Annotated in this window: 99 protein-coding genes and 1 riboswitch (1 of these 100 only partly in view); of the genes, 63 read left to right on the top strand and 36 right to left on the bottom strand. The window is 71.8% G+C overall.

Annotated features, from left to right (window positions below):
- The 3 genes in view from thyX to ACIBEF_RS14230 are tightly spaced (at most 52 nt apart) and all read left to right on the top strand, a layout consistent with a single transcriptional unit that may run on beyond the window.
- A protein-coding gene (thyX, locus tag ACIBEF_RS14240) for an FAD-dependent thymidylate synthase (protein WP_124816891.1) crosses the window boundary here: on the top strand, positions 1-664 show its 3' portion. The gene continues 77 nt to the left of window position 1, outside the view; 664 of the gene's 741 nt are visible here — the last part of the coding sequence; its start codon lies off the left edge, out of view; its stop codon occupies positions 662-664.
- 47 nt (positions 665-711) lie between these two features.
- Complete coding sequence (dapA, locus tag ACIBEF_RS14235; RefSeq protein WP_396793771.1) at positions 712-1,638, top strand: 4-hydroxy-tetrahydrodipicolinate synthase; 927 nt, start codon at positions 712-714, stop codon at positions 1,636-1,638.
- 52 nt (positions 1,639-1,690) lie between these two features.
- Positions 1,691-3,379, top strand: coding sequence for a ribonuclease J (locus ACIBEF_RS14230; RefSeq protein ID WP_196921613.1), 1,689 nt, complete (start codon positions 1,691-1,693; stop codon positions 3,377-3,379).
- 63 nt (positions 3,380-3,442) lie between these two features.
- Here the strand turns inward: ACIBEF_RS14230 and ACIBEF_RS14225 are convergent, their stop codons facing one another.
- Both ACIBEF_RS14225 and ACIBEF_RS14220 read right to left on the bottom strand, forming a co-directional pair.
- Entirely contained in the window at positions 3,443-5,026 is a 1,584-nt protein-coding gene (locus tag ACIBEF_RS14225) for a YbjN domain-containing protein (RefSeq protein ID WP_396793817.1), read from the bottom strand.
- A gap of 86 nt (positions 5,027-5,112) precedes the next feature.
- Complete coding sequence (locus ACIBEF_RS14220; RefSeq protein ID WP_396793770.1) at positions 5,113-5,592, bottom strand: YbjN domain-containing protein; 480 nt, start codon at positions 5,590-5,592, stop codon at positions 5,113-5,115.
- A gap of 113 nt (positions 5,593-5,705) precedes the next feature.
- On the opposite strand from ACIBEF_RS14220, the gene ACIBEF_RS14215 reads away from it, so the two are divergent.
- Positions 5,706-8,165 (top strand): DNA translocase FtsK 4TM domain-containing protein, encoded by a 2,460-nt coding sequence (locus ACIBEF_RS14215; RefSeq protein WP_396793769.1) that lies wholly within the window; start codon positions 5,706-5,708, stop codon positions 8,163-8,165.
- Positions 8,166-8,231: 66 nt separating this feature from the next.
- On the opposite strand, the gene ACIBEF_RS14210 is transcribed toward ACIBEF_RS14215, so the two are convergent.
- The gene (locus ACIBEF_RS14210; RefSeq protein ID WP_112586600.1) at positions 8,232-8,477 is read right to left on the bottom strand and encodes a hypothetical protein; all 246 of its coding nucleotides are present in this window, start codon (positions 8,475-8,477) and stop codon (positions 8,232-8,234) included.
- Between the two features lie 82 nt (positions 8,478-8,559).
- On the bottom strand, positions 8,560-8,874 hold the full coding sequence (locus ACIBEF_RS14205; RefSeq protein ID WP_112586602.1) for a multidrug efflux SMR transporter: 315 nt from the start codon (positions 8,872-8,874) through the stop codon (positions 8,560-8,562).
- A 60-nt stretch (positions 8,875-8,934) separates the two neighbouring features.
- Positions 8,935-9,006: riboswitch (guanidine-III (ykkC-III) riboswitch) on the bottom strand.
- 91 nt (positions 9,007-9,097) lie between these two features.
- Between ACIBEF_RS14205 and ACIBEF_RS14200 the strand changes: the two genes are divergently transcribed.
- The 7 genes from ACIBEF_RS14200 (at position 9,098) to ACIBEF_RS14170 (ending at position 15,503) form a co-directional block, all read left to right on the top strand.
- Entirely contained in the window at positions 9,098-10,021 is a 924-nt protein-coding gene (locus tag ACIBEF_RS14200) for an ornithine cyclodeaminase family protein (protein WP_396793768.1), read from the top strand.
- Between the two features lie 79 nt (positions 10,022-10,100).
- Positions 10,101-11,609, top strand: a complete 1,509-nt coding sequence (rimO, locus tag ACIBEF_RS14195) for a 30S ribosomal protein S12 methylthiotransferase RimO (protein ID WP_355009598.1) — start codon at positions 10,101-10,103, stop codon at positions 11,607-11,609.
- 77 nt (positions 11,610-11,686) lie between these two features.
- Positions 11,687-12,277, top strand: coding sequence for a CDP-diacylglycerol--glycerol-3-phosphate 3-phosphatidyltransferase (pgsA, locus tag ACIBEF_RS14190; RefSeq protein WP_396793767.1), 591 nt, complete (start codon positions 11,687-11,689; stop codon positions 12,275-12,277).
- Between the two features lie 189 nt (positions 12,278-12,466).
- Positions 12,467-12,982 carry a CinA family protein gene (locus ACIBEF_RS14185; RefSeq protein ID WP_396793766.1) on the top strand — a complete coding sequence of 172 codons (516 nt, stop codon included), beginning with the start codon at positions 12,467-12,469 and terminating at the stop codon, positions 12,980-12,982.
- Between the two features lie 209 nt (positions 12,983-13,191).
- Positions 13,192-13,626, top strand: coding sequence for a helix-turn-helix transcriptional regulator (locus ACIBEF_RS14180; protein WP_357195216.1), 435 nt, complete (start codon positions 13,192-13,194; stop codon positions 13,624-13,626).
- Between the two features lie 196 nt (positions 13,627-13,822).
- Complete coding sequence (locus ACIBEF_RS14175) at positions 13,823-14,695, top strand: PspA/IM30 family protein (RefSeq protein ID WP_357195212.1); 873 nt, start codon at positions 13,823-13,825, stop codon at positions 14,693-14,695.
- A 22-nt stretch (positions 14,696-14,717) separates the two neighbouring features.
- Positions 14,718-15,503, top strand: a complete 786-nt coding sequence (locus tag ACIBEF_RS14170) for a hypothetical protein (RefSeq protein ID WP_355009535.1) — start codon at positions 14,718-14,720, stop codon at positions 15,501-15,503.
- A 55-nt stretch (positions 15,504-15,558) separates the two neighbouring features.
- Here the strand turns inward: ACIBEF_RS14170 and ACIBEF_RS14165 are convergent, their stop codons facing one another.
- A complete protein-coding gene (locus ACIBEF_RS14165) occupies positions 15,559-19,170 on the bottom strand; it encodes a hypothetical protein (RefSeq protein WP_396793765.1) in 3,612 nt (1,203 codons plus the stop codon).
- A 165-nt stretch (positions 19,171-19,335) separates the two neighbouring features.
- Complete coding sequence (locus ACIBEF_RS14160) at positions 19,336-20,145, bottom strand: DNA-formamidopyrimidine glycosylase family protein (RefSeq protein ID WP_396793764.1); 810 nt, start codon at positions 20,143-20,145, stop codon at positions 19,336-19,338.
- A 109-nt stretch (positions 20,146-20,254) separates the two neighbouring features.
- On the opposite strand from ACIBEF_RS14160, the gene ACIBEF_RS14155 reads away from it, so the two are divergent.
- Entirely contained in the window at positions 20,255-21,517 is a 1,263-nt protein-coding gene (locus ACIBEF_RS14155) for a hypothetical protein (protein WP_396793763.1), read from the top strand.
- 33 nt (positions 21,518-21,550) lie between these two features.
- Here ACIBEF_RS14155 and ACIBEF_RS14150 read toward each other — a convergent pair whose 3' ends face one another.
- Entirely contained in the window at positions 21,551-21,793 is a 243-nt protein-coding gene (locus ACIBEF_RS14150; RefSeq protein ID WP_238671784.1) for a CPCC family cysteine-rich protein, read from the bottom strand.
- Between the two features lie 25 nt (positions 21,794-21,818).
- A complete protein-coding gene (locus ACIBEF_RS14145; RefSeq protein ID WP_396793762.1) occupies positions 21,819-22,619 on the bottom strand; it encodes an S-adenosyl-l-methionine hydroxide adenosyltransferase family protein in 801 nt (266 codons plus the stop codon).
- 102 nt (positions 22,620-22,721) lie between these two features.
- On the opposite strand from ACIBEF_RS14145, the gene ACIBEF_RS14140 reads away from it, so the two are divergent.
- A complete protein-coding gene (locus tag ACIBEF_RS14140) occupies positions 22,722-23,276 on the top strand; it encodes a hypothetical protein (RefSeq protein ID WP_396793761.1) in 555 nt (184 codons plus the stop codon).
- Between the two features lie 112 nt (positions 23,277-23,388).
- On the opposite strand, the gene ACIBEF_RS14135 is transcribed toward ACIBEF_RS14140, so the two are convergent.
- Positions 23,389-28,107, bottom strand: a complete 4,719-nt coding sequence (locus tag ACIBEF_RS14135; RefSeq protein WP_396793760.1) for a DEAD/DEAH box helicase — start codon at positions 28,105-28,107, stop codon at positions 23,389-23,391.
- A 145-nt stretch (positions 28,108-28,252) separates the two neighbouring features.
- Here ACIBEF_RS14135 and ACIBEF_RS14130 point away from each other — a divergent pair, with 145 nt between their 5' ends.
- The 12 genes from ACIBEF_RS14130 to ACIBEF_RS14075 all read left to right on the top strand — a co-directional run bounded on the left by ACIBEF_RS14130 (position 28,253) and on the right by ACIBEF_RS14075 (position 44,219).
- Positions 28,253-28,639 carry a hypothetical protein gene (locus ACIBEF_RS14130; RefSeq protein ID WP_396793759.1) on the top strand — a complete coding sequence of 129 codons (387 nt, stop codon included), beginning with the start codon at positions 28,253-28,255 and terminating at the stop codon, positions 28,637-28,639.
- 593 nt (positions 28,640-29,232) lie between these two features.
- Positions 29,233-32,067: a Na+/H+ antiporter subunit A gene (locus ACIBEF_RS14125; RefSeq protein ID WP_396793758.1), complete on the top strand. Its 2,835-nt coding sequence runs from the start codon at positions 29,233-29,235 to the stop codon at positions 32,065-32,067.
- A 55-nt stretch (positions 32,068-32,122) separates the two neighbouring features.
- Positions 32,123-32,602, top strand: a complete 480-nt coding sequence (locus ACIBEF_RS14120) for a Na(+)/H(+) antiporter subunit C (protein WP_396793757.1) — start codon at positions 32,123-32,125, stop codon at positions 32,600-32,602.
- Entirely contained in the window at positions 32,602-34,107 is a 1,506-nt protein-coding gene (locus tag ACIBEF_RS14115; RefSeq protein ID WP_396793756.1) for a Na+/H+ antiporter subunit D, read from the top strand. Before ACIBEF_RS14120 ends, ACIBEF_RS14115 begins: the two co-directional genes overlap by 1 nt.
- Positions 34,104-34,715, top strand: coding sequence for a Na+/H+ antiporter subunit E (locus tag ACIBEF_RS14110; protein WP_396793755.1), 612 nt, complete (start codon positions 34,104-34,106; stop codon positions 34,713-34,715). The genes ACIBEF_RS14115 and ACIBEF_RS14110 overlap by 4 nt, the downstream gene beginning before the upstream one ends.
- On the top strand, positions 34,712-34,975 hold the full coding sequence (locus tag ACIBEF_RS14105; protein ID WP_396793754.1) for a monovalent cation/H+ antiporter complex subunit F: 264 nt from the start codon (positions 34,712-34,714) through the stop codon (positions 34,973-34,975). The genes ACIBEF_RS14110 and ACIBEF_RS14105 overlap by 4 nt, the downstream gene beginning before the upstream one ends.
- A complete protein-coding gene (gene mnhG / locus ACIBEF_RS14100; protein ID WP_396793816.1) occupies positions 34,975-35,304 on the top strand; it encodes a monovalent cation/H(+) antiporter subunit G in 330 nt (109 codons plus the stop codon). The genes ACIBEF_RS14105 and mnhG overlap by 1 nt, the downstream gene beginning before the upstream one ends.
- 178 nt (positions 35,305-35,482) lie before the next feature.
- Positions 35,483-37,705, top strand: coding sequence for a fibronectin type III domain-containing protein (locus tag ACIBEF_RS14095; RefSeq protein WP_396793753.1), 2,223 nt, complete (start codon positions 35,483-35,485; stop codon positions 37,703-37,705).
- Positions 37,635-40,499: a fibronectin type III domain-containing protein gene (locus tag ACIBEF_RS14090; protein WP_396793815.1), complete on the top strand. Its 2,865-nt coding sequence runs from the start codon at positions 37,635-37,637 to the stop codon at positions 40,497-40,499. Before ACIBEF_RS14095 ends, ACIBEF_RS14090 begins: the two co-directional genes overlap by 71 nt.
- Before the next feature lie 200 nt (positions 40,500-40,699).
- A complete protein-coding gene (locus ACIBEF_RS14085; RefSeq protein ID WP_396793752.1) occupies positions 40,700-42,055 on the top strand; it encodes a hemolysin family protein in 1,356 nt (451 codons plus the stop codon).
- Positions 42,052-43,116: a hemolysin family protein gene (locus tag ACIBEF_RS14080; protein ID WP_396793751.1), complete on the top strand. Its 1,065-nt coding sequence runs from the start codon at positions 42,052-42,054 to the stop codon at positions 43,114-43,116. Before ACIBEF_RS14085 ends, ACIBEF_RS14080 begins: the two co-directional genes overlap by 4 nt.
- A 173-nt stretch (positions 43,117-43,289) precedes the next feature.
- Positions 43,290-44,219, top strand: coding sequence for a sporulation protein (locus ACIBEF_RS14075; protein ID WP_396793750.1), 930 nt, complete (start codon positions 43,290-43,292; stop codon positions 44,217-44,219).
- A 422-nt stretch (positions 44,220-44,641) separates the two neighbouring features.
- Here ACIBEF_RS14075 and leuE read toward each other — a convergent pair whose 3' ends face one another.
- Positions 44,642-45,313 (bottom strand): leucine efflux protein LeuE, encoded by a 672-nt coding sequence (leuE, locus tag ACIBEF_RS14070; protein WP_357234420.1) that lies wholly within the window; start codon positions 45,311-45,313, stop codon positions 44,642-44,644.
- Positions 45,313-46,557, bottom strand: coding sequence for a bifunctional pyridoxamine 5'-phosphate oxidase family protein/GNAT family N-acetyltransferase (locus tag ACIBEF_RS14065; protein WP_396793749.1), 1,245 nt, complete (start codon positions 46,555-46,557; stop codon positions 45,313-45,315). Before ACIBEF_RS14065 ends, leuE begins: the two co-directional genes overlap by 1 nt.
- A 36-nt stretch (positions 46,558-46,593) precedes the next feature.
- Here ACIBEF_RS14065 and ACIBEF_RS14060 point away from each other — a divergent pair, with 36 nt between their 5' ends.
- From ACIBEF_RS14060 to ACIBEF_RS14045, 4 genes are all read left to right on the top strand, one after another.
- Positions 46,594-47,934, top strand: a complete 1,341-nt coding sequence (locus ACIBEF_RS14060) for an aminotransferase class I/II-fold pyridoxal phosphate-dependent enzyme (RefSeq protein WP_396793748.1) — start codon at positions 46,594-46,596, stop codon at positions 47,932-47,934.
- A 360-nt stretch (positions 47,935-48,294) separates the two neighbouring features.
- Entirely contained in the window at positions 48,295-48,999 is a 705-nt protein-coding gene (locus ACIBEF_RS14055; protein WP_396793747.1) for a UdgX family uracil-DNA binding protein, read from the top strand.
- A 422-nt stretch (positions 49,000-49,421) separates the two neighbouring features.
- Entirely contained in the window at positions 49,422-49,910 is a 489-nt protein-coding gene (locus ACIBEF_RS14050) for a flavin monoamine oxidase family protein (RefSeq protein ID WP_396793746.1), read from the top strand.
- A gap of 102 nt (positions 49,911-50,012) precedes the next feature.
- A complete protein-coding gene (locus ACIBEF_RS14045; RefSeq protein WP_396793745.1) occupies positions 50,013-50,603 on the top strand; it encodes a hypothetical protein in 591 nt (196 codons plus the stop codon).
- Between the two features lie 6 nt (positions 50,604-50,609).
- Here the strand turns inward: ACIBEF_RS14045 and ACIBEF_RS14040 are convergent, their stop codons facing one another.
- Positions 50,610-50,963: a nuclear transport factor 2 family protein gene (locus ACIBEF_RS14040; protein ID WP_396793744.1), complete on the bottom strand. Its 354-nt coding sequence runs from the start codon at positions 50,961-50,963 to the stop codon at positions 50,610-50,612.
- A 166-nt stretch (positions 50,964-51,129) separates the two neighbouring features.
- Between ACIBEF_RS14040 and ACIBEF_RS14035 the strand changes: the two genes are divergently transcribed.
- The 6 genes from ACIBEF_RS14035 (at position 51,130) to rny (ending at position 57,304) form a co-directional block, all read left to right on the top strand.
- Positions 51,130-52,524 carry an MFS transporter gene (locus ACIBEF_RS14035; protein WP_396793743.1) on the top strand — a complete coding sequence of 465 codons (1,395 nt, stop codon included), beginning with the start codon at positions 51,130-51,132 and terminating at the stop codon, positions 52,522-52,524.
- 2 nt (positions 52,525-52,526) lie between these two features.
- A complete protein-coding gene (locus ACIBEF_RS14030; RefSeq protein ID WP_030489422.1) occupies positions 52,527-52,727 on the top strand; it encodes a DUF3046 domain-containing protein in 201 nt (66 codons plus the stop codon).
- A 184-nt stretch (positions 52,728-52,911) separates the two neighbouring features.
- Entirely contained in the window at positions 52,912-53,958 is a 1,047-nt protein-coding gene (recA, locus tag ACIBEF_RS14025) for a recombinase RecA (RefSeq protein WP_124778261.1), read from the top strand.
- Positions 53,959-53,972: 14 nt separating this feature from the next.
- A complete protein-coding gene (locus ACIBEF_RS14020; protein ID WP_396793742.1) occupies positions 53,973-54,662 on the top strand; it encodes a regulatory protein RecX in 690 nt (229 codons plus the stop codon).
- Positions 54,663-54,699: 37 nt separating this feature from the next.
- A complete protein-coding gene (locus ACIBEF_RS14015; RefSeq protein ID WP_396793741.1) occupies positions 54,700-55,134 on the top strand; it encodes a 3-keto-5-aminohexanoate cleavage protein in 435 nt (144 codons plus the stop codon).
- A gap of 403 nt (positions 55,135-55,537) precedes the next feature.
- Positions 55,538-57,304 carry a ribonuclease Y gene (rny, locus tag ACIBEF_RS14010; protein WP_396793740.1) on the top strand — a complete coding sequence of 589 codons (1,767 nt, stop codon included), beginning with the start codon at positions 55,538-55,540 and terminating at the stop codon, positions 57,302-57,304.
- A 102-nt stretch (positions 57,305-57,406) separates the two neighbouring features.
- Here the strand turns inward: rny and ACIBEF_RS14005 are convergent, their stop codons facing one another.
- Genes ACIBEF_RS14005 through ACIBEF_RS13990 form a run of 4 tightly spaced genes read right to left on the bottom strand, consistent with a single transcriptional unit; the run spans position 57,407 to position 60,823 of the window.
- On the bottom strand, positions 57,407-58,387 hold the full coding sequence (locus ACIBEF_RS14005) for an amino acid ABC transporter permease (protein ID WP_396793739.1): 981 nt from the start codon (positions 58,385-58,387) through the stop codon (positions 57,407-57,409).
- The gene (locus ACIBEF_RS14000; protein ID WP_396714876.1) at positions 58,384-59,091 is read right to left on the bottom strand and encodes an amino acid ABC transporter permease; all 708 of its coding nucleotides are present in this window, start codon (positions 59,089-59,091) and stop codon (positions 58,384-58,386) included. The genes ACIBEF_RS14005 and ACIBEF_RS14000 overlap by 4 nt, the downstream gene beginning before the upstream one ends.
- 41 nt (positions 59,092-59,132) lie before the next feature.
- Complete coding sequence (locus ACIBEF_RS13995; RefSeq protein ID WP_396793738.1) at positions 59,133-60,011, bottom strand: glutamate ABC transporter substrate-binding protein; 879 nt, start codon at positions 60,009-60,011, stop codon at positions 59,133-59,135.
- Between the two features lie 56 nt (positions 60,012-60,067).
- A complete protein-coding gene (locus ACIBEF_RS13990; RefSeq protein WP_088946762.1) occupies positions 60,068-60,823 on the bottom strand; it encodes an amino acid ABC transporter ATP-binding protein in 756 nt (251 codons plus the stop codon).
- Between the two features lie 195 nt (positions 60,824-61,018).
- On the opposite strand from ACIBEF_RS13990, the gene selD reads away from it, so the two are divergent.
- Both selD and ACIBEF_RS13980 read left to right on the top strand, forming a co-directional pair.
- Positions 61,019-62,008, top strand: a complete 990-nt coding sequence (gene selD / locus ACIBEF_RS13985; protein ID WP_396793737.1) for a selenide, water dikinase SelD — start codon at positions 61,019-61,021, stop codon at positions 62,006-62,008.
- A gap of 231 nt (positions 62,009-62,239) precedes the next feature.
- Complete coding sequence (locus ACIBEF_RS13980; RefSeq protein WP_355009925.1) at positions 62,240-62,719, top strand: hypothetical protein; 480 nt, start codon at positions 62,240-62,242, stop codon at positions 62,717-62,719.
- 48 nt (positions 62,720-62,767) lie between these two features.
- Here ACIBEF_RS13980 and ACIBEF_RS13975 read toward each other — a convergent pair whose 3' ends face one another.
- Positions 62,768-63,004 carry a DUF2277 family protein gene (locus tag ACIBEF_RS13975; protein WP_396793736.1) on the bottom strand — a complete coding sequence of 79 codons (237 nt, stop codon included), beginning with the start codon at positions 63,002-63,004 and terminating at the stop codon, positions 62,768-62,770.
- A gap of 164 nt (positions 63,005-63,168) precedes the next feature.
- Here ACIBEF_RS13975 and ACIBEF_RS13970 point away from each other — a divergent pair, with 164 nt between their 5' ends.
- The 6 genes from ACIBEF_RS13970 to fxsT are packed head-to-tail and all read left to right on the top strand — an operon-like array spanning position 63,169 to position 72,018.
- The gene (locus ACIBEF_RS13970) at positions 63,169-63,357 is read left to right on the top strand and encodes a hypothetical protein (protein ID WP_396793735.1); all 189 of its coding nucleotides are present in this window, start codon (positions 63,169-63,171) and stop codon (positions 63,355-63,357) included.
- A gap of 30 nt (positions 63,358-63,387) precedes the next feature.
- On the top strand, positions 63,388-65,727 hold the full coding sequence (locus ACIBEF_RS13965) for an FxsB family cyclophane-forming radical SAM/SPASM peptide maturase (protein WP_396793734.1): 2,340 nt from the start codon (positions 63,388-63,390) through the stop codon (positions 65,725-65,727).
- Complete coding sequence (locus ACIBEF_RS13960) at positions 65,711-66,535, top strand: aminoglycoside N(3)-acetyltransferase (RefSeq protein WP_396793733.1); 825 nt, start codon at positions 65,711-65,713, stop codon at positions 66,533-66,535. The genes ACIBEF_RS13965 and ACIBEF_RS13960 overlap by 17 nt, the downstream gene beginning before the upstream one ends.
- A gap of 52 nt (positions 66,536-66,587) precedes the next feature.
- Positions 66,588-66,896: a hypothetical protein gene (locus tag ACIBEF_RS13955; protein WP_396793732.1), complete on the top strand. Its 309-nt coding sequence runs from the start codon at positions 66,588-66,590 to the stop codon at positions 66,894-66,896.
- Positions 66,893-68,164, top strand: coding sequence for a TIR-like protein FxsC (locus ACIBEF_RS13950; protein ID WP_396793731.1), 1,272 nt, complete (start codon positions 66,893-66,895; stop codon positions 68,162-68,164). Before ACIBEF_RS13955 ends, ACIBEF_RS13950 begins: the two co-directional genes overlap by 4 nt.
- Positions 68,161-72,018, top strand: coding sequence for an FxSxx-COOH system tetratricopeptide repeat protein (gene fxsT, locus ACIBEF_RS13945; RefSeq protein ID WP_396793730.1), 3,858 nt, complete (start codon positions 68,161-68,163; stop codon positions 72,016-72,018). The genes ACIBEF_RS13950 and fxsT overlap by 4 nt, the downstream gene beginning before the upstream one ends.
- A gap of 59 nt (positions 72,019-72,077) precedes the next feature.
- Here fxsT and ACIBEF_RS13940 read toward each other — a convergent pair whose 3' ends face one another.
- Entirely contained in the window at positions 72,078-72,953 is an 876-nt protein-coding gene (locus ACIBEF_RS13940; RefSeq protein WP_396793814.1) for an alpha/beta fold hydrolase, read from the bottom strand.
- 268 nt (positions 72,954-73,221) lie between these two features.
- Between ACIBEF_RS13940 and miaB the strand changes: the two genes are divergently transcribed.
- A complete protein-coding gene (miaB, locus tag ACIBEF_RS13935; protein WP_396793729.1) occupies positions 73,222-74,715 on the top strand; it encodes a tRNA (N6-isopentenyl adenosine(37)-C2)-methylthiotransferase MiaB in 1,494 nt (497 codons plus the stop codon).
- Between the two features lie 39 nt (positions 74,716-74,754).
- Here the strand turns inward: miaB and ACIBEF_RS13930 are convergent, their stop codons facing one another.
- The 3 genes from ACIBEF_RS13930 to ACIBEF_RS13920 all read right to left on the bottom strand — a co-directional run bounded on the left by ACIBEF_RS13930 (position 74,755) and on the right by ACIBEF_RS13920 (position 79,769).
- On the bottom strand, positions 74,755-76,101 hold the full coding sequence (locus ACIBEF_RS13930) for a cellulose binding domain-containing protein (RefSeq protein WP_396793728.1): 1,347 nt from the start codon (positions 76,099-76,101) through the stop codon (positions 74,755-74,757).
- 259 nt (positions 76,102-76,360) lie between these two features.
- The gene (locus tag ACIBEF_RS13925) at positions 76,361-77,944 is read right to left on the bottom strand and encodes a cellulase family glycosylhydrolase (protein WP_396793727.1); all 1,584 of its coding nucleotides are present in this window, start codon (positions 77,942-77,944) and stop codon (positions 76,361-76,363) included.
- 616 nt (positions 77,945-78,560) lie between these two features.
- Positions 78,561-79,769, bottom strand: a complete 1,209-nt coding sequence (locus ACIBEF_RS13920; protein WP_396793726.1) for a DUF349 domain-containing protein — start codon at positions 79,767-79,769, stop codon at positions 78,561-78,563.
- Between the two features lie 150 nt (positions 79,770-79,919).
- Between ACIBEF_RS13920 and ACIBEF_RS13915 the strand changes: the two genes are divergently transcribed.
- The 3 genes from ACIBEF_RS13915 to dapF are packed head-to-tail and all read left to right on the top strand — an operon-like array spanning position 79,920 to position 82,439.
- Positions 79,920-80,687, top strand: coding sequence for a hypothetical protein (locus ACIBEF_RS13915; RefSeq protein ID WP_396793725.1), 768 nt, complete (start codon positions 79,920-79,922; stop codon positions 80,685-80,687).
- Entirely contained in the window at positions 80,672-81,595 is a 924-nt protein-coding gene (miaA, locus tag ACIBEF_RS13910) for a tRNA (adenosine(37)-N6)-dimethylallyltransferase MiaA (RefSeq protein WP_396793813.1), read from the top strand. The genes ACIBEF_RS13915 and miaA overlap by 16 nt, the downstream gene beginning before the upstream one ends.
- A gap of 7 nt (positions 81,596-81,602) precedes the next feature.
- A complete protein-coding gene (gene dapF / locus ACIBEF_RS13905; RefSeq protein ID WP_396793724.1) occupies positions 81,603-82,439 on the top strand; it encodes a diaminopimelate epimerase in 837 nt (278 codons plus the stop codon).
- A 143-nt stretch (positions 82,440-82,582) separates the two neighbouring features.
- On the opposite strand, the gene ACIBEF_RS13900 is transcribed toward dapF, so the two are convergent.
- Positions 82,583-84,049 carry an NAD-dependent malic enzyme gene (locus tag ACIBEF_RS13900; RefSeq protein WP_357197065.1) on the bottom strand — a complete coding sequence of 489 codons (1,467 nt, stop codon included), beginning with the start codon at positions 84,047-84,049 and terminating at the stop codon, positions 82,583-82,585.
- A gap of 183 nt (positions 84,050-84,232) precedes the next feature.
- Between ACIBEF_RS13900 and hflX the strand changes: the two genes are divergently transcribed.
- Both hflX and ACIBEF_RS13890 read left to right on the top strand, forming a co-directional pair.
- Positions 84,233-85,687 (top strand): GTPase HflX, encoded by a 1,455-nt coding sequence (gene hflX / locus ACIBEF_RS13895; protein WP_393225331.1) that lies wholly within the window; start codon positions 84,233-84,235, stop codon positions 85,685-85,687.
- A gap of 50 nt (positions 85,688-85,737) precedes the next feature.
- Positions 85,738-87,483 (top strand): hypothetical protein, encoded by a 1,746-nt coding sequence (locus ACIBEF_RS13890; RefSeq protein ID WP_396793723.1) that lies wholly within the window; start codon positions 85,738-85,740, stop codon positions 87,481-87,483.
- A gap of 74 nt (positions 87,484-87,557) precedes the next feature.
- Here the strand turns inward: ACIBEF_RS13890 and lexA are convergent, their stop codons facing one another.
- Positions 87,558-88,343: a transcriptional repressor LexA gene (gene lexA, locus ACIBEF_RS13885; protein ID WP_347664061.1), complete on the bottom strand. Its 786-nt coding sequence runs from the start codon at positions 88,341-88,343 to the stop codon at positions 87,558-87,560.
- 538 nt (positions 88,344-88,881) lie between these two features.
- Here lexA and nrdR point away from each other — a divergent pair.
- Together nrdR and ACIBEF_RS13875 are read left to right on the top strand one after the other, a co-directional pair.
- On the top strand, positions 88,882-89,382 hold the full coding sequence (nrdR, locus tag ACIBEF_RS13880; protein ID WP_396793722.1) for a transcriptional regulator NrdR: 501 nt from the start codon (positions 88,882-88,884) through the stop codon (positions 89,380-89,382).
- A gap of 67 nt (positions 89,383-89,449) precedes the next feature.
- Positions 89,450-92,326: a vitamin B12-dependent ribonucleotide reductase gene (locus tag ACIBEF_RS13875; protein ID WP_396793721.1), complete on the top strand. Its 2,877-nt coding sequence runs from the start codon at positions 89,450-89,452 to the stop codon at positions 92,324-92,326.
- A gap of 315 nt (positions 92,327-92,641) precedes the next feature.
- Here the strand turns inward: ACIBEF_RS13875 and ACIBEF_RS13870 are convergent, their stop codons facing one another.
- Together ACIBEF_RS13870 and ACIBEF_RS13865 are read right to left on the bottom strand one after the other, a co-directional pair.
- A complete protein-coding gene (locus tag ACIBEF_RS13870) occupies positions 92,642-93,541 on the bottom strand; it encodes a bifunctional 5,10-methylenetetrahydrofolate dehydrogenase/5,10-methenyltetrahydrofolate cyclohydrolase (RefSeq protein WP_396793720.1) in 900 nt (299 codons plus the stop codon).
- A gap of 178 nt (positions 93,542-93,719) precedes the next feature.
- Positions 93,720-94,031 carry an NIPSNAP family protein gene (locus ACIBEF_RS13865; RefSeq protein WP_396793719.1) on the bottom strand — a complete coding sequence of 104 codons (312 nt, stop codon included), beginning with the start codon at positions 94,029-94,031 and terminating at the stop codon, positions 93,720-93,722.
- A gap of 157 nt (positions 94,032-94,188) precedes the next feature.
- On the opposite strand from ACIBEF_RS13865, the gene ACIBEF_RS13860 reads away from it, so the two are divergent.
- Entirely contained in the window at positions 94,189-95,124 is a 936-nt protein-coding gene (locus ACIBEF_RS13860; protein WP_396793718.1) for a DUF2332 domain-containing protein, read from the top strand.
- A gap of 48 nt (positions 95,125-95,172) precedes the next feature.
- Here ACIBEF_RS13860 and ACIBEF_RS13855 read toward each other — a convergent pair whose 3' ends face one another.
- Both ACIBEF_RS13855 and ACIBEF_RS13850 read right to left on the bottom strand, forming a co-directional pair.
- Positions 95,173-96,114, bottom strand: a complete 942-nt coding sequence (locus ACIBEF_RS13855) for a MerR family transcriptional regulator (RefSeq protein WP_396793717.1) — start codon at positions 96,112-96,114, stop codon at positions 95,173-95,175.
- A gap of 54 nt (positions 96,115-96,168) precedes the next feature.
- Complete coding sequence (locus tag ACIBEF_RS13850) at positions 96,169-96,732, bottom strand: dihydrofolate reductase family protein (RefSeq protein ID WP_396793716.1); 564 nt, start codon at positions 96,730-96,732, stop codon at positions 96,169-96,171.
- Between the two features lie 139 nt (positions 96,733-96,871).
- Between ACIBEF_RS13850 and ACIBEF_RS13845 the strand changes: the two genes are divergently transcribed.
- A complete protein-coding gene (locus ACIBEF_RS13845) occupies positions 96,872-97,126 on the top strand; it encodes a DUF5522 domain-containing protein (RefSeq protein ID WP_355009894.1) in 255 nt (84 codons plus the stop codon).
- Positions 97,127-97,224: 98 nt separating this feature from the next.
- A complete protein-coding gene (locus ACIBEF_RS13840; RefSeq protein WP_396793715.1) occupies positions 97,225-97,773 on the top strand; it encodes a hypothetical protein in 549 nt (182 codons plus the stop codon).
- 19 nt (positions 97,774-97,792) lie between these two features.
- On the opposite strand, the gene ACIBEF_RS13835 is transcribed toward ACIBEF_RS13840, so the two are convergent.
- Positions 97,793-98,482, bottom strand: coding sequence for a metal-dependent transcriptional regulator (locus ACIBEF_RS13835; RefSeq protein WP_347664054.1), 690 nt, complete (start codon positions 98,480-98,482; stop codon positions 97,793-97,795).
- A 100-nt stretch (positions 98,483-98,582) separates the two neighbouring features.
- On the opposite strand from ACIBEF_RS13835, the gene ACIBEF_RS13830 reads away from it, so the two are divergent.
- The 3 genes from ACIBEF_RS13830 to ACIBEF_RS13820 are packed head-to-tail and all read left to right on the top strand — an operon-like array spanning position 98,583 to position 103,242.
- A complete protein-coding gene (locus ACIBEF_RS13830; RefSeq protein WP_396793714.1) occupies positions 98,583-99,443 on the top strand; it encodes a sulfurtransferase in 861 nt (286 codons plus the stop codon).
- 48 nt (positions 99,444-99,491) lie between these two features.
- Positions 99,492-100,673 carry an acetoin utilization protein AcuC gene (locus ACIBEF_RS13825; protein ID WP_396793713.1) on the top strand — a complete coding sequence of 394 codons (1,182 nt, stop codon included), beginning with the start codon at positions 99,492-99,494 and terminating at the stop codon, positions 100,671-100,673.
- A 13-nt stretch (positions 100,674-100,686) separates the two neighbouring features.
- Positions 100,687-103,242: a GNAT family N-acetyltransferase gene (locus tag ACIBEF_RS13820; RefSeq protein WP_396793712.1), complete on the top strand. Its 2,556-nt coding sequence runs from the start codon at positions 100,687-100,689 to the stop codon at positions 103,240-103,242.
- Between the two features lie 11 nt (positions 103,243-103,253).
- Here the strand turns inward: ACIBEF_RS13820 and ACIBEF_RS13815 are convergent, their stop codons facing one another.
- Together ACIBEF_RS13815 and sigB are read right to left on the bottom strand one after the other, a co-directional pair.
- A complete protein-coding gene (locus tag ACIBEF_RS13815) occupies positions 103,254-103,661 on the bottom strand; it encodes a VOC family protein (RefSeq protein WP_393225365.1) in 408 nt (135 codons plus the stop codon).
- Positions 103,662-103,762: 101 nt separating this feature from the next.
- On the bottom strand, positions 103,763-104,779 hold the full coding sequence (gene sigB / locus ACIBEF_RS13810) for an RNA polymerase sigma factor SigB (RefSeq protein ID WP_396793711.1): 1,017 nt from the start codon (positions 104,777-104,779) through the stop codon (positions 103,763-103,765).
- 232 nt (positions 104,780-105,011) lie between these two features.
- Here sigB and ACIBEF_RS13805 point away from each other — a divergent pair, with 232 nt between their 5' ends.
- Positions 105,012-105,800 (top strand): sporulation protein, encoded by a 789-nt coding sequence (locus ACIBEF_RS13805; protein WP_355009936.1) that lies wholly within the window; start codon positions 105,012-105,014, stop codon positions 105,798-105,800.
- A gap of 135 nt (positions 105,801-105,935) precedes the next feature.
- Here ACIBEF_RS13805 and dtd read toward each other — a convergent pair whose 3' ends face one another.
- Together dtd and ACIBEF_RS13795 are read right to left on the bottom strand one after the other, a co-directional pair.
- Positions 105,936-106,358, bottom strand: a complete 423-nt coding sequence (gene dtd / locus ACIBEF_RS13800) for a D-aminoacyl-tRNA deacylase (protein ID WP_396793710.1) — start codon at positions 106,356-106,358, stop codon at positions 105,936-105,938.
- On the bottom strand, positions 106,358-107,842 hold the full coding sequence (locus ACIBEF_RS13795) for a methyltransferase (RefSeq protein WP_396793709.1): 1,485 nt from the start codon (positions 107,840-107,842) through the stop codon (positions 106,358-106,360). The genes dtd and ACIBEF_RS13795 overlap by 1 nt, the downstream gene beginning before the upstream one ends.
- A 95-nt stretch (positions 107,843-107,937) precedes the next feature.
- Here ACIBEF_RS13795 and ACIBEF_RS13790 point away from each other — a divergent pair, with 95 nt between their 5' ends.
- A complete protein-coding gene (locus ACIBEF_RS13790; protein ID WP_396793812.1) occupies positions 107,938-108,528 on the top strand; it encodes an HhH-GPD-type base excision DNA repair protein in 591 nt (196 codons plus the stop codon).
- Between the two features lie 28 nt (positions 108,529-108,556).
- Here the strand turns inward: ACIBEF_RS13790 and ACIBEF_RS13785 are convergent, their stop codons facing one another.
- Both ACIBEF_RS13785 and ACIBEF_RS13780 read right to left on the bottom strand, forming a co-directional pair.
- Positions 108,557-108,868 carry a hypothetical protein gene (locus ACIBEF_RS13785; RefSeq protein WP_124858894.1) on the bottom strand — a complete coding sequence of 104 codons (312 nt, stop codon included), beginning with the start codon at positions 108,866-108,868 and terminating at the stop codon, positions 108,557-108,559.
- A gap of 17 nt (positions 108,869-108,885) precedes the next feature.
- Positions 108,886-109,170, bottom strand: coding sequence for a hypothetical protein (locus tag ACIBEF_RS13780; RefSeq protein ID WP_030489374.1), 285 nt, complete (start codon positions 109,168-109,170; stop codon positions 108,886-108,888).
- 104 nt (positions 109,171-109,274) lie between these two features.
- Between ACIBEF_RS13780 and ACIBEF_RS13775 the strand changes: the two genes are divergently transcribed.
- Entirely contained in the window at positions 109,275-109,634 is a 360-nt protein-coding gene (locus ACIBEF_RS13775) for a DUF3099 domain-containing protein (protein ID WP_396793708.1), read from the top strand.
- 53 nt (positions 109,635-109,687) lie between these two features.
- On the opposite strand, the gene ACIBEF_RS13770 is transcribed toward ACIBEF_RS13775, so the two are convergent.
- Together ACIBEF_RS13770 and ACIBEF_RS13765 are read right to left on the bottom strand one after the other, a co-directional pair.
- A complete protein-coding gene (locus tag ACIBEF_RS13770) occupies positions 109,688-110,587 on the bottom strand; it encodes a carbohydrate kinase family protein (RefSeq protein WP_396793707.1) in 900 nt (299 codons plus the stop codon).
- Complete coding sequence (locus ACIBEF_RS13765; RefSeq protein WP_396793706.1) at positions 110,584-111,519, bottom strand: pseudouridine-5'-phosphate glycosidase; 936 nt, start codon at positions 111,517-111,519, stop codon at positions 110,584-110,586. The genes ACIBEF_RS13770 and ACIBEF_RS13765 overlap by 4 nt, the downstream gene beginning before the upstream one ends.
- Before the next feature lie 88 nt (positions 111,520-111,607).
- Here ACIBEF_RS13765 and ACIBEF_RS13760 point away from each other — a divergent pair, with 88 nt between their 5' ends.
- The 3 genes from ACIBEF_RS13760 to ACIBEF_RS13750 all read left to right on the top strand — a co-directional run bounded on the left by ACIBEF_RS13760 (position 111,608) and on the right by ACIBEF_RS13750 (position 114,453).
- The gene (locus ACIBEF_RS13760) at positions 111,608-111,826 is read left to right on the top strand and encodes a DUF3039 domain-containing protein (protein WP_007456912.1); all 219 of its coding nucleotides are present in this window, start codon (positions 111,608-111,610) and stop codon (positions 111,824-111,826) included.
- A 40-nt stretch (positions 111,827-111,866) separates the two neighbouring features.
- Positions 111,867-112,529, top strand: coding sequence for a trimeric intracellular cation channel family protein (locus ACIBEF_RS13755; protein ID WP_396793705.1), 663 nt, complete (start codon positions 111,867-111,869; stop codon positions 112,527-112,529).
- 190 nt (positions 112,530-112,719) lie between these two features.
- Positions 112,720-114,453 carry a DEAD/DEAH box helicase gene (locus ACIBEF_RS13750; protein WP_396793704.1) on the top strand — a complete coding sequence of 578 codons (1,734 nt, stop codon included), beginning with the start codon at positions 112,720-112,722 and terminating at the stop codon, positions 114,451-114,453.
- Positions 114,454-115,047: the final 594 nt, after the last annotated feature.

The following is a 115,047-nucleotide window of genomic DNA, read 5'->3' as shown; positions in this document are numbered from 1 at the left end:
GGAGGGCGGCCAGGCGCTCGCCGAGTTCGCCGGTCGGGCCTGCTACCAGTCGTGGAAGAAGCCGAACCCGGCGACCGCCACCAACGCCGGCTACCTGGCGCACATCCTCGAGGTTGGGCACCTGAGCGTGCTGGAGCACGGGTCGGTCACCTTCTACTTCACCGGGGTGTCCCGCTCCTTCACCCACGAGCTGATCCGGCACCGACACTTCTCGTACTCCCAGTTGTCGCAGCGCTACGTCCCGGAGCGGGACGCGGCCATGGTCGAGCCGGCCGTCATCGCCGACGACCCCGAGCTGCACAAGAAGTTCGTGGAGGCCGCCGAGGCGAGTGTTCGGGCGTACACCGAGTTGTTGGAGGGCCTGGAGCAGCGCTTCTCCGACGAGCCCAACCCGACGCTGCGCCGCAAGCAGGCCCGGCAGGCGGCCCGCGCGGTGCTGCCCAACGCCACCGAGACCCGGATCGTGGTCTCCGGCAACTACCGGGCCTGGCGGCACTTCATCGCGATGCGGGCCACCGAGCACGCCGACGTGGAGATCCGTGAGCTGGCCGTCGAGTGCCTCCGCCAGCTGCAGGGGGTCGCCCCCAACGTGTTCGCCGACTTCGTGATCTCCACGCTGCCGGACGGCACCGAGGTGGCGGCCAGCCCGCACGAGGCGTCCTGAGCCCTTCCCCGGCGGGCCCCGGCTGGTCGTCCGCTAGGTTGGAGGGTATGACGCACGACCACCTCGATGCCGCGGCCCGACCGGCGTCCCGCCCCTTCGGCCGGCTGATCACAGCCATGGTGACCCCGTTCACCTCCGACGGTTCCCTCGATCTCGACGGCGTCGCCCGGCTGGCGAGCCACCTGGTCGACGAGCAGGGCAACGACGCGCTGGTGGTCAACGGCACCACCGGCGAGTCGCCGACCACCACGGAAGCGGAGAAGGAACAGCTGATCCGGGCCGTGGTGGAGGCTGTCGGTGACCGGGCCAAGGTGGTCGCGGGCGTTGGCACCAACGACACGCGGCACACCATCGAGCTGGCCGCAGCCGCCGAGAAGGCGGGTGCGCACGGCCTGCTGGTGGTCACCCCGTACTACAACAAGCCGCCGCAGGCGGGGTTGGTCCGGCACTTCACAGCCGTCGCCGACGCCACCGGCCTGCCGGTGATGCTGTACGACATCCCGCACCGTTCCGGTGTGCCAATCGAGACCGAGACGCTGGTGCGGCTCGGCGAGCACGGCCGGATCGTCGCGGTCAAGGACGCCAAGGGCGACCTGACCGAAACCAGCTGGGTGACCAGCCGGACCGCCCTCGCCTTCTACTGCGGCGAGGACGCTCTCACCCTGCCGGCGCTGGCCGTCGGTTCGGTGGGCGTGGTCGGCACCTCCACGCACTTCACCGGGACGCTGACCGCACAACTGATCGATGCGTACGACGCGGGAGACATGCCGACCGCGCTGGCGCTGCACCGGCGGCTGCTGCCGCTGTTCACCGGCATCTTCCGCACCCAGGGCGCGATCCTGGTGAAGGCGGGCCTGGCAGCGCAGGGCCTGCCGGCCGGCCCGGTGCGACCCCCGCTGGTGGACGCCACCGACGACGAGATCGCCCAGCTGCGCGCGGACTTCGCGGCAGCGGGCCTGGAGCTGCCCGAATGAACGAACGACACGATGGACGTCGAGTAACGGCGTCGCAGAATGAGGTGGACGCGTGACCGAGGCGCACATCGAGGCGGAGCTACCCCCGCCGCTGCCGGAAGGCGGCCTGCGGATCATCCCGCTCGGCGGGCTCGGCGCCATCGGTCGGAACATGACCGTCTTCGAGTACGACGGCAAGTTGCTGATCGTCGACTGCGGCGTGCTGTTCCCCGATGTCGAGCAGCCGGGTGTGGATCTGATCCTGCCCGACTTCGGTCCGATCCTGGACCGGCTGGCCGACGTCCAGGCGATCGTGCTGACGCACGGTCACGAGGACCACATCGGCGCGGTGCCGTACCTGCTCGCCCACAAGCCCGACATCCCGCTGGTCGGCTCACAGTTCACCCTCGCCCTGGTCGAGGCGAAGTTGGCCGAGCGGCGGATCCAGCCGTACACGCTGACCGTGCGGGAGGGCGGCCGCGAGCGGCTCGGCCCGTTCGAGTGTGAGTTCTTCGCTGTCAACCACTCGATCCCGGACGCCCTCGCGGTGGCTATCCGCACCCCCGCCGGCCTGGTGCTGCACACCGGCGACTTCAAGATGGACCAGCTGCCGCTGGACGGCCGGATCACCGACCTGGCCGGTTTCGCCCGGCTCGGCGCCGAAGGCGTCGACCTGCTGCTGTCCGACTCCACCAACGCGGAGATCCCCGGTTTCGTCACCCCGGAGCGGGAGATCGGGCCGGTGCTCGACTCGATCTTCGCGAAGGCCAAGGGCCGGATCATCGTGGCGTCGTTCGCCTCGCACGTGCACCGCGTGCAGCAGGTCTTCGACTCCGCCGCCGAGCACGGCCGCAAGGTCGCGCTGATCGGCCGGTCCATGGTCCGCAACATGGGCATCGCCCGGGACCTCGGCCTGCTCAACATCCCGGCCGGCCTGGTCATCAGCATCGACGAGGCGACCACGCTGCCGCCGGATGAGATCGTGCTGATGTCGACAGGTTCCCAGGGTGAGCCGATGAGCGCGCTGGGCCGGATGGCCAGCGGCGACCACCGGCACATCACCATCGCACCCGGTGACACGGTCGTGCTGGCCTCCTCACTGGTGCCCGGCAACGAGACCTCGGTCTACCGGGTGATCAACCGGCTCGCGCGGGCCGGCGCGGTGGTCGTGCACAAGGACGTCGCCAAGGTGCACGTCTCCGGGCACGCCCCCGCCGGGGAACTGCTCTATCTGCTCAACGTGGTCCGGCCCAGCAACCTGATGCCCGTGCACGGCGAGTGGCGTCACCTGCGCGCCCACGCCCGGCTCGGCATCGAGTCCGGGGTTGCCGCCGACCGGGTGGTGCTCTGCGAGGACGGCGACGTGGTCGACCTGGTCGAGGGCCGCGCCAGCCTGGTCGGGCACGTGAAGAGCCGGTACGTGTACGTGGACGGCCTCGCCGTCGGTGACGTCAGCGAGTCGCTGCTCACCGAACGGCGGATCCTCGGTGACGGCGGGTTCATCGCCACCACGGTGGTCGTCGACTCGGTCACCGGCAAGGTGGTCGCCGGCCCGACGCTCTCCGCGAAGGGCTTCTCCGAGGACCCGGAGGCGTTCAACCCGGTGGTGCCGTTGGTCACCGAGGCGCTCAACCGGGCCGCGGCGGACGGCATCACCGACCCACACCAGCTTCAGCAGATCGTCCGGCGGACCGTGGGACGTTGGGTCAACGACAAGTACCGTCGTCGGCCGATGATCGTGCCCACCGTCGTCGAGGTCTGAGCGACTCCCGCTGACGCCGGTCCACCTGAACGGGGTGGGCCGGCGTCCGCCGTTCCCGGGAGATCAGGGCAGCGCGGCGACGGCCTCGGCGTACGCGATGCCGGTGGCGATGGCGGCGTCCATGAGGACCCGTAACTGCGCCGGGGCGACCCCGTGCGCCAGGTCGGTGGCCACGTCGCCGGCCAGCACCAACTCGGTGCCGAGATCGTGCGCGTACGCCTTGGGCAGCAGTCGGTCGTGGTTCCACGCGTTGCAGAAGGCGTACGCCTCGGCGCGGCGGGCGGCCGGCAGCCGGCGGTTGGCCATGGCGCGGGCGTGCAGCACCTCGCCGCGTTCACCGGCCCGCCGGAACTGGATCACCGTCCCCTCCCAGTGGCCGACCACCGTCTCGTCCTCGTCCACCAGGTACCGGTCGCCGCGCCCGTCCAGGATCCCGGTGATCATGCCGAGGGAGAGTGCCGACAGTTCGCGTTCGCCCAGCTCGGCCTCGGCCTCGGTGTCGACGTCGGCCTCGACGTCGGACCGGTCGTCGTCGGGCTCGTCAGGTTCGTCGTCGGTGGGCAGCGGAACCGGCGCCGCGAGCGGGCGCTCGGCCAGCCAGGCGGCCATCCGTCCGGAGTGGTGCCCGGTGCCGTTGCGCGCGTCGAAGCTGCCGGCCAGCTCGTTCGCCACCCCGAGCAGCAGCGCCCCGAGCGTGGCGACGTCCAACTCGGTGGCCGTCCGCTCGCCGTACGCGGGCCGGGGCATCGTCCGCACGCCCAGCCCCGCGTCGGCCGCCAGCCCGCAGAGCAGTGCCCCGGCGGCGGCGAACTCCATGGCGGCGAGATCGTCGGTCGGCCGGTCCAACCGGGGCAACTGCTCGGCCAGGATGGCCAGCCCGCGTTCCAGGTGCCCGCCCAGCGCGCAGAACCGGAGGTGTGCGGCGAGGTGCGGGAACGCCGCGCGCTCCCGCCGGTGCCGGCGGTACGCCCGCACGTGCGCCGTCGCCGCCCGTTCCGGCTCACCGGTGCGCAGTGCCGGCAGCAGACCGGCGACCAGATCCCGCTCGGGCTGGTCGGTGCAGGACCGCGGGTCGCCGTCGGCTTTCCCGAGCTCGGTGACCGCGGCACTCCACTCGCCCCAGCCGGCCAGCAGCTCGGCACGGCGGGCCGAGGCGCAGCCCGGGCAGCCGCCGGCCGGGCCCGGCCGTTTTCCGGACCATCGCTCGTACCAGTGCCGGGCGGTGGGCTCGTCGCCCAGATGATCGGCGATCCGGCAGTGCAGCTCCGCCACTGTCGGTGTGTCCGGACCATCCGTGCCGACGCGGTGGGCCAGGTCGTGCAGCAGGGACCGGGTCTGGTCCAGCCCGACCCGGGGTGTTCCGAGCAGCGCCTCCACCGCGTACCGCTGGTAACGCAGCAGCAGCCCGGTCTCCGTCTCGGTGAGCACGTCGGGCCGGTGGTCGGCGGCGGCCCGGCAGCGCCGGACCGGCTCGACCAGACGCCACCGCTCCCCGTGCAGCAGGTACGCCTCGATCAACGCGAACCGCGCGTCCATCCCGGACCGGACGTCGCCGGCCGCGTTGGCGCGCTCGGCGAGCCGTTCCAGGGCCACCTGCCGGGCCGGGCCGTCGGGAAGGTCCCGAGCCTCGGCGAGCGCGGCCTCCAGCGCCGGTACGCGGCCCCGCGCGAGCCGCTCGCCGGCACCGGTGGGTGACGTGCCGGCGCGGCTGCCGGTGAACTCGTCCCGGCCGGTCACGACGGCACCGCGCCGGGCAGTCGACGAACCGCCACGGCGAGCTGGCAGCCGGTGGAGATGCCACAGTCGAGCAGCTCGTCGAGCTGGTGTGGGGTCACGCCGCGTTCCAGGTCGGTGATCACCTCGCCGTACACCCGGGCCCGACCGTCGTCGGCGACGTGGACGAACGCCTTCGGCCAGAGCCGGTCGTGGTTCCAGGAGTTGCAGAACGCGTAGAGGTCGGGCACCTGTTCGATGCCGAAGGTCGGATCGACCATGGTGCGGATCTGGAGCAGCTCACCGTCCCCGCCGACGCGGAGGAACCAGATCAGGTTGTCGTCGAAGTGGCCGACGAGGTCGCCGTCCGGGGTCGGACCGACGGACCGGCCCCGGGCAGCGAGCACCGCGGCGACCAGTTCACCGGTCAGCGGACGCAGCAAGTCGGGGTGCCCGGCCAGTGGATCGTCCGGATCGCCTTCGATTTCCGGCGACGCCATGGGGCATCCCTTCTGAGGCGGATATCACGACCGGCGGTGGGGTTCGTGTTGCGACGCGCGGACACGACCCGGAAAAGCGGGGATCTGCCCGCCCCCACCGTTACCGTGACTCTATGGCGGGCCGTACCTCTCAGGCGAGCCGGCGGCGCGGCGCGTCGCCGCGCGGTGGCACCAACAGTCGTGCCCGTCAACCGGCGAAGAAGACCACCCGGGCACCGGTCCGACGTCGCACCACGCCGCCCCGGCCCGGCCCGGCGGTCTACGTCGGCCGTGCGGTGGGTGCACTGTGGATGGGGCTGGCGCACGGGATGGGCTGGGCGGTGCGTGCCGCTGGCCGGCAGGCTGCGTCGGCCCGCGACCTCGACCCGGAGCACCGCCGGGACGGTGCCGGGCTGCTCCTGTTCGGGCTCGCCCTGCTCAGCGCCGTGGCGCTCTGGTTGTCCGGAGCGGGGCCGGTCGGCGCGCGACTGGCCGACACGATCCGGCTGTTCCTGGGCGCGATCTCGGTTGTCGTACCGGTGCTGCTGATGATCGGCGCGTGGCGGCTGATGCGTCAGCCGGCCGATCCGGAGCACCGCGGCCGTGGGTTGATCGGCTGGGGTTCGCTGCTCGTGTCGACCGCCGCGTTGCTCCAGATCGGTCAGGATCCGGTCGACCCGCTGGAGCGTGACTTCGCCGGCGGTCTGGTCGGCGCGGGCGTTGGTGGGCTGCTGGAGCGGGCGGTCACCGCGTGGGTGGCGGTGCCGCTGCTCGTCCTGCTGCTGCTCTTCGGCCTGCTCGTGGTGACCGCGACGCCGATCAACAAGATCCCGGAGCGGCTGGGGCTGCTCGCCGGTGGGCTGGTCGCCGCACCGGAGGCGGATGAGGAGGCGGACGAGGTGGCCGCCAAGCCGGCGCGTAAGCGACCGGCGAAGCGGATGCCCGCACCACTGGACCCGGACGACTTCGAGGACCTGGACGGCGCGGACCTCCAGGAGACCATGGTGCTGCCGCGTAAGTCTCCGGCGAAGGTGCCGGCGAGCCGCAAGCCGTCGGTCGAGCCGCCGGAGCACTCGCCCGCCCCGACCCGGGCCGAGCAGCTCGCGCTGACCGGGCTGTCCGGGGACTACACCCTGCCGCCGGCCAACATGCTCAGTGCCGGGGCCGCCGCGAAGACCCGCAGCAAGGCCAACGACGAAGTGATCGCCGCGCTGACCGGCGTGTTCGACCAGTTCGACGTGGACGCCGCCGTCACCGGCTTCACCCGTGGCCCGACCGTGACGCGGTACGAGGTGGAGCTGGGGCACGGCGTCAAGGTCGAGCGAATCACCCAGCTGTCCCGCAACATCGCGTACGCGGTGAAGTCGCCTGACGTACGGATCCTCAGCCCGATCCCGGGCAAGAGCGCCGTCGGCGTGGAGATCCCGAACACCGACCCGGAGAACGTGGCCCTCGGCGACGTGCTGCGCTCGCGCGCGGCGACCAGCGACCACCACCCGATGGTCGTGGCGCTCGGCAAGGACATCGAGGGCGGCTACGTGGTGGCCAACCTCGCCAAGATGCCGCACATCCTGATCGCCGGAGCCACTGGCGCGGGCAAGTCGAGCTGTCTCAACACCCTGCTGGTGTCCATCCTCACCCGGGCCACCCCGGACGAGGTGCGGTTGCTGCTGATCGACCCGAAGCGGGTCGAGATGACCGGTTACGAGGGCATCCCGCACCTGGTCACTCCGATCGTGACCAACGCGAAGAAGGCGGCCGACTCGCTGGACTGGGTGGTCCGCGAGATGGACATGCGCTACGACGACCTCGCCGCCAACGGGGTCCGGCACATCGACGACTTCAACCGCAAGGTCCGCAACGGCGAGATCAAGGCCCCGCCGGGCAGCGAACGCGAGATGCGTCCGTACCCGTACCTGTTGGTGATCGTGGACGAGCTGGCGGACCTGATGATGGTTGCGCCGCGCGACGTGGAGGACTCCGTCGTCCGGATCACCCAGCTCGCCCGGGCCGCCGGCATTCACCTGGTGCTGGCCACCCAGCGCCCCTCGGTCGACGTGGTGACGGGTCTGATCAAGGCGAACGTGCCGTCCCGGCTGGCGTTCGCCACCTCCTCCCTCGCGGACTCCCGGGTCATCCTCGACCAGCCGGGCGCGGAGAAGCTGCTCGGCCGTGGTGACGGGCTCTTCCTGCCGATGGGGGCCTCAAAGCCGGTCCGGATCCAGGGTGCCTGGGTCACCGAGCGCGAGATCGCCGACGTGGTGAAGTTCTGCAAGGACCAGCGTGAGCCGGAGTTCCGCAAGGACGTGCTGGCTCCGGCGCAGGAGAGCAAGAAGAAGATCGACGAGGACATCGGCGACGACCTGGACCTGTTGGTGCAGGCGGTGGAGCTGGTGGTCACCTCGCAGTTCGGCTCGACCTCGATGCTGCAACGCAAGCTGCGGGTCGGTTTCGCCAAGGCGGGCCGCCTGATGGACCTGATGGAGACCCGGGGGGTGGTCGGGCCGTCCGAGGGGTCGAAGGCGCGCGACGTGCTGGTCAAGCCGGACGAGCTGGACGAGGTCCTGACCGGCCTGCGCGGCGACGTGGACTGAGCGACTGTCGATCCTGGACGCACGACGGGCCCGCCGGATTCCGGCGGGCCCGCGACAGGAGAGTGGTCAGTTGTTGATCAGCGCGCCGATGATCACCAGGCTGATGATCGCGGCGACGACGCTCGCCACGGCGGCGTACCAACCCAGCGGCTTGTCGCCGAGCACCGCGCCGACGACGCCCGCGATGACGCCGAGCACGCCGAAGATGATCGGGTTGAGCAGCAGGGCCAGGACCGCGAAGACGAAGCCCACGATGGTGAGGATGCGGGCAGCGTTGCTGCGGGGACGGGCGGTGCTCGGCATGTCGGCCATGTCTTCCTCCGGGTGAGAGCCTGTCGTGACGAATCGATCACTACCCACTGTGGGGGCCTATCACGCCTGCCTGGGAGGCACCTCAGTGGAAGATCTTGAGACCGATCACGCCGGCGACCACCAGCAGGAGGCAGAGGATCCGGGGCAGGCTCGCCGACTCGCCGAGCGCCAGCATCCCGACCAGCGCGGTGCCGACCGCGCCGATGCCGACCCAGACCGCGTAGCCGGTGCCGACGGGGATGTCCCGTAGCGCGTACGACAGCCCGGCCATGCTCAGCAGGAGGGTCACCACGAACACCACTGACGGGACCAGCCGGCTGAAGCCGGCGCTGCGGTCCAGGGCGATCGCCCAGGCCGTCTCCAGCAGTCCCGAGATCACCAGTACGAGCCAGGCCATCGTTCACCTCACGGAAGCGCCCGGGGCTGCCGCGCCGGGACGAGTCGAGTCTGCACGTCACGCGGGGCGTCTTGGCCTGACCGGGTACGCCCACCACTCGTCCGGAGCGGCCACGAGCATCCGGCCGCCGGCGCCGACGCTAGCACCGACCCCGGTGGCGGGGCGGTGACCACCGCCACGATCCGTTGACCTCTACCTGACTTCAACTTGCAGTATCGCCACCATGACCATGCTCTACGCCGACCCCGAGGTCGCCGCCGCGCTGGACGCCGCCACCACGGTCGCCGCCATGCGCGCCGCCCTCCTGGCCGCGTACGAGGGACGCCTGATCGCGCCGCCGCGGGCCGCCGTACCGCTGAGCGGCGGGCGGATGGTGCTCACCGCCGGGCACCTGGTCGGCGAGTGGTACGGCTTCCGCTCCTACGACACCTTCGGTCACCCGCAGGGCGAGCAGTTGGTGGTGCTGCACGACGCCCGGACCGGGGCGATCCGGGCGGTCGCGGTGGGCGAGGAGTTGGGCTCCCGTCGTACCGGAGGGTTGGGAGGTCTCGCGGTCGACGCGCTGGCCCGTCCCGACGCCGCCACCCTCGGGGTGATCGGCTCCGGTCGGCAGGCGTGGACCCAGGTCTGGGCCGCCGCCGCGGTCCGCCCGTTGCGCGAGGTGGTCGTGCACAGCCGTTCCGCAGCTCGCCGGGAGGCCTTCGCCGCCCGGGTCTGTGTCGAACTGGGCGTGCCGGCCCGTGCGGTGGCAAATCCGGGCTCGGCCGCCACCGGGCGGGACCTGGTGGTGCTGGCGACCACCAGCCCGACCCCGGTGCTCTGCGCCGCCGACCTCAGCCCCGGCACGCACGTCAACGCTGTCGGTTTCAAGCAGCGTGACCGCAGCGAGTTCGGCACCGACCTGCTGGACACCGCCGACCTGCTGGTCACCGATTCACCGGCCCAGGCGGCGGACTACCAGCCGCCGATGCTCGCGGCCACACCCCCGTACGCCGGGCGGTTGCGCGACCTGGGCGGCATCCTGGCCGGCGTGGTCCCCGGCCGGACCACCGCGGACCAGATCTCCGTCTTCTGTTGCACCGGCCTGGCCGGCACCGAGGTGTTCCTGCTCGACGCGCTGACCCGGGTTGGCGCCGAGGCGCGCTGACGGAATGACGTTCGCCTCCGTGTCGACCGTCTCCGCAGCCCGCGTGCGTGGGCTCACCCGGTCGGCCCGGTACCCTCGGATGGTGTCTGCCACCTCTCCTTCTCCCGCTGACCACGCCGACGGCCGTCGCGTCGCCCTGCTGACCCTGGGCTGTGCCCGCAACGAGGTCGACTCCGAGGAGCTGGCCGCCCGCCTGCACGCCGACGGCTGGCAGGTGACCACCGACGGCGAGGGCGCCGACGTGGTGGTCGTCAACACCTGCGGCTTCGTGGAGAAGGCCAAGCAGGATTCGATCCAGACCCTGCTCGCCGCCGCCGGAACGGGCGCCAAGGTGGTCGCCGCAGGCTGCATGGCCGAGCGGTACGGCCGTGAGTTGGCCGACAGCCTGCCCGAGGCCCAGGCGGTGCTGAGCTTCGACGACTACCCCGACATCGCCGCCCGGCTGAACGCCGTCGTCGCCGGTGAGCAGATCAGCGCGCACACCCCACGGGACCGGCGCGAGCTGCTGCCGCTGACCCCGGTGCAGCGCCGCGACAGCGGGGTGTCGCTTCCCGGCCACGGCACGGTGACCCGCACCGTCGTCGACACCGACGAGCACACCCCGGCACACCTGCGCCAGGTGCTGCGTCGACGGCTCGACACCGGTCCGGTGGCCTCGCTGAAGCTGGCCAGCGGCTGCGACCGCCGCTGCGCGTTCTGTGCCATCCCGGCCTTCCGGGGGGCCTTCGTCTCGCGTACGCCCGACGAGCTGCTCGCCGAGGCGGAGTGGCTGGCCAAGACCGGCGTACGGGAGCTGGTGCTGGTCAGCGAGAACTCCACCTCGTACGGCAAGGACCTGGGTGACCCGCGCGCCCTGGAGAAGCTGCTGCCCCAGCTCGCCGCGGTGACCGGCATCGTCCGGGTGCGGGCCAGCTACCTCCAGCCGGCCGAGACCCGGCCCGGGCTGGTCGAGGCGATTGCCACCACCCCGGGCGTGGCACCGTACTTCGACCTGTCGTTCCAGCACTCCAGCGAGCCGGTGCTGCGCCGGATGCGGCGTTTCGGGTCCACCGACCGGTTCCTGGAGCTGCTGGCGAGTGCCCGCGCCCTGGCCCCGGACGCAGGCGCCCGGAGCAACTTCATCGTCGGTTTCCCCGGCGAGACCCGCGGCGACGTCGACGAGCTGGTCCGGTTCCTGACCGAGGCCCGGCTCGACGCGATCGGCATGTTCGACTACAGCGACGAGGACGGCACCGAGGCGGCCGGCCTGCCCGGCAAGGTCTCCGCCGCGACGATCAAGCGGCGCTACGACCGGCTCAGCGCCCTCGCCGACGAGCTCTGCTCGCAGCGGGCCGAGGACCGGCTCGGCTCGACCGTCGAGGTGCTTGTCGACTCGATCGAGGACGGCGTGGTGGAGGGTCGGGCGGCCCACCAGGCGCCGGAGGTGGACGGTTCCACCACCCTCGTCGCCCCGGTCGAGGGCGGGGTCGACCTGGCCGCGCTGCGCCCGGGCGATCTGGTACGCGCAACGGTGACCGGCACCGAAGGGGTGGACCTGCTCGCCGTGCCGGATGAGATGATCTCGGCGGCGCCCGGCGCGGCACGGTGACGGCGGGCCCGAGCGGAGCGGGGGACCCAGGTGGTGCGGTGCCGGGAACGCCACGGCGGCCCGAGCGGAGTGCGGCGGTGACCGGGGCGACGGAGTCGACGCCGGGCCGGGTGGTGGCCGTGGTGCCCGTCGTCAACGCGGCGAACGCGTTGACCGCCCTGCGGCTGCTGCTGGTGCCGGTCTTCGCCGCCTCGGTGATCGTGTCCGGGATGACCCACGCAGGTTGGCGGATGGCGGCCTGCCTGATCTTCGCGGTGGCCTCGGCGACCGACCTGGTGGACGGCTGGATCGCCCGCCGCTGCGGGCTGGTCACCTCGGTGGGCAAGGTGGCCGACCCGATCGCCGACAAGGCGCTGACCGGCGCGGCGCTGGTGCTGCTCTCCTGGTACGACCAACTGCCCTGGTGGGTGACCGCGCTGATCCTGGTCCGCGAGCTCGGCATCACCGGGCTGCGGTTCTGGGTGATCCGGCACGGCGTCATCGCCGCGAGCCGAGGTGGCAAGGTCAAGACCGCGCTCCAGATCCTCGCCATCGCCTGGTACCTCTGGCCGATGCCGGCCGCGCTCGCCGCCGTCGGCCCCTGGATCATGGCCGCCGCCGTGCTGGTCACGGTCGCCACCGGCTTCGACTACGTGGCCCAGGCCCTCCGCCTCCGCCGCCCCCGCTGACAGCCCCGGGCCTCCGCTTTCCGCCGCTGATCATGAGGTTGTCGCCCTGCCGGACGGCGTGTCGAGACGCCAACTCCATGATCACCGCGATCGGGGTGGGTCGGGTCGGGGTGGGTCGGGGTGGGTCGGGGTGGTTGGGTTTTGGACTGGTGGGTGGGGAACGACTGGTTTCTGCGACGGAGGGTGGAAATGTCGGTGAACGGTGACGGGGTGGGCGGTACCGAGGTGGGCAGTGCGGCGGCGGGGGTCGTGCACCGGCTGGCCGAGCGGCACGAAACCCTGGCCACCGTCGAGTCGCTCACCGGTGGGTCGCTCGCCGCTTCGATCGTGAACATCGCCGGAGTCAGCGGGGTCTACCGGGGCGGTCTCGTGGTCTACGCCACCGAGTTGAAGGCGACGCTGGCTGGCGTACCGGCTGATCTGCTGTTCGACCGGGGGCCGGTGGACCCGGACGTGGCGGTGGCGCTCGCCGAGGGCGGCCGGCAGCGGTGCGGCGCGGACTGGGGGCTGGCCACCACCGGGGTCGCCGGCCCGGAGCCGCAGGACGGGAAACCCGTGGGCCTGGTCTACGTCGCGGTCGCCGGAGCGGACGGTAGCGAGGTCCGCCAGCTCGACCTGGGCGGCGGGCGGGACCACGTCCGAGCCGAGGCGGTGATCGAGGCGCTGCGGTTGCTCTTCGAGCGGCTGGCCGCCGCAACCTCGTGAACGCCGGGGCCGAAACGGTCAGAGCCACCCGAGCCGACGCCACACGGGCGGCGGCGCGCCCGTCCCGACGAACCGACGGGCGGGGCGGGATGTCGCCCGCGCCCGCAACGGGTACGGTTGCGGGAAGGCTCCGACGTTCGGGGTCGGCGCGGTCCGCCGCAGCCGGCCGCCCAGCGGCGGGCGCGAGGTATCCCTCAGGGGGAGGTGCGATGATCCTGCTACGCCGGGTGATCGGTGACGCACTGCGAGCGCGCCGGCAGGGCCAGCAGCGCACGCTGCGTGAGGTCTCCACCGCCGCCAACGTCAGCCTCGGCTACCTCTCCGAGATCGAGCGCGGGCACAAGGAGCCGTCGAGCGAGCTGCTCGCCGCGATCTGCGACGCCCTCGGTGCCCGCCTCTCCGAGCTGCTGCGTGAGGTGAGCGACACCGTGGCGCTCGCCGAGCAGATGCCCGGGGTGCTCGTCTCGATGCCGGACGAGCCGGCCGAAGCCGCGGCCAAGAGCACCAGTCGGGGTGTCCGTCAGGTCACCTCCGACGGCAAGGTCGCCGTCTCGGTCCGCCAGGACTCGCCGCTCAAGGCCACCCTGCGCAGCACCCGGGTCCGCCCGACCGAGCGCGACCGGGACGTGGTCTGCGCGGCCTGAGCCGCGATTTTGTTGACCATGGGCGGGCTGGCCCCGGCCGCGTAGGGTTGCTCAGAAGAGCCGCCGGTGCTGTCGACCGCCCGGTACGGATGCCTCATTGGCGTTCGGCTGGGACGATGGAGACCGGCCGGCAACGGTCGGTCGGTCCAGCCGGCCGGCCGTGGGGGAGCGACGCTACTGAGGGGATACCACGGAGATGGCGAACCCGTTCGTCAAGGGTTGGAACTACCTGATGGCGCTCTTCGGTGCGAAGATCGACGAGCACGCCGATCCCAAGGTGCAGATCCAGCAGGCCATCGAGGATGCCCAGCGGCAGCACCAGGCGCTGGTTCAGCAGGCTGCCGCGGTGATCGGCAACCAGCGTCAGCTGGAGATGAAGCTGTCTCGGCAGATGACCGAGGTCGAGCGGTTGCAGGGCAACGCCCGCCAGGCCCTGGTGCTCTCCGACCAGGCCCGGGCCAAGGGCGACGAGGCCGAGGCGGTGCGGTTCGAGCAGTCCGCGCAGACGCTGGCCAGCCAGCTCGTCTCCGCCGAGCAGGCCACCGAGGACCTGAAGACGCTGCACGACCAGGCGCTGGGCGCCGCCGCCCAGGCCCGCCGAGCGGTCGAGAACAACTCGATGATCCTCCAGCAGAAGCTCGCCGAGCGCACCAAGCTGCTCAGCCAGCTGGAGCAGGCCAAGATGCAGGAGACGGTGGCCCGCTCGCTGGAGTCGATGTCGTCACTGACCGCGCCGGGCACCACCCCGTCGCTGGACGAGGTGCGCGACCGCATCGAGCGGCGGTACGCCAACGCGATGGGTCGCGCCGAACTGGCCGGCAACTCCGTCGAGGGCCGTATGTTGGAAATTCAGAAGGCCACGATCGACTCGGCCGGCTCCGCCCGGCTGGAGCAGATCCGGTCCAGCATGGCGGGGGAGCAGCTCGGCGGCACGGCCCAGCGACCGGCCGTCCCGCAGGCCGAGAAGACCGGCCCGGCCAACGACCCGACGGCCGCCGCCCGACTGGACGAGCTGCGCGCCAGCATGGCACGCGAGCGGGGCACCGGCGACCCGACCGCCGCCGGCTGAACGACCGGATCGAGGGGGCACTGTGGCAGACGAGCGGACCCGGTACTTCCGGAGGCTGGGTCGGCTCCGCCGGTCAGCCCGACGGTGGAGCGTGCTGGCCGGTGGGCTCGGCGGCGCGGCGGCGGTGCTGACTCCGTACGCCGGCCTTGGTCTGCCCGACGCGGCCTGGGCCGGCGCCGCGGGCAGCGCGGTGGCGCTCGCCGCCTGGCGCTGGATCGACGTGCGCGCCCTGGCCGCCCAGCCGGCGCCCCCGGCGCTCGACCCGGCCGAGGCAGCGGCCCGGTCTCGGGCCCGACTGATCGCCGCCGTCGAGCGGCTGCCGGTCGGCCCGGGCGTACTGGCCGAGGTGCGCCGGGTCCGCTCCCGGATCGCGCTGCGCGGCACCAGCGCCGGAGAACAGTGGGCCCGACTGGACCGGGCGGCGCTCACCCTGGCCGGAATGGCCCCCCGACTCACCGGGCTGGCCGAGCCGGCGGTGCTGGAGGCCGCCGCCGCCGACCGCTCGCTGCGCGACCTGGCCGCTCGGGTGGCCAGCGTCGAACGCGCGCTACGGCTGGCCCCGGCCGACGCCCGACCACCGCTGGCCGAGGCGCACGCCGCGCTGACCGCTCAACTGGAGGGCGGGGTGGCGGCGTACGAACGGCTGGTGGTCGCCGCCGCCGGTTACCTGGCCGAGGACTCCCGACCGGAGACCGCCCACCCGGCCGCCGACCGGCTCACCGAGGCGACCGACCTGCTGCACGGGGTCGCCGGGGCGCTCGCCGAGCTGCGGGCCGTCGGCACCCCGCTGCGCGCGCCGACGCGCTGACGGCGCACGCGCTCCGAGAGAGGCAGCGCGCTGACAACGCACCCCCCCGGGGCGGTCACTGTGGTGTCGTCACCAGGACCGGTCCCGTGTACGGCGAGGTGCCAACGACGTTGAACGACCGGATCCGGTAGTGGTACGCGACGCCCCGGGCCAACCCCGTGTTGGTGAAGCCGCGGCCGGTCACCGTGAAGGTGGCCGTCTCCTGCTCGAAGGCCGGGTCGAGTGCCCGCTGCACGATGAACCCGGCCCCGGGGCCGCCGGGTGTGCTCGCCTCCCAGGCCAGGATCACCGTCGCGGTGTCCGGCCCCGGTGCGCTGGCGGTGGCGCTCACCCCGGTGGGAGTTCCCGGCGCGGGCGGCGAGGTCACCGTGGCGACCGTCGACCACGCGGAGGCGGAGCCCAGGTAGGTGGTGCGCACCCGGTAGTAGTACGTGGTGTCCGGTGCCACGGTCGCGTCCAGGTGGTTGTCGCCGACCCCGATCGCCGTGGTGCCCGGGCCGCTGGTGAACGTCGGGTTGGTCGCCCGCTGCACGTCGATGCCGGTGGCGAACGAGCGGTTCGTCCAGCGCAGCGCCACCCGCAGCGGGGCGGCCGGCGGGAGCGCCGCGACGAGACCGCTCGGCGCGGCCAGGTGCACCGAGGCGGGTACCCCGTTCGACCAGGACGAGTAGCTGACCGCGTTCTCCGCCCGGATCCGGTAGTGGTAGGTCACCCCGGGGGTGACTGTCGCGTCGGTGTATCGGGTGGCCGCGGCCGCGACGGTGATCGTGGTGACCTCGCCGCCGAAGGTCGCGTCGGTGGCCCGTTGCAGCAGGTGGCTGGTGGCGGGGGGACGCCCGCCGTTGCTGGTCCACGCCAGCGCGATCGCGGGTAGCGCGGTGGCCGAGCCGGACACCGGTGTGGCGGTCAGCCCGGTCGGTGCCTTCGGCGCCACCCGCAGCACCAGCGGCCGGCTCATCCCGCCGTCGCGGTGGCCGGCGAGTTGACTGTGCCAGCGGTACTCCCAGCCCAGGTTGACTAATTGGTTGACCACGGTGGCCGGCCGCCCGTCGATCGGACTGATCGGCGTCGACCCGGTCCGCGCTCCGGCCGGACGACAGGGGTCGAGCAGCCGGACGCTGTCTCCCAGCTTGAACGGCAGCACCGGCGCGACCGGGCGTAGCGCCACCACCACGTCCTCCCGGGGGTTGACCCGGACGACCCCCTTCCAGCCCAGCTCCGTGCCGTGCGGGAGCCGCAGCGTGCCGTCCCAGCCAACCCGGTTGATCACCTGCACGTCGCAGCCGGCGACGTGCAACGGCTCGGTCTGCCGGACGTTGCCGCTGATCCGCCAGAGCTGCGTGCCGTCGGTGGGGGAGCCCACCGGCACGGCGGGGTCGGTGGCGAAGAGCACCTCGGTGACCGGGTCGGTCGTACCGAGCGGCAGCGTCGTCGGGGTGAGCGGCCCGGCGTGGGGATGCCCGACGCCGAGCCGGCCCGCCGACCGGCCGTGGTCCGGCTCGAAGATCTGCTGCGCGGCTTTCACCGCGATCGGCAGGGTCACCGGGCCGGTGCCTGCCGTCGGCGTGAACGTCACAGTGGAGGCGTGCACCGGCACCGTCGTCTGCGCCGGTGTCCGGGTGCCGAACGCCCTGTCGTACGCCGGCTGCGGGACGATCGGCGGGCGCTGGCTGGCCGCGTACGCCAGGGGCAGCCGTTCGCGCAGCCGGCTCAGGTCGTACGGCGGCTCGGTCGTCCCGGTGACCCGGAACTGGAGGAGGGTGCGGGTGTTCGGGCCGTACCCCGGTTGGGTCGAGGGCGGGCCGCCCTCGGCGCTGCGGTCCGGGGCGTCGGTGTGCTGGTCGTAGCGGCTGTCGAAGCCGGGCAGTGGGGCCGGAGCGTCGTTGTAGAGGATCAGCGTGCTACCCGGCGGCACGGCGGCGAAGTCGACGAGCACGTCGGCCCGTTCGCCCGGGGCGAGCAGCAGGGTGTGTCCGTCGACGTTCAGCACGGTCGGGTCGAGTCGGTCGTAGCGGTAGCCGATCGGTTGGTTCGGCAGCACCACCGGCGCCGGCAGGAGGCCGGCCTCGTTGCCGATCTGGATGAACTCCGGGCCGGCGGCGCGCGGATCCGGCACACCGCCGTCGCGTCCGTCGGTGGGCCACCCCGCCGGACGGTCCTCCGCCCGCGCGGCTGGCACCATCGGCACCTCACCGGCGTCGGGGTCGGCGAGCGCCCCGTCGGCCGTCCACATCGCCGCGTCGGAGCAGGCGCGGTAGAGCTGAAGGTTGAGGCTGCGGTCCAGGCAGGCGTTGAGGATCCGGAACCGGTACGCGCGCGGCCGCACTTCCAGGTACGGGTAGGCGACGCCGTTGACGAGCGGGGTGTCGCCGTACGCCTCGGGCACCGCCGACGGGTGCGGTACGCCGGGGCTCGACGGCGGCTCGTCCGGCGCGCCGACCGGGTCGTGGTGCGGGTTCGGCACCCAACCGCCGGCGGGGGCGTTGCCGGAGGCGGGGTTGCGGGACCAGGGTCCGTAGTCCCACCGGCCGGTGGTGTTGCGCCCGCCGGACCGGTACGGGTTCTGCCGGGGTTGGTAGACGTGCGGGTGCCAGAGGCTTCCCCGGGCACCCCAGCGTTCCCGGTCCCAGGTCGGGTCCTCGGCGGCGAGTTGGGTGTCGTCCGGCACGAACGTCTTGTCCTCGATCACCAGCGGCACCTGGTCGGCCGGCAGCACCGCGTCGGCGACGAGCTGGTCCTCGGCCGGGTCGGTGATCAGATAGAGCGCGAGCTGTCCGCCGTAGACGGTGAGCCGGGCCAGGCCGAGGGTGTTGTCGTGGAACCACAGCAGCCGGCCGCTCTGCTCGTTCGGGAAGTAGAGCGTGGTGGCCCCGGTGCCAGGCGCCGGCATGTCCGGCACGTGGGCCAGGCCGGGCCCGGTCGGGTACGGGGTGATCTCCCCGGCCGGGGTGATCCACTGCCCCGGGTTGCCCGCGCTGGTCCAACCGGTCTGCGCCCCGGCCAGGTGCAGTACGGCCCGGTTCTGTGGGTACGGCGCCGGGCCGTCCAGTGGGCCCAGGCCGGCCCCCTCGACGGTGTCGTCGACCGGCAGGAACAGCTCGCCGGACCGGCCGGTGGGGAGCTGGTTGATGAACTTCACCCGGACCGGTCGACCCCGACGGGCTCTGATCATCGGCCCGAGGTGCCAGGGCCGATCCGGAGGCGCCACCGTGTTGTGTCCGGCCGGGTCGGTGCCCAGGTTGAGTTGCCGGTAGCCGCGCAGCCGGGTGACCGGCAGGTCCCGGTGCAGCCGCTGGGCGTACTCCTGCAGGCCGATCTCGTAGTAGTCGCAGCCCGGATAGCTGATGGTGTCCGGCACCGCCACCGGCAGGTGGCTGGCGAGCTCGCCGCGGCCGGGCTGACCCGGGACGGGCAGTGGGTCGACGAACTTGCGCAGTCCGGTCCCGGCCACCACCTGCCCGTCGGGGCCCCGGGTCGGGCGGGGGCTGTGGGCGAAGTTCGGTACCGGGCCGAAGTAGCGGGGCACGACGGCCGGGTCCAGGCTCGGCGTGACGACGGCCTCGTCGACGGTACGCGGGGTCGGCAGGGACGCGGCCCGGCTGTCGGCGTCGGTGTCGCGGGTGGTCCGCTCGAAGAAGGTGGAGCGGAGTCTGCGGAACATCGCCATGACTCTCCCCGGTTCGGGGCGCGAGGTCCGCCACCCCGGCGTGGGGGACCTCGGCACTCTGCTGACGGTGGGTGAGCACTCAACCGCAGCATGCGACTCCGACGGCCGGTTAGGAATTACCCAATCGTCCGTTTCTGCCGTGGATTCCGTCTGTCGAGAGCCTGGTCAGCCGGATGACGAGGGGTGCGGCAGCTCGGGCTGACAGACCGGGCACCAGTAGGTGACCCGTTCGCCGAGCTCCTCCTTACGGATGGCGGTGCCGCAGCGGCGGCAGGGTTGGGCGCGGCGGCCGTACACGTAGCTGGTCTGCCCCCGGTGCAGTGAGCCGGTGCTGCTCTGCGTCCACCGGCCCCGGTTGGCGGCGAGCAGCCGCTGCGAGAGGGCCACCAGGCCCGGCAGGTCGGGCACTTTCTCGACCGGGGTCCACGGTGACACGCCCCGCAGGAACAGCACCTCGCACTTGTAGAGGTTTCCCACACCGGCCAGGTTGCGCTGGTCGAGCAGCGCCTCGCCGATGGTCTGCTCCGGGTGGTCGGCGAGCCGACGGACCGCCTCGGCCGGGTCCCAGTCGGCGCCGAGCAGGTCGGGGCCGAGGTGGCCGACCAGGTGGCCCTCGTCGGCGGTCGGTACCAGGGTCAGGTCGTGCAGGTGGTAGCCGACCGCGACAGCGCCAGGGCTGCGCAGCACCACCCGGATCAGGTGCGCGGGCCGTCCGCTCCAGCGTTCCCCCGGGGCGTACGCCCGCCAGGCGCCGTCCATCCGCAGGTGGGAGTGCAGGGTCCAGTGCTCCCCGGTCGGGGCGTCGAGTCGCAGCAGCAGGTGTTTGCCCCGGCTGGCCGACTCGCGGACGGTCCAGTCGGTCAGGTCTGTGGTCGCCAGCTGCGGCACCCGGAAGTCACTGCCGGTGATCCGCGCGCCGGCCAGCGCACGCTGCAGCACGCGCGCGGTGTTCCAGACGGTGTCGCCTTCGGGCACCCTGCCATCCTCCCTCTTTCGAGCAAGATTCGCATGTGTCGCTATTTGTACTCAGGTTCCTCCTGATCTCCCGACATGCGAAGGTCAGGAGGTTCTGAGGAGAATGCCCATGACGCGACCCTCTTGTCGTATCCCATCCGTCGCCCTCATCGCCACCCTCGCACTCCTGCTCACCGCAGCGCTGCTGCCCACCAGCGGCCCTGCCCCGGCCGTACCCGGCGGGGCTCCGATCACTCTCGTCGCCGCCGCACCCGGCGACGAACGGTGGAGCGCCGACCTCACCATCGTCGACCGCGACGATGTCAACGTCCGGCGTAGCGCCGCGGGCCTCCGCCTGCGGGACGCCCGGTCCAACGGGCGCGGCGCCCGCAGCCCGCACAGCGCGGTCGCCGAGGGGATGCTGCTGACCGCTCCCCGCACCCTCGCCCGGCCGGCCACCCGGGTCCGCGCCGAGGTCAACGCCGCAGTTCCGGCAGGGGCGACAGTGGAGGCGCAGGTTCGCGGCTGGCGGGCCGCCGGCTGGACGGAGTGGCGGGCGGCCACCCCCGGCGCGGTCTTCGACCGGCCGGTCACCAGGGTGCAGACCCGGGTGGTGCTCACCGCCCCCGACGGCGGCGCCACGGCGACGGTACGGGACGTGCGGCTCGCCGCCGACGCGAACGCCGCCGTCTCCGCCGCCACGCCCGGCCGCACCTACCGGGTGTACGCCACCCGCATCGGGCTGGTCGGTGAGCTCACCGCCAACGGCCGTACCGTGCAACCCCGGGACCACTTCGCGGCGCTGCCGTCACGGCGAGGGCTCTCCCCGTTGAACACCGGCGACTACACAGTGCGGGTCTGCACCACCAGCGGCTCCCGCTGCGAGTACGCCCCGGTCTGGGACGTCGGGCCGTGGAACACCCGCGACGACTACTGGAACCCCTCGTCGGTCCGGGAGAACTGGAAGAACCTGCCGCAGGGCCGGCCCGAGGCGCAGGCCGCGTACCAGTCCGGCTACAACGGCGGACGGGACCAGTTCGGGCGGACCGTGCTCAACCCGGCCGGCATCGACCTGGCCGACGGGACGTTCTGGGACGGGTTGCGACTGACCACCAACTCCTGGGTGGACGTCGCGTACCTGTGGACCGGAGGGGGGCCGCGCGGTGTCGTCGGTGACGGGCCGCTCAACATCCGCACCGGGGCCAGCACGTCGTACGCGACGCGCGGCCTCGCCGCCCGGCTGGCCCATGTGCCGATCCAGTGCTACGTCACCGGTCAGTCGGTCGCCGGCCCCTACCGGACCACCACCCGCTGGAACCGTCTGGCCAGTGGCCAGTACGTCAGCCACGCGTACATCTCCAGCGTGTACGGCGGCAGCGTGCCGGTCTGCTGAGCCACGCTCACCCCGTCGGGCGCTCCAACGAGGTCAGGGGCGCTCGTCGGGGCGAGCCGTGCGCACCATGTCCTGGTAGCGCGGGTGGCTGGCACCGTAGACGGCGTAGTTGAGGCGGGCGTGCGTCAGGCTCAGGTCGCCGTTGGGGCCGCCCCGGACGGCGTCGGCGTCGGCGTCGGTCTGGCCGTCGTCGGTCCAGAAACAGACGGGGCAGGTCCCCCCGCCGGTTCGGGATGCACAGCAGGGACAGCCCACAGGAACCACATGCTCACCCACCGGAGAAGCATTCCACAGTCGAACATCAGCCCGATACCCGCAGGAGGTCTCCTGGGAAGGCGGCGAGGAGGTCCGCGGCCCGCCCGCCGTTGACCGCGACCGCCACCAGACCGGCCGAGTCGACGTAAGCCACCAGGCCTCCGGCCGGGGCGTCGCCGAAGGTGCGCCCGTGCACCGCCGCGAGGGCCGGCGTCGGTCCCGGCGGACCCACCCGGAGCGTGGCCGGCAACCGATCGAGCAACTCGGCCGGCGCGGCAAGTTGGACGTTGCCGAAGTGGTCCACTGTCAGCACCTCGGCGGTGAAGCCCTCGGCGTCCCGGGACACCGCCGGTGCCGGAAGTCGCACCAGCCCGGCGGGGTCGACAGATGGGCCCGCCTCGGCCAGCGGTGCGCCGAGCGCCAGCCGGGCCGCCGCCGGTGCGAAGACGTCCCGGCCGTGGAACGTGGCGGACACCTGGGCGGCCAGCCAGCGCGGCTCGGTCAGCTCGACCGCGTCGGTCACCCCACCGAGCGCGGTGGCCGCGTCCAACAGCAACCCGTTGTCCGGGCCGACCAGCAGTCCGCCCGGGGTGGCCAACGCGACCCCCCGACGGGCGGTGCCCACACCCGGATCGACCACCGCCACATGCACCCCCACCGGCAGGTGCGGCACGGTCTGCGCCAGTACGGCGGCACCGCGCCGGACATCAGCCGGCGGCACCAGGTGGGTCACGTCGATCACCCGTGCGGCCGGCGCGATCCGGGCGATGACCCCGTGGCAGGCGGCCACGAAGCCGTCGGTGAGGCCGTAGTCGGTGGTCAGCGAGATCCAGGGCGCGACGGACATGCCCGCAGGCTAGTGGAACCCGCGCTGTGCTGGCGGATACGGGACAGCGCAGTGGCCGACCGGCCCCTCCCGCCGCGGGAAGACGTTGTGCAGACTGCCCTGGTGACAACTCGGAACCTCCCCGCAGTCGGAATCCTGCTGGTCGCCGTCGCCCTCAGCGCCGGTTGTGGCAGTGACGACGACGGCAGCCCGACCGCGACCCCGTCCGTCTCGTCCGAGGCGGCCCCGACCGGCCTGCCGACGCCCCAGGCCGCACCCAGTGCCGACGGCGCGACCCCGCCCCCCGCCGCCCAGGGCACGACGCAGCGACGGCCGGCCAGCCCGCCGCCGGTGGTGCTGCCCAAGCGTCCGGCCAGCGCGCCCGGCGCGAAGCAGGTCGTCGACGCTTTCCGGGCCGCTGGTCTGAAGGTGCCGCACCCGAAGGACCGCTCGGTCGACTGCGGGCCGGACGGCCTCGGCCTGGGCTGTTCCGAGCTGATCACCACCGACGCCGTAACCGTCTACGTCTTCCCGGACGAGACCAGCGCCAGCGACATCGCGGAGACGTGGGGTGGCCAGTCGTACCGGCGCGGCGCGGTGGTGCTGAACTACCTGGAGGCGAAGACCCCGGCCGCTGACCGCCCCGGCTACGAGAAGGCCCTCGACAGGCTGGGCTGAGCCACCGGCGTGGCCGGAGCATGTTGTTCTTCTGACCGTGATGTCTGTGAGTCATCGTGATGACTCACAGACATCACGCTTTCTGCGGAATTGCCTTCGGGGCCTCGGCGGGTCAGCCGCGCAGGCGTAGACCCCGGGGGGTGGCCCGGAAGCCGGCGGCGGTCAACGCGTCCCGCAGCGGCGACGAGTGCACCGCCTCGCCGTCGGCCCGCTCCACCGACATCGCGCCCAACGCACCCGAGTGGACGGCGTCGGCGAGCGCCTTGCCGGCCGCGGCGAGCGCGTCGGTGTCGTCGGTGAAGGAGAGCAGCGTTCGGCCGCCGCGTTCGACGTAGAGGACGAGGTCACCGCCGACCTGCACCACCAGGGCACCCGCCTTGCGACCGGCCCGGTGCCCGGTCGCCGGGGTGGCGCCGTCGCCGGAGTCGATCACCCGTTCCGGCCAGGGCAGCGCCGCACCGTACGGGTTGGCCGGGTCGGTCGCGGCGAGCACCGTCGCCACCGCGCCCCGACCCCGGGCGCCGTCGGTCGGCTCGGCCAGCGCGCGCAGCCGGTCCACAGCACCGGGTACGGCGAACTGCGCCGCCCCGAGCCCTTCGACGAAGTAACCCCGGCGGGCCGCGCCGCGCTCCTCCAACGCCGACAGCACCGGGTAGACCGCCGAGAACCCACCGACCACCTGCTCGGCCATCACCGCGCCCCGGGTGACCACCCCGTGCCGCTCCAGCAGCAGGTCGGCGAGCGCGGCGGCCCGCCGGGTCGGGTCGAGGTCCCGCTCCGGAAGACGCGACCAGCGGCCGGCGACCGTCGGCGGGCCACCCCGGGTCGGCAGCGCCACCCGACCGGGCCGCCGGTAACGGGTGCGGGGCGCGGACGGCCGGGAGCGGTGCGCACCGCCGGCGCCGAGCACCGCGCGCAGCGGGGCGAGGGTGTCGTTGCTGAGGTACCCGGCCCAGACCAGGTCCCAGATCACAGCGGTCAACGCGGCGTCGTCGGTCGAACCGACCCGGTCGGCCAGCGGGCGGAAGAAGAGCGCCTGCCCGTCGCCGAGCGCGTCGAGCACCGCGTCGTGCAGCGGGGTACGGGTCAACGCCTCGTCGGGCGGCGGGAGCAGCAGCGGTGCGGCATCCGCGTACGCCAGGGTGACCCAGCCATCGCCCCCGGAGATCGCGCCCGACCCCGCCCAGAGGACCTCCCCGCTGGCGCACAGCTCGTCCAGCTGGGCGGGGGAGTAGTCAGCGACCCGGGCGGGCAGCACCAACCGCTCCAGCGCTGACGCCGGAACCGCGGTGCCCTGCAACTGCTCCACCGTGGCGGCGAGCGCCTCCACACCTCGGGCGGACGAGCCGACCTGCTGCCAGCGCGGCAGGAACGTGGCGAGGGCCCGGGGCGGCACCGGCTCGATCTCCCGGCGCAGCGCCGCCAGCGAGCGGCGACGCAGCATCCGCAGCACCTCGGCGTCGCACCACTGGGCACCGGCCGAGTCCGGGGTGAACTCCCCGGAGACCACCCGCCCGGTGGCGCCGAGCCGGCGAAGCGCCTGCTCGACGACGAACACCCCGAGCCCGAACCGGGCCGCGCAGCTGGCCGCGGCGAACGGCCCGTGGGTGCGGGCGTAGCGGGCCACCAGGTCACCGAGCGGATCGGCCACCGGGGCGAGGTACGCCTCGGCCACCCCCATCGGCAGCGCCACGCCGAGGGCGTCGCGCAGGCGGGCGGCGTCCTCGACACCCACCCAGCGCTGCTCGCCCGCGATCCGGACCCGCAGCACCCGGCGGGTGGCCTCCAGCTCACTGAGCCACGTCTCCGGCACACCCCGCTCGGTCAACTCGGCGTCGCTCAGGTCACCGAGCACCCGCAGCAGCTCGACGACGTCCTCGGCGTCGCGGGGGCGGCGCTGCTCGGTCAGCCACCGCAGTTGCCGGTCGGTCTCGTTGAGCACCGCCGGGTCGAGCAACTCCCGCAGGTCGACACGGCCGAGCAGCTCGCCGAGGAGCGTGGAGTCGAGGGCGAGTGCGGCGGCGCGGCGCTCGGCCAGCGGGGCGTCACCCTCGTAGAGGAACGCGCCGACATAGCCGAAGAGCAGCGACCGCGCGAACGGCGACGGCGCGCTGGTCTCCACCTCGACCAGCCGTACCTTGCGGGTGGCCAGGTCGCGCATCAACCCGGCCAGCGCCGGCTGGTCGAAGACGTCCTGGAGGCACTCCCGGGCAGCCTCCAGGGTGACCGGGAAGTCCGCGTACTCGCGGGCGACGTCGAGCAGTTGCGCGGCCCGCTGCCGTTGCTGCCAGAGCGGTTGGCGACGCCGCGGGTCGCGGCGCGGCAGCAGCAGGGACCGGGCGGCGCACTCCCGGAAACGGGCGGCGAACAGGGCGGAGGTGCCGACCGACTCCTCCACGAGCTGGGCGATCTCGTCGGGCTCGAAGACCACCACGTCGGCGCCGGGCGGCTCGTCGGCGGTGTCCGGAAGACGCACCACGATGCCGTCGTCGGAGGGCATCACCTGGGCGTCGACCCCGTACCGCTCGGCCAGCCGGCGGCCCACCGCGAGGGCCCAGGGTCCGTTGACCCGGGCACCGAGCACGCTGTGTACGGCCAGCCGCCAGTCACCCAGCTCGTCGCGGAACCGCTCGACCACCACCGTACGGTCGTCGGGGAGCGAGCGGGTGGCCTCCCGCTGCTCGCGCAGGTAGGCCATCAGGTTGCCGGCGGCCCAGTCGTCCAGCCCACCGTCGCGCAGCGCGGCCACTGCCGCCTCGTCGGTCTGGCGCAGCAGGGTGCGGATCCGGGCGCCGATCGCCCGGCCCAGCTCCACCGGCCGGCCCAGCTGGTCGCCCTTCCAGAACGGCATGCGGGCGGCCTGCCCCGGGGCGGGCGAGACCAGCACCCGGTCCGGAGTGATCTCCTCGATCCGCCAGGAGGACGAGCCGAGCAGGAAGACGTCACCGACCCGGGACTCGTAGACCATCTCCTCGTCCAGCTCGCCGACCCGGGCGGCCCGCTCGGCGCCGGCCAGGAAGACCCCGAACAGGCCCCGGTCGGGGATGGTTCCGCCGCTGGTCACCGCGAGGCGTTGCGCCCCCTGGCGGCCGGTGAGCACATCGGTGGACCGGTCCCAGACGAGCCGGGGGCGCAGCTCCGCGAACGCCGTGGACGGGTAGCGGCCGGAGAGCATGTCGAGCACGGCGTGCAGCGCCGAGTCGGGCAGCTCGGCGAAGGGCGCGGCCCGGCGGACCAGCACGGCCAGGTCGCCCAGCGCCCACGGCTCCAGCGCCACCATCGCCACGATCTGCTGGGCCAGCACGTCCAACGGGTTGCGCGGGTAGTGCAGCTCCTCGATCGCGCCGGCGGTCATCCGCTCAGCGACCACCGCGCAGGAGAGCAGGTCGCCGCGGTGCTTGGGGAAGACCACCCCCCGCGAGACCGCGCCCACCTGGTGCCCGGCCCGGCCGACCCGTTGCAGACCGGCAGCCACGCTGGGCGGCGCCTCGATCTGCACCACCAGGTCGACAGCGCCCATGTCGATGCCGAGTTCCAGGCTGGAGGTGGCCACCACCGCCGGGAGCTGGCCGGACTTGAGCGCTTCCTCGATGTGCTTGCGCTCCTCCCGGGAGACGCTGCCGTGGTGGGCGCGGGCGATCACGGGCGCGGCGCCGGTGGCCGCGCCGGACTGGGCCATCACCTCGGCCGGCGGCCGGTTGCGCACCGGACCGGCGGGACCGCCCCAGCGCTGCGCGCCGGATGCCGCGTCGCCGTCGCCCGCCGGGTCGTCGCCGGCTGGGTCGTCGCCGGCCGGCAACCCCTCCGGTACGCCGAACGCGCCCTCGCCCGACGCGGATGCGGCCACCGCCTCGGCGGCCAGCTCGTTGAGCCGGGCGCAGAGGCGCTCGGCACTACGCCGGGAGTTGGTGAAGACGATGGTCGAGCGGTGCTGCCCGATGAGGGTGAAGACCCGTTCCTCGACGGCCGGCCAGATCGACGCCCGACGTGGTCCAGGGCCGCCGAGGTCGTCCTCCGGTGGCTGCTCCTGCTCGTCCAGGCGGGTCATGTCCTCCACCGGAACCTCGACGCTGACCTCGATGGTCTTCTGGGTGGCCGGCTGCACCACGTCGACCGGGCGGGCGCCGCTGAGGAACTGCGCACAGGCGTCGATCGGCCGGACGGTGGCCGAGAGACCGATGCGCTGCGCCGGGGCGGGCAGCAGCTCGTCGAGGCGTTCGAGGGAGAGAGCGAGGTGGGCGCCGCGTTTGCTGCCGGCCACCGCGTGCACCTCGTCGACGATCACCGTCTGGATGCCGCGCAGCGAGTCGCGAGCCGCAGAGGTGAGCAGCAGGAACAGCGACTCGGGCGTGGTGATGAGGATGTCCGGTGGGGTGCGGGCGAAGGCGCGTCGCTCGTCGGCGGGCGTGTCGCCGGTGCGCATGCCGACGGTGATGTCGGGCGGTGCGACGCCCAAGCGGGTGGCCGCCTGCCGAATGCCGGCCAGCGGGGCGCGCAGGTTGCGCTCCACGTCGACGGCGAGAGCCTTGAGCGGGCTGACGTAGAGCACGCGGCACCGCTGACGGGCCTCGGCCGGTGCTGGCTCGCTGGCGAGTCGGTCCAGTGACCAGAGGAAGGCCGCGAGCGTCTTGCCCGAGCCGGTGGGCGCCACGACGAGCGCGTTTCGGCCGGCGGCGACCGACCGCCAGGCGCCGGTCTGCGCGGCGGTCGGGGCGGCGAAGGCGTTGTCGAACCAGGCGCGGGTAGCCGGGCCGAAGCCGGCCAGCACCGCGCCGGCGTCTGCGTCTGCCCCGGTCACCGGTCCATCGTGCCCCGCGGGTCCGACATCCACGAGCGACCTCACGACGGAATGAACCACCAAAAGGCAAAAAGCGTGGAAGGTGCGCTTAATACGTTAAGTCTCACTTAACTGCTTGCTTCCAAGGAGCAACATAAAGTAACTTCACTCGCAACGCGAACCGGGGTGAGGGGATTTGATGGCCGGCGAGCAGCGCACCGTCGAACCGGGCACCGATGTGCTGATTCGCAAGGTCGACAGCCACCTCGCCGCGCTCCGTGCCGGCCTGCACGGCCCCGAGCTCGAGCTCGCCGAACGCCTCGCCCACTGTCTACGCCAGATGGTTCTCTGCACCGCCCAGGCCAGCGCCGCCGACCGGGGTCAGGTCCGCGTGGCAGTGCACTATTTCGTGCTGCTTCGCGAGAGCCGTGGCCGCCTGCTGTCGGTGCGGTCGCTGACCGCCGCCGAGCGGGTCGTCGACCGGGTCGCCCGCCAACTCGGCCGCCTCGACCTGCTGGCCGAGCTACGCCGCGACCGCCCCGCACCCGACGACGCGCAACCCCTCAACAACGCCCTCCTGACCTGACAGCCCCGCCCCGCCCCGTCAATCAAAAGTTCCCGTCACCACGCCACCCCACCCCGCCACCCCCGCCCCGCCCCATCCCCACCCCGCCACCCCCGCCCCATCCCCACCCCGCGCCTCGCGCCCTGCCCCGCACTCCACGAGTGCCCCCGTCCTGCCCGCGCCCGCCCCCGTCGATCAAGGGGTTGTGGTGGGTGACAAGTGCCCCGTGAAAGACCGAACCGGGCACCACAACTTCGTGATCGACCGGAGGGCGCTGCTTGCTTTCCGCGATCTTGCACTTCCTGTCGTGGCATAGCGGGCATTCTCCGCGAGTCGACGACCGAAAGTGCAAGATCGGCGCGAGCGGGGGAGGGCGGGGGAGGGCGGGGAGCGCCCGGGCCGGGCCGGGCCGGGCCAGGCCGGGCGGGGCCGGGCGGGGCCGGGCCGGGCGACCGAGGGTCCCCGGCTGGGGACGATCAAAAAGGTAACGGGGTGGGGTTGGGGCTTGGGGGGCGAATTCTGGCAAAACCGCCCGGCGGGGGAGGAACTGGCGTCTGATCGCTGCTAGGCGCCACCGCTGCCACGGGCGTCGGCCATGTCGATCGGGAGCGCAGGTGCTGGTACTGCTCATCCTCCATCTCGTGGCGGCCCTCGCCGCGCCCCTGCTCGTCCGCCGGTGGGGTCCGCGTGCGTGCTACCCGCTGGCGCTCGCGCCGGCCGCCGCGTTCTGCTGGGCGGTGGCTCGCACCCCGGCCGTCGCCGACGGCGGGGCGGTGGTCGAGACGTACCCGTGGATCCGGCAGTTGGGCCTCGACATCGCCTTCCGGCTCACCACGCTGTCCTGGCTGATGACGCTGCTGATCGGCGGCGTCGGCGCGCTGGTGCTGGTCTACAGCGCCCGGTATTTCGCTGCCGGTTCCAGCGGGCTGGCGCGGTTCGTCGCGGTCCTGGTCGCCTTCGCTGGCGCGATGCTCGCGCTGGTCTTCGCCGACGACCTGCTGCTGCTCTACGTGGGCTGGGAGCTGACCACGATCTTCTCGTACCTGCTGATCGGGCACAGCACCGAACGGCGGTCCAGCCGTTGGGCGGCGGCGCAGGCGTTGACAGTCACCACGCTGGGCGGACTCGCCATGCTGGTCGGTTTCATCATGCTGGGCGAACATGCCGGCACCTACCGCTGGTCGGAGATCAGCGAACAGCCTCTGCCCGGCGGCGGGTACCTGGTGGGCGCCGTGCTGCTGATCCTGGCCGGCGCGCTGTCCAAGTCGGCGGTGCTGCCGTTCAGCTCGTGGCTGCCGGTCGCGATGGCGGCACCCACGCCGGTCAGTGCCTACCTGCACGCTGCCGCCATGGTCAAGGCCGGTGTCTACCTGGTCGGGTTGCTCGCGCCGGTGCTCGCTACGGTCGGCCCGTGGCGGCCGCTGGTGCAGGTCGCCGGCGTGGCGACCATGCTGCTCGGCGGGTGGGCCGCGCTGCGTCAGACCGACCTCAAGCTGCTGCTGGCGTACGGGACGGTCAGCCAGCTCGGCCTGCTGGTGGCGGTGACCGGCTCGGGCACGCCCGACGCCGCGCTGGCCGGCACCGCGATGCTGCTGGCGCACGCCCTGTTCAAGGCGGCGCTGTTCCTGGTCGTCGGCATCATCGACCACGGTGCCGGCACCCGTGACCTGCGCGAGCTGTCCGGGGTGCGGCACTGGTCCCGGCCGCTGTTCGTGGTCGCAGTGCTGGCCGCGGCGTCGATGGCCGGTGTGCCGCCGCTGGTCGGCTTCGTGGCCAAGGAGGCGGTGTTCGCGGCGTTCACCGACCAGCCGGTGCTCCTCACCGGCCTGGTCGCCGGGACGGTGCTCACCGTCGCGTACAGCGCCCGCTTCCTCTGGGGCGCGTTCGCCGACCGGCCGGGTGTGGCGCCGGTCCCGCCGGGGTCGATCGCCGCGTCGATGCTGGTCCCGCCCGCGGTGCTCGCCGGTGTCGGTCTGCTCGCCGGTCCGGCCGCGAGCGTGCTGGACGACCTGCTGCGCCCGTACGCCGATCTGCTCGGCGGTGTCGACGCGCACCTGGCGCTCTGGGCCGGACCGACCCCGGCGCTCGGCCTGTCCGTGCTGGCGCTCGTCGGTGGCGGTCTGCTCTTCGCCGTGCGCGGGCCGCTCGCCCCGGTGCTGGCCCGGCTCCGGTCACCGGTGGGGGGCAACCAGGGGTACGAGTGGGTGGTCGGCCGGTTCGACCGGCTGGCCATCGAGGTCACCAGCGCGACCCAGCGTGGCTCGCTGCCGCAGTATCTGGGCATCATCCTGGTGACGCTGGTGCTGGTGCCGGGTGCGGCGATGCTTTCCGCCAGCCCCTGGCGGGCGCGGATTCCACTCTGGGACAGCGCGCTGCAACCGGTGGTCGTCGTGGTGATCACGGTGGCGGCGGTGCTGGCGGTCGGCGCCCGTCGCCGGTTGACCGCGATGCTGCTGGTGGGCATGACCGGCTACGGCACGGCGATGTTGTTCGTGCTGCACGGAGCGCCCGACCTGGCGCTCACCCAGTTCCTGGTGGAGACCGCGACGATCGCGGTCTTCGTGCTGGTGCTGCGTCGCCTGCCGGAGCGGTTCTCGGCCCGCCCGCTGCGCCGTACCCGTTGGGTCCGTCGGGTGATCGGGGTGGCGGCGGGGGTGGTGGCCGCCGGGTTGGCCCTCACCGCCGTCGGGGCACGCCGGGCGCCGGACATCTCCGCCGCCTTTCCGGATCTGGCGGTGGTGCACGGGTACGGCCGCAACGTGGTCAACGTGACCCTTGTCGACATTAGGGCCTGGGACACGATGGGCGAGCTGGCGGTGCTGGTGGTGGCCGCGACCGGGGTGGCCAGCCTGATCTTCGAGCGCTCCCGCACCGGGCCGCGGCCGCGCCGGCCCGGTGCCGAGCAGGAGGAGGGCGGACGGGGCCGGCCGGTGTGGCTGCGCGGTGGCCCCACCCTCTACGAGGAGCGCCGCTCGATCGTGTTGGAGGTGGTCATCCGGCTGATCTTCCACACCGTGGTGCTGTTCTCGCTGTTTCTGCTCTTCTCCGGGCACAACGCGCCGGGCGGCGGGTTCGCCGGCGGGCTGGTGGCGGGTCTCGCCCTGGTGGTGCGCTACCTGGCCGGCGGCCGGTACGAGCTGACCGAGGCGGCCCCGATCGGGGCCGGCGCGATTCTCGGCGCCGGGCTGGCCATGGCGGTGGGCAGTGGTGTGGTGGCGCTGCTGCTCGGCGGGTCGGTGCTGGAGAGCGCGAAGGTCGACCGAACCCTGCCCCTGATCGGCGACGCCCATCTGGTCACGTCGCTCTTCTTCGACATCGGCGTGTACCTGGTGGTGATCGGGTTGGTCCTGGACATCCTGCGCAGCCTCGGTGCCGAGGTGGACCGGCACATCGAGGCCACAGGAACGGCCAGCGGCGGGTTGGCCGTCGACAAGGGGGACCGGGCGTGAGCGCGAGGGGTGAGCCGGGTTTGCGAGCCCCGCAGTCGCGAACAGGGGTGGCGCGGTGACGGCGAGCGGTGCGGGGCCGACGTTGGTGCTGGTGCTCGCTGTCGCGGTGCTGGTCGGGTGCGGGGTGATCCTGTTGTTGGAGCGCAGCCTGACCCGCATCCTGCTCGGGGTGATCATGCTCGGCAACGGCGTGAACCTGTTGATCCTGTTGGGCGGGCGGTCGGGTGCGGCGCCGATCGTCGGCACGGGACCGGTGGAGCGGATGAGCGACCCGCTGCCGCAGGCGATGGTGTTGACCTCCATCGTGATCACCTTCGGGTTCACCGCGTTCCTGCTCGCTGTGGCGTACCGCAGTTGGTATCTGTCCGGCGACGACGAGGTGCCCGACGACCTGGAGGACAGGCAGATCATCCGCCGGGCCGTGCGCAATGAGGTGGGTGCGGTCGATCACGGTGGGGAGGGCCCGAACGGAGACCCGGAACAGGTCGATCCCGAGCCGGCCCGCCGACGGCTACGGCGCGGGGACGAGTCGTGATGCGCGCCCTGGTGCCGCTGCCGGTGGTGGTGCCGCTGCTCGGTGCGGCGCTGACCCTGCTGCTGGCCGGGAAGCCCCGGATCCAGCGCGCGATCAGCGTGCTGTGTCTGGGCGGCACGCTCACGGTGGCGGTGGTGCTGCTGGTGCAGGCGTACCGGTACGGGCCGGTGGTGGTGGCGGTCGGGGGGTGGCCGGCACCGGTCGGAATCGTCCTGGTGGCCGATCAACTGGCCGCGCTGATGGTTGTGGTCTCGTCGGCGGTGACGCTGTGCGTGTTGCTGTACTCGGTGGGCCAGGGGCGCAGCGACACGAGCGAGACCGCCCCGGTGTCGATCTTCCACCCGACGTACCTGGTGCTCACGGCGGGTGTCACGAACGCGTTCCTGGCCGGTGACCTGTTCAACCTCTTCGTCGGGTTCGAGATCCTGCTGGCCGCCAGCTTCGTGCTGATCACCCTGGGGGGCACGGAAACCCGGATCCGGACCGGATCGACGTACGTGGTGGTCAGCATCCTCTCCTCGATGATCTTCCTGACGTCGGTGGGACTGGTGTACGCGGCCACCGGCACGCTCAATCTCGCCCAACTCGCCCAGCGTCTCGACGACCTGCCCGGCGGTGTCCGACTGGCCCTGGAGCTGATGTTGCTACTGGCCTTCGCGATCAAGGCGGCGGTGTTTCCGCTGTCGGCCTGGCTGCCGGACAGCTACCCCACCGCACCGGCTCCGGTCACGGCCGTCTTCGCGGGTCTGCTCACCAAGGTGGGCGTCTACGCGATCATCCGTACCGAGACGTTGCTGTTTCCGGGTGGGCGTGCCCACATCCTGCTCATGGTCGTCGCCGGGCTGACCATGGTGATCGGCATCCTCGGTGCGGTGGCCCAGTCGGACCTGAAGCGCCTCTTCTCGTTCACCCTGGTCAGTCACATCGGCTACATGATCTTCGGGGTGGCGTTGAGTACCGTTGCCGGCCTCTCCGGCGCGATCTTCTACGTGGTGCACCACATCACCATCCAGACCACGCTGTTCCTCGTCGCCGGCCTGGTCGAGGAGCGCGCCGGCAGCACCGACCTGCGTCGTATCGGCGGGTTGGCCCGGGTGGCACCGCTGCTGGGTGTGCTCTTCTTCATCCCGGCCATGAATCTCGCCGGAGTACCACCGTTCTCCGGCTTCCTCGGCAAGCTCGGCCTGCTCCAGGCCGGGGTGGCCGCCGGCGGGCCGCTGCCCGGGGTGCTGGTCGCGGCCGGCACGCTGACCAGCCTGCTCACCCTGTACGTGGCGTCCCGGGTGTGGAACATCGCCTTCTGGCGCGCGCCCCGGCTGGCCACCAGCGAGCCGGTGATCCAGCTGCCGAGGCTGATGGTGGGCGCCACAGTGGCCCTGGTCGCCCTCGGGCTGGCGTTGACGGTGCTGGCCGGTCCGCTCTTCGACGTCACCACCGACGCGGCCTCGGACCTGCGGCTGCGCACCCCGTACGTCCGTGCCGTGCTGCCGGGCGGTGTGCCGTGACCGGCCCTCCGGAGCCGGCTCGGGACACCCCCGGGCCCGCGACGGTGGGGCGGGGCCGGCTCGGGCGCTGGCGGGACCAGGCGGTGGCGCTCGGTTGGCTGGTGGTGGTCTGGATCCTGCTCTGGGGTGACGTCAACTGGGCCAACCTGATCGGTGGCCTGTTGGTGGGTGCGGCCGTGCTGGTGTTCTACCCGCTGCCGGCGGTCAGCTTCGGTGGCCGGTTGCGACCGTGGGCGCTGCTGGTGTTCGCGGGCCGGTTCGCCGTCGAGCTGGTCAGCGCGAGCCTGCACATCGCCCGGATCGCCGTGCAGCCCGGCTACCGACCGCGCGGGGCGATCATCGCGGTCCGGTTGCGGGTGGCCACCGACCTGAACCTGGCGCTCACCGCCGAGGCGGTCTCGTTGGTGCCGGGCACGTTGATCCTCGAGGTGGACCGGGACTCCGGAACGCTCTACCTGCACGTCCTGGACACCCACGGTCCCGGGGACCTGGACGTGGCCCGGGCCCGCACGCTCACCGTCGAGCAGCGGATCGTCCGCGCGGTCGGCTCCACCAGCGAACTGCGCCGACTCGACGTCACCTCACCCGAGAAGGGAACCCGCCCGTGACCACCTTCCTGGCCGTCGTCCTCACCGCACTGCTGTCGGTCACCGCGCTCCTCGCGCTGGCCCGCCTCTACCGTGGCCCGTCACTGGTCGACCGGGTGATCGCCGCGGACATGCTGCTCGCCACGATGGTCGCCGCGGTGGGCGCGGAGGCGGCGGTCAACCGGCACGCCACCACGCTGCCCGTGCTGGTGGCGCTCTCCCTGCTCGGCTTCGTGGGCTCGGTGTCGCTGGTCCGCTTCGCCGTTAGGGAGCAGCAGTGATCGCGACGATCGCGGACTGGCTCGGCGCCGGTTGTCTGGTGGCCGGCGCGTTGCTCGCCCTGGCCGCCGGGATCGGCGTACTGCGGTTCCCGGACGCGCTGTCCCGGATGCACGCCGCCACCAAGCCGCAGGTGCTCGGGGTGCTCCTGTTGCTGCTGGGCATCGCGTTGCGGCTGCGGTCCCCGGCGGACCTGGGCATGATCCTGCTGGTGGCGGTCTTCCAGTTGGCCACCGCGCCGGTCGCGGCGCAGATGATCGGGCGGGCCGCGTACCGGTCGGGGCGCCTTGACCGGAGCCTGCTCGACGCCGATGAGCTGGCCGACCGGTGACCCGACCCGGCCGCCCCGACCCAGCCGGAGGTGTGGTCACCGGGCCGATCGTGCCCTGCGATTAGCACACACTCTGTTCCATCTCTAGATGTATACGTATCTATGCATCGCCTGAACGTCTCTTGCTGCCTTGAATCGACCGCTGTGACGATGTGCGCCTCACAACGGGAGACACAAATTGAAGAGACATTCGCGGGCCCGGACCCGTGTCGCTGGCGCACTCGTCGGTGCGGTGACCCTCGGCCTGCTGGTCGGCGTGCCCCCCGGGCCTGCCGCCGCCGCCCTGCCCGAAGGCGGGATGTCGGCCGCCGCACTCAACACCGAATTCAACTCGTACGGCGACACCGGCGGCAAGTGGACGAGTGGAGACAGCACCGTCTCGATCCCGCTGCCGGACGGCCGTAACGCCTGGCTGTTCTCGGACAGCCTGATCGGCACCGTCAACGCAGACCACACTCTGCCGAAGAACACCCCGATGGTGAACAACTCCATCGTGGTGCAGGACGGATCCGACCTGGTCCAGACACTGCACGGCGGCTCGGCCGCCGCACCCGCCTCGCTCGTCCGTCCGACCGATGGCAGCGCCGACAAGTACTGGGTCGGCGACGGCACTGTCGAGAGTGGCGTGCTACGGGTGGTCTACCAGCGGATGAAGACGACGGGCACCGGGCCGCTGGACTTCGCCCAACTGGACAGAGCCGTGGTCACCTTCGACCTGCCGGCGCTCACCGTGCGAAGCATCGTGGACCGGGGCTACGGCAACAGGATCGCCTGGGGTTCAGCGGTGCTCGAGGACGGCGCGTTCACCTACATCTACGGGGCCGAATCCGTTGGCCAGATGCGCTTCGCGCACGTCGCCCGGGTACCGGCCGGCGGACTCTCCGGTGCCTGGCAGTTCTGGACCGGCAGCGGCTGGTCCACGGCCCAGGGCGATTCCGCTCGGGTGCTCTCCGGCGTTGGCGCCGGTTTCGGCATGCAGAAGGTGGGCGGCAACTACGTTCTGGTCACCCAGGAGAACAACCTGATCTTCTCGGCCGACTTCGTGGCCTACACCGCCAGCTCGCCCACTGGGCCCTTCGCCGGTCCGTTGCCGTTGTTCACCGCCCCGGAACCGGCCACCATCCCGGGCAGCATCGTGTACGACTCCCGTGTGCACCCGGAGTTGGCACGTGCCGGGAAGCTGTTGGTGTCGTACAACGTCAACAGTCTCGTCGCGGACGCCGTCTACGCCGACGTGAGCACCTACCGGCCCCGGTTCGTCGAGGTCGACTGGCCCCGGCCCACTCCCGATCCGACCGCGGTGCCCGCCGCGCCCACCGCCCTGACGGCGCAGGCCGACAGTAGCGGCGCGGTCAGCCTGCGCTGGCAGGCGCCCGCCGGCACCGCTTTGACCTACGAGGTCCACCAGCGGGACGTGACGGCGGGGCAGACCCACTTCGCGCGGGTCTCCACCGGGATCACCGGGACCTCCACCGCGCTGAGCGTGTTCTACGAGACCGGCCACGCCTACGAGTTCAGGGTCGCGGCCCGCAACACCGCCGGGGCCGGACCGCTCTCCCCCCTCGCCACGGTGACCGTCACCATCGGAGTGCCCACGGCGCCGACCGGTCTGGTGGCGGCCGCCGCCGACGGCGGTGCCATCACGCTCAACTGGAACACCGTTCCGAACGTCTGGCGGTACGAGGTCTACCGGCGTGACATCACCGCCGGCGAGACCGAGGCCAGCCGGCAGTGGGACTCCTCCCCGCAGGACACCACTCTCACGATGAACGGCCTGGAGAACGGCCATCAGTACGCGTTCCAGGTGGTGGCCGTGCACGGCGGCGGCGAGTCGCCACGGTCGGTCGAGGTGACCGCGACAGCGTTCTACAGCAGACCGTCGACGCCCACCGGGCTGACCGCCACCACCCAGACCACCGGCGACATCAAACTCCAGTGGACGCACACCAACAGCACCGACTGGTTCTACGTCTACCAACGCGACGTGACCGCCGGCGAGACGGACTTCACCAGGCTGGAGTGGCCGGTCGACACCTGCTGCACGATGACCGCGGGCGGCCTGGCCAACGGGCACACCTACGAATACAAGGTCACCGCCCTCGGCAAGGGCGGTGAGTCGGCGCAGTCCGGCGTGGCCACGGCGACCGCGCAGCGCCCCCTTCCGGCCACCCCCCACCGCCCTGGCCGCGGCCGCGCAGGCGGACGGCAGCATCAAGCTCACGTGGCAGCAGTCGCAGCCCGAGGTCTGGTTCCAGGTGTACCAGCGCGACGTCACGGCCGGCGAGACGGACTTCACCAGACTGGAGTGGCCGGTCGACACCTGCTGCACGATGACCGCCGGCGGTCTGGTCGACGGGCACACCTACGAGTACAAGGTCAGCGCGCTCGGTGCCGCCGGTGAGTCACCGACGTCCGCCGTCGCCTCCGCGACCGCGGACATCGCGGCGCCCGCCGCCCCGACCAACCTGCGGGCCACGGCCGGGAACGGCCAGGCGGTGTTGACCTGGGACGGTGTCGCCGACAACTGGCACCTGGTGTACGTGCGGGACGTGACCGCCGGCGAGACGGTGTTCAACCAGCTGGAGTTCCCGGTCACCACCTGCTGCACGATGACGGCCGGTTATCTCACCAACGGCCATCGCTACGAGTTCAAGGTGACCGCCAGCGGGTCGGGCGGGGAGAGCACGGCGAGCAACGTCGTCGCGGTGACGCCGACGGCCCCGCTGCCCGCGGCCCCCAGCGCACTGACCGCGACGGCCCAGGCCGACGGCACCATCAAGCTGGCCTGGACGGCTCCCGGCCCGGATCTCTGGTACCAGGTCTACCAGCGGGACGTCACCGCCGGCGACGCCGCTTTCACCAAGCTCGCCACCCCGGTCACCAGCTGCTGCACGATGACCGCTGGCTATCTCACCAACGGCCACTCGTACGAGTTCAAGATCGCCGCGATCAACTCCGGTGGTGAGGGCCCCACCGGAAACGTGGTGTCCGCGACGAGTAGCCAGCCCCGTCCGGACGCACCGACCAACCTGCGCGGTCAACCGGCCGGGTCCGGCACCATCGAACTGAACTGGGACGCGCCGGCGTCCGGCCTCTTCTACTGGGTCTACCAGCGCGATGTCACAGCGGGGCAGGTCACGTTCACCAAGTCCTCGCTGCCCAGCAGCACGAACTCGGCGACCCGGGGCTATCTGGCCGACGGCCATGTCTACGAGTTCAAGGTGACCGGTGAGAGTCAGGGCGGGGAGGGTGTCGCCTCGGCGACCGTCCGGGTCACCGCAGTGGGCGGGGTGCCTCAGGCGCCGGGTGGGCTGACGGCCACCGCCGGCGACGGCAAGGTGATCCTCAACTGGACGGCCAGCCCGACCGGCGGTTCCTGGTACCAGGTCTATCTGCGCAACGCGAGCGCCGGCCAATCGTGGCAGAAGGTGGGCACTCCGGTCACCACCTGCTGCACCATGACCGCCGGTTACCTCACCAACGGCGATGTCTACGAGTTCAAGGTCACCACCATCAACGGCGCCGGGGAGTCCACGCCGACGTCGGTGGCCAGCGCCAAGCCCCTGCCACCGGTACCGGCCGCACCGTCCGGCCTGACCGCGACGTCGGGGGACGGGAAGGTCGTCTTGAACTGGACGGCGAGCCCGACCGGCGGCGTCTACTACGACGTCTACCTCCGCGACGTGACCGCGGGACAGTCCTGGCAGAAGGTCGCACTGCCGGCGACCTGCTGCACGATGACCGCGGGCTACCTCACCAACGGTCACCGCTACGAGTTCCGGCTGGCAGCCAGCAACATGGCCGGTCAGTCGGCGACCAGCAACGTCGCGGCGGCGACCCCTCTCCCGCCGTTTCCCCAGGCGCCGTCCGGCCTGACCGCCAGTGCCGGCGACGGCAAGGTGACGCTGCGATGGACGGCCAGCTCCACTGCGAAGGTGTACTACCTCGTGGAGTACCGGGCCTCCGGCGCGGCGAACTGGACCCGGCTCAAGTTGCCGGTCACCCAGTGCTGCACCTTCGTGGCCGGGTACCTCGGCAACGGCACGACCTACGACTTCCGGGTACGGGCCACCAACCAGGCGGGAGACAGTTCTCCGAGCAACACCGCGTCGGCCCGGCCCATGCCGCCGTTCCCGCAGGCGCCGTCCGGGCTGAGTGCGGCGGCCGGGAACGGCAAGGTGACGTTGACGTGGACCAGGAGTTCGACGCCGAACGTCTACTACCTGGTCGAATACAAGACGAGCACCTCGTCGACCTGGACCAGGGTCAAGGTGCCGATCACGTCGTGCTGCACCTTCGTGGCCGGCTACCTGGGCAACGGCACCACGTACAACTTCCGGGTGCGGGCGACGAACATGTCCGGTGACAGTTCTCCGAGCAACGTCGCCTCGGCCAAACCCATGCCGCCCGTGCCCACGCGCGTGTCGTCGCTCTCCGCCAGCTCCAACGGGGTCAGCCAGGTGAGCCTGAGCTGGACCAGGAGCAGCACCCCCGGGGTGTACTACTGGATGGAATACCGGACTGCCGGGGATTGGCACTGGATTCGTCTGCCACTGCCTGCCACGGGCACCTCCGCCGCCCTGAGGTACGGATTCTCGGACGGCGAGTTGCACGAGTTCCGGGTGGTCGCCTTCAACATGTCCGGGGAGAGCGCCGACTCCCCGATTGCCGAGGCGGTCGTCCAACGCTCGGAGTACGCGAGGACCCGCGGCGGAAACGACATCAACGGCAGTAACCTCGTCGCCACCCGGGTGTTGGGGGGCGGAAGTTGGTGTGACCCGGGCTTCGGCTCGCGGGTGTGCTACGGCACCTCCCCGGCAGGAGATCAACCGGCAACCGTCGGAGACTACTTCTTCTATGGTGGGAGCGAGAGTTCGTACCGGTCCCGACTGCGGTGTGAGGCGTACAAGCGGGCGAACATCCGCTTCGGCTACGGACGGACCTCCGCCGACATCAGGGGCCCGGATCTCCCACGGCACGAGGTCATCCATTCCGACGCGTACTCGCGATACCTGTCCGCGGCGAACTTCCTGGCGGACTACGGAATCCAGTCGGCCTACTCGAGACTGACGACCGGGAACAACTACGAGGCGAACAGGTTCGAGAAAGAGGCCAATCTCTACTGGGGCGGATACTTCGTCTTCGATACGGGGCGTCGCTACGGCGGTACCTCCGAGTGCAACTGGTTGTACTGACGCCGCACCGACGCGGCGGCCGGCCCCGGACTCCGTCCGGGGCCGGCCGCCGGCATCGCGACCATCTTTCAGCGGCCCTCCAGCCGGGGTGGATAAAATGGCGGCATGATCGACTCTTCTGCCCAGGAGGGCAGCAGTAGCCAGCCGGGTCGTGCCCGGCATATCCCCGTACCGACGACCCCGGGAGCCCTGAGCAACCCGTGTTGATCGTCGTTGGTCTCCTTCTGATCATTGTTCTCACTGCCGCCACCGGCTACTTCGTGGCGCAGGAGTTCGGCTACGTCGCCGTGGACCGGGGCAAGCTGCGCCAGCTCGCCGACGACGGCGATCCGGCCGCCGCTCGGGCCCTGACCGTCACCAGCCGGCTCTCCTTCATGCTCTCCGGCGCCCAACTCGGCATCACCGTCACCGCACTGCTGGTCGGTTACGTCGCCGAGCCGTACCTGGGCGGCGGGCTCGCCGACCTCCTCGGCGTGGCCGGCGTCAGCGAGGCGGTCAGTCTGCCGCTGTCGGTGGCGTTGGCCCTGGTCATCGCCACCATCGTGCAGATGGTGCTCGGTGAGCTGGCCCCGAAGAACCTGGCCATCGCGCGGGCCGAGCAGTTGGCCCGCGCGCTGAGCCGCTCCACCCTCGTCTACCTGGCCGTCGCCGGGCCGCTGATCCGGCTCTTCGACCGGGCATCGGTCCGGCTGCTGCGCCGCATCGGCATCGAGCCGATCGAGGAGCTGCCCAGCGGCGCCACCCCGGCGGACCTGGAGCAAATCATCGCCGAGTCCCGCGAGGAGGGCAGCCTCGACGCCGAGATGTCCACGCTGCTCGACCGAGGTCTGGACTTCCGCGAGTTGACCGCCGGCGAGGCCATGGTGCCCCGCGTCGACGTGCACACCGTCCGGGCGCACGAACCGGTGAGCCGGGTGGTCGAGCTGCTGGACACCGGCCACTCCCGCTTCCCGGTACGCGGTGCGGAGGGCGTCGACGACCTGCTCGGCATCGTCGGCATCGCCGACGTGCTCGGCGTACCCCCGGGAGAGCGGGCCACCACACCGGTGAGCGCGGTGGCCGGGCCGCCGCTGCTCGTACCGGAGACGTTGCCCCTGCCCACCGTGCTCGACCGCCTGCGGTCCGGGCACCGGCAGATGGCGTGCGTGGTCGACGAGTACGGCGGCTTCGCCGGCGTCATCACGCTCGAGGACATCGCCGAGGAACTGGTCGGCCCGATCCGCGACGAGGACGACCCACCGGACCGGGCACCCGCCCGGCAGGACGACGGGTCCTGGGTGGTGCCGGCCCGCTGGCGGATCGACGAGGTCGCCGACAGCACCGGCATCGCCCTGCCCGAGGCCCCCGAGTACGACACCCTGTCCGGGTTGGTGATGCGGGAGCTGGGCCGGGTGCCCGAGGTCGGTGACCGATTGGAGATCAGCCTGCAACCCGAGGGCGCGGATGGCGAAGTCAACGAGGCGGAGCCCCGGGCGCTGGTCGAGGTGCTGGCCGTGGACCGGCACGTGGCCGACTCGGTGCGGTTGCAGCTGACCAAACCCGAGGTGACCGCATGAGCCCCGGGATCGCGCTGTTCAGTTCGGTGATCCTGCTGGCGTTGAACGGGTTCTTCGTGGCCGCCGAGTTCGCCCTGGTTGCCAGCAAGCGCTACCGCCTGGAGCAGGCGGCGGCGAACGGTGGCCGGGCGGCACGGGCCGCGTTGGATGGTGTCCGCGAGCTGTCGCTGATGCTGGCCGGCGCGCAGCTCGGCATCACGCTGTGCACCCTGGGTCTCGGCGCGCTGGCCGAGCCGGCGATCGAGCACCTGCTCAGCCCGCTGCTGCACGCGGTGGGCCTGCCGGACGCCGCCAGTCACCTGATCGCCCTGGTCTTCGCCCTCGGGGTGGTGACCTTCCTACACCTGGTGGTGGGGGAGATGGCACCGAAGTCGTGGGCGATCACCGACGCGGAGCGCTCGGCGACGCTGCTCGCGTTGCCGTTCCGCGCCTTCGCCCGGGTTTCCCGGCCGGTGCTCTCCGCGCTGAACGCCCTGGCCAACGCGATCCTGCGGCTGTTCGGCGTCAATCAGCAGGACCAGCTCGCCCAGGTGCACGGCCCGGACGAGCTGCGGATGCTGCTGGAGCAGTCCCGGGAGCACGGGCTGCTCGGTGCTGAGCAGCACCAACTGCTGACCAGCATGCTGGAGTTGCAGGGCACGTCGGTGGCGCAGGTGATGGAACCGTTCGCGACCATGGTCACCGTCCGCCGCGGCGACCCGGCCGAGCGGATCGAGGAGGTCAGCCGGGACAGCGGCCGATCCCGACTCGCGGTGCTCGACGAGGCGGGCGACGTGTGCGGGCTCGTGCACGTCCGGGAGGCGGTACGGGTGGTCACCACCGGCCGGGTCGCCACCGCCGGGGAGCTGATGACCCCCGCGTTCACCCTGCCCGCGACGTCCTCGGTCACCGAGGCGGTGGCGGCGATGCGGGCCCGGCAGTCACAGCTCGCGCTGGTTCGCAACGGCGGTGGCCCCGCCCGGCCGATCGGTTTCGTGGCCCTGGAGGACCTCCTGGAGGAGGTCATCGGGGAGTTCGACGACGAAACCGACACCGTGCCGCGCGGGCGTCGGATGCGCTGACCGCCCGACCCGGCCGTACTGACGAAGTGCGGCCGGGTCGGCGCGTGGCCTGGCGGCTGCTCGGCGGCGGCGGGCTGGCGGCGCTGCTCGGCGGCGGCAAGCGTGAGGTCACTCCGACCGGGTAGGCGCGCCGGGTGGGGCCGGCACGGCCCCGTCCCGGGAGGGGGCGTGCGGTGCGGCTGACGGGAGTGTCCCCGGAGTCCGGTGGGACCGGGCTCTCCGTGCAGACCACGCTGCCCAACCCGAGTACCCGACCGGGCCTGCGCCTGCCCGGGCGGGTGACCCTCGCGGCCGGCCCGGACAACGTGCTGGTGCGGCACATCCGACTCGGCCTGGTCACCACCGTCGAGCCGGACGACCCGTCCGCGCCCCGGCGTCTCATGCAGTTCTTCGACCTGCCGATCGCCGGCCGGTTCGTCGTACCGGCCGGTCGGCGACGGGCTGTCGACTTCGCGTTCCCGCTGCCGTGGGAGACCCCGGTGACCACCTTCGGTGGGGTGCCGCTGCTGAGCCTGCGGATGGGCCTGCGGACCGAGGTGTCGCTCGACCCCGACCTCGACCAGGGGGCCATGGTGCCGGTCTTCGTGCACCCGGTCCCCACCCAGCAGCACGTGCTGGCGGCGCTGGACACCCTCGGCTTCATGATCCGCCAGTCCGGCTTGCAGGAGGGCGGGTTGCCCGGGGTGGAACACACCCTGCCGTTGCACCAACGCTGGGGCTACTGGGTCGGGCCGCTCTACGCCGGCCCGATCACCGAGCTGGAAGTGATCTTCGTGACCAACTCGGCGGGTCTGGAGGCGATCCTCTGGATGGATCGCCGGCTGGCGCTGGCCGGCATCACCCACCAGAGCATTAGCCGGTTCCGGATCTGGCACGAGGGCGCCGACCGGCGGGACTGGGTCGCCACGGTGGACGGCTGGATCCGCCAGGCGATCAACCGGCACGCCGCCACTGCCGCGCACGCCGACTGGTCCGCGCAGATCGCGGGATCGGCCCACGTCAGCCGCCACCCCGACGAGCCGATCCGGCCGGGTTACGGCCTCGGCGGCACAGCCGGCGGCGCCGGCATAGGAGGAGGCGGCTCCGGCGGCGACGGCACCTGACCCCCGCCCCCGCGCCCCCCGCCCCGCGCCGCCGACCCCGCGCCGCCGACCCCGCGCCGCCGACCCCGCGCCGCCGACCCCGCGCCGCCGACCCCGCGCCGCCCGCTCCCGCGCCGCCCGCTCCCGCCCGCTCCCGCGCCGCCCGCTCCCGCGCCGCCCTAAGGCCCGTCAATCATGGAGTCGTGGTGGGATGAAGATCCCGTTTCGCGCCTTTTGTGAGGCACCACAACTCCAAGATCGACGCGTGCGGAGGGCGTGACGTCGCTGACCTCCGCGATCTTGCAGTTTCTGCGCCGACAAATCTGTTCAGAGCGCGCAATTCGACAACCGAAAGTGCAAGATCGCGGGCCGGCGGGCAGGGCAGGGCGGGGCGGGGCGGGGCGGGGCGGGGCAGGGCAGGGCAGGGCCAGCCAGCGCGAGGGTCAGCCGGCGGTGGCGGTGGCCAGTTTGAGGCTGAAGGCCAGGAACAGGGCTGCCACGGCGGTGGTGCCGCCGGCCGCCAGGCGCCGGCGTTGGCGGAACTGGGCGGCCAGGAAGGTGCCCGCGAAGATCAACGCGGTCAGGTAGAGCACGCTGGTCACCTGCGCGATCAGCCCGAGCAGCAGGAACGACAGCGCCGGCCACGCGTAACCGGGGTCCACGAACTGGATGAAGAACGAGATGAAGAACAGGATCGCCTTCGGGTTCAGCAGGCTGATCACCAGCGCCTTGCGGAACGGGCTGCGCATCGCCGCCGGCTCCGCGGCGTCGATGAGCCGCGGCGTGCTCGGGTCGTTGCGGTCGCGCCAGCGCCGCACGGCGCCGAGCAGCATGGTCACCCCGACATAACCGAGGTACGCGGCACCGGCGTACTTGATCACCATGAACAGCGGCGGGTACGCCTTGAGCAGCGACGCCACCCCGGCGGCGGAGAGGAACATCAGCACCCCGTCGCCGACGAACACTCCACCGGCGGCCCGGTAGCCGACCGCGACGCCCCGTTTGGCCGCGGTGGAGAGCACGAAGAGTGAGTTCGGCCCGGGCAGCAGAATGATGGCCACGGTGCCCAGCACGTACGTCCAGATGTCGGTGATCCCCAGCACGCCCGCCATCATCACGCCACCGGTGCCGTCCGCAGAAGTCTTTCTCGCAGCCTGGCCTGTGCGTTCGGCCACTCGTCGACGGTCATTGCGTACTGCACGGTGTCCCGCCAGGAGCCGTCGGGGCGTTGCCGGTGCATCCGCAGCACTCCCTCCCGGGTCGCGCCGAGCCGTTCGATGGCCGCCTGGGAGCGAATGTTGCGGATGTCGGTGTGCCAGGCGACCCGTACCGCGCCCAGGTCGTCGAAGGCCCGGCTGAGCAGCAGCAGCTTCGCCTCGGTGTTGATCCCGGTACGCCACCAGGGCCGGCCGAGGAAGGTGTGCCCGATGGCCACCGCCCGCCGCTGGGGGTCGATGTCGTAGTAGGAGGTGCTGCCCACCACCGCCCCGGTCGCCGCGCACCGCTGCACCCAGGCCACCCGCTCGCCCTGGTGCTGGGCGGCCAGGGCGGTGCCGATCACCTCGGCGGTTTCGGCGGGGACGGTGGGCGGCGCGACGCTGAGGTGCCGCCACACGAGAGGGTCCGCCGTGGCGGCGTGCAACTCGTCGGTGTGGGCCAGTTCCAGCGGCTCCAGCCGAACGTGCTCGCCGTGCAGCGGTACCGGGTCGTGCCAGGGTGTGCGGGGCGTCCGCAGGTACGCCGGCAGCGGCGCGGTGACTCCGGCATCCGGCTCGGGTGCCCCGGCGGTCAGTCGCAGCGGCAGCACGCCGGCCCAGTGCGGGAGGTCCAGGTCGGCCTCGTCCTCGCGGACCCCGCCGGTGCGGGCCCGGACGGACACCTCGCGCAGTGGCAGCGCCAGGACGGCGGTCTCGGCCAACTCGCGCCGGCTGGGCGGACGAGTGGCGGTGCTGCGTCCCGCGCCGACCTTCTCGACCAGCGCGGTGAGCATCGCGAGCTTCTCCCGCTCGTCGGTGACCAGTCGGGCGGTGCCGTGCGCGACGACCGAGCGGTAGTTGGCGCTGTGGTGGAACTGGGAGCGGGCGTAGACCAGCCCGTCGAGAATCGTCACGGCGACGCAGACCGGCAAGCCGTCGTCGCCCCGGGCGGCGAGCAGCGGCCGACTGCCGGTGGAGCCGTGCAGGTAGAGCGTGTCGCCGATACGGACGTGCAGGGTGGGCAGCACCCGTGGCTGGCCGTCCACGGTGAAGCTGAGCGCGCAGTCGTACGCCTCGTCGAGCACGGCGTGGGCGGCGGCCTGGTCGTAGCTCATCTTGTCGCGGGAGCGGTGGGGTGTGGTCCGGGCGGTGGGTGGATACATGCGCTCGCCCCTTTGTTCTAGTACAATCTCTTATTTGTGTCAGCACAGTATCAGCTCATCGGTACGACAGCCGCCGAGATTTCGGCCAGCGTCGAGTCGGGCATCCGTACCGGCGCCCTGTCGCCGGGAGCCGCCCTGCCACCCGTGCGGGCGCTCGCCACCGAGTTGGGGGTCAGCCCCGCCACCGTCGCCCGCGCCTACCAGGAACTACGCCAGCGCGGCCTGCTCGCCACCGCTGGTCGGCACGGCACCCGGGTGCGCCCCCGCCCGCCGGTGGCCGCCCGTCGCTCCGCACTGCGTCCCCCACCGTTGCCCGGCGCCCGGGACCTGTCCCGCGGTGAACCCGACCCCCGCCTGCTGCCCCCGCTGGGCCCGCACCTGGCGGCGCTCGCCAGCGAGAACGGCCCGTCGGTCGGCTACTCCGATGCCGGAGTCCTGCCCGAACTGGCCGAGACGGCCCGCGCCCGGCTGCGCGCCGACGGCGTACCGGCCGGGGAGTTGACCCTCACCGGCGGTGCGCTGGACGGCATCGAGCGGTTGCTCGGCGCCCACCTGCGCCCCGGCGACGCGGTGGCGGTCGAGGACCCGGGCTGGGCCAACCTGCTCGACCTCGTCGCCGCGCTGGGCCTGCGCCCGATCGGCGTGCCAATGGACGACGAAGGGCCGCTGGTCGCCGGGGTGGCCGCGGCGCTCGCCGCCGGAGCGCGGGCGCTGATCGTCACCAGCCGGGCACAGAATCCGACCGGTGCCGCCGTCTCCGCGGCCCGCGCCGAGGCGCTGCGGACGCTCCTCGCCGACCAACGGGACCTGCTGTTGATCGAGGACGACCACGCGGCCGAACTGGCCCTCGTACCCCTGCACCCGCTCGCCGGTGCGACAGCGAGTTGGGCCTTCCTCCGCTCGGTGAGCAAGCCCTTCGGCCCGGACCTGCGGCTGGCGGTGCTGGTCGGCGACGAGACGACAGTGGCCCGGGTGAGCGGCCGTACCCGGGTCGGTGCCGGCTGGGTCTCCACCGTGCTGCAACGCCTGGTGCTCGCCCTCTGGCGGGACCCGGCGGTCACCGAGTTGGTGCAGCGGGCGGCGCAGAGCTACGAGCAGCGCCGCGAGGGGCTGCTCGCCGCGCTGGCCGAACGTGGCCTGACCGCACACGGTCGCAGCGGCATCAACGTCTGGCTGCCGGTCGCGGACGAGACCAGCACTGTGACAGCGCTCCGCGACGCCGGCTGGGCGGTGGCCCCCGGCGCGCTCTACCGGATCGCCGCCCCGCCGGCCCTGCGCATCACCGTCAGCTCCCTGGACACCGCCGACCTGGCCCCGCTGGCCGCCGCCCTGGCCCACGCCGAAAACCCACCCCCCACCCAGGGCTTCCCCACCTGACCCCCGCGCCCCGCGCCCCGCGCCCCCCGCCCCCGCCCCCGCCCCCGCCCCCGCGATCTTGCAGTTTCAGTTGGTGAAATGTCGGGCCTGTGGAGGTTTGTCTGCGCAGAAAGTGCAAGATCGCGGGGATTCGGGACGGCGAGGACGGGTATGCGGGCGCCCGGAGGTGGGGGACATGGCTTCTGGTGGGGCTCGTAAGGGGATCTGGATCGCCATTGCGGTGGCGATCATCATCATCGTCATCGTGCTGATCGCGATCGCGTCCGGCGGCGACGGCGGCGGAAACGGGTACTGACGCGTGCGCCCGGGACGCCGGGGCGTATCCGGCGGTGAGCATCGAACGGGTATATAACAGTCGGCATGGCCGAGCAGACCGGGAGTGCTCCGGGCGCCCAGCGGTTCATCCCGCCCGACGCCGACACCATCGACGACCTGCGCACCGCCGCGGGCGGCTGTCGGGGCTGCGAGCTGTACCGGGACGCCTCGCAGACGGTCTTCGGCCGGGGCGACGAGAGCGCCCGCGTGGTGCTCGTCGGCGAGCAGCCCGGCGACATGGAGGACCAGAAGGGGCTGCCCTTCGTCGGCCCGGCCGGCCGCCTGCTGCGCCGCGCAGTCGACGACGCCGGGCTGGACCCGGGCCACCTCTACCTCACAAATGCCGTGAAGCACTTCCGTTTTGAGCTGCGCGGCAAGCGGCGGATCCACCAGACCCCGGACCAGGCGCACATCACCGCCTGCCGCCCCTGGTTGGTCGCCGAGTTCGCCCGGCTGCGTCCGGAGGTCGTGGTGGTGCTCGGCGCGACCGCCGCCAAGGCGCTGCTCGGCCCGTCCTTCCGGGTCACCCGGCAGCGGGGCGAACTGCTGCCCTGGCCGGAGTCGGCCCAGCATCCCGCGGACTTCGAGCAGGTGCCGGTGGACAACGCCGGACAGCGCGCCGACGCGCCGCAGGCTCGGCTGTTGGCCACCATCCACCCGTCCGCCGTCCTGCGGGCCGACGACCAGGACAAGGCGTACGAGGGGCTGGTCGCCGACCTCACCGTCGTCACCCGCGCCCTGCCTGCCTAGCCGACGACCAGGGCTCACCGCGGCCCGAGCTGGCGACCGGGGCTCACCACGGCCCAGGGACGGCCCACCACGGCTAACGCCGGCGACCGCAGCCGCCCCGGCCCGAGCCGGCGGAAATTGCCGCCCGGGCGGCGCGCCGAGGCGATACCCGCCGGAAACGGCGATGCGTGAACCGCGTAACAGATCCTCTGCAGACTCATGCGAGTCGATCTTGTAGGGGAGGCCGTTATGAGCGATCAGACGCAGTCGATGGTCAGCCGGCGTGGGTTCCTGCGTACGGTCGGAATCAGCGGTGGTGCCGGAGCGATGCTCGCCACGATGGGCACCATGGGGCTGGCCCCCAGCGCGGCGGCTCGGTCACCCCGGCATTCCGGCCGCCGGAACCCTCCGACTTCACTCTCAGCGGGCGGTCGGGCGCCAGCGTGGTCGTGCTCGGCGGCGGCATCGCCGGGCTCACCACGGCGTACGAGTTGGGCAAGGCCGGCTATCACTGCACCGTCCTGGAGGCGCGGCACCGCGTCGGTGGGCGGAACCTGACCGTTCGGGGCGGCGACGTCGAGACCGACCTCGACGGACGCACCCAGCGGGCCGGCTTCTTCGACGGGGTCTACTTCAACGCCGGGCCGGGCCGTATCGCACAGTGGATGGTCACGATGGACTACTGCCGGGAACTCGGCGTACCCATCGAGGTCTTCACGAACCAGAACGCCGACGCCTGGATCTACAACGAGTCCGCCGGGATGACCGAGCCGGTCCGGTACCGCACCGCCAAGGCCGACGTGTACGGCTACGTCTCGGAACTGCTCGCCAAGGCCACCGACCAGGGCGCGCTGGACGCCCGGCAGCACGGCGCGTTCGTCGCGGCGCGTTCGGTGGTCTCCGCACTGCACCAGCGGGTGATGGCGGGCTGACCCTGAGCTGTCCAGATCTTGGACAGTTTCCGTCAGCGGATGACGGAGACTGTCCAAGATCGACGGTGCTTCGCGGATCGAGTGGCTGGGTAACCAGTGTCGATGGACGTTGACAACGGGGAGCGTCGGGTGGGTGTGGCCACCGGGCGCCGCGGGAGATGGAAGCGGTTCTTCGAGCGGGCGCCCGGGTTGCAGCTCATGGCCGTCTACTGGGTGCCGATGACGGTGCTCGTCGGGATGCCGGTGCGCTGGCTCTTCGACCGGCAGGAGTCGCTGGCCGAGGCGGTGCTGAACGGTGCACTGAACGCCGTCTGGATCGGCCCCGCCGTGTACTTCAGTCGGTGGAGCGCGGGCGAGCAGGCCGCCCGGCGCGATCCGGAGGGGTACGCGCTGCGCCAGGCAGTGCACACCAGCACCGTGCCCGCGGACGAGGCCACGCGGGCCATACTGCCCCGCTATCTGGCCGAGCAGCGGCGAGCCACCTGGGCGGCGCTGCTGGCCATCCTGGGCATCTGCCTCGGGCTGGTCCTGCTCGCTCTGCTCGCCGCCGACAACGAGGGGTTCGCGGTGATCTTCGGTGTGGTCGCCGCCGTCAGTGTGGCCGTCGCCGCACGCACCCTGACCCGGATCCGTCGGCTGGCATCCCTGCTGGCCGCGCCCGAACCACCGGAAACACCAGCGTCGCGGGGGTAGGGCGGCTCAGTCGCCCGCCGTGATCTTGCTGAACACGTCCTTGGCGGCGATCAGGCCCTCGTGCACCAGATAGAGATCCACTCCGCGGAGCACGGTCCCGTCCTCCGCCGGCGGCCAGCTCCACTCGCACCAGACCCGGTCGCCGGCCGATCGGACCGCTCCGAGGGCCGGCCCGGGGCCGAGCTGGTCGGCGAAGGCGCTGCACACCGCGTCCCGACCGCGCAGGGTCACCGCCGGCCCGTTCCAGGCGCTCGGGCTGTAGGTTACGTCCCCGGCGAGGCAGGCCGACACCGTGGCCAGGTCGCCCCGGTGCCAGGCCGCGTTGAACCGTTCGACCAACCGCACCCCGGCATCGCTCATCCGGGCACCATAGGCGTGGGCCGTGCCGGGAGCGACCCCGTTCCGGCCAGACGGGCCTGTTCGGACGGGACCGGAGCAGGTGGTCGGTTCGGCTGTCGGCAAAACCCACTGCCGCTGGTCGGCGCGGGTGCGCGAGGATGAGTCATCCCTTCCGACAGGAGCGCCGATGGCGACCGACCTGACCGCGCCGCGTACCGTCGCCCGACCCGACGTCGCGTCGATCCAGCGGCGTACCCTGCGGCTGCTCTTCACCACCCAGATCATCGGCGGAATCGGCGTGACCATCGGCATCGCCGTGGGCGCGCTGCTCGCGGCACGGGTCGCCGGGACCGCGGTGGCCGGTGTCGCGCAGAGCGCCGGGGTGGTCGGTGCCGCGCTGCTCGCCGTCCCGGTCACCCGGATCATGGCGCGGCACGGCCGCCGGCCGGGCCTGGTGCTCGCGTACGCGATCGGCGCCGTCGGTGGCCTGCTGGTGGTGCTGGCCGCGGCCACCCGCTGGGTGCCGCTGCTCTTCCTCGGCATGCTGCTCTTCGGTGGGGGCACCGCGGCGAACCTCCAGGCCCGCTACACGGCCGTGGACCTCGCCGAGCCGGTCCGCCGGGGGCGGCAGCTCTCCCTGATCGTCTGGGCCACCACCATCGGTGCGGTGGCCGCGCCGAACTTCGCCGCGCTGGCCGACCGCGTCACCACCGGGTGGGGGTTGCCCCCGTTGGCCGGCCCGTTCGCGTTCAGCGCGGCCGCGTTCGTGCTGGCTGCCGTCGTACTCCTCGGGTTGCTCCGGCCCGACCCGCTGCTCACGGCGCGGCGGCTCGCGGCGGCCGACGCACCGGCCGCCGATCTGCCGCCGGCCGCCGACGCGACGGCGACCGCTGTGGCGGCCGAGGCGCCGGCGGCGGGTGGCGGCGCGACGCCGGCCGCCGCGCCGGTCAAGGTGCGCGTGCCGCGCGGCGCCGGGATGCGTGCGGCCTGGTCGGTGGTACGCGGACAGCCCGCCGCCCGACTCGGCATCGCCGCCGTGGCGGTGGGTCACCTGGTGATGGTGGCGGTGATGGCGATGACTCCGGTCCGGCTCGGTGAGTCGCACGCCGACGCCGACGTGTTGCGGCTGGTCGGCATCGTGCTGAGCCTGCACATCGCCGGCATGTACGCGTTCTCCCCGGTGGTGGGTTGGCTCACCGACCGGCTCGGTCGACGGGCGGTGATCCTCGGTGGGGTCGGGTTGCTGCTGGCCGCCTGCGCGGTCGCCGGCACCGCCGGGCACCACACGCCTCGGCTCTCGGTCGGCCTGGTTCTGCTCGGGTTGGGCTGGTCGGGGACGATGGTGGCCGGCTCGACCCTGCTGTCCGAGTCGGTGGCGGCCGCCGTGCGGCCGAGCGTGCAGGGGCTGTCCGACCTGATCATGGGGTTGGCCGGGGCCGTGGCCGCCGTGGTCAGCGGGTTTGTCATGCAGTTCGCCGGTTATCCCGTGCTCACCCTGCTCGCGGCGGTCGCGGCGGCGCCCCTGGTGGCGCTAGCGTTGCGCCCGGTGCCGACCGGGGCACCGGACGAGGAGGGCTGTTAACTGTGCGGCTGACCGACTTCTGGACGCGGCTGGACGAGGCGTTCGGGCCCGGCTACGCGGCCAGCATCGCCCGCGATCAGGTGCTGTCCCAGCTCGGCGGGCGGACCATCGAGCAGGCCCTCGCATCGGGGGAGCAGACGCACGTGGTGTGGCGGGCGGTTTGTGCCGCGTACCCCGACCGGGTGCCCGCGCGACTACGCTGAGCAGCCTTTTTGTCGGTCCCGCGTGTCGCTTGCCGAGTCGTACACCTGTTCGGCTATTGTCCACAGCGGGGTGCTCGTCCACAGCTCGCGGCCCGTCGGCTGGTTTTCTGTCGGACCTAGCGCCTAGCGTGTCCGCGTGACGCGAAGCTCAGCAAAGACGCCGGCGAAGGCAGGGGTGGCAACCATGGCAGCAGGGCCTGACCGGGAGAAGGCACTCGACCTTGCTCTCGCTCAGATTGACAAGCAGTTTGGCAAGGGCTCGGTGATGCGGTTGGGTGATCGGCCGGTCATCCAGACCGCGATCATTCCGACCGGCTCCATCGCGCTCGACGTGGCCCTCGGCATTGGCGGTCTGCCCCGTGGCCGGGTGGTCGAGATCTACGGCCCCGAGTCCAGCGGTAAGACCACTGTGGCACTGCACGCGGTGGCCAACGCCCAGCGCAACGGCGGCATCGCCGCCTTCATCGACGCCGAGCACGCGCTCGACCCGGAGTACGCGAAGGCCCTCGGCGTCGACACCGACGCGATGCTGGTCTCCCAGCCGGACACCGGCGAGCAGGCGCTGGAGATCGCGGACATGCTGATCCGCTCCGGCGCTCTGGACATCATCGTGATCGACTCGGTGGCGGCCCTGGTGCCACGCGCCGAGATCGAGGGCGAGATGGGCGACAGCCACGTGGGCCTCCAGGCCCGGCTGATGAGCCAGGCGCTCCGGAAGATCACCGGTGTGCTCAGCAACACCGGCACCACGGCGATCTTCATCAACCAGCTGCGGGAAAAGATCGGTGTCATGTTCGGCAGCCCGGAGACCACCACCGGTGGTCGGGCGCTGAAGTTCTACGCCTCGGTCCGGCTCGACGTGCGACGCATCGAGAGCCTCAAGGACGGCACCGACGTGGTCGGTAACCGCACCCGGGTCAAGGTCGTGAAGAACAAGGTCGCCGCGCCGTTCAAGCAGGCCGAGTTCGACATCATGTACGGCAAGGGCATCTCGCGTGAGGGCTCGCTGATCGACGTCGGCGTGGAGCAGGCGATCATCCGCAAGTCCGGAGCGTGGTACACGTACGACGGCGACCAGCTCGGCCAAGGCAAGGAGAAGGCCCGGGAGTTCCTGAAGGAGAACCCGGACGTGGCCGCCGAGATCGAGAAGAAGATCCTGGAGAAGCTCGGCGTCGGGGTCGGCGCGGGTGACGCCGCCGGTGGCCCGGAGCTGCCGCCAGTCGACTTCTGACCGGTCGCTGACCCATGGCAGGACGACGCGCTCGTACGGGGCGGGGCTGGGATGCCAGTCCGCCTCGTACGGGCGACGCCACCGATGCGCCCCGCCCTCGCCGAGGCCGCCGGGCCGAGTCGTCGGCGGATGAGCCGACGCCCACGCCCCGCGACGAGTCCGAGGTGGCCCGCGAGATCTGTCTGCGCCAGCTTGCCGTCCGGCCCAGCACCCGGGCCGAACTGGCCGGGGCGTTGGCGAAGCGGGGCATCTCCGAGGAGGTCTCGGCCGAGGTGCTCGACCGGTACGACGAGGTCGGCATCATCGACGACGCCGCGTTCGCCCGGGCCTGGGTGTCCAGCCGGCACACCGGGCGCGGCCTCGCTCGCCGGGCACTCGCCAACGAGCTGCGCCGCAAGGGCGTGGACGGCGAGGTGGCCACCGAGGCGCTAGGTGAGCTGGACGAGGAGACCGAGGCGGACACCGCCCGTGCTCTAGTGGAGCGCAAGCTGCGCACCGCCCGAGGCGAGCCGGACGCGGTCTTCCGCCGGCTGGTGGGCATGCTGGCCCGCAAGGGTTACCCGCCCGGTGTGGCCATCCGGGCGGTGAAGGACGCGCTCGCCGCGCAGAGCGCCGAGGCGGCCGAGTTCGCCGAGCAGATCGACGCCGACGCGCTCGCCGACGCCGAGGGTGAGCTGGAGCGCGACAACCGTCTGGTCGAGTGAGCGGTCCGCTGCGACTCCCGATGGAGGTGCGGGCCCGATGGTGAAGGCATGTCTGAACGGCGGGCACGGCCGGGAGGCCCATCCGGCCGTGCCGCTGACGGCGGCGGAGTTGGCCGCCGACGCGGTCCGTTGCGCGGCGCTCGGTGTGGCGGCCGTCCATGTCCATCCCCGGGACGAGGCCGGTGCCGAGTCGCTGCGGCCGGCGGTGGTCGCCGACGCGCTGACCGCGATCCGTGCCGCTCGGCCGGGGCTGCCGGTCGGGGTGAGCACCGGCGCCTGGATCTCGCCGGATCCGGCTGCCCGCGGTCGGAGCCGGCTGACGTCTGGTGAGACGGTTCCGTCACACCTCGCTTGTCGTCGGCCACGCCTGACAGCCGGCTGGACGGCGCTGAGCAGGCCCGACACGTCAAGGCCTCAGCACACCTCGCGGAGTTTGTCCCCTCCTGTCCGCCGAGATATCAGCGCGCGGTGACGGTTCAACTTCTCTCCGTTCGGGGGGTTTGATCATGAGTCCTTGACCAGAACACCCCCGGAGACCTAGCCTCGCCATACAGGCTCACATTGCCCGACCAGCGCAGGCTAAGCGCACAACATAGATCGCGTAACAGAACAGCATCACTTTGGCCGACTCCGCGGCCTTTGGCGGCAGTTCCGGACAGGCCGGTCCGGAACGCTGCGACAACTGCACCCGGCCGCCGACGCTGCCCCATGGGCACCGCCGGCGGAGAAAGCTACCCACGGCCAGCCGCTCCGGTCGGGCGTCCACAGCCGCAGGAGTGTGCCCCCGGCACGGTCGCTGCGGTCTCGACGTTAGGGGAGGCGGCCATGGCGGGGCGGCGGCACAGGTTCAGCGGTAGACCCGACGGGGTCCCGGCATGAACGCGTTCGACGTCGTGCTCCTCGCGGCCGTCCTCGTCCTCGCGGTGGTGGTGATCGGGGCCGTGCTGGTCGGCATCCGGACACTGCGCCGGATGGGCGCCGCGCCGGCTCCGGAGGATCCCGCCTTCATCGCCGAGAAGGACCGCCAGGAGCAGTCCCTCGCTGCCCTACGGACCGCGGCCGACGAGGCGAACAGCACGATCGACGTGGCGAAGTCAGCGGCCGCTGCGGCCCGTACCGAGGCGGCGGCTGGGAAGGCCGAGGCGAAGGCGGCCCGCGCCGAGGCACGGCGGGTCCTCGACGACGCCCGGGCCGAGGCGGACACCGTTCTGGAGCGCGCACACAAGCAGGCTGAGGCGGACGCCGAACAGTTGCGGACGGCGGCCCGGCGCAGCGGCGAGCGGGAGGTCGCCGTACTCGCCGCCACCACCCGGGAACAGGCCGCCGAGGTGGAACGTCGGGCAGCTCGGATGGACGAGCGGGAGCGGATGCACACCGAGGAGGTGGAGCGGTTCGCCGAGCGGGAGCGGCAGCTCACCGCCGCGAAGGCCGCCCTCGCCGCCCGGGAGGCCGCGCTCGCCCAGCGCGAGACCGAGCTGGCCGAGTCGGAGGAGCTGCGCCGCCGGGAGCTGGAGCGGGTCGCCGGGCTCACCGCCGACTCCGCGCGTCTGGAGCTGGTCGACGCCATCGAGACGTCTGCCAAGCGGGAAGCGGCGCTGCTCGTGCGGGACATCGAATCCGACGCGCGCAACACGGCCGAGCAGCGCGCCAGGCACATCGTGGTGGACGCGATCCAGCGGGTCGCCAGCGAGCAGACCGCGGAGAGCGTGGTCAGCGTCCTGCACCTCCCCGGTGACGAGATGAAGGGGCGGATCATCGGCCGGGAAGGGCGCAACATCCGCGCCTTCGAGTCGGTGACCGGCGTCAACCTGATCATCGATGACACCCCCGAGGCGGTGCTGCTCTCCTGCTTCGACCCGGTTCGTCGCGAGGTGGGTCGGGTGACCCTGGAGAAGCTGGTCCTGGACGGGCGCATCCACCCGCACCGGATCGAGGAGGTCTACGACCTGGCCCGGCAGGAGGTGGAGCAGCTCTGCCTCCGTGCCGCCGAGGACGCCCTTGTCGAAGTCGGCATCACCGAGATCCACCCGGAGCTGGTGACGCTGCTCGGTCGGTTGCGCTACCGCACCTCGTACGGGCAGAACGTGCTCAAGCACCTGGTCGAGACCGCCCACATCGCCGGCATCATGGCCGCCGAGCTGCGGTTGGACGTGCCGATCATCAAACGGTCGGCGTTCCTGCACGACATCGGCAAGGCGCTCACCCACGAGGTGGAGGGCAGCCACGCCATCATCGGCGCGGACCTGGCCCGCAAGTACGGCGAGCACGAGGACGTGGTGCACGCCATTGAGGCCCACCACAACGAGGTGCCCCCGCAGACCATCGAGGCCGTGCTCACCCAGGCTTCCGACGCCTGCTCGGGTGGTCGCCCGGGCGCGCGCCGGGAAAGCCTGGAGGCGTACGTCAAGCGGCTGGAGCGGATCGAGGAGATCGCGGCCGGCAAGCTCGGCGTGGACAGGGTCTTCGCCATGCAGGCTGGCCGCGAGATCCGGGTGATGGTCAAGCCGGACGACGTGGACGACATCGGGGCGGCGGTGCTGGCCCGCGACGTGGCCAAGCAGATCGAGGAGGAGCTGACCTACCCGGGTCAGATCCGGGTCACGGTGGTCCGCGAGTCCCGGGTCACCGAGATCGCCCGCTGAGTCGGGCCGGCAGCGCTCGCCGAACAAGCACTGGCAGATACTCGAAGGCCGCCCCGAACTGCTCGGGGCGGCCTTCGCGCCTTCTGGTCGGTGTGACGTGGCTCAGACGCCCCCGCCGCCTCCGCCCGCGCCCTCGGCCTGGGACATCAGGGCCGCCGGTGGCGGGTTCTGTGCCGGGGTGCCGGCCGTCTTGCGGCCCCGGGCGAGCCGCCCCTGGACGTACTGGGCGAGCTTCGACAGCGAGTAGTTCACCACGATGAAGAGCACGGCGATCACGACGTAGACCTGGATCGGGTTGCTCAGCACGCCGATGAGCTGCTTGCCGATGTTCAGGGTCTCCTCGTAGCTGATGATGAATCCCAGCGAGGTGTCCTTGAGCACCACGACAAGCTGGCTGATCAGCGCCGGCAGCATGATCCGGAAGGACTGCGGCAGCAGGATCATCCAAGTGGTCTGGGCCGGGGAGAGCCCGATGGCGGCGGCGGCCTCCGCCTGACCGCCCGGCAGCCCCTCCATGCCGGAGCGGAGGATCTCGCCGATCACCACCGAGTTGTAGATGGTGAGGCCGATGACCAGGTACCAGAGGTTGTCAAAGTAGAGCCCGAACTCGGGGAAGCCGCGGGCCACGAAGAAGATGGTGATCACAACGGGCAGGCCGCGGAACACCTCGACGCAGACCCGGGTGATTGCCGACAGCAGCGTGCTCAACCCACGCAGCAGGTAGGCCACCGGCGTTGCCATGCCGGTGAACCGGAGCCGGGTCAGGCTCTTGAGCTGGATCCGCAGGATGGCGAGCAGTGTGCCGATCACCAGTGAGGAGACGATGGCCAGCGCCGCCGCGATCAGCGTGTTCTTGAAGCCGAGGGCGATCCGATCCCACACCTGGGAGAAGTTCTCGTTGGAGGGGTCGACCAGCGGCCCCCACAACTCCATCGAGAGCTGGCCCTTCTCGTCCAGGGGCTGGTAGATCAGGAAGTAGGCCCCGACGAGCAGAACCACGCCGGCGACGATGCTGCTGATCAGGGTGATCCGCCGCTGCCGCGGCCCGGGAACGTCGTAGAGGACGCTTGTCTGCTGACTCATCGGGCCACCGCCTGTCGCTTCTCGATCCGGTCCAGCAGGGCGCCGAGCGGCACGGTCATGATCAGGTAGCCGATCGAGATGCCGATGGCGACCGGGATGAAGGCGTAGCCCTCGGCGCCGGTGAGTTGGTCGGCCGTGGCCGACAGGTCACCGACCACACCGAAGAAGCCGGCCAGCGCCGAATTCTTGATCATCGCGATGATCACCGAGCCGAGCGGAACGATCGAGGCCTGCCAGGACTGCGGCAGCACCACGTGGCGCAGGTTCTGCCCGAAGGTCAGACCCAGTGACCGCGCCGCCTCCGCCTGACCGGCGGGCACCGCGTTGACCCCGGACCGCAGCGCCTCGCAGACGAACGCCGCGGTGTAGAGCACCAGGGCGATCAGTGCGAACCGGAAGTACGGCAGGTCGGTGCCGAGCCGGGTGAACAGCGAGTCGAGCACCGGGATGCGGAGGAAGTCCGCGTTGGAGCCGAGCGCCGGCAGGCCGAACGCGGCGAAGAACATCACCACGGTCAGCGGCATGTTGCGGAAGACGTTCACGTAGGCGGTGCCGAGCGCGCGCAGCGGCGGCACCGGTGAGATGCGCAGCACCGCGACGATGGACCCCAGGACCAGGGCACCGATCGCGGCGAGGATGCAGATCTGGAGGGTGAGCCAGAAACCACCCGCAAAGACGTCGAACTTGTCGATGAGCACGTTCACGGGTCGGTGTTCCTCCCCACCCTCCAGATCGAAGGATCAGATCAGTAGCGGTTGACGGTCGGTGCCGAGCCCAGTTCCGCGCCGAACTTGCCGGCGGTGTTGTCCCAGGCCTTCTTCCAGCTGCCGTCGCTGACCGCCTTGTCCAGCGTGTCGTTGATGAAGCTGCGGAAGTCCGCGTCCTCCTTCTTCACCCCGATGCCGTACGGCTCCTTGGTGAAGTTGCTGCCGGCCAGCTTGAACGACGCCTCGTCCTTGGCGATGTAGCCGAGCAGGATCACGTTGTCCGTGGTGACGGCGTTGACCTGGCCACCCTTGAGGGCGTCCCGGCACTTGTCGTAGGTGTCGAAGAGCACCAGCTGGGTGCCGACGTCCTTGACGTACTGCTTGATCGTCTCGGCCGGGGTCGAGCCGGTGACGGAGCAGACCTTCTTGGTGCCGTCCTTGAACGAGTCCGGACCGGTGATGGTGGTGTCGTCCTTCTTGACCAGGATGTTCTGGCCGGCCTCGTAGTACGGGCCCGCGAAGGCGATCCGCTCCTTGCGCTTGTCGTTGATCGTGTAGGTCGCCGCGACCAGGTCGACAGTGCCGTTGACGATCACGTCCTCGCGGACCTTCGAGGGGGCCTCGACCCACTCGATCTTGTCCTCGGGGATGCCCAGCTCCTTGACGATGATCTTCGCGATCTCGACGTCGAAGCCCTCCGGCTTGCCCGACAGGCCCTTCAGGCCGAAGCCGGGCTGGTCGAACTTGGTGCCGACCTTGATCTTCTGGGCCTTGTTCAGCTTCTCCATGGTGGTGCCGGCGGTGAAGGACTTGCTGCCAGCGCCGGTGCCCTCCCCGCCGTCGTCGCCACCGCAGGCGGTGAGGCCGAGCGCCAGAGCGGCGACCGCGGCGACTGCCGCAACGCGCTTGATACGCATACTCTTCTCCTTCTTCAACGGAGCCCACCGAGTACGGCGCGCTCCACTACGGACGCTCAGTGCGTGAGGATCTTGGAGAGGAAGTCTCGGGCCCGCTCGCTGCGCGGGTTCGCGAAGAACTCCGCCGGTGGGGCGTCCTCGACCAGTTGCCCGTCAGCCATGAAGATGACCCGGTTCGCCGCGTGCCGGGCGAAGCCCATCTCGTGGGTCACCACGACCATCGTCATGCCGTCGCTGGCCAGCGAGGTCATCACGTCGAGGACCTCCCCGACCATCTCCGGGTCCAGGGCGCTGGTCGGCTCGTCGAAGAGCATCGCCTTGGGCTGCATGGCCAGCGCCCGGGCGATGGCCGCCCGCTGCTGCTGGCCGCCGGAGAGCTGGGCCGGGAACTTGTCCGCCTGGTTGGCGATGCCGACCCGGTCGAGCAGGGCCAGGCCGCGCTCGCGAGCGGCGGTCGGCTTCTCCTTGCGGACCTTGATCGGGCCGAGGGTGACGTTCTCCAGGATGGTCTTGTGCGCGAAGAGGTTGAAGGACTGGAAGACCATGCCCACCTCGCTGCGCAGCTTCGCGAGGGGCTTGCCCTCGGCCGGCAGCGGCTGACCATCGAAGGTGATGGTGCCCGAGTTGATCGGTTCCAGTCGGTTGATCGTGCGGCACAGCGTCGACTTGCCGGAGCCGGACGGGCCGATCACCACGACCACCTCGCCCCGACCCACCGACAGTGAGACGTCGTCCAGCACGTGCAGCGGCCCGAACCACTTGTTGACCGCGTCCAGCACGATGAGCGGTTCGCCCGTCGTCACGTCGTCCACCGTCCCCTGTCGTCTCCCGGATCGGGGTCGGTTGACCCCCGGTGCGGCCACTGTAGGCGGCCTGATGTGGCAGAACGCAACCCAGCGGGTCACGGAGCGGTAACACCGGTCACGATCGTTCTCAGGCGTCCGATTTCGGTCACCGGATGGGTGGTGGCGGTGGCGATCGTGGCACCTTGTCGCGATCATGGGTGGATGACCGAACCCGTACGGTTGACCAAGTACGCCCGCGGCGGTGGCTGCGCCTGCAAGATCCCGCCGGGCGAGCTGGAGATCATGGTGGCCGGTCTCGGCCCGGCGACCGGCACCGCCGAGTTGCTGGTCGGGTTGGACCACGGCGACGACGCGGCGGTGGTGCGCCTGGATGAGCGGACCGGCCTCGTCAGCACCGCCGACTTCTTCACCCCGGTGGTCGACGACGCGTACGACTGGGGCCGGATCGCCGCGGCCAACGCGCTCTCCGACGTGTACGCGATGGGCGGCACCCCGTTGGTGGCGCTCAACCTGCTCTGCTGGCCGCGCGACGTGCTGCCGCTGGAGTTGGCCCGCGAGGTGCTGCGCGGCGGCCAGGACGTGGCGCGGGAGGCCGGCTGTCACCTGGCCGGCGGGCACAGCGTGGACGACGACGGCCCGAAGTACGGTCTCGCGGTCACCGGCACGGTCCGCCCCGAGGAGCTGATCACTCTCGACGCCGGTCGGGCCGGAGTGCCGTTGTCGCTGACCAAGCCGCTCGGTGTGGGTGTGCTGAACACCCGGCACAAGGCGACCGGGGAGAGCTTCCCGGAGGCGGTGGCCACGATGAGCGCGCTCAATCGGGAGGCCGCCCGCGCGGCGGTCGCCGCCGGGATCCGGTGCGGCACCGACGTGACCGGGTTCGGGCTGCTCGGGCACGCCTCGAAGCTGGCCCGGGCCAGCCAGGTCACGGTGGCCATCGACACCGCCCGGGTGCCCTATCTGGCCGGCGCGCGGGAGGCGCTGCGCGACGGGTTCGTCAGCGGCGGCAGCCGGCGCAACCTGGAGTGGGTGACCCAGTGGACCGACTTCGGCGCGGCGGACGAGGCGGAGCGGCTGCTGCTGGCCGACGCGCAGACCTCAGGTGGCCTGCTGGTCGCCGGCGAGGTGCCCGGCGCTGTGGTGGTGGGCGAGTTGCTGCCCCGCGGGGAACACCTGATCGTCCTGCGCTGAACCGAGGGCGGTCGACCCGCTGCGGGACACGCGGTCGTGGTGGTGCGAATACCGCACGATACCCGATAAAATGTCACCTTCCCGCTACTCCGAGCAATGCCGCTCAGGGAAATTTTGCCCTTAATGGTCACAGACCGGTAACTTGCCCCCGGCTGGGGTCAAATGCCCCCCACCATCGTGTGTAAGGCCCGATCCGGAGGCCGGTGGGGACGAACGCAGCGAGGAGGCGGAATGACCGAGCTGTGGAACTGGAGAATCGACGGGGCTCAACCCGTGGAGGTCTACCCGGCGCTGGCAGAGGCGCTTGGTCGGGTGGTGATGCCGCTGGCGGTGGCCGACCCGGCGCGGCTGCCGGCGTACGCGGTGGTGTGTGACGTCTGGCAGGCGCCGGGCGAATTCGCGACGGTGGTGGACTGCTACGGAGTGCCCGAGCAGCTCTCCGAGCACGCGAGCATCGCCGCACTGGCCCGATTGCTGGGCCGCAACTGCCTGTTGCGCGACGACACGCTCGACGCGGGCCGGCACCTGCTCGTCGCTCCGGACGGCACGGTCCGTCCGGTGCACTTCGACGTGCGGGACACCGAGGACGGTGAGGTGCTCAGCAGGCTGCGGCTCTGCTCGCTGGGTGACCCGGGTTGTCGGGGCTGGTCGCAGTGTCACCGCTCGCGCTGGGCGCCCGACACTGTCGCACCGGTGCTCGCCGCGGCCTGACCCTTCTCAGGGTCAGGCCCGGCCGGGTGCCGAACCGGTCAGCGGCGATCAGTTGGCGGCGGTGGCCGACCGGTCGGTGGTGCCCCGCACCACCAGTTGGTCGAGCAGGACCCGCGTCGCCTCGGCCACGGCGGCCACCGCGGCGTCGAACGCGGCGGCGTTGTGCGCGGCGGGCGCCCGGAAGCCAGAGATCTTCCGGACGTACTGCAACGCTGCCGCCTCGACGTCCGCGTCGGTCACCTGCGGGGTGAACGGCTCACGCAGCGTCTTGATGCTCCGGCACATGTGAGTTCCTCCTTCGTCCATCGAGGGGCTGCCACTCGCCGTACAGGCGATGGTACCGACGGTGACACTTGGTCGATATTTGTCTATCCTGATCACGGACCAGAGCCGTTCGAGCCACATCCGCCGCTCGCGCTTCCAGCGCCCCGGGCCCCCGGAGACTCATTGTGGACCATGCACCCACCCGCCCGTCCCGTCCCGACCTAGACGATCTCACCCGTAGCCTGCACACCCCACTGGACCGGATCGCCGTCGAGCACGCCGATCTGGTCGAGGCGGTGCGCAGGCGGGTCGTCGCCAACGACTCCGTGCCGTCCGGCACCGTGGCCGTCGCCGCCTTCAACTCGTCCATCTGACCGATGGTCTGCCGGTGCGACCCACTCGGAGTGGGCGGCCCCTGCCGGCGGATCAGCCAGTTCGTGCTGAAGGTGCACAGTCGGTGCGATCTGAGCTGCGACCACTGCTACGTCTACCAGCACGCCGACCAGACCTGGCGCGGTCGACCGGTGCGGATGACGCTGGCCACGGTTCGGGCCGTCGCGCAGCGGATCGCCGAGCATGCCCGCGAGCACGAGTTGCCGGTCGTGCATGTGGTGCTGCACGGCGGTGAGCCGTTGCTGCTGGGGGCCGCGGGGTTGCGGGAGGTGCTGGCCGAGCTGCGCGCGGCGATCACCCCCTGGACGCGACTCGACCTGCGCATGCAGACCAACGGCGTGCTGCTCGACGAGGAGCTGTGCCGGCTGTTCGTCGAGTACGACGTGCGGGTCGGTGTGTCCTTCGACGGCGACCGGGCCGCCAACGACCGCCACCGGTTCTTCGCCCACGGCGGCAGCAGCCACGAGCACGTCCGCCGGGCGCTGGCCCTGCTCCGTCGACCGGAACACCGCGCCAGCTACGCCGGCATCCTCTGCACGATCGACGTCCGCAACGATCCCGACCGGGTGTACGAGGCGCTGCTGGCCGAGAGCCCGCCCCGCGTCGACCTGTTGCTGCCCCACGCCACCTGGGACCATCCGCCGCAGCGCCCTGGCCCCGAGCCGACCCCGTACGCGGACTGGCTGGGGCGGATTCACCGGCGGTGGGTGGACGACGGGCGTCCGGTGCCGATCCGGATGTTCGAGGCGCTGCTCCCGGGTGGTGGCGGCACCGAGGCGTTCGGCGTGGCCCCGGCCGACGTGCTGGTCGTCGAGGCGGACGGGACCTGGGAGCAGGTCGACTCGCTGAAGACCGCCTACCACGGCGCGGCCGGCACCGGATTCGACGTGTTCGACCACTCGGTGGACGAGGTCGCGCGGCACCCCGGGGTCGCGGTTCGGCAGGACGGCGTGGCCGGGCTCTGCGCGACCTGCCGGGCCTGCCCGGTGGTCGACAGGTGCGGCGGCGGCCTGTACGCCCACCGCTGGCGCACCGGCTCCGGCTTCGACAACCCCTCGGTGTACTGCGCCGACCTGCTCCGACTGGTCGACACCGTGGGCGCCCACCCGCCGCCCACCGCACCCGTGCCGCGGCAGAGGCAGGCCAGCTCATCGCTGTCGGGCGCAGAGTCCACCACCTCGCCCGTTGACGAGGTGCTCGACGACCTGGCCACCGGGTACGGGTCGGCGGAGACGCTCCGGCTGCTCGCCGCCACCCAGCTCTCTCTCACCCGGGCGCTGCTGGCGGCCTGCCGCGGCCGGTCCGGCGCCATCGCCGCCTGGGAGTTGCTCGTTCACCTCGACCAGGCGGCGCCGGAGGCGGTCCGGGCAGTCCTGGCGCACCCCTTCGCCCGGCCCGCGCTGGTGCATCGCCTCGACACGTCGGCCCTGACCGGACCCAGCGCGCCGGGCGACCCCCTGCCGGCCTTCGCCCTCGCAGCGGCCCTGCGGGCAGGCGTCGCTGCTGCGGTGCGGGTCCCGGTGTGGGCCGACACGATCACGGTGCCCACGCTTGGCAGCCTGGTGCTGCCCGGCCTCAGTGGGAGCGCCGAGGTGACCGCGCGGCCCGGCGAGTTCCGGGTCCGCAGTGGGTCGGTCGAGCAGGTGGTGCTGCTCGATCCGACGGCACCACCGTCGCCCGGCTGGCAACCGACGCGCGACGTGTCGGTGCCCGGTGGCCGGCTGCTCATCGAGGATGGCGACCCGTACCGCGACTGCTACGGCCAGCCGGTGCAACCGCGCCTGGAGTTGCCGGCCGCGCGGGCGTTGGGCCGTACCCTGGCGCAGGCCTGGCGGGTCGTGCACCGGGACGTGCCGGCGCACGCGGCGGCGCTCGACGGCGGCCTGCGTGCCGTCGTCCCGTTGGCGCCCGACCCGGCGCGACCCCTGCGAAGCGCGACCGCCCGGCACGCGTTCGGCGCGGTCGCCGTCACCCCCCATCCCGACCCGGAGACGATGGCGGTGCTGCTCGTGCACGAGTGGCAGCACGCGAAGCTGGGTGCGGCCCTCGACCTCTGCGACCTTGTGGGACCCGGTGAGGGCACCCGGATCCGGGTGCCCTGGCGCCCCGACCCGAGGCCACCGGAGGGCGTCCTGCAGGGCGTCTACGCCCACCTCGCCATCACCCAGGTCTGGCAAGCCCGGGCGGTCACCGGCGGCGGCGACGCGTCGGCGCACGCTGCCCACTTCCTGGCGTGGACCCGGGACGGTGCGGACGCGCTGCTGGCCAGCCGGTCGCTCACCGCGGCGGGTGAGCGGTTCGTGGGCCGGCTGCGCCACGCCCTGGAGGAAACCCGTGCCGGAGCCGGCTGAGCGTCTTCCGTCCACACCGGACCATCTCCGCATCGCCGATGACCTGCGGGCGCTGGGCCTACGCCCGGGGGCGTGCCTGTTGGTGCACTGCGGCCTCCGTCGGGTGGGTCCGCTGGAGCACGGCCCGGCGACCCTCGCCGGCGCGCTGCGCGACGTCCTCGGCCCGGCCGGCACGCTGCTGGTGCCCACCCACAACGACGGCAACTCGACCACCTCCCGGGCCCACCTGGCGGCCGTCGCGGGCATGGGCCCGGAGCAGCGCGAACGGTACGAGGCGGCGCTACCGGGCTGGGACCGCCGGACCACCCCTTCCCAGCGGATGGGTGCGCTCGCCGAGTACGTCCGGTGCAGTCCCGGCGCCATCCGCAGCGACCATCCGCAGACCTCGTTCGTCGCGCTCGGCGCGAGGGCCCGGCAGCTCACCGATGGCCATGACCTCACCTGCCACCTGGGGGAGCGGTCACCGATCGGCGGCCTCTACGCGGCGGACGGGCAGATCCTGCTGCTCGGCCTCGGCTACGAGGCGTGCACCGCACTGCACCTGGCCGAGTACCGGCTGCCGGCGCCGCCGCCCCAGCGCGACTACCGCTGCTTCCGGCTCGTCGACGGGCGGCGGGTCCGCCTCGACTTCCGGGCCCTCGACCTGGACGACCGTGACTTCCCACAGGTCGGTGCCGCGCTCGACGAGACACCGTTGGTGCGGCACGGCCGGGTGGGGCGGTCCGACGCCCGCCTGCTGCCGGCGCGGGCCACTGTCGACTTCGCGACTGCCTGGTTCGCCACGAACCGGTTGGCAGCGCAACGTTGACGCGGGGACTACGCTGATGTTCCGGCCGCGTGGGGAGGGCGGAGGGGCAGCGGTGAGCACAGTGGATGCGCCCTCCAGCGCACGCGCCCCACTCATCAGCTGTTCACGAGCGCCGGTCGGCCGCGCAACCGGCGAACCCGCCGAGTACGTCTCCCGCTTCTTCGAAGGCCTCTCCGTCCACGTCAGCGAACAGGTCGGCCCGGTGACCGGGGCGAACGCCGGCTTCCTGGACACCTCCACCGCTGACGGGGAACGCTGGAGCCCAGAGATGCTCCAAGCCGCCGGCACCTGCCAGGTCTTCGTTCCGCTGGTGTCCAGCGCGCTGCTCGGCAGTGCCTGGTGTGGCCGGGAGCAGGAGTGAGCCCGCCGACGGACCGGCGCCGACCGGGAGCGCGCGGGACGTACTTCTTCCTGAGCTACGCCCACTCGGCGCCGCCGCCGGGCGCCCGTGCCGGCGCCGACGTCTGGGTCGGCCAGTTCTTCGCCGACCTCACCGACGAGGTGCGGCGTCAGGCTCGGCCTGTCGCCGGCATGCGGATCGGCTTCTTCGACCAGCACATCCCGTTGGGTGCCGACTGGAAGGCGGCCCTCGCCGATGCGCTCGGTGACGCCGAGGTCTTCGTCCCGCTCTACTCACCCGGCTACTTCAGTCGCCCCTGGGCGCTGGGGGAGCAGGAGTCCTTCCGCGCCCGGCTGGCCGCCGCCGGGCCGGCCCGGGTCACCGCCGGCCACCTCACTCCGGTGCTGTGGATCCCGTTCCCGCCGTGGGAGGACCATCCGGAGTTGGACGGCGCCCTGGACCTGGGCCGGGACGTCCCGGAATACGCTGCCGACGGCCTGCGCGCGTTCTGCATGCTGGCCCCCTACCGAGCGCAGTACGAGCTGCTGCTGAGCCGCCTGGCGAGCCGGATAGTGCACACTGCCGAGCGGCGACCGATCGGCCCGTCCAGGGTGCCTGGCCTGGACGAGGTCGTCCGCCCGGCACCGACCGACCCGGACTTCGTCGTGGCCGTCCTGGCTCCGACGCGGGACCGACTGCCGAACGATCGCGACCCCTCCGGCTACGCCTCCAGCGCCCGGCTCTGGCGGCCGTACGGGCACCGCCAGCAGCTACCCGCCGCCGAGTACGCGGCCAGCACCGCCGAGCGGCTCGGGCTCTCGGCCCGTACCGAGGACTTCGCGCAGGCCTCCGCGCTGCTCGACCGGCGGCCGGCCGTGCTGCTTGTCGACCCGTGGATCGCGGCGGCGCCGGCCGCGGCCGCGGTGCTCGCCCGCATGCTGCACGGCCTGCGGGAGTGGGTCGTGCCGTTGGTGGTCACCGACGACGACGACAGCCAGGACGCCACCCGCTGGGCCACCGAGGTGACCGAGTTGCTGCACGACGCCGGTCTGCCCCAGGTGAAGCGCGCGTGCAGCGTGCCGGAGTTCATCGACCTGATGCCCGCGCTGGTCACCGAAGCGCGCCGGCAGTTCCTCAAGTACGGCCCGGTCGTCCCCTTCGAACCACAGCCGGAGCCGGTGCCGAGCTTGCGTGACGGCCTGTCCACCGCCGGCTCGACCGTGTCGACCGACCCCGCGTCCCCGCCTGATGATCCGGCCCCACCGCGTCCCTCCGGGAAAGACCGATGAACAGCGATCGCGAAGGCCAGATCGTCACCTTCTACTCGTTCAAGGGGGGAACGGGTCGGACGATGGCGCTGGCCAACGTGGCCTGGATCCTGGCCGCCAGCGGCCGGCGGGTGCTCGTCGCCGACTGGGACCTCGAGTCACCCGGTCTGCACCGCTTCTTCCATCCGTTCCTGGACGCCGAGGCGATCCAGGGCACCAGCGGTGTGATCGACATGATCCGTGACTACGAGTGGGAGACCACCCGGGTCGACGACCGACCGGACCGCTGGATGGAGCAGTACGCCCGGGTCGGGCGGCACGCGTTCTCGCTGCGCTGGAACTTCCCAGCCGGCGGTGGTCTCGACTTTCTCTCCGCCGGCCGGCAGAACAGCGACTACGCCGTCTCGGTGAGCGGGCTGGACTGGGACAACTTCTACAACCGCCTGGGTGGGGCGCAGTTCTTCGAGGCGCTGCGGGCGGACATGAAGCGCCAGTACGACTTCACCTTGATCGACAGCCGGACGGGGCTCAGCGACATCGCCGACATCTGCACCCTGCACCTGCCAGACACCCTTGTCGACTGCTTCACCCTCAGCGACCAGGGCATCGACGGCGCGGCCCGGGTGGCGCACTCGGTCCGGGACCGGTACCGGCGGCGCGACATCCGGGTCCTGCCGGTGCCGATGCGGGTCGACCAGGCGGAGAAGGAGCGGGTCGAGGCGGGTCGCCTGCTGGCCATGCGGCGGTTCGCCGGGTTGCCGGCTGGCATGACCGAAGCGGAGCGGCGGCGTTACTGGGCTGCGGTGGAGGTGCCGTACCGACCGTTCTACGCGTACGAGGAGACACTTGCGACGTTCGGTGACCCGCCGGGCTCGCCGACGTCGTTGTTGGCCGCGTTCGAGACGTTGACCGGGATCCTCACCGACGGCGCGGTGACCGCGCTGCCGGTGATGGACGAATCGGTGCGGGAGCGGGGCAAGGCCCGTTTCCGCCGCCGCACCGAGGCGATCGACGACCAGATCGTGCTCCGGTACGCACCGGAGGACAGCATCTGGGCCGAGTGGCTGGAACGGGTGCTCAGCTCGGCCGGGCTGCGGGTGGTGGAGCCCGCGGCCGACGCCGGCGTCCCGGCCCCGCGCACGCTGACAGTGGTCTCGCCAGCCTACGTGGCGAGGCCGTCCGGCGGTCTGCCCGACCGGGACTCGAGCACCGGTTCCACGGCCCTCGCCGTGTACGTCGCCGACCTGCGCCCGTTGGCGGAGTTTCCGGCGCAGAGCTTTACGAACCTGGTCAACGTGAGCGCCGCGACCGCTGTGGAGCGGGTGTTGCGGCTGGTCGGCCGGCCGGTGCCGTCGTCGGCGGACGGGCCGGCGGGTGGGAGCACCCGTTACCCCGGCACCGAGCCGTTGGTCTTCAACGCTCCCAACCGGAACGCGCGCTTCACCGGCCGGGAGGACGACCTTGCGCGGCTGCGCGCGCAGTTGCAGAGCGGGGGTAGCGCGGTGGTGCTGCCGGTCGCTCTGCAGGGCATGGGCGGCGTCGGCAAGACGCAGGTGGCTTTGGAATATGTGCACCGGTTCAGGGCCGCGTACGACGTGGTCTGGTGGGTCGTGGCAGACCCGCCGCAGTTCGTCGACACTTCCCTCGCCGACCTCGCCGCTCGTCTCGGCATCCCCGTCGGGTCGACCCTGCCCGACACGGTCCGGTCGGTGCTGCAGGTACTCGGCCGTGGCGAGCCGTACGAGCGGTGGCTCGTCGTGTTCGACAACGCCGAAGAGCTCGACCAGATCGAGCCCTTCCTGCCGCAGGGCCCCGGGCACGTCCTGCTGACCTCCCGCAACCGCGCCTGGGGTGACCGGGCGAACCCGATCCAGGTGGATGTCTTCGACCGCACCGAGAGCGTGGCGCACCTCGCCCAGCGGGTGCCCACGATCAACGCCGACGAGGCCGACCGGGTGGCCGAGGCGCTCGGCGACCTGCCGATCGCGGTGGCTGCGGCGGGCGCATGGCTCGCCGACACCGGCATATCGGTGGCCGACTACCTGCGGCAGATCGAGCGGCACGGACCCAGCGCGCTCTCCGTGGAGGCGACCTGGGATCTGTCGCTGAACCGGCTGCTCGACCAGGCGCCGGCCGCGTACCGGCTGTTGCAGCTCTGCTCGGTGCTGGCCCCGGAGATCGCCCTCGAACTCATCTACAGCGACGAGATGGCGGAGGCCCTTGTGCCGTTCGACCCGTCGGTGTCGGAGCGGCTCGTGCGCGGCGCCCTGGTCCAGCAGATCAACCGCCTGGCACTGCTGAAACTGGACGTTCAGGGCGGTCGGGTCCAGGTGCACCGGCTGTTGCAGGCGGTGGTCCGCGACCGGATGACCGACGACGAGATCACCGCCGCTCGACACCAGGTGCACCTGGTGCTGGCCGCGTCCCGACCCCGTGGCGACGTGGACGGCCCGACCACCTGGGCTCGATTACGCATGCTCTGGCCGCACCTGGAGGTCTCCGAGGCGCTGACCTGCCCCGATGAGTCGGTGTGCCAGCTGCTGATCGACCGCGTCCGCTATCTGTGGCAGCGCGGTGGTCTGGATCAGGCCGACGGATTCAGCCAGGAGGTGGACGACACCTGGAGTGCCAGGCTCGGGGACACGCACGACGAGGTCGAGGCGTCGGCGCTGGGCCGCCAACTGTTGCACCTGCGGTTCAACCGGGCGAATATCCTGCGCAGCCTGGGCCGGTTCAACGAGGCCCGGGACCTGGACGAGGCGGTGCTGGCCGAGCAACGCCGACTCCTGGGCCCCCTGCACCCGCACAGTCTGATGACCGCCGGCAGCCTCGGTGGTGACCTGCGAGCGCTCGGTCGCTACGCCGAGGCCCTGGAACGGGACCGCTCCACCTACGCCTCCTGGTTGCAGGTGTTCGGCGAGGACCACCCCCGGACGTTGAGTGCGGCCAACAACCTCGCCGTGTCGTACCGGCTGGTCGGTGACTACCGGTCCGCCCGTCGATGGGACGACGAGGTGCACCAGCGGCGGCGGTTGGTGCTCGGCCCCACTCATCCGTACACCCTCGTCTCTGCCGTACGGCTGGGCAGCGACCTGCGGGAGGCAGGCGAGTACGAGAGATCGGCAACCCTGCTGCGTACGGTGTACGACACCTACTGCGAGGTGCTCGGTCCGGATGACGGCCAGACTCTGGCGGCGCAGGTCAACCTGGCGGTGTCCCTCCGCAGCTGCGGCCGGGGGAGCGAGGCGGCGCCGATGTTCGAGACGGCGTACCGCGAGTTCGACGAACGGTTCGGGTCGGACAACCCGGACACGGTGGCGTGCCGATCGAGCCGCGCGGCAAACCTGTTGGCTGTCGGTGATGCGGCCCGGGCGTTGACCGAGTTGACCGCGGTGCGCCAAGCGTTCGAGGAGGTGCTCCGGCTCGGCCCGGAGCACCCGCACGTCTTGGCGACGGTGAGCAACATCTCGGCGGCGGAACGCGCGCTCGGCCGCAGGTCCGACGCGCTCGCGTCGGCGGCCCGGGCGGTCGGTGACTTGCGCAAGGTGCTCGGCCCCGACCACCCGCACACCCTCGCGGCGGAGATCAACCAGGCGGTGTGCCTCGCCGAGGAGGGTGACTGGGAGTTGGCACGGGACCGGCTGCGGGAGACCGCCGGCCGGCTGGCCACGGTGATCGGCGCGGAGCACCCCGACACGCTCCGCTGCCTCGGCGATCTCGCCCTGGTGGCGAAGCGGGCCGGCGACAGCAGCGCCGAGGACGTCGACGTCGTGGCGGACCGGCTGGCCGAGGTGATTGGCGTGGAGCACCCGACCGTGCAGACCCTGCGCGAACGGCGGTTCGTGGTCCGGGTGATCGACCCACACACCATCTGAGCGGGCGTTCGGCGGGCGGCCGGTCGGGCCGACCCACCGGTCCCGGCCGGGCCGGGCGCTCAGAGCCCCGGGCTGGTCGCGAGGGTCGGCGTGGCCAGCCAGGCCAGGGTCTGCGGGAGGATCTCCACCGCCCCGAAGTGCGCGGCCCCGGGCTGCACCTGCACCTCGGCGCGCGGGATCCGCGAGGCGAGCCAGTGCGAGTGCTCCATTGGGGAGAAGCGGTCCTGCTCGCCGTGCCAGAGCCGGACCTCCGCGCGGATGGCGCTCAGGTCGAACCCCCAGCCACGCCGTATCGCCAGCACGTCGTCGATCCAACCCTCTGGGCCGTGTCGCAGCGCCTCGGCGTACATGTCGGTGAGCAGCCGGCGGATCGCGAGGTCGTCGACGACCCGGATGTCCTCGCCGGGCAACTGGGGGCGGAGGAAGTCCAGCAGCGTCATCGGGTCCCGCCGGGCCTCGTCCGCGCGAACCTTGAGGTTGAGCATGAGCGCGGCCAGGTCGCCGTCGGCCTGCCCGTAGTCCTTTATGTTCGTCTCGGCCATCCCGGCGTACCAGTCCAGGTCGGGCGCGCCGGCCGGGGCGAGCCCCACCAGTACGGCGGCCCGGGTGACCCGGTCCGGCAGGAGCGCGGCGCAGGCCAGGGCGTGTGGCCCACCACCGGAGCGGCCCACCACCGAGAACCGCTCGATGCCGAGGTCGTCGGCGATCGCCGCCACGTCGGTCGCGGCGTCGGCCACCCGCCGCCCCTCGTGCCGGTCGGAGTCGCCGTACCCGGGTCGGTCGTAGCAGACGAGATGCACGCCGAGGCGGTAGATGACGATGCCGCGGGGTCGGGGGCCGCTGCGGCCGCCCGGGGTGCCGTGCAGCAGGAAGACCACGGGCCCGTCTGGCGCGCCCGAGGTCTCCACGGCGAGGTGCCGTCCGTCCGGCGTCATGACGGTGCGTTGTGCCGCATCTTGTCGCGTCACGTGTGGCCTCCCGCGGGTCGTTCTGCGCTGCCCGGCTGAGCGGAGCCGCGCAGCGGCCCTGAGTACGAAGACCCCGAATCGCCCGGGGTCACGTTCTGTGCCGAAGCGTACTGTCCGCCGTAAACCCTCACCATGGGCCGCCGGGTCAACGCCGCAGGACCGGACAAAGCCGGTCGGAGGTCCCCCCGGGCCGGGCCGCTACCCTGGTAGCCCGAGGGGAAGGGGCACCAACAGGGTGGCTAGGACCTACAACGTCGTCACGTACGGCTGCCAGATGAACGTGCACGACTCCGAACGCATCTCCGGCCTGCTCGAGCAGGCGGGATACGAGCGTGCACCCGCTGGCGACGACACCCCGGACATCGTGGTCTTCAATACCTGCGCGGTGCGGGAGAACGCGGACAACCGGCTCTACGGCAACCTCGGTCGCCTGCGCCCGGTCAAGGACAAGCACCCCGGGATGCAGATCGCTGTCGGTGGCTGCCTCGCCCAGAAGGATCGGGGCGACATCGTCCGCAAGGCCCCCTGGGTGGACGTCGTCTTCGGCACCCACAACATCGGCGCGCTGCCGGTGCTGTTGGAGCGGGCCCGGCACAACGCCGCCGCCGAGGTGGAGATCCTGGAGTCCCTCGACGTCTTCCCGTCCACGCTGCCCACCCGCCGCGAGTCCACGTACGCCGGCTGGGTGTCGATCTCGGTTGGGTGCAACAACACCTGCACGTTCTGCATCGTGCCGGCGCTGCGCGGCAAGGAGAAGGACCGACGCCCCGGAGACATCCTCTCCGAGGTGCGCGCCCTGGTCGACGAGGGCGTGCTGGAGGTGACCCTGCTCGGGCAGAACGTCAACTCGTACGGCGTGGAGTTCGGCGACCGGTACGCGTTCGGCAAGCTGCTGCGGGCCTGCGGCGACATCGACGGGTTGGAGCGGGTGCGGTTCACCAGCCCGCACCCGAAGGACTTCACCGACGACGTCATCGCCGCGATGGCCGAGACGCCGAACGTCTGCCACTCGCTGCACATGCCGTTGCAGTCCGGCTCCGACGACGTGCTCCGGGCGATGCGCCGGTCCTACCGCTCCGAGCGCTACCTGGGGATCATCGAGAAGGTCCGCGCGGCGATGCCGGACGCGGCGATCACCACCGACATCATCGTCGGCTTCCCCGGTGAGACCGAGGCCGACTTCCAGCGCACCCTGGACGTGGTCCGGGAGGCACGGTTCTCCTCGGCCTTCACCTTCCAGTACTCGAAGCGGCCCGGCACGCCCGCCGCGACGATGGACGACCAGCTACCCAAGCAGGTGGTGCAGGAACGCTACGAGCGGTTGATCGCATGCGTCGAGGAGATCACCTGGGCGGAGAACAAGCGCCTCGTCGGTGAGACCGTCGAGGTGCTGGTCGCGGTCGGCGAGGGCCGCAAGGACGAGCGGACCGGCCGGATGTCCGGTCGGGCCCGCGACGGTCGACTCGTGCACTTCGCGACGGAGACCGCCGGCGGGGAGTCCCTGGCCGGTCAGATCCGGCCGGGCGACATCGTGCACACCACTGTGACGTACGCCGCGCCGCACCACCTGAACGCCGACGGCGCGCCGGTGGCGCACCGTCGCACCCGGGCCGGTGACGCGGCCGAGGCGGGGCGCTCCCCGCGTACCCCTGGGGTGTTGCTCGGTCTGCCGACGATCGGCGCACCGCCGGTCGTGGCTGCCCCCGCCGCTGGCTGCGCCACCCACTGACCGCGCGGAGGGGCCCCTCGACCAGGGGCCCCTCCGTGGTCAGACGGTGATCTTGCCGGCGCCGGCGCCCGCCGTCACGATGGACTTGACGTTGCTCGCGGTGTCCAGCTGGTACGAGTACGGGATGCTGGCCACGCTGCCGCCGGTCTGGCCGGTGGGCGAGTTGACGAAGTGGTTGTTGCGGGCGACAAGGCTGCCGGGCCCCGAGTCCCCCTCGCCGAGGTGGTACGGGTCGTCCACGTTCTCGAAGTAGTTGCCCTCGACGAGCACGCCGGCGTTCTCGGTGGACGCCACGCCGTAGCCGCCGTTGGCCCGGTAGTAGTTGTTGTAGACGTGCACCGGGTTGCCGAAGCGCACCCGGGGGTTGCGCTGGTTGCTGCCGTCGAACCAGTTGTGGTGGTAGCTCACCCGCAGGTGACCGACGTCCTGGCTGGCGTTGTCGTCGCTGTGACCGAGCAGCATCGTCTTGTCGTGGCTGAAGACCCGGTTCCACGAGACGGTGACGAAGTCCGAGCCGCGCTTGATGTCGACGGCGCCGTCGTACCCGTTGCTGAAGCTGTTGTGGTCGATCCAGATGTTGGTGGCCGACTCCTGCACGTTGATCGCGTCGTCGTTCCAGTTGCGGAAGGTCAGGTTGCGAATGATCACGTTGCGGTCACCGCTGATGTTGAGCCCGCAGCCGACGATCGTCGCCCCGTAGTTGCCGATGATGGTCTTGTTGGACCGGACCCGCAGCATCCCCGAGCAGGTGATCGTCCCGGTCACCCGGATGACTGCGGCGCCGGTGGCGTTCAGCGCGCTGGTCAGGCCCGAGGCGTTGCTGACGGTGGTCGTGGCGGCGTTGCCGCCACCCGTGGTGCCGCCGTTCTGGGTGGCCCAGCCGACCAGCGCCGAGGGCTGCTGGCCGGGCGGGGGAGTGCTCGACGGTGGCGGGGTGGTCGGCGGCGGGGTGGTCGGTGTGGTGCTGCCGGTGCAGGCGACGTTGTTCAGGCTGAAGCTGCTCGGAGCCGGGTTGCTGGAGTTGTTCCAACTCGCGTTGAAGCCGAACGAGGCGCTGGCGTTCGTCGCCAGGTTGCCGTTGTAGTCGACGTTCGTCGCGGAGACCTGGCTGCCGCTCTGCGTGACGGTGGCGCCCCACGCCTGGCTGGTCTGCTGACCGGCCCCGTACGACCAGCGCAATGTCCACCCGGAGACCGGGTCGCCGAGGTTGGTGACTGTGACGTTGCCGGTGAATCCACCCGGCCACTGGCTGGCGACCGAGTAGGCCACCTGGCAGCCGGCGGCCGCCTGGGCGGACACGGAGGTCAGGAGCCCGGCGGTGACCACTGTGGCGGTGGCTGCGGCAGTGGTGGCGATCAGCGTCATTCGACGCCGTCCTGTGCGCATGCTGCTTCCTTTCGATGAGGCGGACGGAGGTGTCGCGACGCCCATGCCCGTGGGCGGCGAATCTCGGCCGGGACCAGTGGTCCTCGGGTCCGCCGGTGCAGGTTCGTGAAGGAGAGCGGCTCCCGCGCTCGCACCCACCAACGAAGAGGCAAGCGCTTTCCCGATGAAAACATAGAAGAATCTGAATGTAAATGGCCGGGACGGCCGATGCGCTGCACACCGGCCGCCCCGGCAGCAACGCACCGGCCGTCCTGGTGGATCAGCAGGCGGTGCCGTTGAGTTTCACAGTGCCCGGCGCGCTCGCCGTGCCGTTGGCGGTGAAGCCCACCGTGACCGAGCCGCCTGCCGGCAGGGACGGAGCGTGGCTCGGAGCCGCCGCGGTCACCGTCGTACCGGACTGCGTGACAGTGGCGTTCCAACCACTGCCCAACGTCACCCCGGACGGCCAACTCCAGGTGACCGACCACGGGTTCACCGCGCCCGAGCCGGTGTTCTTCACCGTCAACTCGCCCTGGAAGCCGCCCTGCCAGGCGTTGACCTGCCGGTAGGTGGCCGTGCAGGCACCGGTCGGCGGGTCCGTCGGCCCGCCGGTCGGCGGCCCGCTGGTGCCGCCACCGGACGGCGCGATCAGGTACGGCTGGAGGATCGCCTGCTTGGCGGTGTTGACATTGGTCCAGTCGTCCAACGCGATACCGCCGGTGTCACCCGAGTTGGGGTTCCACGACCAGTAGGTGAACGACATCCCGGTCACCCCGGTCCCGGTGTACGCCATCAACTTCTCCAGCCACACCTTGTCCTTCGGGTCGACCAGGGTGCTGCCGAACTCGCCCATCATGATCGGGGCGATGTTCTGCTTGTAGAGGTAACCGAAGTACTTGTCCCAGATGGCCGGCATGTTCGCCGGGTAGTCCGGGGCGTCGAACCAGGTCTGCCGGTACACCGAGGTGGCGTACTCGTGCGGCGAGTAGACCAACCGGTTCGCCACGCTCAGCCGGACCGGGAACTGACCCGCCTTCGACAGGTTGCCACCCCACCAACCGCAGTCCTCGTCGTTGCTGGTGTCGCCGTCCCAGACGTTGGAGAGGCCACCACTCGGGCAGCTCACCCCCTCCACGAAGATCAACCAGTTGGGCTGGACACCGAGGATGGCGTTCCCGGCCCGCTCGGCGGCGAGCCGCCAGTCCCGGGTCGTGTCGCCACATCCCCAGCACGCGCCGGTGGCCGCCGGGTTGGTGCCCTCCGCGTGCGGCTCGTTGTGCAGATCGGCGCCGATCACCGTCGGGTTGCCCGCGTACCGCTGAGCGAGCATCTTCCAGTCGTTGATCCAGGTCGCCTCGGAAACAGTCGACGTGTACCAGAGTGGTGACTGCCCGGCCGCCGTCGGCCGGTGCCGGTCCAGGATGATCCGCATGCCTTTGCTGCCGGCGTAGTCGATCACCTTGTCCAGGATCTGCAACGGCGACAGCCCGATCAGGTCCGGGTTGACGAAGTCGTTGATCCCACTGGCGGTCGCACCCGGCTTCAGCGCGTCGTTCGAGTACGGCACCCGCAACGTGTTGTAACCCAACCGGGCCATCGTGTCGAGCTGCCCCCGCCACGGGTTGTTCGACCACAGCCCGTGGAAGGTCTTGTTGTCGGTCTCCATGCCGAACCAGTTGATGCCGGTCAACCGCACCGTCGCACCGGTGCTGTCCACGATCTGGTTGCCACTGGTATGCAAGTAACCCGTACCGGTGCCGGCGGCGACGGCCGGGCTGGTGCTGACGGCGGTGGCGAGGAACACGCCAGCCGCGACGGTGGCGAGCGCGGTGAACGCGCCGCCGAGAGCTTTCGGACGGAACAATTCGAGCTCCACTTCGGAGATCCGGCGCCGTCAAGAAACGACGCCGGCGGGCGGCCGTCCGCACGTCACGGTCCCTCAGGGGTACGCGGACAGCACGCGACGGCCCATGTCACGCGGACGTGGTCACTCGCGGAAGCTCACCGGCGACCCTCGACGGCGGATGCTCCGCCTTCGTCGCCCTCGCGCCGGTGGCCCTACCTGGCTCCGTCGCTCATTCTGATCAGCCCACGTCAATGCGTCAACCTGCCCATCGGCACCGCCCCGCCCCGCCCCGCGCTGCACCGCAGCGGCCGTCTCGCCCGCCCCGCCCGCGCCCCGGCGGCGTGGCGTGGCGCTGCCCGCGTCGAGCGTCCGTCACAACGCGTCCCCAGCGGCGCAACATCAGGGATGTTGCTGTCTCCCGCCTGTCCGAGGCAGCAACATCCGGGAAATTGCGCGCATCTTGACGCGGTAGCGGCGACGCGGGCTCGGGTGAGCGGGGGTTCGGCGGACGGGGCGCGGGTGTTCGGAGCGCGGGGCGCGGGGGATTCGGGCGTGTGTGGGCGCGGTTGTCGGAGGCCGGACACGCGGGAGCCCCCGGACCCGTGAAGGGCCGGGGGCTCCGGACGTCGTCAGCTCAGCCGGCCTGCTCGGCGAGTTGGAGGAACTGCCGCTTGGAGGCGAGGGCCTGCTCGGCCTCCTTGATCCGGCGTGCGTCCCCGGCGCTCTGCGCCCGGGCCAGCCGGTCCTCGGCCTCCGCCACCTGCGCCCGCATCTGGGCGAGCAGCGGGTTGTCCTCCTTGGTGGTGCGGCGCCACGCCGAGTCCATCACGTCACGGACCTTGTCGTCGATGACGCGCAGTCGACGCTCCAGCCCGGCGGCCGCCTCGCGGGGCACCCGGCCGGCCTCGTGCCACTGGGCCTGGATCTCCCGCAGCTTGGCCTGGGCCCCCTTCGGGTCGGCGTCGATGTCCAACGCCTCGGCCTCGGCGAGCAGGGCCTGCTTGCGCTCCAGGTTGCCGCGCTGCTCGTTGTCCCGTGCGGAGAAGACCTCACTGCGCTTGCTGAAGAAGGCGTCCTGCGCACCCCGGAACCGTTCCCAGAGCTTCTGCTCGGCCTCCTTGGAGGCGCGCGGGGCAGCCTTCCACTGGGTCATCAGGTCCTTGAGCTGGTTGGCGGTGGCGGCCCAGTCGGTGGAGTCCGCGAGCTTCTCCGCTTCGGCGACCAACTCCTCCTTGGCGGTCTGGGCCTGCTTGCGCTGCGAGTCGAGGGAGGCGAAGTGGGCGCCGCGGCGGCGGGTGAAGCCGTCCCGGGCGGCGGCGAACCGCTTCCACAGCTCACCGTCGGCCTTCTTGTCGACCCCGCGGATGGTCTTCCACTCGTCGAGGATCTCCTTGAGCCGGTCACCGGCGGTCTTCCACCCGGTGGATTCGGCGGCCAGCTTCTCGGCTTCCTCGACCAGCGCGGTCTTGCGGGCCAGGGCCTCGCCTCGAGCGGCGTCCCGGGCGGCGCGCGCTTCGCCGGCCTTCTCCTCGGCGAGGGTCGCCAGCTTGTCCAGGCGGGTGGCCAGCGCGTCGATGTCGCCGACCACGTTGGCCTCGGGCAGCGTGGTCCGGATCCGCCGGATCGTGCTCAACGAGTGCCCGGCGTCCGCCGCACCCGACTTGAGTCGCGCCTCGGTCAGGTCCACCTCGGTCACCAGGTCGGCGAAGCGTCGTGCGAAGTGTGCCAGGCCCTCCTCCGGTGCTCCCGCCTGCCAGGATCCGACCACCCGCTCTCCCTCGGTGGTCTTGACGTACACGGTGCCGTCCGCGTCCACCCGTCCGAAGGCAGTCCAGTCGCTCATGTGCCCATCCTCGTTCTCCCGGCGTCGAGGGATCGATCCCCCGTCGCCGCCACGGCGCAGCCAAGTTGCTTCCGGCATTGTCACAGGTCCGACCCGGTCCGCGTCGAGCGCCTATCGCCGACCGTGACCATACGGTGTCCTAGGGGCCGAATGACCGGATCGGCGCGGAGACGCACCGGGGATTCCCGCTACGGTGGACGGGTGCCACTGGTCGCCGCCGCCGTCTGCCCGCATCCGCCCCTGCTCGTGCCCGAGGTGGCCGGCTCCGCAGCGCCGGAGTTGGACGATCTGCGGGCGGCCTGTGACACCGCCGTACGCCGGCTGTTGACCACCGATCCGGACATTGTGGTGCTGGTGGGCACCGGCCCGGTGACCGGCCCGATCCGCACCCCGGCGACCGGTTCCCTTCAGCCGTGGGGTGTCGACCTGGACGTGCCGTTGGTGCCGGGCCAACCGGACCGGGGCGCGGTGCTGCCGTTGAGCCTGACCATCGGCGCGTGGTTGCTGGCCCGGCACGAAACCCGACCGCCGGTGACGGCAGTGCAGGTGGCCGCCGACGCCGGCCCGGCCGAGCTGGCCGCGCTCGCCGACGAGGTCGGTGCCGCCGGTGACCGGGTGGCGTCGCTGGTGCTCGGGGACGGGTCGGCCTGCCGCGGGGAGAAAGCACCCGGGTACGACGACGCGCGTGCCCTCCCGTACGACCAGGGGGTTGCGGCGGCGCTGGCCGACGCGGACCTGGACGCCCTGCTCGACCTCGACCCGGTGGTGTCGACGGAGCTGAAGGCCGCCGGTCGCGCCCCCTGGCAGGTGCTCGCGGGCGCGGCCCGCGCTGCCGGTGGTGGGTGGCGCGGCGAGTTGTTGCACGACTCCGCTCCCTACGGGGTGGCGTACTTCGTGGCGTCCTGGGAGCGGGCGTGACCGGCCTGGTCGTCGCCGTGGTCGGCCCGACCGCGGCCGGTAAGTCCGCGCTGAGCATCGCGTTGGCGCATGCCCTGGACGGGGAGGTGGTCAACGCCGACTCGATGCAGCTCTACCGGGGCATGGACATCGGCACGGCGAAGCTGACCCTCGCCGAGCGGGACGGGGTGCCGCATCACCTGCTGGATGTCTGGGAGGTCACCGAGCCGGCGAGCGTCGCGGAGTACCAGCGGCTGGCCCGCGCGGCGGTGGACGACATCCTGTCGCGGGGGCGGGTGCCGCTGCTGGTCGGTGGCTCCGGGCTGTACGTGCGGGCGGTGCTGGAGCGCTTCGAGTTCCCCGGCACGGACGCGGCGCTGCGGGAGCGGCTGGAACGGGAGTTGGCCGAGGTCGGCCCGGCCCCGCTGTACGCGCGGCTGCGCGCCGCCGACCCGGTCGCCGCCGAGAGCATCCTGCCGGCGAACGGCCGGCGGATCGTCCGGGCCCTGGAGGTGATCGAGCTGACCGGCGCGCCGTTCGCCGCCTCGTTGCCGCAGCCCACGCCGTACTACCCGTCGGTGCAGCTCGGCGTCGACCTGGACACCGGTCTGCTGGACGAGCGGATCGCGCTGCGGGTGGACCGGATGTGGGCCGACGGCCTGGTGCCGGAGACCCGTGAGCTGGTCGGGCGCGGGCTGCCCGAGGGGCGGACGGCGAGTCGGGCGCTCGGCTACCAGCAGGTGCTGCGCCTGCTCGCCGGTGAGCTGACCGAGGCGCAGGCGCACGACGAGACGGTCCGGGCGACCCGGCGGTTCGTCCGGCGGCAGCGGTCCTGGTTCCGCCGCGACCCGCGGATCCACTGGCTGGACTCGACGACCCCGGACCTTATCGGGGCCGCCCTGCGTCTGGTGCCGGCTGCTGCGCGATGATGGTGCTGTGGAGTTCACCAAGGGCCACGGCACCGGCAACGACTTCGTCCTCCTCCCCGACCCGGACGGTCAGCTCGACCTGACCCCGGAGCTGGTCGCGGCGCTCTGCGACAGGCGTCGGGGCATCGGCGCGGACGGCGTCCTGCGGGTGGTCCGCGCGGCCAAGCATCCGGACGGCGCGGGTCTGGCCGGCGAGGCCGAGTGGTTCATGGACTATTGGAACGCTGACGGCTCGTTCGCCGAGATGTGCGGCAACGGCGCTCGGGTCTTCGTGCGCTACCTGCTCGACACCGGGTTGGCCACGCCCGCCGGCGCGGCGTTGCCGGTGGCAACCCGGGCCGGCGTCGTGCGCGCGCTGGTCGAGGGCGACGCCGTGTCCGTCGAGATGCGTCGACCCCAGGTGTACGACAGTTCTGCCGCCACCCTCGGCGGGCTGACCCTGACCGGTGCGGTGGTGGACGTCGGCAACCCGCACCTGGTCTGCGTCCTGCCGGCCGGCGTGGAGCTGTCGGCGCTGGACCTGACCGTCGCGCCCGGGTTCGACCCGGCGGTCTTCCCGAGCGGGGTGAACGTCGAGTTCATCGTGGCGGGCGACCCGGTCGACGGCACCGACGAGCACAGCCTGATGCGGGTGTACGAGCGCGGCAGCGCCGAGACCCTGTCCTGCGGGACCGGCGCCTGCGCGGTGGGCGCGGTGGCACTGCGCGACGCCGGCCTGGACACCGGCGTGGTCGCCGTCGACGTGCCCGGCGGTCGCCTGACGGTGACCGTCACCGAGAGCTCCTGCTGGCTCTCCGGCCCCGCCGTCCTGGTGGCCACCGGCGAGGTAACCCTCCCCACCTGACCACCCCCGGGTCCGCCCCTCGGGTTCGCCCCGTTGATCATGAAGTTATTGCCACTCGGCTCGGCGTGTCGGGGCAACAACTTCATGATCGACGGACGGTTCGGGGCCGGACGCGGGCAGGGCCGGGCCGGGCCGGGTTGGGGTTACGGGGTGGCGCTGGCGGTGGCGGCGATCTCGGGGAGGTCGGCGGGGCCGGGGTCGGCGGCCGGGAGCGGGCTGGGGTTGTGCGCGGCGGCCCGGACGGCGGCGGCGACAGCCGGGGCGACCCGGGAGTCGAAGACGCTCGGCACGATCACCGTCGGGTTGATCTTGTCTTCGCCGACCACGTCCGCGATGGCCCGGGCGGCCGCGATGGCCATCTCCTCGGTGAACTCCTCGGCGTGCGCGTCCAGCATGCCGCGGAACACCCCGGGGAACGCGAGCACGTTGTTGATCTGGTTCGGCTGGTCCGAACGGCCGGTGGCGACCACCGCGGCGTGCTTGCGTGCCTCCCGCGGGTCGACCTCCGGGTCGGGGTTGGCCAGCGCGAAGACGATCGAGTTCTTCGCCATCTGCGCGATGTCGTCGCCGGTGAGCAGGTTCGGCGCGCTGACGCCGATGAACACGTCGGCACCCCGGATCGCTCCGGGCAGGTCGCCGGAGTAGTTCTCCTTGTTGGTGTTCTCCGCCAGCCACTGCCACGCCGAGTTGAGCCCGGTCAGCCCGCGGTGCAGGGCGCCCTCCCGGTCGTACGCGATGATGTCGCCGACGCCCTGGCGCAGCAGCAGCTTCATGATCGCGGTGCCGGCCGCGCCGGCTCCGGAGACGACCACCCGGACGTCCGCGAGCTGCTTGCCCACCACCCGCAGCGCGTTGGTCAGCGCGGCCAGCACGCAGATCGCGGTGCCGTGCTGATCGTCGTGGAAGACCGGGATGTCCAGCGCCTCGCGCAGCCGGGCCTCGATCTCGAAGCAGCGCGGCGCGGCGATGTCCTCCAGGTTGATGCCGCCGTAGGCCGGCGCGATCGCCTTGACGATCTGCACGATCTCGTCGGTGTCCTGGGTGTCCAGCACCACCGGCCAGGCGTCCACCCCGCCGAAGCGCTTGAACAGCGCGGCCTTGCCCTCCATCACCGGCAGCGACGCGGCCGGGCCGAGGTTGCCCAGCCCGAGCACCGCCGAGCCGTCGCTGACCACGGCGACGGTGTTGCGCTTGATGGTCAGTCGCCGGGCGTCGGCCGGGTTCTCGGCGATCGCCATGCAGACCCGGGCAACCCCGGGGGTGTACGCGCGGGACAGCTCGTCGCGGTTGCGCAGCGCGACCTTCGAGGTCACCTCGATCTTGCCGCCCAGGTGCAGCAGGAACGTCCGGTCCGACACCTTGCGCACGTCCACGCCGTCCAGCGCGGTCAGCGCGTCGACCACCTGGTCGGCGTGACCGGCGTCGGCGGTGTCGCAGGTCAGGTCGACGATCACGTTGGTCGGGTCCGAGTCCACCACGTCCAGCGCCGTGACGATCGCCCCGGCCTCGCCGACGGAGGTGGTGAGCCGGCCGATCGAGGAGGCGTCCGCGGTCACGGCGATCCGGATGGTGATCGAAAATCCGGCGCTGGGCAGTCGGGTGATGGCCACGGGATCCCTCCGTAACGGCTGTGCGGCCGTTCGGCCGCCGCCCGCATTTCTACCGGGTCGTCGCGGCCGACCAGCATTCGCCCCCACTTTTGGCGACCTTCACCATGGGCATATAGCAGGTGCGTTCGGCGTTGTGTCATGTCAGGATTACGTTCTACTTATCAAAACGGACAGGAGAACCGCTTGCGAGACCAGGAGAGCTTTGTCCCCGTCGAGGACGAGCTCGACGACGTCACCACCGGCGAGATGGAGCTGTCGGAGCGGCAGTCCCTCCGACGCGTCCCGGGCCTGTCAACCGAGCTCACCGACGTCACCGAGGTGGAATACCGCCAGCTGCGGCTGGAGCGGGTCGTCCTGGTGGGCGTCTGGACCGAAGGCACTGTCACCGACGCGGAAAACTCGCTGACCGAGCTCGCCGCGCTGGCCGAAACCGCCGGTTCGCAGGTGCTCGAAGGGCTCATCCAACGTCGTACCCGACCCGACCCGGCCACGTACATCGGCCGTGGCAAGGTCGACGATCTCGGCGCGGTGGTGCTCTCCACCGGCGCCGACACTGTCATCTGTGATGGTGAGCTGTCCCCGTCGCAGTTGCGCAACCTGGAGCAGCGCACCAAGGTCAAGGTCGTCGACCGCACCGCGCTGATCCTCGACATCTTCGCCCAGCACGCCAAGAGCAAGGAAGGTAAGGCGCAGGTCGAGCTGGCCCAGCTCGAATACCTGCTGCCCCGACTGCGCGGTTGGGGTGAGACGCTCTCCCGGCAGACCGGTGGTTCCGGCCGGGGTGGCGGTGCCGGCGGCGGTGTGGGTGTACGTGGTCCCGGTGAGACCAAGCTGGAGACCGACCGGCGGCGCATCCGGCACCGCATCTCCCGGCTGCGTCGCGAGATCAAGAGCATGAAGACGGTACGCGTGACCAAGCGTTCGCGCCGTTCCCGTAACTCCGTTCCCGCGGTCGCCATCGCCGGCTACACCAACGCCGGCAAGTCCAGCCTGCTCAACCGCCTGACCGGCGCGGGCGTGCTGGTGGAGAACGCGCTGTTCGCCACGCTGGACCCGACGACCCGCAAGGCCACCACCTCGGACGGGCGGCTCTACACCCTCTCCGACACCGTCGGCTTCGTCCGACACCTTCCGCACCAGATCGTCGAGGCGTTCCGCTCGACGCTGGAGGAGGTCGCGCAGGCCGATCTGGTGGTGCACGTCGTGGACGGCACCCACCCGGATCCGGAGGAGCAGGTCCGGGCGGTCCACACGGTGCTTGCCGAGGTCAGCGCGGACCGGCTTCCCGAGCTGTTGGTGGTCAACAAGACCGACGCCGCTGACGAGGACACCCTGCTGCGGCTCAAGCGGCTCTGGCCGGACGCGATCTTCGTGTCCGCGCACTCCGGGCGGGGCATGGACGAGCTGCGCGCGGCGATCGAGGAGCGGCTGCCGAGTCCGGCCGTCGAGGTCCGGGCCGTGCTGCCGTACGACCGGGGCGACCTGGTGGCTCGGGCGCACCGCACGGGTGAGGTGCTCAGCACGTCGCACCTGCCGGAGGGCACTCTCCTGCACGTCCGGGTCGGCGCGGAGCTGGCGGCGGAGCTGACGGCCTTCGACGTGGAACGGCAGGGGCAGGCGGCCGGCAGCCGATCCTGAGCGGCCACGGCGTCATCCCCCGGAAACGCGCGGCATGCGACACTGGCCGAATGCGCCGCGTTGTTTCCTCGGTCACGGTTGCCCTCGGCCTGCTCGGGGCAACCGTGGCGCTCGCCGGAGCCGCCGCGGCGGCTCCCGCCCCTGGGGCGTCCGGGCCGCCCGCCGCGAACCCTGGCCAGAAGCGATGCACAATCACCGACGAGCGCCTACGGGAGCTGTCCGGGCTGGTCGCCACCAAGAGTGGCTACATCGTCATCAACGACGGCACCGACGTGGCGGAGCGCAAGCGGGTCTTCTTCCTCGACAGCAAGTGCAAGATCTCGAAGGAGCCGGTCCGCTACTCGGGGCAGGGTCCGTTCGACACCGAGGATCTCGCCCTGTCCAAGGACGGCCGCACCCTCTGGATCGCCGACACCGGTGACAACCCCGACTCGAAGGAGCGCCGCAGCCGCGTCGCGCTCTGGTCGATGCCGGTCAGCGGCGCCAAGCAGCCGACGCTGCACCGGCTCTCCTACCCCGAGGCCAAACCGCACGACGCTGAGGCGTTGCTCATCGGCGACGACGGAAAACCGCTGATCATCACTAAGGTGACCAGCGGCAAGGCCGAGATCTACACGCCGTCGGCGGCCCTCAAGAGCGGCGACACCGAGCCGGTGCCGATGCGTAAGGCCGGCGAGCTCACGCTGCCGAAGACCCAGACGGAGAACACCCTCAACACGTTCGGCCGGATCGCCATCACCGGCGCGTCCCGGGCACCGGACGGCTCCCGGGTGGTTCTGCGCACGTACGCGGACGCCTTCGAGTTCGACGTGACCGGTGGCGACATCGTGGGTGCGCTCACCACCGGCAAGCCGCGGGTCACGCCGCTGGCCGACCCGTTCGGCGAGGCCATCAGCTACACCCCGGACGGAAAGTCGTTCCTCACCGTCTCCGACGCGGGCCGGTTCAGCGAGGACGAGCCGATCGACATCCTCGGCTACACCCCGTCCACGTCGACGGCCGCGCCACTGGCCGCCGAGGACGGTGCCAAACCGGCCGCCTCGAAGTCCTGGACCGACGGGCTGAGCCTCGACGACATCACGTACCTGGTGGGGGCGGTCGGGCTGATCGGCCTGCTCCTGGTCGCCGCCGGAATCTTCGGCATCGTTCGCGCCCGCCGTCGGCCGCCGACCGCTGACGCGTCCGACCCGTCGGAGCCGGACGATGAGCCGTTCGGCCCGCGTGCCGGCCGTGCCGTCGACGGGTTCCCGGCCGACGATGACCGCAGGGGTGGTGTGTACGGGGGCGGCGCACCGGCCGGCGGCGCTGTCTACGGCGGTGGCGCGGGTCGTGGTGGCCCGGCCCCGGCAGGTGGCGCGGGTCGTGGTGGCCCGGCCCCGGCGGGCGGTGGGGTGTACGGCGGTGGCGGCCGGCCGGCTTCGGCTGACGGCGGCTACGGTGCGCCGCGCCCGGACGGCGGCGGTGCTGGCGTTTACGGCGGCGGTGGTCGTCCCCCCGCTGGTGGTGGTGGCCGTCCCCCGGCCGGTGGCGTTGGTCGTCCCCAGGGCGGCGGTGGTGGTCGTCCGCAGGGCGGCGGTGGTGGTCGTCCGCAGGGCGGTGGTGGTCGTCCTGGCGGTGGCGTGTACGGCGGCGGTGACGGCGGTCAGCCCGGTCGCGCGGAGCCGCCCCGGCGCGGTGGGCAGGAGCCCGACTACCGGGGTCAGCGGCCCAGCCGGCGACGTGACGAGGACGCGCCCGTCGACCCGTACGGGCAGTATCCCGGGGGCGGTCGCGGCCCACGCGGCGACCGTTACTGATCGGACGCTGTAGCGCTCACCTGGCCTGACGAGCGGTGCGGATGAGCGCTTGGTGGCACCCACCCGCCGATCGGTCAGATTCGGCGTAGCACCGCCACGACCCGGCCCATGATGGTGGCGTCGTCGCCGGGGATCGGGTCGAAGGCCGGGTTCTGCGGCATCAGCCAGACGTGCCCGTCGCGCCGCCGGTAGGTCTTCACTGTCGCCTCGCCGTCGAGCATGGCGGCCACGATCTCGCCGGAGTCGGCGGTCGGCTGCTGCCGGACGACCACCCAGTCGCCGTCGCAGATCGCCGCGTCGAGCATCGAGTCGCCCTTGACCTGGAGCATGAAGACCTCGCCCTCACCCACCAGCTCGCGGGGGAGCGGGAAGATGTCCTCCACGGCCTGTTCGGCGAGGATCGGCCCACCGGCGGCGATCCGACCGAGCATCGGCACGTACGCCGGGGTGGGCCGCTGTGCCCTCGACAGCTCGTCGTCGATCGCCTCGCTGGGGGCGCGTACGTCCACCGCGCGCGGCCGGTTCGGGTCGCGGCGCAGGAAGCCCTTCTTCTCCAGCTCCTTGAGCTGGTAGGCGACGCTGGACGGCGACACCAGGCCGACCGCCTCGCCGATCTCGCGGACGCTCGGCGGGTAGCCGTGGCGCTCGACCCAGGTGCGGATGAACTCCAGGATGCGCCGTTGGCGGGCGGTCAGGTCGATCGTCGCCGGGTCGGGGAAGGCGCTGACCACCGGGGTGACCGGACGCACGGCGGGCTGACCCGTCCGGCTGCGCGCGGCGCTGCGGCGTCGGGTGGCCGGGGGGCCCGCCTCGGTGATCTGCTGCGGGCTCTTCGGCCGGCTGGCCCGGTCCTCGGTCACGTCCGTCCTCCCTGGTCGGCGCTGGGTGCCTCGTCGGCTCGTGGTGCGTGCGGTGGTGCCACGTTGTTCATGACCGTATAGGTGAGATCAGTCATTTTCAAACATCTGTACGACCTCTCACCGGCGTGTCGGGGTGAAAAAGCGCTCCGGTCGTACGGATGTTCTGATAAATGGTACGTCAGGTAGCACTGGTGTTCGATCCTGCATCATTTCCCAGCTGGGTCCGGCCGGCTGGCCGGTAACCCGGGCGGCGTCGTGACGTTGGGTCTTCGGGCGTTGTGCGGTGCGTTGATGACCGGATGGTCCGTGACGCGCCGGACACGCCGACCAACTTGACCCGGCTTCCGCGGCGACATACGGTCGACCCCTAGATGTAGTAGTGACACAGGCGTAAGTTGCCTACAGGTTGGGTCTGACTACCGACCGCACTCCCGTAAGGTTCACCACGGCGGGCGCTGTGAGCGCATCACACCGCCGTGGTGAGTCGTGCCCGGGTGTGCCCGGTACGACGCGGTTGATCACGATCAGGAGGTGGGCGATGCGGTGTCCGTACTGCCGGCACGCTGACTCCCGGGTGGTCGACTCGCGGGAGGCCGACGACGGCCAGCTCATCCGACGGCGGCGATCCTGCCCGGAGTGCGGCAAGCGGTTCACCACCGTCGAGGAGGCGGTCCTCGCTGTCGTCAAGCGCAGCGGGGTGACCGAGCCGTTCAGTCGCACGAAGATCATCGGCGGGGTGCGTAAGGCGTGCCAGGGCCGGCCGGTGGACGACGACTCCCTCGCGCTGCTCGCGCAGCGGGTGGAGGAGTCGGTCCGGGCCAAGGGGGCCGCCGAGATCCCCAGCCACGACGTGGGCCTGGCGATCCTGGGTCCGCTACGCGACCTGGACGAGATCGCCTACCTGCGGTTCGCCAGCGTCTACCGCTCGTTCGACTCGCTCGCCGACTTCGAGCGCGAGATCGAGACGTTGCGGTCCGCGGCGCGAGCCCGGGAGCAGGGCCGGGCCGATGCGGTGGAAACCGCCGGCCGTACCAACTGAGTCTTCACGGTTTTTCAAGAGATTGGGACGCGCGGTGGGGCACCGCGCAGACGAGGGGGGCGACGGCGTGACAACTAGCCGTTCACGAAACAAGGCAGGCGCGGGGCTGAAGATCGAGCGGGTGTGGACGACCGAGGGGGTCCACCCGTACGACGAGCTCTCCTGGGAGCGCCGTGACGTCGTGATGACGAACTGGCGGGACGGCTCGATCAACTTCGAGCAGCGTGGGGTGGAGTTCCCGGAGTCGTGGAGCGTCAACGCTGCGAACATCGTCACCACTAAGTACTTCCGGGGAGCGGTGGGGACCCCGGAGCGCGAGTGGTCGCTCAGGCAGCTGATCGACCGGGTGGTCACCACCTACCGCACCGCTGGTGAGGAGTACGGCTACTTCGCGAGCCCGGCCGACGCCGAGGTCTTCGCGCACGAGCTGACCTGGATGCTGCTGAACCAGGTGTTCAGCTTCAACTCGCCGGTCTGGTTCAACGTCGGCACGCCGTCGCCGCAGCAGGTCAGCGCCTGCTTCATCCTGGCCGTCGACGACTCGATGGACTCGATCCTCGACTGGTACAAGGAGGAGGGGCTGATCTTCAAGGGCGGCTCCGGCTCCGGGGTCAACCTGTCGCGCATCCGTTCGTCCCGTGAGCTGCTCTCCTCCGGCGGCAACGCCTCCGGCCCGGTCAGCTTCATGCGCGGCGCGGACGCCTCCGCCGGCACCATCAAGTCCGGCGGCGCGACCCGCCGGGCGGCCAAGATGGTCATCATCGACGTGGACCACCCGGACATCCAGGAGTTCGTGGTCACGAAGGCGCGCGAGGAGGACAAGATCCGCGCGCTGCGTGACGCCGGGTTCGACATGGACCTCGGTGGCTCCGACATCGTCAGCGTGCAGTACCAGAACGCCAACAACTCGGTCCGGGTCTCCGACGAGTTCATGTCGGCGGTCGAGAACGGCAAGGGCTTCGACCTGCGCGGCCGGCTGGACGGCTCGGTGATCGAGACCGTCGACGCCAAGAACCTGTTCCGCTCCATCTCGCAGGCAGGCTGGGAGTGCGCCGACCCCGGTCTGCAGTACGACGACACGATCAACGACTGGCACACCTGCCCGGAGACCGGGCGGATCACCGCGTCGAACCCGTGCTCGGAGTACCTGCACCTGGACAACTCCTCGTGCAACCTGGCGTCGCTCAACCTGATGAAGTTCCTCCGCGCCGACGGTGGCTTCGAGGTGGAGAAGTTCGTCAAGTCCGTCGAGTTCGTCATCACCGCGATGGACATCTCGATCTGCTTCGCGGACTTCCCGACCGAGAAGATCGGTGAGACCTCCCGCGCCTACCGGCAGCTCGGCATCGGCTACGCCAACCTGGGCGCCCTGCTGATGGCCAGCGGCCTGCCATACGACTCGGAGCAGGGTCGCTCGGTCGCCGCGTCGATCACGTCGCTGATGACCGGCACCGCCTACCGCCGTTCCGCCGAGCTGGCCGGTGTCGTCGGCCCGTACGACGGCTACGCCCGCAACGCGGAGCCGCACAAGCGGGTCATGCGCAAGCACGCCGCGGCCAACGACGAGATCAAGCCGACCAGCCCGGTGGCCACCGCGATCGTCCGCGAGGCGACCAAGCAGTGGACCCAGGGCAACAAGATCGGCGACAAGTTCGGCTGGCGCAACGCGCAGGCGAGCGTCCTCGCCCCGACCGGCACCATCGGCTTCATGATGGACTGCGACACGACCGGCGTGGAGCCGGACCTGGCGCTGGTCAAGTTCAAGAAGCTCGTCGGCGGCGGCTCGATGCAGATCGTCAACCAGACGGTGCCGCGCGCCCTGCGCAGCCTCGGCTACCCCGAGGAGCAGGTCGAGGCGATCGTCGAGCACATCGCCGACCACGGCCACGTGGTGGACGCCCCCGGCCTCAAGCCGGAGCACTACCCGGTCTTCGACTGCGCCATGGGGGAGCGGACGATCGCCCCGATGGGTCACGTGCGGATGATGGCGGCCATCCAGCCGTTCGTGTCCGGCGCGATCTCCAAGACGGTCAACATGCCGGAGGCGGCCACCGTCGAGGACGTCGAGAAGATCTACTTCGAGGGCTGGAAGCTCGGCCTCAAGGCGCTGGCGATCTACCGGGACAACTGCAAGGTCGGCCAGCCGCTGTCGGTGGCCAAGTCCAACAAGACCACCGAGCCGGCCGCCGTCGAGACCGCAACGGCCGCGCCGGCCGCGGTCGAGAAGGTCATCGAGTACCGGCCGGTGCGTAAGCGCCTGCCGAAGAAGCGCCCGTCCGAGACGGTCAGCTTCTCCGTCGGTGGCGCCGAGGGCTACCTGACCGCGTCGTCCTACCCGGACGACGGCCTCGGTGAGGTCTTCCTGAAGATGTCCAAGCAGGGCTCGACCCTGGCCGGGGTGATGGACGCCTTCTCGGTGGCCATCAGCATCGGCCTCCAGTACGGCGTGCCGCTGGAGACGTTCGTCAGCAAGTTCACCAACATGCGCTTCGAGCCGGCCGGCATGACCGACGACCCGGACGTGCGGATGGCAGCCTCGGTGATGGACTACATCTTCCGTCGCCTGGCACTGGACTTCCTGCCCTACGAGCGTCGCGCCGAGCTGGGCATCTTCACCGCGTCGGAGCGGGCCGCGCAGCTGCGGGCCGAGGCCGACGCGGAGGCCGCCGCCGCCGTCACCGGCGCCGACCTCACCGCGATGGCGTCGTCCGCGCCGGTGGAGACCCCGGCCAAGCCGGAGGCGCTCGCTCAGCCGGCCCAGGAGATGGCCGACGTGGCCGCCGCCAAGCCGGCTCCGAGCGTGGGCTCCAGCACCGAACTGCTGGAGGCCGTGATCGGCAAGGCCGCCGACGCGCCGCTGTGCTTCACCTGCGGTACGAAGATGCGCCCCGCCGGTAGCTGCTACGTCTGCGAGGGCTGCGGCTCCACCAGCGGCTGCAGCTGACGTACGCGTAAAGCGGCGCTGCCCCGATCTCCGTGCTGGAGGTCGGGGCAGCGCCGCTTCTCCAGTGTCCGCGACTCGGCTGGCCGTTCCGATTCATCGGCACGACGGGCCCGGTCCTCCACCGTCGAGCATGATCAAGTGATGAAAAGTAGGTCGGGGTGCCATCTCTGACCTACTTTTCATCACTTGACCATCGATGTTCTGTCTGCGTGGTCTGGGCGGCCGAGGATCTGACCCGGGTGCCCGCCGGGCTGCTGCACCGGCGTTTCCTGGGCTGGGCCCGGTGACCGTTGGCGGCGCGGCGACGTGGCCGGGCTACTCGCTCGCTCGTTCGGCGGCGCGGACGGCGTTGCGGAACAGCATCGCGACGGTGGTCGGGCCGACTCCGCCGACCCGGGGGGTGATGGCGCCGGCCACCTCGGCGCACGCTTCGTCCACATCCGGCAGGAGGCGCCGCCCGTCGTAGCGGACGCCGGCGCCGATGACGACCGCGCCGGGCTTGACGTGCTCAGGCTTCACGATCCCGGGTACGCCGGCGGCGGCGACGAGGATGTCGGCGCGGCGGGTGTAGCGGTCCCAGTCGGGCACGCCGGTGTGGACGACGGTGACGGCGGCGTTGGCGGTCGGGCGCTTCTGGGCGAGCAGCATCGCCAGGGGCCGGCCCAGGGTGGCGCCCCGGCCGAGGATGACGACCTCACGGCCGGCGACGGGGATTTCGTAGTACGCCAGGAGGGCTTCGATGCCGGCGGGGGTGCACGGCAGCGGGCCGGGCAGGCCGACGGCGAGACACCCCATGTTCAGTGGGTGCATGCCGTCGACGTCCTTGTCCGGGTCGATGGTCTGCAACGCCGCGTCGTAGTCCAGATGCCCCGGCACGGGGTACTGCACGAGCAGCCCGTGCACGTCGGGATCGGTGTTGAATCGGGCAATGGCCTGGTGCAGCTCGGCCTGGGTGGCGGTTGCCGGCAGATGCACGTGCGGGGAGGCGAACCCGAGCGCGGCGGCCTGACGCTGTTTGATGGCGATGTAGCCGGCGCTGGCGTCGTCGTCGCCGACGAGGATGGTGGCGAGGCTCGGTGTGATCCCGCGGCTGCGCAGCCGGGCGGCTGCGGCGGCGGTCTCGGCCAGGACGGCTTCGGCGACGGGTGCACCCGGCAGGAGCCGGGCCGCGCCCGATGCGGTGTGGTGCTCGGCGGATGGGCTGGTCGTGGTCATGACGGTTCCTCGACGCAGGCGCCCAGGCGGTCGACGCCCGCGAGAGGCTCCCCGATGGTTTCGACCATCCCCGTGCCGCCAGTCGCCGGTGCCTCGATCATGCCCCATCACCAGGGCAACTGCCCAGTTGGACCAGCAGCGCCGCCGAAGCGGTGCCGCCGAGGAAAGCCGGTCGGGTCTAGTCGGTCGGCAGGAGCGGGCGCATGAACGTTCGTTCGTAGCGCACGACACAACCCGAGTTGTCCCGGATGCTGTCGGCCGCGACGAACTCCGGGTCGTTGCCGAACCGTGCGCGGTAACGCTCGTAGGCCGCCAGGCTCTCGAAGCTGAACAGCGCCTCGGCCTTGTCGCTGGCACCCTCGGCGGGCAGGAAGTAGCCGTGGTGCACGCCACCGTGCTTGGCCACCAGCCGCATCCATGCCCGGGCGAAGTCCTCGAACGCTTCGATCTGTGCGGGATCGATGGTGTAGTGCACGACGCAGGTGATCACGCCGTCACCCTACGGCCGGAGGTTCGGTAACACCCGTGCTCCGCCTGACGAAGAAGGGGTGTGAAGGCTACTGGCTTTCGAGGTCTTCTACCTCCGGCACGTGGAGGCGGTGGGCCGACGTGCTGAATACCGAGGAATGGGCTGCGACGATGAGGCCATGACGACCGCTGAGACGTACGCCGAGTTCGGCAGCCGCGAGGCGCGCGGGGTGTCGCCCACGTACGAGCGTCTGTCGCAGGCGGTCGCCCGCGACGACGACCTGCTCACCCTGCTCGACGGGCTGCCGCCAGCCAAGCGGCAGCCGAATCTGCTGTTCGGCGTCGTCCGTTGGCTCGGTGGCCCGGTCGACGACCCGGCCATGTTCCACGACTACGTGGTGACGCACTGGCCGGCCATCGAGACGCAGATGCTCACCCGGGCGACCCAGACGAACGAGGCGGGCCGATGCGCGGTCCTGCTGCCGGTGCTCGCCGCGCTACCGCAGCCCCTCGCCCTGCTGGAGGTCGGTGCGTCGGCCGGGCTCTGCCTCTACCCCGACCGGTACGCGTACCGGTACGGCGACCGTCAGATCGGCTCGGGTGAGCCGCTGCTCGACTGCGCGGCCGACGGGTTGGTGCCGCCGGCAGGCGTACCCCGGGTGGTGTGGCGGGCCGGGCTCGACCTCAACCCGCTCGACGTGACCGACCCCGACGACGTGTCCTGGTTGGACGCGCTGATCTGGCCGGAACAGGCCCATCGGCGGGCCCGGCTGCGCGCCGCGGCGGCGGTGGCCGCAGCCGACCCGCCGTTGCTGGTCCGCGGTGACCTGGTGGACGATCTGCCGGCGCTGGCCGCGCGGGCGCCGACCGATGCGACGCTGGTGGTCTTCCACACCTCCGTGCTCTATCAGGTGCCGTCCCCGCGCCGGGACGCGTTCGTCCGGTTGGTCGGCGAGCTGCCGGGGCACTGGGTGGCGAACGAGGCGCCCACGGTGCTCCGGTACGACGGACTGCCCGCTCCGCCGAGCGACGCGCTGCACAACGTCCTCGCGCTCGACGGAAAGCCGCTGGCCTGGACCAGAGGCCACGGTCAGGCGCTCACCTGGTTCGGCTGACGTCACCGATCCGACCGGCCGCCACGCCGTTGGTTCGACCCGGTGAGCTCAGCGGGCCGGCTCGGGCATCCGGTGGCGCAGGGCCCGGATGAACCAGTCCACCGCAGGCGTCGTCGCATCGCCTGTCGACCAGCCGTTGAGCACCGCCAACAGGTCGAGGTAGCGGTCCCGGCGGGGGTCGTTGGCCGGCACCAGCCGGTCGAGCAACCGCTGACGCAGGTCGGCCTCGTCGGAGTGACCGTGCAGGTTCGCGTACCGCTTGGTGACGGCCGCGACCACCGGACCGGCGTCCGGGCTGGTCGGGTCGAGACCGGCCGCGAGGGCTGGGGCCACCGCGTCCCGGACCACCGCGACGGCGTCCGGGCGGGGCAGCCCCGGGATGTCGTGGTCGGCGGCGTGCTGCCGCGCGAGTCGCCGCATCCGGGCCCGGAACTCCCGGTCCCGGCACAACTCGGCCAGCTCTAGCCACGCCTCGACCTGCTCAGTGCTCGGGTCGTCGGGGAGCTCCGGTGTCAACGAGACGATCACACCCGGGTACGCGGTCTGGTCGCCGAGGCCGGCGAAGACGCCGTCCAGGAAGTCCGCCACCAACTGCCCGCGTTCGTGGGTGGTGAGCTGGGTCAGTCGATGCAGCTCGTCCACCTCGGCCGGGCTCGACCCGCGTTTCGCCGCGACGGTGAGCACCGCCTGGCGCAGCCGCAGCACCCGGATCTGCACGGCCAACGCCTCGGCGTGCGCGGCGGCCACCTCGTGCAGGGGCACCTCGTCGTTCACCACCCGCCGGATGGTGGCCAGGTCCAGGCCCAGGTCACGCAGCGTCCGGACCAGCTCCAACCGGGCCACGGCCGCCGGGCCGTACCGCCGGTAGCCGGCCGGGCTCCGATCGGTCGGCGGCACGATCCCGCTGTCGGCGTAGTACCGGATGGTCTTGACGCTCAGGCCGGTCCGTCGGGCCAGCTCGCCGATCGTGTGACGCGTCTCCCCGCTCATGCCCCCACCCTCGCGTCTCCCCCCGGTGGAGACTCAAGCAGCTGCGCTCATCGGTCAGCGGACCCGCTGGTGGTGGAGCAGGACCACGCCGTTGCCGAAGACGCGGCTCTCCACCAGCCGCAGACCGGTCGGAGTCTCGGCGTCGGGGAAGAGTCGGCGGCCCCGACCGACGAGCACCGGGTGGATGTAGATCCGGTACTCGTCGATCAGGTCGTGTCGGGCGAACGTCGCGGCCAGGTCGGCCCCACCGAGCGCCAGGTCGCCGCCCGGTTCGGCGGTGAGCTTGCGGACCTGCTCGACGTCGACCTCGCGCACGACCGTGGAGTTCCAGGCGGCGTGGTCGAGGGTGCGCGAATAGACGACCTTCGGCATGTCCCGCCAGATCCGGGCGAACTCGCGCTCCGGGCCGCTGGCGGTCGGGTCCTGATCGGCGGTCGGCCAGTAGGCGGCCATCAGCTCGTAGCTGACCCGGCCGTTGAGGAACCCGCCCATTGGGGCGATCACGTCGTTGAAGTGCTGGTGCAACTCCTCGTCGACCTGGTGCCAACTAATGTCCCCACCCGGGCCTTCGAAGAACCCGTCCAACGACAGGCTCATCTGCACAACGATCTTCCGCATCGCGTCTCCTCCGTAGGATTCGATGGTTGTCGACCTCGATCGTCGTCGGACCGTACGACGAAACGCGACCACGCCGGGGGCATCTCGCCGGATTCCAGGCACCGGGAGGCCGACAAAGCGCCGTCCCTAGACTGCTGCGGTGAGCGAAGAGCGGAAACCCCTGGCCGGCCGGCCGCTCACCGAGCCGCACCCCTCCCGGCTGTCACCGGAGCACCCCGACCGGGCCCGGATCCTCGCCGCGCATACCGCCGCGTTGGCCGCCGGTGAGGCTGGTTACCTCGACCCGGCGAGCGGGCTGTTCGTGCTCAGCGCCGGCTTCCTGGCCCGTCGTGGCACGTGCTGCGGGCGCGGCTGCCGGCACTGTCCGTACGTGGACGATCCACCGTCGGAATAGGCGTCAGCGGGGGCTTTCGCCCGACACCGACACCCCGTACGGTGTCCGACGGACACCTGGCGGGCGCCTTCCGCCGTCGGTCGGCGAGAGGGTGGAACGTGCGCGGGCGGATCATGGTCGCCGGGCTGGCCGGGCTGCTGGTGAGCGGGTGCGCCGAGGAGGCGGAACCGGTGGCGGTGCCGCCGCCGGTGCCGATCGCGGTGGACGTGGCGGCGGCCTCCTCGGGCGGCGCCTGCCGTCTGCTGGACTTCGCGGTGATCGAGCAGGTGGTGAAGGTCCGCTTCGACGTGGCGGCGGCCAGCGAGCAGGGCGACACCCACACCTGTGTGGTCCGGGCCGCGGGTGCCACTCTGCCGGAGTTGACGCTCAGCGTGACCGAGACCACGATCGACAAGACCACCTTCGGCGCGGACGTGGTGCCGGACAAGGCGGCGAAGGTCACCGGGCTGGGTCAGCAGGCGTACAAGCGGACCACCGCGGCGGCGAGCGGGCACGGGCCGGTCGCCGAGGTGGGCTGGCTGGCCGGCGACGGAAGGCTGGCCACGGTGAGTTGGACCACGGCCCGTGGCAGTGAGCGCTCGGCGGCGGAGAAGCTGACCGGTGACCTGACCGCGTTGGCGAAAAAGGTGGACACCCGGGCGTTGTGACGCCCGGATGCCCGGTTGATCAGTTGGCGGCGACGAAGACCCGGGAGGCGACCTCGCGGGGCAGCCGCACCCGGTCACCGGAGCGGTCGATCGACACGCCGTCGCGCTCCTGGGCCACTGTCACAGTGGCGCCCGGGTCGACACCAGCGGCGTGCAGCTGACGCAGCACGTCGCCGTCGGTCTGCACGCTCTCGCAGATCCGGCGGACCACCACCGGCCCGGAGAGGCCGGGGAAGGCCAGGTTGCGCTCACCCTCGGCGGCCTCGGTCGCTTCCGCCTCGGGGGAGCCCAGCTCCTCCAGGCCCGGGATCGGGTTGCCGTACGGGGAGCGGGTCGGCCGGTTGAGCAGGTCGTAGACCCGCTTCTCCACCGCGTCGCTCATCACGTGCTCCCAGCGGCAGGCCTCCTCGTGGGCCTCCTCGTAGGGCATCCCGATGACGTTGACCAGCAGCAGCTCGGCGAGGCGGTGCTTGCGCATCACGGAGACGGCCGTGCCGCGACCCAGCGCGGTGAGCGTGAGGTGTCGGTCACCCTCGACGGTGAGCAGGCCGTCCCGCTCCATCCGGGCGACGGTCTGGCTCACTGTGGGGCCGCTCTGTCGTAGCCGCTCGGCAATCCGGGCACGCAGCGGTGGCACCCCCTCCTCTTCGAGTTCGAGGATGGTGCGCAGGTACATTTCGGTCGTGTCGACCAGGTCGTGAGACTTCATAACGTCAGCGGCCCTCCGGTGCACGATGGTACCTCGGGTGAACGGCCGACGACCGTCGCCGAACCGCGTGCCGTCCAGCCGAATGGTGTTGGATGTCGCCATGTCCGGTACCCAGGAGCCGTTGGTCGAGGTCGACCGGCTCGTCGCCGAGCTCGACCAGGTCGACCCGCCCACCCTGCTCGACGTCCGCTGGCGGCTCATCGGCCCGCCCGGGCATGACGACTACCTCGCCGGCCACCTGCCGGGGGCCGTCTTCGTCGACCTGGACACCGCGCTCTGTGGGGTGCCCGGCGTCGGCGGCCGGCACCCGTTGCCCGACCCGGCGGCGTTGCAGGCGACGCTGCGGGCCGCCGGCGTCCGCGCCGGTCACCCCGTGGTGGTGTACGACGGCGGCGACGGCATGGCCGCCTCGCGGGCCTGGTGGACGCTGCGCTGGGCCGGCCACCGGCCGGTGCGCCTGCTGCACGGCGGCTACCCGGCCTGGGTCGCCGCCGGCCGACCCGTCTCCACCGACGCGCCCGCCCCACCCCCCGGTGACATCGTGGTGCGCCCCGGGGATCTCCCGGTGCTCGACGCCGGGCAGGCCGCCGCGTTGGCCGCCGCGGACGATGCCGTGCTGCTCGACGTACGGGCGGCGCCCCGCTACCGGGGCGAGGTCGAGCCGATCGACCCGGTGGCCGGGCACGTGCCGGGAGCGGCGAACCTGCCCGCCGGGGAGTACGTCGGGCCGGACGGCCGTTTCCTGGCCGCCGACGTGCTGAGTGAGCGGTTCGCCGCCGCCGGGGTGACCGAGGGGCGGCCCGTCGGGGCGTACTGCGGCTCGGGGGTGACCGCCGCCCAGGCGGTGCTGGCGCTGCACCTGGCCGGCCGGACGGACGCCGCGCTCTACGTTGGATCGTGGAGCAACTGGGTGGCGGACCCGACCCGACCGGTCGCCTCGGGGTCGACGCCCGGCCACTGACCAGCGCGTGCGGTGGGCCCGCGCCGATCCTCGTGCGACGATGGGCTCATGTCCGACGACACTGTGGTGGTGTGGGACGAGTCGCTGCTCGCCTACGACATGGGTGACCATCCACTCGACCCGGTCCGGGTGGAGCTGACCATCGCGCTCGCCCGCGAGCTGGGCATCCTGAATCGGCCAGGGGTGCGGATGGTCAAGCCGGAGCCCGCCGACGACGCCCTGCTCACCCGGGTGCACGCGCCGGCCTACCTCGCCGCGGTGCGCAACGCGCCGCGCGACCCGCTCTTCGCCGGGTACGGGCTGGGCACCTCCGACAACCCGGTCTTCGAGGGTATGCACGAGTCCAGCGCGCTCATCGCCGGCGCGACGGTTGCCGCCGCCGAGGCGGTCTGGCGCGGCGATGCCCGGCGGGCGGTGAACGTGGCCGGTGGGCTGCACCACGCGATGTCCGCCCGCGCCTCCGGCTTCTGTGTCTACAACGACCCCGCGGTGGCCATCGCCCGCCTGCTCGACCTGGGCGCCGAGCGGGTCGCGTACGTGGACGTCGACGTGCACCACGGCGACGGCGTGCAGGACATCTTCTGGAACGACCCGCGGGTGCTGACGGTCAGCCTGCACGAGACCCCGCTGGCGCTCTTCCCGGGCACGGGTTTCCCGGACGAGACGGGTGGGCCGGGTGCGCAGGGCACCGCCGTCAACATGCCGTTGCCGCCGGGCGTCGACGACAGCGGCTGGCAGCGCGCCTTCCACGCGACGGTGCCGTCGGTGCTGCGCGCGTTCAAGCCGCAGGTGCTGGTCAGCCAGTGTGGCGCTGACGGCCACCGGCTGGATCCGCTCGCCGATCTCAACCTGACGGTGGACGGGCAGCGGGCCACCTACCTGGCGCTGCGCGCGCTCGCCGACGAGCTGTGCGACGGCCGGTGGGTGGCCACCGGCGGCGGCGGGTACGCGCTCGTCGAGGTCGTGCCCCGGGCCTGGAGTCACCTGCTGGCAGTGGCCACCGGTGACCCGATCGACCCGGCCACGCTCACCCCACCCGCGTGGCGGGACCTGGTCACCTCCCGAGGTCTGGGCCGGGAGGTGCCGCTGCGGATGACCGACGATGCCGACCCGTCGTACGAGCCGTGGCAGCCGACCGGCGAGCCGAACGCGGTGGACCGGGCGATCGCGGCCACCCGCAAGAAGGTCTTCCCGCTGCTCGGGCTCGACCCGCACGATCCGCGGGACTGAGCCGGGCCGTTCGGTGACGAGTCTGGACCAGCCGGTCGACGTGCTGCTCAGCGATGGCAGCACGGTCCAGTTGCGACCGATCGACCCGGCCGACGCGCCGGGCATCGTGGCGATGCACAGCCGGTTCTCCGAGCGCACCCGCTACCTGCGGTACTTCTCGCCGTACCCACGCATCCCGGAACGGGATCTGATCCGTTTCGTCACGGTGGACCACCACGACCGGGAGGCGTTCGTGGTGCTGGCCGCCGACCAGATCGTCGCGGTCGGTCGGTACGAGCGGCTCGGCCCGCAGGCCCCCGAGGCGGAGGTGGCCTTCGTGGTGGAGGACGCCTACCAGGGGCGGGGGATCGGCTCGGTGCTGATGGAGCACCTGGCCGACGCGGCCCGCCGCAACGACATCATGAGCTTCGTCGCGGAGGTGCTGCCGGCCAACGGGACGATGCTGCGGGTCTTCGCCGACTTCGGCTACCAGGTCCAGCGCGAGTACGCCGACGGCGTGGTCCACCTGAGCTTCCCCATCGCGCCCACCGAGGCCAGCCTGGAGGTGCAGCGCGGCCGGGAGCACCGCACCGAGGCCCGCTCGATCGCCCGGCTGCTCTCCCCGCGCGGCATCGTCGTCTACGGCGCCAGCGCCACCGGCCAGGGCGTCGGCGCGGCGGTGCTCGGGCACCTGCGCGACGCTGGATTCACCGGTGCGGTGGTGCCGGTGCATCCGAGCGCGTCGACAGTGGCGGGCCTCCCCGCGTACCCGTCGGCTGTTGCTGCCGGAGCGCCGGTGGACCTGGCGGTGGTGGCGGTCCCACCGGAGGCGGCGACCGCTGTGGTCGCCGACGCCGCCGCCGCGGGGGTGCACGGCCTGGTGGTCATCTCGGCCGGCTTCGCCGAGGCCGGCGGCGAGGGCGCGGCCACCCAGCGGGCGCTGGTCCGCGCGGCGCACGCGGCCGGCATGCGGGTCGTCGGCCCGAACTGCCTGGGCGTGGCCAACACCGACCCGACGGTACGCCTCAACGCCACCCTCGCTCCGGCGTTGCCGCCGGCCGGCCGGGTCGGCATCTTCAGTCAGTCCGGTGCGTTCGGGGTGGCGCTGCTCGCCGAGGCGGACCGACGGGGCCTCGGGCTGTCCAGCTTCGTCTCGGCCGGCAACCGGGCCGACGTCTCCGGCAACGACCTCCTGCAGTACTGGCAGGACGACCCCGGCACCGACGTGATCATGCTCTACCTGGAGACCTTCGGGAACCCGCGCAAGTTCGCCCGGCTGGCCCGGCGGATCGGCCGGGCCAAACCGGTGGTCGCGCTCGCCTCGCCGGCCCGACCGCCAGGGGTCGGTGACGCCGTCGGGCCGGACGAGGTGGCGGTGGCGGCGCTCTTCGCCCAGTCCGGGGTGATTCGGGTGGACACCGTGCCGGAGCTGCTCGACGTGGGTGTACTGCTGGCCAACCAGCCGCTGCCGGCCGGCGGCCGGGTCGGTGTGGTCGGCAACTCCTCGGCCCTCACCGGGCTCGCCGCGACCGCCTGCGTCGGGCACGGACTGAGCGTGGCCGACGGTTATCCCCGCGACGTCGGGCCGAGCGCCGGTGCCGCCGAGTTCGCCGCCGCGCTCGCCGAGACGACCGCCGACGAACGGGTGGACGCCCTGGTGGTGGTCTTCGCCCCGCCGCTTCCCGGCCAGCTGACCGAGGTGGACGCCGACGTGACCGCCGCGCTGCCGGCCGCCCTCGTGTTGGGCAAGCCGACAGTGGCGACGTTCCTGGTCGGGCGGCTGCCACCGGGGGTGCCGGCGTACGGCGGCGTGGAGGAGGCGGTCCACGCGCTCGCCCGCTCCCACCGGTACGCCGAATGGCTCCGCCGCCCGCCCGGGGTGGCACCGGAGCTGCCCGACGTCGATCGGGCCGCCGCGCAGGCCGCGCTGCGGGCCGACGGGACCGACCCGGGTGCGCTGCTGGCCGCGTACGGCATCGACGTGGTGGCCTCGGTGTCTGTCGACTCGGTCGACGCTGCTGTCGACGCGGCGGCGCGGCTGGGCTTCCCGGTTGCGCTCAAGGCGGCCGCTCCCGGGCTGCGGCACCGACTCGACCTTGGCGCGGTCCGGCTGGACCTGCCCGACGAGCCGACCCTCCGCCGGGCGTACACCGACCTGGCGGCGACCTTCGGCGCGGACGCGCTGGTGCAGCCGATGGTCCCGCCCGGCGTGGCCTGCGTGGTGGAGGTGGTGGAAGACCCCGCGTTCGGGCCGGTGGTGGGCTTCGGTCTGGGAGGCGTCGCCACCGAGCTGCTCGGCGATCGGGCCTGGCGGGCGGTGCCGTTGACCGACACCGACGCGGCCGAGCTGGTCGACGAGCCTCGGGCGGCACCGCTGCTGCGCGGGCACCGGGGAGCCGCGCCGGTCGACCGGGCGGCCCTGGCCGATCTGCTGCTACGGGTGGGTCAGCTCGCCGACGAACAACCCCGGGTGCGCTCGCTGACCCTCAACCCGGTGCTCGCCCGCCCGGACGGCATCTCGATCCTGCACGCGCAGGTGGGGGTGGGTGGCGTCGTCGCCCGCCCGGACACCGGCCCCCGCCGCCTGTGAGCTTTGCCCAGTCAGGCGCGGCTGGAGATCTGCTGGACGCCCCAGGTGTTGCCGTCCGGGTCGGCGAAGAAGACGAAGCCCACGTTGTCCAGTGGATCCGGCACCGGCCGGGGGTTCTGACCGACCACCTGGATCTCGCTGACCTCCACACCCCGTTCGACCAGCTCCTCGTGGGCGCGCTTCAGGTCGGGCACCACCAGTTGCAGGCCCTTGAGGGAGCCGGGCGGCATCTCCGGGACGACGCCCTTGCCGATCACGACCGAGCAGCCCGAGCCGGGTGGCGTCAGCTGGACGATGCGCGCGTCGTCATTGATCACGGTGTCGTGGTCCACAGTGAAGCCGAGCTGCTCGGCGTAGAACTTCTTCGCCCGGTCCACGTCGGAGACCGGCACGATCACCACTTCGAGTGTCCAGTTCAACGTCGTTCTCCTCGGTCGTCGGACGGTGTCCCCAGTCAAGCACCCCGACAGCACGGAAGGCCCCGGCGAACCGCCGGGGCCTTCCGTGGGAACCGGGTGCGTCAGCAGGCGTACGCCTCCAGGCGCTGGGCCCGCTCCGGGGCGCGCAGCTTCAGCAGCGTCACCTTCTCGATCTGCCGGATCCGCTCCCGGGACAGGCCGAACTCCCGACCGACCTCGTCCAGGGTGCGCTGACGGCCGTCGTCCAGGCCGAACCGGAGGCGGATGACCGCCTGTTCCCGCTGGGACAGGGTCGAGAGCACGATGCTGACCTCGTTGCGCAGCTCGCCCTGGGCGGCGGCGTCGCCCGGCTCGGTGCGCGGGTCCACCGAGGCCACGAAGTCGCCGAGCGCGCTCTCACCGTCGTCGCCGACGGCCTGGTCCAGGCTGACCGGCTCCCGGTCGTAGGAGATCAGCTCGATGACCTGGATCTCGGGGACCTCCAGCGCGCGGGCCACCTCGGCGACAGTCGGTTCGCGGCCCAGCGTCACCGCCAGTTCGCGGCGGGCCCGGACCATCCGGTTGACCTGCTCGACCATGTGCACGGGAATGCGGATGGTGCGGGCCTGGTCGGCCATCGCGCGGGTGATGGCCTGCCGGATCCACCAGGTGGCGTACGTGGAGAACTTGTAGCCCTTGGCGTAGTCGAACTTCTCCACGGCCCGGATCAGACCGAGGTTGCCCTCCTGAATCAGGTCGAGAAACGCCATGCCACGGCCCGTGTAGCGCTTGGCGATGCTGACCACCAGCCGCAGGTTCGCCTCCAACAGGTGGTCCTTGGCCGCCCGGCCCTCGGCGACGATCAGCTCCAGGTCGGCTCGCAGCTCCGCGGAGACCGGGGTGCAGGTGGCCAGCTTCTCGTCGGCGAACAGGCCGGCCTCGATGCGCCGGGCCAGGTCGACCTCCTGCGCGGCGGTCAGCAGCTTCGTCCGGCCGATTCCGTTGAGGTAGGCCCGGACCAGGTCGGTGGAGATGCCGCGCTCGTCGGTGGCGTCCAGGTCGACGAGGGCCTCGGAGGCCCCGTCAGTGTCGGTCGTGGTGGCCGGGCGCGTCCGGTGTTCCGTCATCTGCAGAACCATCTCTGTCTCTCCCCGTTTCCACGTCGGTGCCGTGTTCCCGGCCCAGTGGTGCCGGTGTGACAACAGCTTGGCGGGCGGGGCGTAAAACGGGAGTGAGGCGATCGGGCACCCGACAGGAATCGCGTCGGATCACTGGTGCGGTGTGTCGTCGGAGTGTGTGGTTGCCCGCCCCGGCTACGTTGCGGACGGCTGGCCACCTCTGGCCAGCCGGAAACGACAGTTGGAGGACGGTGTGGTCTTCAAGCGGCTCATGAAGGCGATGGGCGTCGGTGGTCCGTCGGTGGAGACGGTGCTGGCCAACCCGAACTGCCGCCCTGGCGGCCAGTTGGAGGGCCGGATCCAGGTGCTGGGCGGCGACCACCAGGTCGACATCGACCACGTCACCCTCGGCCTGGTCACCCGGGTCGAGGTGGAGAGCGGTGACAACGACTACGACACCACTCAGGAGTTCCACCGCCAGCAGGTCACCGGCGCGTTCCGGCTGGAGCCGGGGCAGCGCTACGACCTTCCGTTCCGCTTCGACGTGCCGTGGGAGACACCGGTCACCGAGCTGTGCGGGCAGCACCTGCACGGGATGACGATGGGCCTGCGTACCGAGCTGGAGGTCGCCCGCGCGGTCGACAAGGGGGACCTGGACGCCGTGTCGGTGCATCCGCTGCCAGCGCAGGAGCGACTGCTGGACGCGCTGCTGCGGCTGGGATTCCGGTTCGCGCGCGCCGATGTGGAGCGCGGTCACATCTACGGGGTACGCCAGACCTTGCCGTTCTACCAGGAGATCGAGTTCAGCCCGGCGCCGCAGTACGCCCGCTCGATCAACCAGTTGGAGGTCACCTTCATCGCCGACGCCCAGCAGATGCAGGTGGTGCTGGAGGTCGACAAGCGTGGCGGCGTCTTCACCGAGGGCCGGGACGCCTTCGGTCGGTTCACCGTCGACCACGCCACCGCCGACCGCACCGACTGGACCGCCGAACTCGACAACTGGCTCCGCCAGTCCCTGACCCGCCGAGGCCTCTTCTCCTAAACACACCCCCTCTTTTTGCGCGTTGATCATGAAGTTATTGCCACGACACGCCGAGGCGAAGGGCAATAACTTCATGATCAACGGAGGGGGGTGGGGCCGGGTGGGGTGGGGCGGGGTGGGGCCGGGTGGGTGGGGTTAGAGGTCTAGGAGGAGGGTTTGGGGGCCTATGTTGGTGCTTTCCACCACCATGTGGGCGCGGAAGCGACCGGTCTCCACCTTCGCTGCTCGTTCGCGGAGGGCGTCGACCACCGCTGTCACCAGTGGCTCGGCGACCTCGGCGGGGGCGGCGGCGGACCAGCTCGGCCGGCGACCCTTGCGGGCATCGCCGTAGAGGGTGAACTGGCTGACCACCAGGATCGGCGCGCCGGTGTCGGCGGCGGACCGCTCCCCGTCCAGGATGCGTACCTCGTGCACCTTGCGGGCCATCGTCCGAGCCGTGTCCGGGGTGTCGGTGTGGGTCACGCCGAGCAGCACCAGCAGGCCGTTCTCGATCGCACCGACCACCTCGCCGTCCACCGTCACGCTGGCCCGCCCGACGGTCTGCACCACCGCCCGCATCAGGCGTTCACCGGCTCGATGAAGCCGCGCTCCACCAGGTGCGCCACGATCGGGCCGGCGGCCTCGGCCATCTCGTCGGGCTCGACGTCGTGCGCGGCGGCGAGCAGGGCGAGCTGGTCACGCAGCGGCAGCCGGCCGTCGGCGCCACCGACCAGCGCCAGTACCAGCGGGTCGATCTCCTCGGTCCAGCGCAGGCCGTGCGGCATCGCGAGGACCTGGCGGTCCACCCCCCAGCCCTCGTCGCCCATGGTGGCCTCCTGTCGCAGTTGGAGGCCCTCGGCGGCCCGGTAGCGCTCGGCGAGCAACGCTGCGGTGTCGCGTACCCGGAGGAAGTCCTGGCGGTCGAACCAGGCGGCGACCTGATCGCCCAGCGGCGGCTGCACCTGCTGGCGCAGATCCTCCACCCGGACCACCGGGTCGGCATGCCCGCCACGACGCAGCGACACGATGCCGAAGCCGATGCCCTCCACCTTGTGCGCGTCGAACCAGTCCAGCCAGGCGGCCATCCGCTGCGGGTCGGCGGTCTCGGCGGCGTCGGTGAGCCACAGGTCGACGTACGCCATCGGGTCGGCCACCTCACGTTGGATCACCCAGGCGTCCAGGCCGGTCCCGGCGAACCAGCCGGCCACCCGCTCGTCCCACTCCTCGCCGGCGACGTGCACCCAGTTGGCCAGGTACTGCATGGTGCCGCCGTCGGTGAGCAGGCCCGGGGCGGCGGCGGCCAGCTCGGCGCCGATCGCGTCACCGACCCGCCCGGAGTCGCGGTACACGTGCGTGGTGGTGCCCGGGCCGACCACGAACGGTGGGTTGCTCACCACCAGGTCGAACCGCCGACCGGCCACCGGGGCGACCAGGTCGCCGCGGAGCAGCTCCCAGTCCTGACCGTTGAGCGCGGCGGTGGTCGCGGCGAAGCGCAGCGCCCGCTCGGAGAGGTCGGTGGCGGTCACCGAGTCGGCGTGCGTGCCCAGGTGCAGGGCCTGGACGCCGGAGCCGGTGCCCAGGTCCAGCGCGGTGCCGACCGGTCGGCGCACGGTCGCGCCGATCAGCGTGTGGGTGGCCCCACCGATCCCGAGGACGTGCTCGGTGTGCAACGGTCGACCCGGGCGGGCGCTGGCCGGCACGTCGGCGAGCACCCACCAGTCCTCGCCGTACGGCTCCAGGTCGACGCCGGCACGCAGGCCGTCGCCGTACCGCTCGACCAGCCCGCCGGCGAGGGCCTCCGCCAGGCTCAGCGGTGTCAGCGCGGCGGCCACCGCTTCCTCCGGCTCGGTCTGGTCGCAGATGAACACCCGGATCAGGGTGCCGAGCGGGTCGCCGTCCTCGGTGGCGCGCAGCGCGGCCCGGTAGTCGTTGCGGGCGAGCGCCGCGGTCGCCTGCGCGCCCAGCCGCTCGGCGATGCCGTGGCTGGTGAAACCGGTCCGGGTCAGCGCGGTGCGCAGCGCGTCGACACCGGCGGGGGAGAGCAGCATGTCGTGTTCGTCCACCCCGACATCCTGCCTTCCGTCGCGTCCCGGGTCAGCGTCACCCGCCGGAAGGTGTCGGAGCGTCGGTGTCCGCCCGGATCGGTGCGCCGGGCAGGATGGTCGGCATGACGCTCGTGCTGCCCATCGACCCCGAAGCGAACCGGCTGCTGGAGCGCAGCCCACTGGCCCTGCTCCTCGGCATGGTCCTGGACCAACAGGTGCCGATGGAGAAGGCGTTCTCCTCGCCGTACGTGCTGGCGCAGCGGCTCGGCCATGAGCTGGACGCGGCGGAGCTGGCCGGGCACGACCCGGAGGCCTTGGTCGCGCTCTTCGCCCAGCCGCCTGCGCTGCACCGGTTCCCCAAGGCCATGGCGGCCCGGGTGCAGGAGGTCTGCCAGGTGCTGGTGGAGCGGTACGACGGTGACGCCGCGCTGCTCTGGGCCGAGGTCGCCGACGGGCCGGAGTTGCTGCGCCGGGTCTCCGCGCTGCCCGGCTTCGGTAAGCAGAAGGCCCAGATCTTCGTGGCCCTGCTCGGCAAGCGGTTCGGGGTGACCCCGCAGGACTGGCGGAAGGCGGCCGGGGACTACGGCGATCCGGGCGCCTACCGGTCGGTGGCCGACGTCACCGACGCCGATTCGCTGCGTCGGGTGCGGGAGTTCAAGCAGCAGATGAAGGCGGCGGCCAAGGCGAAGACCGCCGGCGGCTGACCAACCGGCCAGGTGAGGGGTTGTCTGCTCAGGCGGCGGTGGGGTGCGCCAGCGAGGCCAGCGCGCGTCGGACGTCGGCCAGCGAGACGGTCGCCGAGTCGTCCAGGTCGGCCAGGCCGGCCTCGATCCACTGGCGCATCAGCGTGGTGACCCCGATGCCCCGGGCGTCGGCGGCAGCACGGACCCGCTCGTAGGTGTCCAGTGGCAGCCGCACCGAGCGGCTCACCATCGGCACGTCGCTGTCGGGGGTGGGCAGCTCCGCCGCCGGGCTCTCGTCGATCAGCTCGGCGATCCGTTCGCCGCCGCCGTGGAACTGCTTGGTCGCGTCGTTACGGTGCATCGTCACGGCCTCCTCATCTACCGAGATCTCCGCACGGCCTCGTCGTAGCGCTTCGACTCGACGTCGCTCAACTCGCGGGCGGAGAGAATGTCCCAGTCGTTGTCGGTGCCATCGGCCTCGGCGAGCAGCACCGCCAGCCTGCGGCCCCGACGGGCGGCGGCGTAGACCACCATCACGTCGTCACCCAGATGACGGATGACCCGTCGGGCGCTGTGCAGCGCCTCCCAGACTTCCCCGGGTGTGACGTCGTAGACCCTCAGGTTGGCCAACGCCTCGTCGGTGAAGCTGAACCTGCTGCCCACATCGCGGAGCGTACCACGCACGTAACACGTCGCGGGATGGGTCGAAGTTCGCTGATCACGGACCTGCGGTGACAGGATGAGGCGTAACCCCCTCGAGGAGGTCCATGGTGAAGCGTCAGGCGTACCAGCCGATTCTGATCACCGACGCCTCGCGCAGCCAGGACGATCAGCTCAACAGTCGCCAGCGCCGCTATGTCCTGATGATGGGCATCCGGGTGCTGTGCATCATCGTCGGCGCGATCCTGGTCGGTGCGAACGCCCCACTGCTCTGGCTCTGGCTGCCACTGTGCGGCCTCGGCATGGTGCTCATCCCCTGGCTGGCCGTGCTGCTGGCCAACGACCGGCCGCCGAAGGAAGAGCACCGGCTGGCCAACCGGTTCCACCCCCGTCAGCAGGACGACACCCCACCGATAAGCCTCGCCGCCGAGGAGCGCCCACACAAGGTCATCGACGCCGAACCCTGACCCGCGAACGGGCCAGGGTTCGAGCGGCCGGGGAGGTGGCCGTGCGCCGGCCGCTACGCCTGTGGCCGAGCTCCGGCGGTGGAGACGGCCAGTGCGCCCAGGTCGGTGGCGCGACCCAGTGCCGCGGTCGGAGTGGCACCCGCGAGCCACGCGGTGAGCAGACCGGCCGCGAAGGCGTCGCCCGCACCCGTGACGTCCACCACCGCCACCCGGTTGGCCGGCGCCACGCAGACCGGCGTGGTGCGATCCACCCAGACCGCGCCGGCCGCACCGCGCTTCACCACCACCCGTCGAGCCGTCGCCGACAGCGCCCGCCCCTGCGCCGCCGGGTCCAGGCCGCCGGCCAGCACCGTGGCCTCGTCCGCGTTGACCAGGAGCAGGTCGATGTCGCGTACCCAACTCAGGAACACCGCCGCGCCGACCCGCCGCAACGGCGCCGCGGAGGCTGCGTCGACGCTGATGGTGAGCCCGCGCTCGCGGGCGGAGGCCAACGCCCGCAGCCCCGCGCCGCGCGACTCCGCGTCCAACAGGGTGTACGCGGACAGGTGCAGATGCCCAGCGTCGGGCACCGCCGCGAGGGCCTGCTCGACGTGCGCGGCGCTCAGCCGCAGGTTCGCGCCCCGCTGGCTGACCATGGTGCGCTCGTCGTCGGCGGCCAACACGATGACAGTGCCGGTCGGGGCGCCGTCGATCCGCTCGATGGCGCAGTCGACGCCGGCCCGTTCCAGCTCGGCCACCCGGTCCCGCCCGGCGTCGTCGTCACCGACGGCCCCCACGAGCGTGACGTCCACCCGCTGCGCGGCTATCCAGGCGGCGGTGTTGGCCGCCTGACCGCCGCCGCCGAGACTGATGGCGGCCCCGGTGTCCGAGCCAGCCGCCAGCGGTCCGGACAACACGGCGACCACGTCAGTGATCACGTCGCCGACGACGACCATCCGGGCCGGTCGGGTCATGCCGGGACGGCGGTGCCGCGGGCCACCGAGGCGACCGCGATCCGCGCGGCCAGGTCGGCGTTGCGCAGGATGATCCGTACGTTCACCGCCAGGCTCGCGCCCTCGGTTGCCGAGTGGAAGTGCGCGAGCAGGTACGGCGTGACGGCCTTTCCGGTGATGCCGTCCCGCTCCAGCAGGGCCAGGCCCTCGGTGAGAGTCCGGTCGTGCAACTCCGGGTCGAGCTGCTCGTCGACCGGCAGCGGGTTGGCGATGAGCAGCCCGCCGGTGTGCACGGCGTGTTCGTCCCGGGCGGCGAGCACGGCGGCGACCTGCTCCGGCGAGTCCACCGACCAGTCCAGGTCGAAGCCGGCGTCGGTCAGGTAGAAGCCGGGGAACCGGCGGGTGCGGTAACCGACGACCGCGACCCCGAGGGTCTCCAGGCGCTCCAGAGTCGCGCCCACGTCGAGGATCGACTTGACCCCGGCGCAGACCACAGCGATCGGGGTCTGCGCCAGGGTGACCAGGTCCGCCGACTCGTCGAAGGTGTGCGCGGCCTCCCGGTGCACCCCACCCAGCCCGCCGGTGGCGAACACGCCGATGCCGGCGGCGGCGGCCACCGCACTGGTGGCGGCCACGGTGGTCGCGCCGTCCGCGCCGGTCGCGGCGGCGACCGCGAGGTCGCGGACGGAGAGCTTGGTCACGCCGTCGACCGTGGCCAACCGGGTCAGCTGCGCGTCGTCGAGGCCGACCACCAGCTCACCGGCGATCATGCCGATCGTCGCCGGAACGGCCCCGGCCTCCCGAACCGTCCGCTCGATCTCCCTGGCCACGCGCAGGTTGTCCGGTCGGGGCAACCCGTGCGAGACGATGGTGCTCTCCAGGGCGACGACGGGTCGGCCGTCGCGCTGGGCTTCGGCCACCTCGGTGCCGTAGCTGATGCGAAAGTCAGTCACACGGGCACCGTACGGGGTGGGGCCCCCGCCGGGCTCAAGTGGACCCGGCCGTGATGACCTGCCAAACTTGTCCGTTGGAGGTGCAGACGTGAGCACAGAGGTTCTCGAGCGTCCGGAGCTGAAGGACGCCGACACCGGTCCCGAGATGTTCCATTACGTCCGCAAGGAGAAGATCGCCGAGAGCGCCGTCATGGGCACTTTCGTCGTCGCTCTCTGCGGCGAGACCTTCCCGGTCACCAAGGCGGCCAAGCCGGGATCGCCGGTCTGCCCCAAGTGCAAGGAGATCTACGACTCGTACCGCGAGTGAACCTCGGCCGGTGCTCCGGCCGGCGACGTAGCCTGCGGCGGTGACCACCTCCACCGCCCTGCTCCTCGCCGACCTGACCGGGGTGGCGGTGTTCGCCGCGTCCGGGGCCTCGGCGGCGGTGGCCAAGCGACTGGACCTGTTCGGTGTCGCGTTCGTCGGCTTCGTCGCCGCCCTCGGCGGTGGGATCTTCCGGGACCTGGTCATCGACGAGGTGCCGCCGCTGGCCTTCGCCGACTGGCGGTACGCGGCCACCGCCGCGATCACCGCGCTCGCCGTCTTCTGGCTGCACCCGCAACTGGCCCGACTGCGCACCACGGTGCTGGTGCTGGACGCGGCCGGTCTGGCGCTGTTCACCGTCACCGGCACGCTCAAGGCGCTCGACGCCCGGGTGCCGGCGGTCGGGGCCTGCCTGATCGGCATGCTCACCGCCATCGGCGGCGGGCTCGGCCGCGACCTGCTCACCGCCGAGATCCCGGTCGTGCTGCGCCGGGAGATCTACGCGCTGGCCGCGCTGGCCGGGTCGATCCTGGTGGTGCTGCTGTACGTCACCGGGCAGACCGGGCCCGGCCCGCTCACCGCCGCCGCCGTCCTGGTCTTCGGGCTGCGCCTGATCGCGCTGCGTCGACGCTGGTCCGCGCCGGTGGCGACGCTGCGCCCGCCGCGCGCCGACGGGGCGGATCCGCGCACCGACCGGGACTGGTGAGACGGTCGGGCCGCTGTTCGCTCGGGTGCGGGATTGTGACCAGCGTGGCGTCGCCTGGGCCCGACGGCCCGTGCTGGTTATGCTGAGTCGGCCTTCGCGGCAGCTTCTGCGCGGAGGCGTTTTCATGGGCGGCGGATCCTCGTGGCCCTCGCCCGGGGTCCGCCATCGTGCGGTCGGAGAGGAGCTTCGCGTGGCAGCCCGGACGCCGGTGCTCGAGACGTTCCCGGCGCTACGCGCCTGGCAGCGCAAGGCGATGGTGGAATACCTGCGTCGCCGTACCGAGGACTTCACCGCGGTCGCCACTCCCGGCGCCGGCAAGACCACCTTCGCCCTGCGGATCGCGGCCGAGTTGCTCGGTGACGGCACCGTGGAGGCGGTCACGGTGGTCGCCCCGACCGAGCACCTGAAGAGCCAGTGGGCAGACGCGGCAGCCCGGGTGGGCATCCAACTCGACGCCGCCTTCCGCAACGCCGACCTGCACTCCTCGGCCGATTTCCACGGCGCGGTGATCACCTACGCGCAGGTGGGGATGGCCCCGCAGGTGCACCGACGGCGCACCATGACCCGACGCACCCTGGTCATCCTCGACGAGATCCACCACGCCGGCGACTCCCGCTCCTGGGGCGACGGGGTGAAGAACGCCTTCGAACCCGCCGTACGCCGGCTGATGCTCACCGGGACACCGTTCCGCTCCGACGACAACCCGATCCCGTTCGTCAGCTACGAGCGGGGCGGGGACGGGCTGCTGCGCTCCCGCGCCGACTCGGTGTACGGCTACTCCGACGCGCTGCGCGACGGGGTGGTCCGGCCGGTGCTCTTCCTGGCGTACTCCGGGGAGACCCGCTGGCGTACCAACGCGGGGGACGAGCTGGCCGCCCGGCTGGGCGAGCCGATGACCCAGGACCTGGTGGCCCAGGCGTGGCGTACCGCTCTGGACCCGGCCGGCGACTGGATGCCGCAGGTGCTGCGGGCCGCCGACGCCCGACTCACGGTGCTGCGCAACGCGGGCATGGCCGACGCCGGTGGTCTGATCATCGCCACCGACCAGCAGACCGCCCGCTCGTACGCCAAGCTCATCGAGCAGGTGACCGGTGAGAAGGCCGCCGTGGTGCTCTCCGACGACCAGGGCGCGTCCGCGCGGATCGCGACGTTCGCGGCGTCCGACCAGCGGTGGATGGTCGCGGTGCGGATGGTGTCCGAGGGGGTGGACATCCCACGACTGGCGGTCGGGGTCTACGCCACCAGTGCCAGCACGCCGCTGTACTTCGCCCAGGCGATCGGCCGGTTCGTGCGGGCCCGCCGGCCCGGGGAGACCGCGTCGGTGTTCCTGCCCAGCGTGCCGCACCTGCTCGGGCTGGCCAGCGAGATGGAGACCGAGCGCGACCACGTACTCGGTAAACCCAAGGAAGCCGACGGTTTCGACGACGACCTGTTGGAACGCGCGCAGCGCGACGACCAGGCCAGCGGCGAACTGGAGAAGCGGTTCGCGGCCCTCTCGGCCACCGCCGAGCTGGACCAGGTGATCTTCGACGGCGCGTCGTTCGGCACCGCGGCCCAGGCCGGCACCCCCGAGGAGGAGGAATACCTCGGCCTGCCCGGTCTGCTCACCGCCGACCAGGTTTCGCTCCTGCTCACCAAGCGCCAGGCCGCCCAGCTCGCCGCCCAACGCCGTCGTACGGCCGACGGGGCCGCTCAGCCGGCCGCTGCGGCCACGGCAGCGCCGCCCGCACCCCTGAGCGCCGCCCAGCGTCGCGTGGCGCTCCGGCGCCAACTGAACGCTCTGGTGGCCGCCCGACACCACCGCACCGGTCAGCCGCACGGCAAGATCCATGCCGAGCTGCGTCGGCTCTGCGGCGGGCCGCCGAGCGCCCAGGCCACCATCGAGCAGCTTGAGGAACGCATCGCCACCGTGCAGACCCTCTAGAAGGGGCGTTGGTGGCGGCGGTGTCGCCGCGGGGCGTGTCCCTGTGGCGGGACCGGGTGTTGTCTGCGGCGGGACGTGCCTGCGTGGTGGTTGGTGTTCCTGTTCCTTGGTGTTCCTGTTCCTGTTCCTGCGTGCGGTGTGGTCGCTGTCCGCCCTTGCGCCGTGATCCACTCGGGTTCCTTGAAGACGCGGGGTTCGAGCGAGGTGGAAAGCACGACTTCAAGGAACCCGAGTGGATCAACGGGTGCCTGCTGCGGCTTGCCTGCCCGGAACGGCTGTGGATGCCCCTGTCCGGGCGTCCCGAGTCCCACGATCGCGCACCATCCCGGTTCTAGTGGCTTCCCGGCGTTCGGTGGCCACTACATCCTGGTTCGAGTGCGATCTTGGTGGCCCCGGGGCGTCTAGGCCGGGGTTCCGACCTCCAAAGGGGCGGCGTTCGTCGTCAAGATCTGAGCAGGATCAGGGATGTTGCTGTCTCCGGCGTGTCGGAGGCAGCAGCATCGGGGAAGTTGCTCGGATCTTGGGCGCGGGGCGCGGGGCGCGGGGCGCGGGGCGCGGGGCGCGGGGCGCGGGGCGCGGGGCGCGGGGCGCGGG

It is taken from the genome of Micromonospora sp. NPDC050795 (assembly GCF_044456785.1).
Lineage (GTDB): Bacteria > Actinomycetota > Actinomycetes > Mycobacteriales > Micromonosporaceae > Micromonospora.
Note: the sequence above shows the minus strand (reverse complement) of the source record. Positions and strands in the feature narration are given on the sequence as shown.

What these genes read in the sequence shown, in the direction of transcription:
- dapA (WP_396793771.1), top strand. Translation starts at nt 712, where the DNA reads ATGACGCACGACCACCTCGATGCCGCGGCCCGACCGGCGTCCCGCCCC.
- ACIBEF_RS14220 (WP_396793770.1), bottom strand. Translation starts at nt 5,592, where the DNA reads ATGGCGTCGCCGGAAATCGAAGGCGATCCGGACGATCCACTGGCCGGG.
- ACIBEF_RS14215 (WP_396793769.1), top strand. Translation starts at nt 5,706, where the DNA reads ATGGCGGGCCGTACCTCTCAGGCGAGCCGGCGGCGCGGCGCGTCGCCG.
- ACIBEF_RS14210 (WP_112586600.1), bottom strand. Translation starts at nt 8,477, where the DNA reads ATGGCCGACATGCCGAGCACCGCCCGTCCCCGCAGCAACGCTGCCCGC.
- ACIBEF_RS14205 (WP_112586602.1), bottom strand. Translation starts at nt 8,874, where the DNA reads ATGGCCTGGCTCGTACTGGTGATCTCGGGACTGCTGGAGACGGCCTGG.
- ACIBEF_RS14200 (WP_396793768.1), top strand. Translation starts at nt 9,098, where the DNA reads ATGACCATGCTCTACGCCGACCCCGAGGTCGCCGCCGCGCTGGACGCC.
- rimO (WP_355009598.1), top strand. Translation starts at nt 10,101, where the DNA reads ATGGTGTCTGCCACCTCTCCTTCTCCCGCTGACCACGCCGACGGCCGT.
- ACIBEF_RS14185 (WP_396793766.1), top strand. Translation starts at nt 12,467, where the DNA reads ATGTCGGTGAACGGTGACGGGGTGGGCGGTACCGAGGTGGGCAGTGCG.
- ACIBEF_RS14180 (WP_357195216.1), top strand. Translation starts at nt 13,192, where the DNA reads ATGATCCTGCTACGCCGGGTGATCGGTGACGCACTGCGAGCGCGCCGG.
- ACIBEF_RS14175 (WP_357195212.1), top strand. Translation starts at nt 13,823, where the DNA reads ATGGCGAACCCGTTCGTCAAGGGTTGGAACTACCTGATGGCGCTCTTC.
- ACIBEF_RS14165 (WP_396793765.1), bottom strand. Translation starts at nt 19,170, where the DNA reads ATGGCGATGTTCCGCAGACTCCGCTCCACCTTCTTCGAGCGGACCACC.
- ACIBEF_RS14155 (WP_396793763.1), top strand. Translation starts at nt 20,255, where the DNA reads ATGACGCGACCCTCTTGTCGTATCCCATCCGTCGCCCTCATCGCCACC.
- ACIBEF_RS14145 (WP_396793762.1), bottom strand. Translation starts at nt 22,619, where the DNA reads ATGTCCGTCGCGCCCTGGATCTCGCTGACCACCGACTACGGCCTCACC.
- ACIBEF_RS14130 (WP_396793759.1), top strand. Translation starts at nt 28,253, where the DNA reads ATGGCCGGCGAGCAGCGCACCGTCGAACCGGGCACCGATGTGCTGATT.
- ACIBEF_RS14115 (WP_396793756.1), top strand. Translation starts at nt 32,602, where the DNA reads ATGCGCGCCCTGGTGCCGCTGCCGGTGGTGGTGCCGCTGCTCGGTGCG.
- ACIBEF_RS14090 (WP_396793815.1), top strand. Translation starts at nt 37,635, where the DNA reads ATGACCGCCGGCGGTCTGGTCGACGGGCACACCTACGAGTACAAGGTC.
- ACIBEF_RS14080 (WP_396793751.1), top strand. Translation starts at nt 42,052, where the DNA reads ATGAGCCCCGGGATCGCGCTGTTCAGTTCGGTGATCCTGCTGGCGTTG.
- leuE (WP_357234420.1), bottom strand. Translation starts at nt 45,313, where the DNA reads ATGATGGCGGGCGTGCTGGGGATCACCGACATCTGGACGTACGTGCTG.
- ACIBEF_RS14065 (WP_396793749.1), bottom strand. Translation starts at nt 46,557, where the DNA reads ATGTATCCACCCACCGCCCGGACCACACCCCACCGCTCCCGCGACAAG.
- ACIBEF_RS14055 (WP_396793747.1), top strand. Translation starts at nt 48,295, where the DNA reads ATGGCCGAGCAGACCGGGAGTGCTCCGGGCGCCCAGCGGTTCATCCCG.
- ACIBEF_RS14045 (WP_396793745.1), top strand. Translation starts at nt 50,013, where the DNA reads ATGGACGTTGACAACGGGGAGCGTCGGGTGGGTGTGGCCACCGGGCGC.
- ACIBEF_RS14040 (WP_396793744.1), bottom strand. Translation starts at nt 50,963, where the DNA reads ATGAGCGATGCCGGGGTGCGGTTGGTCGAACGGTTCAACGCGGCCTGG.
- ACIBEF_RS14035 (WP_396793743.1), top strand. Translation starts at nt 51,130, where the DNA reads ATGGCGACCGACCTGACCGCGCCGCGTACCGTCGCCCGACCCGACGTC.
- recA (WP_124778261.1), top strand. Translation starts at nt 52,912, where the DNA reads ATGGCAGCAGGGCCTGACCGGGAGAAGGCACTCGACCTTGCTCTCGCT.
- ACIBEF_RS14020 (WP_396793742.1), top strand. Translation starts at nt 53,973, where the DNA reads ATGGCAGGACGACGCGCTCGTACGGGGCGGGGCTGGGATGCCAGTCCG.
- ACIBEF_RS14015 (WP_396793741.1), top strand. Translation starts at nt 54,700, where the DNA reads ATGGTGAAGGCATGTCTGAACGGCGGGCACGGCCGGGAGGCCCATCCG.
- rny (WP_396793740.1), top strand. Translation starts at nt 55,538, where the DNA reads ATGAACGCGTTCGACGTCGTGCTCCTCGCGGCCGTCCTCGTCCTCGCG.
- ACIBEF_RS14005 (WP_396793739.1), bottom strand. Translation starts at nt 58,387, where the DNA reads ATGAGTCAGCAGACAAGCGTCCTCTACGACGTTCCCGGGCCGCGGCAG.
- ACIBEF_RS13995 (WP_396793738.1), bottom strand. Translation starts at nt 60,011, where the DNA reads ATGCGTATCAAGCGCGTTGCGGCAGTCGCCGCGGTCGCCGCTCTGGCG.
- selD (WP_396793737.1), top strand. Translation starts at nt 61,019, where the DNA reads ATGACCGAACCCGTACGGTTGACCAAGTACGCCCGCGGCGGTGGCTGC.
- ACIBEF_RS13980 (WP_355009925.1), top strand. Translation starts at nt 62,240, where the DNA reads ATGACCGAGCTGTGGAACTGGAGAATCGACGGGGCTCAACCCGTGGAG.
- ACIBEF_RS13975 (WP_396793736.1), bottom strand. Translation starts at nt 63,004, where the DNA reads ATGTGCCGGAGCATCAAGACGCTGCGTGAGCCGTTCACCCCGCAGGTG.
- fxsT (WP_396793730.1), top strand. Translation starts at nt 68,161, where the DNA reads ATGAACAGCGATCGCGAAGGCCAGATCGTCACCTTCTACTCGTTCAAG.
- ACIBEF_RS13940 (WP_396793814.1), bottom strand. Translation starts at nt 72,953, where the DNA reads ATGACGCCGGACGGACGGCACCTCGCCGTGGAGACCTCGGGCGCGCCA.
- ACIBEF_RS13930 (WP_396793728.1), bottom strand. Translation starts at nt 76,101, where the DNA reads ATGCGCACAGGACGGCGTCGAATGACGCTGATCGCCACCACTGCCGCA.
- ACIBEF_RS13920 (WP_396793726.1), bottom strand. Translation starts at nt 79,769, where the DNA reads ATGAGCGACTGGACTGCCTTCGGACGGGTGGACGCGGACGGCACCGTG.
- ACIBEF_RS13915 (WP_396793725.1), top strand. Translation starts at nt 79,920, where the DNA reads ATGACCGGATCGGCGCGGAGACGCACCGGGGATTCCCGCTACGGTGGA.
- ACIBEF_RS13890 (WP_396793723.1), top strand. Translation starts at nt 85,738, where the DNA reads ATGCGCCGCGTTGTTTCCTCGGTCACGGTTGCCCTCGGCCTGCTCGGG.
- nrdR (WP_396793722.1), top strand. Translation starts at nt 88,882, where the DNA reads ATGCGGTGTCCGTACTGCCGGCACGCTGACTCCCGGGTGGTCGACTCG.
- ACIBEF_RS13870 (WP_396793720.1), bottom strand. Translation starts at nt 93,541, where the DNA reads ATGACCACGACCAGCCCATCCGCCGAGCACCACACCGCATCGGGCGCG.
- ACIBEF_RS13860 (WP_396793718.1), top strand. Translation starts at nt 94,189, where the DNA reads ATGACGACCGCTGAGACGTACGCCGAGTTCGGCAGCCGCGAGGCGCGC.
- ACIBEF_RS13855 (WP_396793717.1), bottom strand. Translation starts at nt 96,114, where the DNA reads ATGAGCGGGGAGACGCGTCACACGATCGGCGAGCTGGCCCGACGGACC.
- ACIBEF_RS13850 (WP_396793716.1), bottom strand. Translation starts at nt 96,732, where the DNA reads ATGCGGAAGATCGTTGTGCAGATGAGCCTGTCGTTGGACGGGTTCTTC.
- ACIBEF_RS13835 (WP_347664054.1), bottom strand. Translation starts at nt 98,482, where the DNA reads ATGAAGTCTCACGACCTGGTCGACACGACCGAAATGTACCTGCGCACC.
- ACIBEF_RS13830 (WP_396793714.1), top strand. Translation starts at nt 98,583, where the DNA reads ATGTCCGGTACCCAGGAGCCGTTGGTCGAGGTCGACCGGCTCGTCGCC.
- ACIBEF_RS13825 (WP_396793713.1), top strand. Translation starts at nt 99,492, where the DNA reads ATGTCCGACGACACTGTGGTGGTGTGGGACGAGTCGCTGCTCGCCTAC.
- sigB (WP_396793711.1), bottom strand. Translation starts at nt 104,779, where the DNA reads ATGGTTCTGCAGATGACGGAACACCGGACGCGCCCGGCCACCACGACC.
- dtd (WP_396793710.1), bottom strand. Translation starts at nt 106,358, where the DNA reads ATGCGGGCGGTGGTGCAGACCGTCGGGCGGGCCAGCGTGACGGTGGAC.
- ACIBEF_RS13790 (WP_396793812.1), top strand. Translation starts at nt 107,938, where the DNA reads ATGGTCGGCATGACGCTCGTGCTGCCCATCGACCCCGAAGCGAACCGG.
- ACIBEF_RS13785 (WP_124858894.1), bottom strand. Translation starts at nt 108,868, where the DNA reads ATGCACCGTAACGACGCGACCAAGCAGTTCCACGGCGGCGGCGAACGG.
- ACIBEF_RS13775 (WP_396793708.1), top strand. Translation starts at nt 109,275, where the DNA reads ATGGTGAAGCGTCAGGCGTACCAGCCGATTCTGATCACCGACGCCTCG.
- ACIBEF_RS13770 (WP_396793707.1), bottom strand. Translation starts at nt 110,587, where the DNA reads ATGACCCGACCGGCCCGGATGGTCGTCGTCGGCGACGTGATCACTGAC.